This window comes from uncultured Sulfitobacter sp. (assembly GCF_947497275.1).
GTDB lineage: Bacteria > Pseudomonadota > Alphaproteobacteria > Rhodobacterales > Rhodobacteraceae > Sulfitobacter.
In genome coordinates, this window is sequence record NZ_CANMFS010000009.1 from 1 (window position 1) to 106,920 (window position 106,920).

Here is a 106,920-nt window from a genome sequence, read left to right on the forward strand (position 1 = left end):
CTCGGTGGTTACGATGAGCCAAGAACACTCTCTTATCAAATCGGCCTATTTGGACCCATAGGCGCTGACGTCAGACAATACTTGATTTCCCTACACCGTTTCTTCCAACGATGAGAGTGAACCGACTATTCAACTTCATTTGGAAGTGCTCAAACCCTTTGAAGTTCTGTAGGATCAGGTGGTGAATTTGCATACGGATCCTACCGATTCTATGCGACATTTGGTCCGCTGGCGAGCGGTTGCAGTTGGACCCTATCATTGGCTTGGTGATGCGAGCAACATGAGCTACTTGATCATATTTTGTGGAATTTTTTGACAGGCCACTGATTTCTGTTGTGGGAACGCCCCTATTGGCTCGCTATTCATGCTTTGGTGCGCTTTATAGGCTGCTGAAAAGATCCGACCACCGCCGTTTCGACGCGAAAGTGCGTCACCTTTAGGGCTCTCTCGTCAATCTGATGGAAATCCAGCGCATCGGTGGTGGCGAGCGAGCCGAGCGGCGCCCGCCTGAGGTCTTTTTCAATGGCCTGCTAAGTTCCCACGTGAGCGGATGGAGGGATGCGTCTCCATCCGCCTCCTGCGCACCCCAGTCGGCCTCACCGGCTTCCGCTGTAAACGCTGACAAAATTTGCACCTGCGACCTTGGCCGAGAGGCCGCGATGCTTGTTGTTATTAGTGACCGGTTCGGGGAAGCTGCACCGCAGCGTTGATCCTACTGGCGAACGGCAGGTCTGGGCCGAGAGGGTAGAACAGTACGAGGCCGGAGGGGCCTTGTGACTTGCCCGCTTCAGCAGTTGCGCCGCGGCATCTGGAGATGACGGTCAAATAGCCAGTTATTTACAGGCAAAGTTGGCGCGTGCGCCGATCTCGGTACGCGGCAGCTGAGTAATTTCATACCCGAGGGCAGTGTAGGTCTCGCGCATGACGGCGCGGGTTACTTCAGCCTCGGCGCGGGTCTGTTTGCGCGCCGTGTCCTGCGTAAAGACCTCATTCCAGTAAGGTACCAGAAAGACGCGAAGGTTGTAGCGGGTTATCTTGGCCGCTCCAGCAAGGTGCGGCGGCACTGGGAGACCGCAAAGTGTCAGGTAGCCAAAGATGTCAAGAATGCCCCGGTCGAAAATCACAGGGCCTGAGAGAACTTTTGCGGCGCTGTATGCACGCAGGTCGCGCTCCAGCATTCGTTGGGCATAGGCCATGCGATCCGCTTAGGGGAGGGCGTCTCCTCCGCTCTACATCTCCTCGCGAATGATCGCGCGGCTCGATTCGGGTATTGTGTGAAAGCCGAGGCGGGCAAGCTCGGTGATCAGACTGGTCTTGCCCGCACCGGGACCGCCCGTCACGACGAAGAAATGGTCACTCATGGCCATCCTCGGGTTTGACAATGGGAAGGAGTGACAAGCGATTACCATGCCAAGGGCATGGAACGAAGCAGCATGCATTTTCGTAGGAAAACAGCACCCGTCTACGCGATAGAGGTAAAACCTATGACGATAATGGAGTTACTATTTGGTGCTTTCCCCATGGCCAAAAGTCGGAAGCTATCTGGCAAGTTTCAGCACGTTTCAAAAAAAAGTTTGGTGGAGCATAGCGGGATCGAACCGCTGACCTCCTGCATGCCATGCAGGCGCTCTCCCAGCTGAGCTAATGCCCCATCTCGAACCGTGGTTCAAATGGACCGGTCCGAAGGCCGATGCGCCGTGTACTAGGCGCAAGAACGGGCGGGATCAAGCGAAAAACGCATCACCCGCCCATCGTGTCAATCGTCGTCGTCTGACGCCACATCGGCGATCTCTTCGAGCGGAACAGTATCATCGTCGTCTTCGTCATCGTCCAGCAGATCGTCGTCGAGATCGACGTCGACATCATCGTCATCCACCAGATCCTCGCTGTCGGACTTCTCCGCCGCCTTGGCTTTGGTCGTTGCCGCGTCTTCGGCGTCGGCGGCGATCATGCGGGACTTGGAATTGTCCACCGCAACCACTTCGCCAGTGTATGGGCTAATGATCGGGTCTTTGTTCAGGTCGTAGAAACGCTTGCCCGTGGTGGGGCACAGGCGCTTGGTTCCCCATTCTTCGTTGGGCATGGATTTCCCCTTTGATAATTGGTGTTGTGTCTAGATGATTCAGGGCAATTGCCATATGCAGGGGATGCTGTCAAAGCCTAAAGCCCTCCGCCCCTTCCGCCATGAGCGTTGCATGTCCGACACCCACCTGCCCGGCGATCCGCCCATCCCGCTTGTTCTGAGGCGCTCGGCCCAGGCCAAGCGGATCTCTCTGCGCATCTCGCAACTGGACGGCCGGGTGACGCTGACGCTGCCGAAACGGCTGGCGGAACGCGAGGCGCTCGCGTTCGCGCGGTCCAAGGAGGGTTGGATTCGCAGGCATCTGGACGCGCGGGCGGCGGATGTGGCGGTGGTGCATGGGGCCCGTATTCCGCTGGGCGGACATCTTCTGGAGGTGCGTCAGGGCACGGGCCGTCGGGTGGAGATCACGGCGGACGCAATCCTCGTACCGGGCCCGGTGGAGCGTGTGGGCAAGCGGTTGCTTGCGCATCTCAAGGAGGTCGCGCGGGACCGCCTTGCGGGGGCGTGCGATGACTATGCCGCCGCGCTTGGCCGGCCCTACGCGCGCTTGTCCCTGCGCGATACGCGGTCGCGCTGGGGGTCGTGTACATCCGACGGCGGGCTCATGTTTTCATGGCGGTTGATTCTCGCACCGGCGGATGTGCTTGATTACGTCGCCGCGCATGAGGTGGCCCATCTGGCCGAGATGAATCATTCGCCCGCTTTCTGGGTCCAGGTCGCGCGGATCTATGGCGACCATACCGCGCCGCGCGGATGGTTGCGCGAACACGGCAGCGGGCTGCACCGTTATAAATTTTGATCTGAACCGTGAGGCTTGGTGTGGCGTTGGACAGCCAAAGGAGAAGTCTATGTCCTCGTCCAAATCACACGAAGAAATCTGGGAAGAATGGCGCGATCTGGTCAATATGGCCCCGCAGGAGCTTGAAGACTGGCTGGAGACCGAAGAATCGAAATCCGCTGGCGACAGTGAGAGCGGCGAATCGACCGGCCACAAATCGGGCCGCCGCATCGTGAAGATCAAGCGCACGAACAAGGATGATCTGTCGGACGATCAATGGGACCACATGGCGACCGTCGTCGGCTATATCAAACGCCATCTGTCGCAGGGCGGCCCGGATAGCGGTGTAGAAGAATCCGACTGGCGGTATTCCCTGATGAACTGGGGTCATGATCCGATTGAATGAGGCCGGGGTTGACGGGGATGCAGGTTGTGATCACAAAAGGCCATGAACCTCACACCCCGCCCCGTTGACCCCGCCCCGCTTGCCCATGATCGCGTCTATCGTCAGCTGCGCACGCGGATCATGCACGGTATGCTTCCCCCCGGTCAGGCGCTGACGTTGCGCGGCATCGGCAAGGATTTCGATGTTTCGATGACGCCGGCGCGCGAAGCGGTGCGCAGGCTCGTGGCGGAAGGGGCGGTAACGATGTCGAACTCCGGCCGCATTTCCACGCCCGAGCTGAGCAACGAGCGCATCGAAGAGTTGGCGGCGTTGCGGGCATTGATCGAAGTCGAACTAGCAAGCCGCGCCCTGCCACGCGCGCATCTGGCTCTGATTGAGCGGCTGCAGAATATCAACGTCAAGGTCGGCGAAGCCGTCGCGCAGCGCGATGCGGTCAACTATATTCGCACCAACCTTGAATTTCACCGGACGCTGTATCTGCGCGCCCAAGCGCCCGCGATGCTGGCAATGGCCGAAACTGTCTGGCTTCAGATGGGACCGACAATGCGTGCGCTTTATGGGCGTCTCAGGCGGACCGAGCCGCCGCAGTTTCACCGGCTGATCATCTCGGCGCTGCGTGCGGGGGATGAACCGGGGCTGCGCCTGGCGGTGCGGTCGGACGTGACGCAGGGGTTGCGGATGCTGGCCAGCTGACACCTGCGGCCTTGACCGGTGGGTGCAGTGCGCGCATCGTTCGGCTCATGCGCACGGATTTTCACCATCCAGCAGTTTATTACGACCGCCGAACCTAACGCGCGGACGATTTCCCTTTTCATCAATGATCGTGCCGCCGCCGGGGCGAAGCGCGCGTGTCCGGCGGCCCGCACGCGGAGCCTGACCAAATGCCAGACACAGCCGTTCGCATGATGCGCGACGAAGATATTACCGAAACACTTGGGATGATCCACGCGCTGGCTGCCCATCACGGAGATGTGGCGACCGTGACCGAGCAGGAGCTGCGGCGCGATGCCTTGGGCAACGCGCCCTGGTTCCGCGTATTGGTGGCGGAACAGGCAACGCTTGTGGGGTATGCCGTGCTGTGCTCCCTGACGCAGCTGCAATTTGGCGTTCGGGGCATGGATATGCATCATCTGTTCGTCGTGCCGGCGTCCCGCGGAAGCGGCGTGGGGCGCGCGCTGATCGCGGCGTCCCTGGCGCAGGCAAAGGCGGAGGGGTGTCGCTATGTGACCGTCGGCACGCATCCACAGAACGCGGCGGCCGCACAGGTCTACCGGGCGGCGGGGTTCGAGGATTTACCGCCACCGGGGCCGCGATTCCGCATGAAATGGTAGCTGCCTATGGTGCGTCGAAATTTGCAGCGACGGCGCCAATGAAGGCCGCTTGTTCAGCTGTGTCAGCCACCGGCTGCCCCCGCGCATCGCTGACATGGGCAATCGCGGACGGGCGATGATCCACAGCGCACCGGACCAAGGTCCGGTGATCGCAAACAGTGTGGGGGGCTCAGGCTGCCAGCCCCCGGTCGCCCATATCGAGGTATTTTTCGCGGCGGTCTTTGATCAGCGCCTTGGCATTTTTACCGTCCAGGGATTTGAGCATATCGCCGATCGCGTCGCGTACCGCATTGATCGCCGCCTCGGGGTTGCGGTGCGCGCCGCCCTTCGGCTCGGGTATGATCGTGTCGTTGACGCCAAGCTGTTTGAGGTCCTGGGCTGTGAGCCGCAGGGCTTCGGCGGCCTCGCGCATCTTGTCGGCGTCCTTCCACAGGATTGACGCGCAGCCTTCGGGGCTGATCACGGAATAGACGGAGTGTTCCAGCATCGCGACGCGGTTCGCCGTGGCAAAGGCCACCGCCCCGCCTGAGCCGCCCTCGCCGATGATAACGCTGACGAGCGGAACGCCGATCTGCAGGCATTTCTCGGTGGCGCGTGCGATGGCTTCGGATTGGCCGCGCTCCTCGGCGCCCTTGCCGGGATAGGCGCCGGGGGTGTCGACCAGTGTGATGACCGGCAGTCCGAAACGGTCCGCCAGATCCATAAGGCGCACGGCCTTGCGGTAGCCTTCGGGACGGGCCATGCCGAAATTACGTTCGATCCGCGATTTCGTGTCGTTGCCCTTCTCGTGCCCGATAATGACAACTGCGCGGTCGTTGAACCGGGCCAGACCGCCCATCACGGCCTCATCTTCGGCAAAATTCCGATCCCCTGCAAGGGGTGTGAATTCGGTAAACAGGGCTTCGATGTAGTCGCGGCAATGGGGGCGGTCGGGATGGCGCGCGACCTGGCACTTGCGCCACGGTGTGAGCGATTTATACAAGTCGTCCAGCATCTTTGCGGCTTTGGCATCCAGCGCCTTGGCTTCCTCGCTGACGTCCATCTCGGGGTCGCGCCGGGCCATGGCGCGCAACTCTTCGGCTTTGCCTTCGATCTCCGCGAGGGGTTTCTCGAAATCCATGTAATGTGTCATTGCGCGCTCCGACTGTGACCTTGTGCCCGTATATGCCGTTGATTTGCGGCATTTGCAACGCGGCTCAGAGGTCCAGCACCGGGTAGAGCGACGCGACCAGCAAGCCTGCCATTGTCCAGTTGTACGCACGCAAGCGGCGCGGATTCGTCAAGATGCGCTGAAGCTGCTGGCCCGCCACTGTCCACAGGCTGACGGATGGCAGATTGACCACCGCGAACAGCACGGCGGCAAGCGCAAGCCAGACCACTGCGGCATCACCGACGTAGACGCTGATCGCGGTCAGCGCCATCGCCCAGGCCTTTGGATTAACCCATTGGAACGCGGCGGCTTGAAGAAACGTCATCGGTGATCCTGCTTCGGCGCTTTTCGTGACCGGCGCGGCGTTGGCGATCTTCCAGGCGAGATAGAGCATGTAGAGCACGCTGGCGATCTTCAGAAGGGTATAGATCACCGGATAACGGTCGAAGATCTGGACCAGACCGCTGCCGACGAGGAACAGCATCACCATGAAGCCGACTGAGATACCCAGCATGTGTGGGATCGTACGCACAAAACCAAAGTTCGCTCCAGAGGCCATCAGCATGAGGTTGTTCGGCCCCGGCGTGGCGGAACTGACGAAGGCGAAAAGCGCGAGGCTGAGAATGAGCTGTGCTGTCATTTCGCAATAATTGACTTGATATAGCGGTGAGAGATTGCAAAGTTTGATTGAAGGGTGGGAGTTACGCAACTTATGTCCGGTTTAGATGCAAAATCAGAAGATATATTGCGTGCCCTCTCGCGGGACGGACGGATCAGCAATCTTGAGCTGGCCGACCGGGTGGGGCTGTCGCCCTCCGCCTGCCTGCGCCGGGTGCAGGAGCTTGAACGACGTGGTGTGATCAAGGGGTACCGCGCGGTTCTTGACCGCACGGCGATGGGCAGCGGATTTGTCGCCTATATCGGGGTCGGGCTGAGCAACCATTCCAAAGCCTCACAGGAAGCGTTCGAGCGGGCGATCGCGCGCGCGCCGGAGGTACGCGAATGCCACAACATCACTGGCACCATCGAATATCTGCTAAGGATCGAGTGCGCGGATCTGCCGAGCTACAAGCGGTTTCACACGGACCATTTGGGCGCGCTCCCGCAGGTTGCGTCGATTACGTCTTATGTGGTGATGGGATCACCCAAGGACGAGCGCGCCTGACTGTTTCCGGTTTGGCGACACTGCGCGAATTGAGGCGTAAATGGGACCTAAGTGCGGCATGAAACAGAGTGTTTCCCGAAGAAAACTTGCCGCATTGATGCTTTCGCAACAGCATTGGGAGACAAATGTGTCGAAATCCTGTTTCGAAGGAGGGCGATCATGTCTTTGGTCAATTATACGCTTGCGGGGATGCTGGGCACGCTCGTCGCTGTGTCTATCTATGAGCGGGTTCGGATGTCCGACACGGCGACGCCCGCCGCCGTGTATGCCACGGTCTGATTGACGGTGCGCCCACGGTAACAATGCGAATAGCGGCCTGCGCGCTGACGGGCCGCCTTTTGCCTCGCGGCGCGGTTTCAGCCGTTGATCATCTCGGACTGGCGCACGATTACTTCCGCCTGCTTGATGCTGGCGATGTCGACAAGCCGTCCTTTGTAGACAGTTGCGCCTTCGCCGTTGGCCTTGGCTTGCTCCATTGCAGCGAGGATCTCGCGGGCTTCGGCGACCGCTTCGTCGGAGGGGGTAAACACCTCGTTGGAGATGGCAATCTGCTTGGGGTGGATGGCCCATTTGCCGACCATGCCAAGCGTTGCAGAGCGCCGCGCCTGTGCACGGCACCCCTCGTCGTCTGAGAAATCACCGAAGGGGCCGTCGACGGGCAGGATGCCGTGGGTGCGGCACGCCGCGACGATGGCGGTCTGCGCCCAGTGCCACGGATCGGACCAGTATTTCGCGCCCTCGTGCAGCATGTAATAGTTTTCCTGCGTCCCGCCGATGCCGGTGGTTTGCATGCCCATGGAGGCCGCGAAATCGGCGGCGCCGAGGCTCATCGCTTCGAGCCGTGGAGAAGATGCGGCGATTTCCTCGACATGGGCAATGCCGGCGGCACTTTCGATGATCACTTCCAGCGCGATACGCTTTTTGCGGCCTTTAGCAGCCTCGATCGCCGTGACCAGCGCATCGACGGCGTAGATATCCGCCGCGCAGCCGACCTTTGGAATCATGATCATATCGAGCCGCTCTGAGGCCTGCTCCAGCAGATCGACCACGTCGCGGTACCAGTAGGGCGTGTCGAGGCTGTTGATGCGGACAGAGAGGGTTTTCTTGCCCCAGTCGACGGTGTTGATCGCTTCGATCACGTTCTTGCGCGCGATGTCCTTGTCATTTGGACCGACCGAATCTTCCAGATCGAGGTTGATCACATCGGCCTCGGACACGGCCATCTTGGCGAAAAGCTTTGTGTTCGAGCCGGGGCCGAACAATTGACAGCGATTGGGGCGGGCGGGGGGCGTGGGTTGTAGGCGGAAGCTCATGGGGTCCGGTCCTTCCAAGACATAAAATTGCGTCGAATTACCCTGCCGGATTATAAAATTGCGCGCGTTGCTGCAAGCGGGTTTTGCAGGCGCAGCATCGCGATGTTGCGCAGGATTTGGGCAGGCATAAGGCCAGTTTGCGCGAAACCGTGCACCCAGAAGCGGACTTATTCCCGATATGCGATTGAATTACCGGCCATTTGCATCATCCTGCGCAAAATTGTTGCTATTGCGGAGAATCGCCCAATGATCGAGACACCTTATTTGCTTTTCCTGGGCGACGTGCCTGATCAACTGTCCGCAAAGGTGGCGCAGGGGATCAAGGATTGGCGGCCCGACAATGCCGTCGGGCAGTTCCGCATGCAAAACTGCGGCGCGACCGTTGGCCTGGCGGATATGTCGCTAGAAGAGGCCAAGCAGGCCGGTGCAAAGACCCTTGTGATCGGGGTGGCAAACCGGGGCGGGGTGATCTCCGCGGCCTGGAAAGATGTTCTGGTCGAGGCGTTGCATATGGGGTTTGATCTGGCTTCGGGTCTGCATAACTTGCTGCACAAAGAGGCGGATCTGGTAACGGCGGCGAAGAACAGCGGGTGCAAGCTGCACGATGTGCGCATTCCGACCGTTCAGTATCCGATTGCCACCGGCAAGAAACGCGGCGGCAAGCGGGTGCTTCCCGTGGGCACCGACTGTTCTGTCGGCAAGATGTACACTGCGCTGGCGTTGGACGAGGCGATGCGCGCGCGCGGGATGAAAAGCACGTTTCGGGCCACGGGTCAGACCGGCATCCTGATCACCGGCGCGGGGGTGCCGCTGGATGCCGTGGTTGCGGATTTCATGGCCGGATCCATCGAGTACCTGACGCCCGACAACGATGACGATCACTGGGACATCATCGAAGGCCAGGGAAGCCTGTTTCACATCAGCTATTCCGGTGTCACCCTGGCGCTGATACACGGTGGGCAGCCGGACGCGTTGATCCTGTGCCACGAGCCGACGCGCAGTCATATGCGGGGGTTGCCGGACCACCCCCTGCCTACGATGGAGGCGGTGCGCGACCTGTCGCTGACCCTGGCGCGGGTGGCTAATGCAGGGTGCGAGGTTGTTGGCATTTCGGTCAATACACAGCACATGTCCGAAGAGGCGGCGCGCACTTACATCGACAAGGTCGAACAGGAAATGGGGCTTCCGGCTGTTGATCCGTTCCGGCATGGCGCGGATAAACTTGCCGCCGCGATCGAGGCGCTATGATGCGTTGCGCGACAGGGGGATTTTCGTGAAGATCGACGTTACACGCGACACGTTCCAGCTGGCGCAGGTGTTCACCATCTCGCGCGGATCACGGACGCAGGCACAGGTTCTGACCGTGCGGGCGCACGGGGTCGACATTACCGGGTGGGGCGAATGCGTGCCTTACGCCCGTTATGACGAGACGCTGGACAGCGTGACCGGGCAAATCGCGGGATTGCCCGAAGATCTGAATCGTGCGGCACTGTACGATCTGTTGCCTGCGGGTGCCGCGCGCAATGCGGTTGATTGTGCGCTGTGGGATCTTGAGGCGAAAACCGCCGGCATGCGCGTGTGGGAATTGGCCGGTCTGCGTGCGCCGGGGCCCGAGATCACGGCCTATACGCTGTCGCTCGACACGCCCGAAAAGATGCGTGCGCAGGCGGCGGAACATGCCTTTCGCCCGCTGTTGAAGATCAAGCTGGGTACGCCCGATGACATGCCCCGACTGGAAGCGGTGCGCGCGGGGGCCCCAGACAGCACCATCATCGTCGACGCGAACGAGGGCTGGTCGGCACAGGTTTACGCCGAACTGGCACCTCATCTGGTGCGCCTCGGCGTGGCGCTGGTGGAACAGCCCTTGCCGGCGGAGGATGATGATGCGCTGCTTGGCATGGAGCGGCCGGTTCCCGTGTGCGCCGACGAAAGCTGCCACGACAGGGCCAGCCTCGACGGGTTGAAAGGCAAGTATGACGTCATCAACATCAAGCTCGACAAAACCGGCGGATTGACCGAAGCCCTCGCCCTGCGTACAGCGGCTCTGGAGCAGGGTTTTGACGTGATGGTGGGCTGCATGGTCGGCTCGTCGCTGGCGATGGCGCCTGCGACTTTGGTAGCGCAGGGCGCGCGCGTGGTCGATCTGGACGGCCCGCTGTTGCTGGCCGAGGATCGGCCGGAGCCCTTGATTTTCGACGATAAAGGCGTGCATCCCCCGACAGCGGCGCTGTGGGGATAATGCGGTGAACAAGGATTTGAACATGCGGACAGTTTATGTAAACGGCGAATACCTGCCCGAAAACGAGGCGAAAATTTCAATTTTCGATCGCGGTTTCCTGATGGCGGACGGCGTGTACGAGGTGACGTCGGTGCTGGACGGCAAGCTGATCGATTTTGACGGCCATGCGGTGCGGCTCGCGCGGTCGCTGAGCGAACTGGACATGGCAACGCCCATCAGCCGCGACGATCTGCTGGAGGTGCACCGCGAGCTTGTGACCCGCAACGGCATCGAAGAGGGGCTGATCTATCTCCAGATCACGCGCGGATCGGACGGCGACCGCGATTTTGTGTTCCCGGACCCGGAAACCACGGCACCGACCATTGTTCTGTTTACCCAAAACAAACCCGGCATGATCGACAACCCCGCCGCCAAGCGGGGGGCGAAGATCATCAGCATCGAAGATCAGCGCTGGGGGCGGCGCGACATCAAGACGGTGCAGCTTTTGTATCCGTCGATGGGCAAGATGATGGCAAAGAAGGTGGGCTGCGACGATGCCTGGATGGTCGAGGATGGTTTCGTGACCGAGGGGACGTCGAACAACGCCTATATCGTGCAGGGCAACAAGATCATCACACGGCAACTGGGCCACGAGATCCTGCACGGGATCACCCGAGCCGCCGTTCTGCGGATGGCGCGCGAGGCGCAGATGGAAGTGGAGGAGCGCAGCTTTACCATCGAAGAGGCATGCGCGGCAGACGAGGCGTTTACCACATCGGCCAGCGCGTTCGTGATGCCGGTGGTCGAGATCGACGGAACGGCGCTGGGCGAGGGTGTGCCGGGTCGCGTATCGATGCGGCTGCGCGAGATCTACCTGGACGAGATGCGCAAGGCCGCGATCTGATCATGGCGATCGACCGCACGGCATTGTGCGCCGCTGTCGGGACGCAGATGGGTTGTGCGCCTTGGACCCCTGTGGATCAGGCGCGCATCGACGCCTTTGCGCAGGTCAGCGGCGACCGGCAATTCATTCACACGGATCCAGAGCGCGCTGCGCGCACGCCGTTTGGCGGCACGATTGCGCATGGCATGCTGACGCTTTCGATGGTGTCGGGAATGGCAGCGGTGGTGCTGCCCGATCTGACCGACCAGCGGATGGTAGTGAACTATGGGCTGGATCAGGTCCGGTTCGTCGCACCGGTGCCCTGTGGTGCACGGATTAGAGCAAGGTTCACACTGTCGGACGTCACCCCGCGCGGACGCGGGCATCTGATGGCCCGCTATGACGTGGTGTGCGAGATCGAAGATGCGCCAAGACCCGCGATGACGGCGGTGTGGCTTCTGCTGTATACAGTATAAACCGACCGGCCATCGCTGTACGACAGCCTATTCCTTGCCTACGTTCTCTTCAAAGGCGGTTTTGAATGCTGCCTGCTGGTCATCGTTTGCATCGGTCTGGTACGTCGATTTCCACTCGTCCATCGTCATGCCATAGAACAATTCACGCGCCTCCATTTTGCCGATCTCGATGCCGCGTTCCGCGGCGGCCTCTTGGTACCAGCGCGACAGACAATTCCGGCAAAAGCCGGTAAGGTTCATCATGTCGATGTTCTGCACGTCCGTGCGATCCTGCATCAGGTGCTTTTGAAGGCGACGGAAAGCTGCGGCCTGAAGCTCGATCTCTTGCTGTGTGGGGTGTGTCATGAATTTCCTCTCTGTTCCCTGAATAGATGGGTTTTGTATGATCGTAGGTCAAGAATGACGCGTTGTTACGTTCCTGCAACCATTTGCCGAAAGATTGGGCAGGGAGGCATCGTGCCCTGCTGTCGGTGCATCGGTTCTGGCGTGCCGGCGGACTTGTCGCTATGTCAGGAGTATCATTGAACGAAGGAGTTTTGATATGAAACGCAACCGCAACGTCAAGATTGTCGCGACGCTCGGGCCTGCCTCCGAAACGTTCGAAATGATTGAAAAGCTGCATCTTGCGGGGGCCGATGTGTTTCGTCTCAACATGAGCCACGGCAGCCATCCCGATATCCGCGAAAAGCACCGTCTGATCCGTGAAGTCGAGGAGAAGACAGGCTCGGCCATCGCGATCCTCGCGGATTTGCAGGGGCCCAAACTGCGCGTCGGTGTATTCAAGCGGGGCGAGGAAGAGTTGGAGCAGGGCGCGGCATTCCGGCTTGATCTTGATGAGGCCGAAGGCGACGTGACGCGGGTTTGCCTGCCGCATCGGGAAATTTTCGCCGCTTTGACGGAAGGCGCGAGCCTATTGGTGAACGATGGCAAAATCCGGCTCAGGGTCAGGTCCTGCGGCTCCGATTTTGCTGAATGCGAGGTGATCACGGGCGGGACGATCTCGAACCGCAAGGGCGTCAACGTGCCTGACGTGGTTCTGCCGCTCGCGGCGTTGAGCGAAAAGGACCGCGCCGATCTCGAATTCGCCTGCGATCTGGGCGTGGACTGGCTTGCGCTGAGCTTTGTACAGCGGCCCGAGGATGTGGAAGAGGCCCGCGCATTGGCCAAGGGCCGCGCGGCGATCCTGTCGAAGGTCGAAAAGCCCTCGGCAGTGGACAGTTTTAACGAAATTCTCGATGTCAGCGACGGCATCATGGTCGCACGCGGCGATCTGGGGGTCGAATTACCGGTGCAGGCGGTGCCGCCGATCCAGAAGCGGCTGGTGCGACGCTGCCGCACGGTCGGCAAGCCGGTGATCGTGGCGACGCAGATGCTGGAAAGCATGATCGAAAGCCCGATGCCCACGCGTGCCGAAGTGTCCGACGTGGCGACCGCCATTTACGAGGGCGCGGACGCGATCATGCTGTCGGCGGAATCCGCCGCCGGAAGCTATCCCGTTGAGGCGGTGACGACAATGGACCGCGTCGCGGTGGAGGTGGAGCAGGATCCGACCTATACCCAGATCATCGAAGCAAGCCGCATGGCCGACCGTGCCACCATCGCCGACGCCATCGTCGCCGCCGCGCGCGAGATCGCGGAAACCACGGACGTCAAGGCAATCTGCTGCTTCACGCAATCGGGCAAGACCGCGTTGTTGACGGCACGCGAACGGCCGCGTGTGCCGATCATCGCGCTGACACCGCTCAAACGGACGGCGCGGCGGCTGGCGCTCAGCTGGGGGTGTACCTGCGTGATGACGGGCGAGTTGGACCGCTTCAAGAAAGCGGTGGTAAGTGCGGCACGCGCAGCGCGCGACGTCGGGTTCGCCAGCGAGACCGATTTCGTCGTGGTGATTGCCGGTGTCCCGTTCAACGTACCGGGAAGTACCAACATCCTGCGGGTTGCCCCGTGTGATGAGCGTTTGATTTTCGCGGCCGATCCAGAGTAGCCTTTCCGCGACGTAACTTCAGGAGCGCGTTTATGGACGCAGATCTGTATCTGGTCATCGGTTTGGTCATCGCGGCCTTGTCGGTGCCGTCCATTCTGTCCGCGTTCAGCGACAAGCGCGCGCCGCGTGCCTCGGCGATCACGATCCTGATCGGCGGCGGGTTGATCCTATTTGCCGTTCAGTCCCACCCCGGTGGCTATGCGCTCGCCGAGATACCGGATGTTCTGGTGCGGGTGGCGGCGCGGTTCCTGCCCTGAGGCGAGGCCCCGCGCCGGACGATCAGGCGATCAGATCGCCCAGATCAAAGAGGATGGGTGCGAGGGACGCGTTTTCTTCCTCATCGGTGGGCAGGCGCACCAGGATCTGATCGATCTCGGCCTCGTTGCCGAAGGAGAACATTTGCTGGAAGCCGTCCTCCGTCCGGATGCCGATCCGGTAGTCGCGGCTCTCAAGACCATCCGCCGTAAGCGCGGTGGTGTAGAGCAGTTCGACCGCATCCCGTTCGATCTCATCTCCGTCGAGCACGAGAAAATCGCCCTCGTCGTAATTGTAATCGAGAATACGCATCTGGTCGTTCGAGCGACCGGAGGCATAGAACCGGTCGGCCCCGTCGCCACCCGTGGCGGTATCGCGGCCCAGAGCACCGAAGATAAAATCGTCGCCCGCGCCGCCTTCGATGCTGTCGTCGCCCTGACCGCCGGTCAGGATGTCGTCACCTTCACCGCCGAATATGATGTCGCGTCCGCCACCGGCGAGCACGCTGTCGTTGCCGTCCTGGCCGCTGATCATGTCGGCGTTGCGGGTGCCGAGGATCGTGTCGTTGCCGGCCCCGGCGTCGATCTCGCTGATGTTGTTATTGTAGTAGTAGTAATAGCCGGAATCGTCGTCGTCTAGGAAACTGCCGTCGATATAATCATCGCCGTTTCCGCCGCTGACGGTGGTGGCACCCGCATGTCCGAAGCGGATGATATCGTCGCCCGCGCCGCCGGACAGATCGTCCGAGCCAAATCCACCGTTGATCAGATCATCGCCTTCGCCGCCTGTAATCGTGTCGTCGCGATCGCCGGTCCGGATCGTATCGTCGCCAAGCCCACCGTCAATCACAACACCCGACGACGTTTCTTCGTAATAATACCGCGCCGTGTTCGAGGGCGCCGTTATCTCATCATCACCGTCGCCCCCCGTAATCGTATCGCTGCCACCGCCGCCGGTAATCGTGTCGTTGCCGCCCAGACCGTCGATCAGGTCCCCCAGCGGTCCACCGGCCAGTACGTCGGCCTCCTCCGTCCCGGTGAGGGTGACGCCAAACGGCTCCCCGTCGCGCAGCAGGATCTGTTCGACGCCCGCGATTCCGGTGTTACCGATGCGCGTGTCGAGATCGGCCAATGGTGTGTCGCGCTGATTGATGTCGAGAACGGTGTTCAGTTCGGCGCTGCCGTAGAATGGAGCGAGGCGGGCGCTATAATAGTTGTTTCCGTCGGTGTCGGCCCAGCGGAACACAAGTTCTGAGTCGCCTTCCCCTCTGTCGATGATTTCCAATTGAAATGTCTGGCGCGGACCTTCCGACCAGTTGTAAAACGCCACCTTGTTCCAAGTCACGACGACACTGTCGCGCTCTTCATTGGTGTCGAAATAGACGCCCGCATCCTCGTCCAGCTCGAGCCGGGAACTGGTATCCAGATCCGTACTCATCACGTTGATGCTACCCTGCGCGAAACCCGCCGGCCCGAAAACTTCGAAACGACCATTGGTCAAAAGCTGGACCGAGGCGATCGTGCTGTCGCCAAAGCTCCACCCGTCCTCGAACACATCTGTAATGTCGTAGCGTTCGGAGCTGTTGTCATCGCCCAGAGGCATCCGGGTTTCGCCGAATTCCAGCAGGCTGTTGTCCGTAATGGCGGTGTAGGTGAGTTCGTTTTCCAATGTATTTACCCTTCTGAGGTTGGTTTGAATTTCTTTTAGCGATGATTGGGGTTTGCATGTGAAATGTCGTCGCGCCGACAATCGTTTTACGGGTACTGTAGCGGACCTTGCCCCCCGTTTGTCAACGCAACGGGTGGGCAATTGTGGGGCCAGCGCCGCGCATTCCCGCTTGCCAACCGGCACGCCGCATCCTATACGCCAGCTTCATTCCTGCGCGGCCGGCCATAAGTGGCATGCCGAGTCGCGCGTAAACCGTAGACGACAGGAGACGGAAATGCCCAAGATGAAGACGAAATCGAGCGCCAAGAAGCGCTTCAAGATCTCGGCGACCGGCAAGGTCATCGGGGGTCAGGCCGGCAAACGCCATGGCATGATCAAGCGGAGCAAGAAATTCATCCGTGACGCACGCGGCACGACAGTTCTGTCGGAGCCCGATGCAAAGATCATCAAGGGCTTCATGCCCTACGACCGCTGATAAGGAGAATCCGAGATGTCCCGTACAAAAGGTGGTACAGTCACCCACGCCCGTCACAAGAAGGTCGTCAAGGCAGCCAAAGGTTACTATGGCCGTCGCAAGAATACCTTCAAGGTCGCGCGCCAGGCCGTTGACAAGGCCAACCAATACGCAACCCGTGACCGTAAGACCCGCAAACGGAATTTCCGCGCGCTGTGGATCCAGCGGATCAACGCCGCCGTGCGCATGCACGACGAAGCACTGACATACAGCCGTTTCATCAATGGTCTGACGCTGGCCGGTATCGAAGTAGACCGTAAGGTTCTGGCCGATCTGGCCGTGAACGAACCTGACGCGTTCGGTGCCATTGTGAAATCCGCACAGGACGCACTGGCGGCCTGATTTTTACAGATGTTCGACTGCGAAAGGCCGCCCCAAAGGGCGGCCTTTTTGTTTTGCTGTGTTCAAATAAAAAGGCGGCGCGAAGATGCACGCGCCGCTTTCGTGGTTTGACGTAGATAGCTCGACCCCCGCTTAGCGGGAGGTCCCATTTCCCTGAATGCTCAGCGCAGACGCCATGCCGGGTGCTTTGGATTCGCCGCCCAGTTTGTCACGTACGGATTTTTCAATCCGGTCACCGATGTCGCTGTCGATGTTGCGCCAATATTCAAACGCCCGCTTGAGGACCTTTTCGCTGACACCATCGCACAGGTGGCCGGTGACGTTCCCGACGAGACGCTCACGTTCGGCATCGTCCATGACATCACGCACCAGAATACCGGCCTGCGTCCAGTCGTCATCGTCCTCGCGCAGGGTGTATGCCGCGCGGACCATGTCGCCATCCGAATGCCAAAGTCCAGCTTCGGCACCGGGGGTGGGGTGTGCCGCAGGACCCCCATACGAATTCGGAGCATAGACCGGATCGCTGATCTTTTCCGTGCGCAGCGCGCCGTCCTTGGTATAGGAGTGTACCGGTGACTGCGGCTTGTTCACCGGAATTTGCTTGTAGTTCACGCCAAGCCGGGCCCGGTGCGCATCCGAATAGGAAAATCCACGCGCGAGCAGCATTTTGTCGGGCGACAGACCAACGCCAGGCACCATATTGTTGGGCTCAAAGGCGGCCTGTTCAATCTCTGTGTGGAAATCAGTAGGATTGCGGTCCAGTACAAGTTTACCCACTTCGATCAACGGATAATCGTCGTGTGGCCAGATCTTGGTCAGATCGAACGGGTTGATCCGGTAGGTCTTGGCCTCTTCATAAGGCATGATCTGCCATTTCAGCGTCCAACTCGGGTAATTACCATCCTGAATGTTGTTGAACAGATCGCGGCGGTGATAGTCGCCATCGGCCCCCGCAAGTTTGTCGGCCTCTTCCTGCGTCAGGTGCGCATTCCCATCGCCCAGATCCGTGTGGAAGTGAAACTTGACCCAGAACTTTTCGCCCGCCTCGTTGACCAGCGAATAGGTGTGGCTGGAATAGCCGTTCATCTCGCGCCAGGTTTTCGGAATCCCGCGATCCCCCATCAAATAGGCGACCTGATGCGCGCTTTCGGGTGACAGGGTCCAGAAGTCCCACTGCATGTCATGATCGCGCATGTTGTTGTCCGCACGTCGTTTCTGACTGCGGATGAATTGCTGAAACTTGATCGGGTCGCGGACAAAGAACACCGGCGTGTTGTTGCCCACCATGTCAAAGATGCCTTCTTCCGTGTACATCTTGATCGAAAACCCGCGCGGGTCGCGCCATGTGTCGGGGCTGCCGCGTTCACCCGCAACGGTCGAGAACCGCATTACCGTGTCTGTACGGGCACCGGGCTGAAACACTTTGGCCTTGGTATATTTCGAAACATCCTGGGTAACTTCGAAATACCCAAAGGCGCCGGAGCCTTTGGCGTGCGGCTGGCGTTCCGGGATCCGCTCACGGTTGAAATTCGCCATCTGCTCAAGCAGATAATGATCGTGAAGTACGATCGGCCCGTCAGGCCCGACCGTGAGCGAATGTTCATCACTTTGCACGGGGATGCCGGCGTCAGTGGTGGTCGGCGGTACAGGTTTCTCGTCAGACATAGGTACTTCTCATTTTTGGTTGAATTTACGGCTCAACGGGCCAGGTGCTCAGAAGGTTCCCCGTTTTCCACGCCGATGCGCTGTCTTGCAATCGTGTGAACCTGCCGGTAGCAGGAAGAAAACCTGTCGGAGCTGTCATGGAAGACCTTCAAAAGAAATATCTCGACCTGATTGCAGGGGCAGCGGACGAGTCCACCCTGGAGGATTTGCGTCTCCAAGCCGTCGGCAAGAAAGGCGAAATCAGCCTGAAGATGCGCGAACTGGGTAGAATGTCGCCCGAAGAGCGTCAGATCGCCGGTCCTGCGCTGAATGCGCTCAAGGATGAGATCAACAGCGCATTGGCGGCGAAAAAGGCAGCCTTGGGTGATGCGGCGCTGGATGAACGTCTGCGCTCTGAATGGCTGGACGTGACATTGCCGGGTCGCTTACGCCCGATGGGCACGATCCATCCCGTGTCTCAGGTCACCGAAGAACTGACCGCGATTTTCGCCGAGATGGGATTTTCGGTGGCCGAGGGGCCGCGCATCGACACCGACTGGTACAACTTCGATGCGCTCAACATCCCCGGTCACCATCCCGCGCGCGCCGAGATGGATACGTTCTATATGGCGCGTGCGGAAGGTGACAGCCGCCCGCCGCACGTGCTGCGCACCCATACAAGCCCGGTACAGATCCGCACGATGGAAGCCGAGGGCGCGCCGCTGCGGATCATCTGTCCCGGCGGTGTCTACCGCGCCGATTACGACCAGACCCATACGCCGATGTTCCATCAGGTCGAAGGGCTGGCGATTGACAAAAACATCTCCATGGCGAACCTGAAATGGACGCTGGAGGAGTTCTTCTCGGCGTTCTTCGAGATCGACAGCATCAAGACCCGCTTTCGCGCGTCGCACTTCCCCTTCACCGAGCCTTCGGCGGAAGTCGACATCCAGTGCTCATGGGTCGACGGCCAGTTGCGCATCGGCGAAGGCGACGGCTGGATGGAAGTCCTTGGCTCCGGCATGGTGCACCCCAAGGTGCTGGCGGCGGGCGGGATCGACCCGGACGTCTGGCAGGGCTTTGCCTTTGGCATGGGAATCGACCGGATCGCGATGTTGAAATACGGCATCCCCGATTTGCGTGCGTTCTTTGATTCAGACCTGCGCTGGCTGCGGCACTATGGGTTTGCTTCGCTGGATCAGCCGAATTTGCATGGTGGGTTGAGTAGGTGATCGACCTAACCAGTCCAGAGGTCGTTGCGGCATTTATCGTCGTCATATTTACTGCAATTGGCTATCAGTTTCAGCGATATTTCGACCGAGTAGACGCACGCCGCACCAGAGCGGCAAGCGCATCAGAAGAAGTACTTGAAGCCATTGCTGTGTTGGCTTCGGCTCATCTTAAAAATACCGGAATGCAGGAAGCTCAGACACAATATGCTGTATCACGGATGAAGTTCTCTTCGATCGCCAATGATGAGGTGGCTCGACGTCTGGGAGAGTTGGACAAACATTTTTCAGGCGGGCATCTTTCAGACCCCTCCACGATCAATGAGTGTATTTCTGAACTTATCTTAGAGATACGCAAGCAGACTATGGGAAAGACCGGTCTTTCAAATTCGGAAGTACTTGCGTTGACCCCATTTAAGGAAATTAAGGGCAATTTGAAATGAAGTTCACTCTTTCCTGGCTCAAGGATCACCTCGATACCACCGCCTCCGTAGACGAGATCACCTATGCCCTGACCGACCTTGGCCTTGAGGTTGAGGGGGTCGAGGATCGTGGGGCGAAGCTGCGTGACTTTACCATCGGCTATGTCAAATCGGCGGAAAAGCATCCCGATGCGGACCGGCTCAAGGTGTGTCAGGTCGAGACGGACGAGGGGCTGCAACAGATCATCTGTGGTGCGCCCAATGCGCGGGAGGGGATTACTGTCGTGATCGCCAAACCCGGCGTTTACGTGCCCGGCATCGACACCACCATCGGCGTGGGCAAAATCCGAGGGATCGAGAGTTTCGGCATGATGGCTTCCGAGCGGGAGCTGGAACTGTCCGAGGAGCATGACGGGATTATCGAGCTGCCCTCGGGCAATGTCGGTGACAGCTTTGCCGACTGGCTGGCCGAGAACGACCCTGCCAAGGTCGATCCTGTGATCGAAATCGCGATCACGCCGAACCGCCCCGATGCGCTGGGCGTGCGCGGCATCGCGCGCGATCTGGCCGCGCGGGGGCTGGGCAAGCTGAAAAAGCGCGATTGCGATGCGGTGGAAGGGTCTTTTGCCTGCCCTGTGTCCGTGACCATCGACGAAGATACGCTTGAGCAATGCCCGGTGTTCTATGGCCGCGTGATCCGGGGCGTCAGAAACGGCCCGTCGCCGCAGTGGTTGCAGGATCTGTTGCGCGCCATCGGCCTGCGTCCGATCAGCTTCTTGGTGGATGTGACGAATTTCTTCACGTTCGACCGCAACCGGCCCTTGCATGTCTTCGACGCCGACAGGATCGCAGGCAATGCATTGCGCGTACACCGCGCGGCGGGCGGCGAGACGTTGGAGGCGCTGGACGACAAAACCTACACCCTGTCCGAAGGGATGACCGTCATTTCCGATAGCCAAGGTGTCGAAAGCCTTGCCGGTGTGATCGGCGGCGCACCGACGGGTGTGACCGACGAGACGGTCAACGTCTTCATCGAGTCGGCCTATTTCGATCCGGTGCGCACCGCCTACACGGGCCGCGCGCTAAAGATCAATTCGGACGCGCGCTATCGCTTCGAGCGGGGGATCGACCCGGAATGGACGCCCTACGGCATCGAACACGTGACGCGGATGATCCTCGATCACGCGGGCGGGGACGCCTCCGAAGTGGTGGTGGCGGGCAAGGTGCCGAACATCGCGCGGGCCTACAAGCTGGACACCAAGCGGGTGATTTCACTGGTGGGGATGGAGATCCCGGAGAGCGAGCAGCGCCAGACGCTGACCGCGCTGGGCTTTCGTCTCGAAGGGGACATGGCCCATGTGCCAAGCTGGCGGCCGGATGTGCAAGGTGAGGCCGATCTGGTCGAAGAGGTCGCGCGCATCGCGTCGTTGACCAAGCTTGAGGGCCGTCCGCTGCCGCGCCTGAGCACCGGCGTGCCCCGGCCTGTTCTTTCCCCCGCGCAGAAACGTGAAACCGCGGCGCGTCGGATGGCGGCGGCGTTGGGCTACCATGAATGCGTGAGCTACAGCTTTATTGATCAGAAAAGCGCGGCGCTGTTCGGTGGCGGAACCGATGCCACGCAGCTTGAAAACCCGATCAGCACCGATATGAGCCATATGCGCCCTGCGCTGTTACCCGGTCTATTGCAGGCAGCGGCCCGCAATCAAGCGCGCGGTTTTGCCGACATGGCGCTGTTCGAGGTGGGGCCCGCGTTTCACGGCGGCGAGCCCGGCGAGCAGCATATGTTGGTCAGTGGATTGTTGGTTGGTCGCACCGGTCCCAAGGATGTTCTGGGGGCCGCGCGCGACGTCGATGTCTTTGACGTCAAAGCCGATGCCGAGGCCATTCTGGCCGCCATTGGCGCGCCTGCAAAGGTGCAGATCCTGCGCGGGGCTGCCGAGTGGTGGCATCCGGGACGGCATGGTATGATTTGCCTTGGTCCCAAGAAAGTGCTTGGCGTTTTCGGGGAATTGCACCCGAAAGTGTTGGCACAGATGGACGTGAAAGGGCCTGCGATGGCCTTTACCCTGTGGCCTGGCGAGGTGCCTTTGCCACGCAAATCCGGCGCCACGCGCCCGGCGCTCAAAACAAGTGATCTGCAAGCGGTCGAGCGCGATTTCGCATTTGTCGTCGATGCGCATGTCGAGGCGCTGACGCTGGTGAACGCGGCGATGGGGGCGGACAAGACGCTGATCGAAGACGTTCGAGTATTTGACGAATTCATCGGTGGCAGCCTTGGCGAGGGCAAGAAGTCACTTGCCCTTACGGTCCGGTTGCAGCCGGTAGGCCAAACGCTGAAAGATGCGGAGATCGAGGGTGTCGCGGCCAAGGTGGTCCAGAAAGTAACCAAGGCGACGGGCGGTACATTGCGCGGCTAAAGCCACGCTGCCGCGCCGCGCCGACATGGAGGAATGGCGATGTTGAATGTATACCTGTCCGGCGAGATCCATACCGACTGGCGCGAGCAAATCATCGAGGGCGCGGGCGGGCTCGATCTGAGTTTCACCGGTCCCGTGACGAATCACGCGGCCAGCGACGATTGCGGTGTGTTGATCCTCGGGACGGAGCCCGACAAGTTCTGGCACGACCGGAAAGGCGCGCAGATCAACGCGATCCGGACCCGCAAGGGGATCGAGGATGCCGACGTGGTGGTGGTGCGTTTCGGCGACCAGTACAAACAGTGGAACGCCGCTTTCGATGCCGGTTATGCAGCGGCGCTGGGCAAATCGCTGATCATTCTGCACGGGCCGGACCACGCCCATGCGCTGAAGGAAGTGGATGCCGCTGCGCTTGCCGTCGCATCTGAGCCGGCGCAAGTTGTCGCGATCCTGCGTTACGTTTTGACCGGCGCGCCGGACTGACGCCGGATACGGCGTGCGGTGCGTTGCGGATCGAAACTCCGTTCGGTCTTGGTCTAACTCCACGCTTCCCAAAATGCAGTATTATGCTAAGGACGCGGCACTGACGGGCAAATTCGCATTACATCGTCGTAGAATGGGACTGGGAACAAAATGATTAACGAATTTAAGGATTTTATCGCCAAGGGCAATGTGATGGACCTCGCGGTCGGTATCATCATCGGCGCGGCTTTCACGGCGATCGTGAGCAGCCTTGTGGGCGATCTGATCAATCCGATCATCGGTCTGATACTGGGCGGCGTTGATTTCACGAGCATGTATGTCGTTCTGTCGGGCGACGTCCCGGCAAACTCAGGGTTGGAGGCCGCGCGCGAAACCGGTGCGGCGATCTTTGCCTACGGCGCGTTCATCACCGCTGTAATCAACTTTCTGATCATCGCGTTCGTGGTCTTCATGCTGGTCAAGCTGGTAAACCGGATCAAGTCCGCGGCGGAAAAGCCGGATGATGTCGCGCCAACTGTCGAAACAGGGCCAAGCCAGTTGGACGTGCTTCTGGAAATCCGCGATTCGCTCGCGAAACGCTGACCTTCCGGACCGAATTGGAGAAAGAGGCCGCAGCGGCGCGTGGCCTCTTTTTCGTTACTTCAATGCATCTTCGGGTGACATGACGTCCAGACCCAGCGCTTTGCCGACTGCCTCGTAGGTGACGTGACCCGCGTGCACGTTGAGCCCGGCCAGCAGGTGGGGATCATCTGCGCAGGCCTTTTTCCAGCCTTTGTCGGCCAGTGCGAGCATGAACGGCATCGTCGCGTTGCCAAGCGCAATGGTCGAGGTGCGCGCGACCGCACCGGGCATGTTGGCCACGCAGTAATGCATGATGCCGTCCACCTCATAGATCGGATCCTGGTGCGTGGTCGCTTTGGACGTCTCGAAACAGCCCCCTTGATCTATGGCCACATCGACAAGCGCTGCACCGGTTTTCAACTCGGACAGTTGCGCGCGGGTGATCAGTTTGGGTGCAGCGGCCCCGGGAACCAGCACGGCGCCGATGATCATCTCGGCCTGGCTGGCCAGTTCGATGGTGTTGCCCGCCGATGCAAAGCTGGTCTTGAACACGCCACCAAAGGCATCGTCGAGATACCGCAGCCGCGGGAGTGACCGGTCCAGTACGGTCACGTCCGCGCCCATCCCTGCCGCGATCCGTGCCGCGTGAGTGCCGACGACGCCGCCACCGATCACGGCCACGCGGGCAGGGCCGACACCGGGCACGCCCCCCATCAGAACGCCGCGTCCGCCGTTTGCCTTTTGCAGCGTCCACGCGCCGACCTGCGGCGCGAGACGTCCGGCGACTTCCGACATGGGTGCGAGTAAAGGTAATCCGCCTGACCTGTCTGTGACGGTTTCATAGGCGATGCAGGTTGCCCCGCTTTCGATCAGATCGTGGGTCTGTTCAGGGTCAGGTGCAAGATGCAGGTAGGTGAACAAGAGTTGGCCTTCGCGCAGCATCTTGCGCTCGACCGCCTGCGGCTCTTTCACCTTTACGATCATGTCCGCCTGCGCGAAAACGTCCTGCGCGGTGCCAAGGATATTGGCTCCGGCGGCTTCGTAGGCACTGTCATCGAAACCGGCACCCACGCCGGCGCCGGTTTCGATCAACACCTTATGACCGTGCGAGACCGCTTCCAATGCAGCATTCGGCGTAATGCCGACGCGAAATTCCTGCGGCTTTATTTCCTTGGGGCAACCGATTTTCATAGCATTCTCCTCTATACATTGAACCAAATCATACGCCCTATACCGTGCAATAGAATGCCGATTATGGGTCGCCTCCCGTTTGATATTGAGGATAACCTGCGTCTAATTCATGCTTTGACGCAAAGGTTGTGCGCCTATGACACTTGATGCGATTGATCGTCGCCTTCTGGCGGCGCTTCAGCGCAGCGGTCGGCTGTCCAACTCCGAGTTGTCTGAGCAGGTTCATCTGTCGCCTTCGGCGTGTCATCGGCGTGTGCAGCGGCTGGAGGCGGACGGCTATATCCGTGACTATGTGGCGCTGCTCGATCCGCGCAAGTTGGGTTTCCCAACGACCGTGTTCGTCGAGATCACGTTGCAGGGGCAGGCGGACGAGGTGCTCGACGCGTTCGAGCGGGCGGTGGCCCGGATACCCGATGTGCTGGAATGTCATCTGATGGCGGGGGCCGCGGATTATCTGTTGAAAGTCGTAGCGGAGAACACAGAGGATTTTGCGCGGATCCATCGCCAGCACCTCGCCCGATTGCCGGGGGTGGGTCAGATGCAATCGAGTTTTGCGCTCAGAACTGTGTGCAAGACGACGGCGCTTCCGGTCTGAATGCGGCGCTCGTGCATCCCGCGTGCGGATTGATATGCATCAAAGCGCCCCGGTGGCTGCCGGAATAATGCTGTTGCATCACTCAGGGGTAGGATCGGCAATGATTGAAGTCAAATCAGGAACGCAAGACAATCTGCTTGAGGTGCGTATGTCCGCACCTATTACCGATAAGGATTACAAGGACGTCCTGATGCCCGCCCTCGACGCGGCGTTAGCGCGGGGTGAAACCATCAGGATGCTCGTCGTGCTCAAGGCTGGCCTCGCCGATTTCACGCTGGGCGCGTTTTGGGATGACGCCCGCATGGGAATGGGCGCATGGCGCGGGTTCGAAAGGATCGCGATTGTGACCGCCGACGGATTCATGGCGCGCACGATACGCGCGTTTTCCATTTTGATGCCGTGCCCCGTTTCGGTGTTCGAGCCGTATTCGGAGGATGAAGCGCGCCTGTGGCTTTTCGAATCACTGGGTGCGATTCATCAGGAGGATCTGGGGAACGGCGCACTGCACATCAGCCTTTTGGGAAAAATCGAAGCCGGCGTTTACGCCAAGGAGACGGAGGATCTGAACGCGTTCGTTCGCAAGAACGAGCACTTTCGCCTGTTGTTGGACATCCGCCGGTTTGACGGGTGGCAGGGGCTTGGCGGGATGGCATCTCATTTCCGCGTCGTGCGCGATCATGTTGGCCAGTTGGACAAGGCGGCTGTGGTGGGGGACAAAGGTTGGCAAGGAATGGTCGTACAGGTGGTCAAGCGCCTGATCGGCACGGAAGCACGATATTTCGAGAACAATGAATTCGACGCGGCCAAGGCCTGGATCACGTCGGATTAGGGCCGATCATCTCTTGAATGAACAAAAGCCCCCGACACCTTGCGGTATCGGGGGCTCGTATTCTTTGCATCGCAAAAAGGGTATGATTTACATCATGCCTTCGCGCTGCGCTTTCTTGCGTGCCAGCTTGCGGGCACGGCGGATCGCTTCGGCTTTCTCGCGTGCTTTTTTCTCGGACGGCTTCTCGAAATGTTGCTTGAGCTTCATTTCACGAAACACACCTTCGCGCTGAAGTTTTTTCTTCAGGGCGCGCAGCGCTTGATCGACGTTATTGTCGCGAACACTAACCTGCATGTGGTTTTCACCACCTTTCTAGTTGAGTTGCAAAAATTTGCAGGAGTGGCCTCTTAGCAAACACGTGCTATCTTGTCCAGTGCCCCGTTGTTCAAGGAGATACCACCATGACCGATGCCCCCATCCCGCCCAAGGACCGATTGTTGCAGGCCGCATTGATGCATGTGCCGTTCGATGGCTGGTCGCAGGCGACTTTCGATGCCGCGGTGCAGGACGCCGATATCGACCGGACCGTCGCGCAAAGCCTGTGTCCACGCGGTGCTGTCGATCTGGCACTGCATTACCACGTCAAAGGAGATCAGGAGATGTTGGCGCGGCTGCGCGCGGCGGATCTCGACGAGATGCGGTTCCGCGACCGGATTGCGGCTGCGGCGCGCTTCCGGCTCGAAGCGGTCGAGGACAAGGAAGTCGTGCGCCGCGGCACGACCCTGTTCGCGCTGCCGATGTATGCGGCGGACGGGACCAAAGCGATCTGGGGTACCGCCGACGCAATCTGGGACGCGCTGGGCGACACGTCCGAAGACGTGAACTGGTACACGAAACGCGCGACGCTTGGCGGTGTGTATTCCGCGACGGTGCTGTACTGGCTGGGCGATACCAGCGAGGGTCACGCGGCGACATGGGCGTTTCTGGACAGGCGGATCGACAACGTGATGCAGATCGAAAAGCTCAAGGCGCAAGTCAACGAAAATCCGGTCCTGAGTAAACTCATGGCCGGGCCGAACTGGGTGATGGGCCACGTGAAGGCACCGCAGCGGATGCCGCGCTCGGGATTGCCGGGGAGCTGGACCCGCCCACGCCACGATTGATCCGGCCGCCCATACGCACCACCCTCAAAGGTCGAGACATGGAATTGTCGCCTCCGTCTGGCGCCTCACATCTATCTTCGTGCATTCAGAGCTTTCGGCGGCGCGGACGGGCTGGTACATCGCGGATAGATTTTGCGGTCCGGGGTTTGTACGGTGTCTTCCTCTTCTTCCTTGCTGGCGCTCGACGCCGTCGGCCTGACGGTCGACGGGCGGGCGATTCTACAAGGGATCTCGGTGCACAGTGACGCGCGGCGCATTGCGGTATTGGGGCGGAACGGATCCGGCAAGACGACGCTCGCGCGACTGATTGCCGGGCTAACGGTACCGACGACCGGACGGGTGCGCGTCGCGGATGTCAACGTCGCCCAAGACAGGGCAGCAGCCCTGCGGGTGGTCGGCATCCTGTTCCAGAACCCCGATCATCAGATCATCTTTCCGACGGTGGGCGAAGAGCTTGCCTTTGGTCTTTTGCAAATGGGCCGGACCAAGGTGCAGGCAGCGGAGGTCGTGGCGGAAACTCTTGCCGCGTTCGGGAAGTCCCATTGGCAAGCAGCGGCGGTTCAGACCTTGTCACAAGGTCAGCGGCAGCTTGTTTGTCTGATGTCGATCATCGCAATGGGTCCCCGGCTGATCCTGCTGGACGAACCTTTTGCGGGGCTGGACATTCCGACGGCGATGCATCTGTCGCGCGTGCTGAATAAGCTGGAGGCGGGTATTGTGCACATCACCCATGATCCGCGCACCATCGTCGATTACGATCATGCGCTATGGCTCGAGGCGGGTCGTCTTGAGGCGCAGGGACCGGCGGCGGGAATCGCCAGGGACTTCGAAGCGCACATGCGTCAGATCGGAGCGCGCGATGATCTCGCTCACCTCTCCGGTTGAAACTTGGGCACACCGCTGGCCTGCGGGTGCCAAGCTGTTGGCGCTTTGCATGGCGTCGGTCGCGTTGTTCGCTGCATCTGCGGTGTGGATGCAGGCGGTTGCCGCAGGCGGTATCGTTCTGCTCTATGCCCTGCCGGGGGCGGTGTTCCTGCGCTACGGAATGCGAAGGTTATGGCCGCTTTGGCCCTTCGTTGCACTGGTGCTTCTGTGGCATCTGTTTATCGGCGCTACGGCAGAAGGGGCGATGATCGCGCTTCGAATGCTGAACGCCGTGGCGCTGGCCAACCTCGTGACGATGACGACATCGCTGGCCGCCATGATGGATGTGGTGCGCGTGCTTTTGACGCCACTGCGCGCGCTCGGTCTGAACCTGCGCGCGGTAGAGCTTGCAGTGGCGCTTGTGATCCGCTTTACGCCTGTCTTGACGGCCAAAGGCGGTATGCTGGCAATGGCATGGCGCGCGCGGTCGCGGCGGCGTGCGGGCTGGCGGGTGATCCTGCCATTTCTGGTGCTGGCGCTTGACGATGCCGATCATGTCGCCGAAGCGCTGCGCGCGCGCGGCGGATTGTAATGAGAAACGAAAGAAGGTTTGCCAATGGAACGCTCACTGACACAAATTGCCCTTTTTGCGGCGCTTGTCGCGGCACTTGGGCTGATTCCGCAGCTGACGCTGGCATTTGGCGTGCCGATCACGGCGCAAAGCCTCGGAATCATGTTGTGCGGCACGGTGCTGGGATCTAGGCGCGGCGGGCTGGCGGCACTGTTGTTCGTGGGTCTGGTCGCACTCGGCCTGCCACTGATGGCGGGCGGACGCGGGGGGCTTGGCCTGTTTGCGTCGCCGACGGCAGGGTTCTTGATCGGGTTTCCGGTGGCGGCCTTTGTGACCGGTCTGGTGATGGAGCGCATGCGCGGCGTGGCTGTCGTCTGGGCTGCGGGCATCGCGGCATCGGTGGGCGGTATCGTGGTTCTGTATGCTTTCGGCATTACCGGTCTTTCGCTGGCGCTCGGCAAGGCCTGGCTTGAGGCGGCTCTTCTGGTGACGGCATTCCTGCCGGGGGATGCGATCAAGGCGGTACTGACGGCGCTGATCACCGCTGCTCTTTACCGCGCGCGCCCCACCAGCGTCGCGTCACGCGCGTAAGACTACCGCCGTTGCGATGCCGCCGGCCGCCGCAATCGTTGCGATGCCGGTGCCACCGCCGCGCGCGTACAGCGTGTGATACAGGCGCACGGCATTGACAGCGCCCGATGCGCCGATGGGATGCCCGCGTGCAAGCGATCCGCCTCCCGTATTGACCCTTGAGGGGTCGAGCCCCGCGCCGGTTACGCAGGCGATCGCCTGAGCCGCGAAGGCCTCCATCACCTCGGCGCAGTCTATCTCGTCGACGCAAACCCCGGTCGAATCCAGTGCCGTACGGATCGCGACCAGGGGCGCGAGCCCCGGCAATTCGGGCCGGTCACCCCGCGTGCCTCCGCCCAAAATGGCGATGCCTGGGGCCTTCAAGGTACGGCACATTCGCTCTGACACCACCACGCAAAATGCCGCCCCGTCGGCAGCCACGCTGGTGTTGGCGGCGGTGATTGTACCGTGCAACGGCTTTGCCCGCGCGGTCAGGGCAGGCGTGAGCCGACGCGCAAATGGATCGCGCGCGACACCGCTGATTGCGACGATCTCTGCCTCGGCGGGCGTCGTATCACGCGCTTTGCGGTGGCTTTCGATGGCCCAGGCATCCTGCGCCTCTCTGGTAATATCGCAGTGCGCCGCGAGCAGATCGGCGGCGTGCGCCATGTCGGGGTCCCGGTCGGGCCAGGGTGCGAAGGGCGGCTGGTCATAGGGTTCGGGCGGACGCCCGTCCGGATGGGTGCGCAGCCTGAGCGGACGACGCGAGTAGCTTTCGGCACCGCCCGCGACGACGACGTCGGCAGTGCCGCTTTCGACCATCAGCTTGGCCAGCAGAAGCGCATCGAGACCTCCGGCGCATTGCCGGTCGATGCTGAGCCCCGCGACGTGTTCGGGCAGACCTGCGGCAAGGGCGATCAGACGCGCGACATTCCCGCCGCCACCGAGGGCGTTCGATACGATGACCTCGTTCACCTGCGCGGAGGCCAGACCGGCCTGTGCAAGAGCCGCTTTCAGCACCGGCGCCGCCAGTGCGTCAATCGAAAGCGCGGCAAATGCACCGCCGCGGGGCACGACAGCGCTGCGGCAGGCGGCGATGATGGATGCGGTCACGAGCTGGCCTCCAGCGCGGTGGCGATCATGGCCAGATCGGCTTTGCCGGAGGGGAGGCGGGGAAAAGGAGCGAGAAAGCGCAGCGTGCGGGGTCTGAGATGCGGTGCCAGCGCGGACTGAAAATGCGCCTTGATCCGCTGGCTGAGGTCAGGGTCCGGCAGGCCGGACACGACCGCGACAAGACGGTGACCGCGCAGGGGATCGGGAAGGGCCAGAACGGCACAATCCTCGATGCCTTCGAGTGCCGCAAGATGCGCTTCGATTTCTTCCAGAAATACGTTCTTGTCGGCGACGGTCACCATGCGCCCCGCCCGACCGTGCAGGAACAGGTTGCCGTTCGGGTCCAGCCGTCCGTGCTCTCCCACCGTCAGAAAATCCCCTATGCGGCGGGTATGAGGGCTGTCGCCCGCCAGATAGCGGTCGAACAGGTAGGGGCTGCGGACCCAGACGGTGCCCGGATCCGTGGTGTCGGCGCCGGTGGCGTCCCGCACGGCAATTTCCACCCCGGGATATGCCTGCCCGACGGAGCCTGGGGGTGTGTCTGCCGCGCTTAGAGTGATGAAGCTGGTTTCGGCAGCGCCGTAGAATACGTGTACCTTGGCATTGGGGCAAAGCGCGGTTATCCGTGTGCGCGTTGCCGGATCCAGCGCGCCGCCCCCGCACAGGACAAGACGCACGCGGGGCAGCGGATCCGCCCGCGCAATCAGACGCAGCTGTGTCGGTGTAGCGTAGAGGACCGTGCAACCACTGGCGCGCATCCAGGTCGCTTGCGCAGAGGGAGACCGGCCCCCGAGCAGGTGCGCATCAAGACCGGTGTGCAGTGCTTCGAGCACTCCGTAGAGCGACAGGGAATGGGTGAGCGGCCCCAGAACGGCAACACTGTCGCGCGGGTCGTAGGCGAATTGGGCGGCGTTGGCGGTAAAGCTGCGGATCCACGAAGATTGACTGCGCAGGATCGCTTTCGGCGCGCCGGAGCTGCCGCCGGTGAGTGTGATAAAATGATTCGGCGCAATATCCGCCAAGCCGTCCGGCGTGGTGTCGCTGATGCAGAACGGCGTACCCGTGCCGAGCGTCGCGGCCAGCGTGCCGAGGCAGGTTGCGACGGGATCCGGCACGATGGCTCGTTGTGGGGCCGTGCCGCGCGGACGGACTGCTGTGTCGTAGACATGCGCCGTAGCGTCGGAGTGCCAGCGAAAGCGGCGGTCGTGCGGCGGCATCTGGGCGGGCAATGTCATGCCTTGGCATAGCAAAGTGCCGTGGCGCCCGCCAGCGGTGTTCAAAGAGGGGGTCGCACCCCGAGGAAGGCCAGCATATGCTGCGCCACGAGATTACAAGTTTACGGAGGAGATGAGCGATGCCCCAGATGATGCGTGCAGTGGAAATAACCGAGCCCGGTGGGCCGGATGTGTTGAAGGTGACGGAACGCCCGATGCCGGAGCCCGCGCAAGGGCAGGTCGTGATCAAGGTTGCCTACGCGGGTGTGAACCGGCCCGACGCGTTGCAACGCGCGGGCGCCTACGCGCCGCCGCCCAACGCGAGCGACCTTCCGGGCCTCGAGGCATCGGGTGAAGTGGTTGCGGTCGGCAGCGGTGTAACGGATGTCGCCCCGGGGGATCACGTTTGCGCGTTGCTGCCCGGCGGCGGGTATGCCGAGTACGTAGCGACACCCGCGGCGCATTGCCTTCGCGTACCGAAGGGGATGAGCCTGAAACAGGCAGCCTGTCTGCCAGAAACGTTTTATACCGTCTGGTCAAATGTCTTCATGCGCGGTGGATTGAAAGCGGGCGAGAAATTTCTGGTGCACGGCGGCTCGTCCGGGATCGGCACGACAGCGATCCAGCTGGCGGTCGCGTTCGGGGCGCGGGTCTTTGCAACGGCGGGCAGCGCAGACAAATGCGCCGCCTGTGTTGATTTAGGGGCGGAGCGTGCGATCAATTACCGCGAGGAGGACTTTGTCGAGGCCATGGCTCAGATCGGTGGTGCCGACCTGATTCTCGACATGGTGGGTGGCGACTATATCGCGCGCAACATCAAGGCGCTGGATCTGGATGGGCGTCTGGTTCAGATTGCCTTTCTGCAAGGGCCGAAGGCCGAGATCAATTTCGCGCCGATGATGATGAAGCGGCTGACGATCACCGGATCGACCCTGCGCCCACAGTCGGACCTAGCCAAAGGACGCATCGCCGCCGAATTGCGCGAGGCGGTCTGGCCGCTGCTCGACGCGGGCCGTATCGCGCCGGTGATGGACAGCGAATTCGCGCTGGACGAGGCGGCCAAGGCCCACGCGCGCATGGAAGGCAGCACACACATCGGAAAGATCGTGCTGAAGGTCGGCGGCTGATCCAAAGGACGCGCCTGCGCGCGATTCTATTTGGTGATTTGGCACTTCGCATCGAGCGGTGAGACAGAAGGCCCGCGCACCGACGCGGGCCTTTTGCGCGCTTATCTTGCCGGATCAAAGATCGCGTCGTCCAGCGCGCAGTCCTTGATCACATCCTGCCCACAAGGCACCGGCTTGAGTTGCCGTGACAGGCAGATACGGGCTTCGTGAATGTAGCCCTTTTTGCAGGTAACGGTGATGCCGTCCGGTTCAACCATTGGATTCGCTTTGAGAAAAGCGTCTTCGATCACAGAGGCGGGCAGCCGCAGGGTGCGGTCGACCTTGCGAAAGATTTCGGGGCGCACGATGGACGCGTAGGCTTCGCGTGACAACGCATAGTACTGGTCCGCCGTCATGCCGGTGCAGGTGCCATGCTTTTTCCATTGATGCCACGCAAGGCCGCCCGTGCCCATGATGTCCGTCATCGTCGACGTCATGCCGCGCGATGGCGGGCGGTCCGAGGTCTGGCAGTATGACGGAAAGCCGCGGTGAAACTGCGGCCACAACCCATGCAGGATCCAGCCATGATCGCGCGAGGCGTCACATTGGGGTGACTCGCGCGCGTCGCCTTCGAGCGCGCACCAGTTCGCGGACCAGCTCAGGCTGAGCACGTAATAATCGAAATTTCCTGCGCGTTCGCCTTTTGCATGGACGGGCAGGGCCAAGAGGCCGAGCGCGAAAAGGAGGATCAGCTTGCGCATCTGGGGTCTTTCCTTATGAGCCGAATTTATCTATATAAGCCACAAGTTCCCCCAAATTGGAAACGGTTCCGGCTTCCGGGACAGCCTGTTTCAGGCGACGGGGAAGGTGCGTTTATAGGAGAAATACATGTCGAAACTGCTTCACCCCAAAGCGACCGCCGTCTGGCTGGTCGACAACACCACAATGAGCTTCAAGCAGATCGCGGACTTCGTGGGCATGCACGAGCTGGAAATCCAGGGCATCGCGGATGGCGATGTAGCTGTTGGTGTCAAAGGGTTCGATCCGATTGCCAACCATCAACTGGATCAGGCGCAGATCGACAAGGCGCAGAGCGATCCCAGCTACCGCCTTGCGGTCAAGCCGAATGCCGCCGCCGAGGGCGAGGAAAAACGGCGCGGCCCGCGCTATACGCCGCTGAGCAAGCGTCAGGATCGCCCGGCGTCAATTCTGTGGCTGGTTAAGTTCCATCCCGAGTTGAGCGATGCACAGGTCAGCAAGCTTGTCGGCACGACCAAGCCGACAATCCAGGCTATTCGCGAGCGGACGCACTGGAACATCGCCAACATCCAGCCGATCGACCCCGTCGCGTTGGGTCTGTGCAAGCAATCCGAGCTGGATGCGGCGGTGCAGAAGGCAGCGGCCAAGAAGGCAGCAGCCGGTGAAGTTATGAACGACGACGAGCGCCGCAAGCTGGTCAGCACCGAACAGAGTCTGGGCATGGATGCGGAGCCCCGGATGCCATCGGCCATCGAAGGGTTGGAAACCTTTACGTTGTCGGGGTCCGATTCGTCCGAGGACGAGGAGGACGACAAGAAAGACAGCGATTTCGCGGATGCGGACAGTTTCTTCAACCTGCCGGAAGGTGAGGATGACGACGAAGAAAACGACAGCAAATAGGCAATGTCGGCAGCTTCGGCTGGAACCGACAAGCAACCGGCAGTGTTGATCTGCCAGACATGGGGGTGCCCGGTTTCGGGCGCCTCTTTGTGTTTTGAATATGAATTGAATTGATCTCCATATGTTCATGACGATCGTTTACGTTCTTTTATACGCCATGGCGGGCATTTTGATCCTGGCCAGTGTTCTGCCGCTTTTGAAGGTGCCTCACGGAGCGATCAGAGGGCTGGAATTTCCACGTATACAGCTTTTTTGGGTTGCCCTCGCGTTGGCTGGCGTTGCTGCCTGGATAGAGGGGGCGCTGTATGTCGGGCTGGTCTTCGCAGCGGTTGCGCTGTTGCAGGTCTTCTATATCGCCAAGTTCACGCCGATATGGTGGCGCCAGACACTGGATGCGGGCGACGCCCTACGCAAGGATACACGCCGTCACATACACTTCGTTGCTGCGAACGTGAAGAAGTCGAACCGCGACTACGACAAGCTGATCGAACTCACACAGCGCGAAAAGCCTGATGTCATGATGGCGATCGAAGTGGACGATGACTGGATCAGAGGTCTCGAAGATGGTCTGCGCGACCTTTATCCTCACTGGATCAAGGTGCCCAAGGATACCGGCTATGGTTTGTGTGTTCTGTCGCGTCTGGAAGTGCGCGATGCCGAAGTGCGCGAGATGCTGACCGAAGGGGTCCCGTCGATCAGGTTGACGCTGCGCTTGCGCAGTGGCGATGACATACGTCTGTACGTCGTCCACCCCGAACCGCCCACTGCGACGCATGATACCAAGGGCCGCGACGCCGAGATCGCCTTGATCGGGATGGAAGCAGCGGACGATGATCTGCCTGCAATCGTGACCGGCGATCTGAACGATGTTGCGTGGTCCACCACCACACGGCGTTTTCAAAGGCTTTCGGGGCTCGTAGATCCGCGTGTCGGTCGGGGTTTTTACAATACTTTCAGTGCATTCCACTGGTGGGCGCGCTGGCCGCTGGATCACTTGTTCCACGATGCACGTTTCCGGCAGCTTGGGATGGATCGGTTGGAAAAGATCGGATCGGATCATTTCCCGATGATGTTTGAACTCGCGCTGGCCGAGAGCAAATCAGAGATCGTCGATCTCGAGGATGCGGATCCGCAGGAAGAAGCCGAGGTCAAGAAGGTCATTCACGAAGAACGCGCGCGCGATCGCTCGGCAATCGGCACGGATTGGGAAGACGAGGACTGATTCTGCACGGGGGTCCGATTTGCGGGGTGGATCCGCTGAGCAGCCGCGCAGGACAGTCGGGCGGCAGTATACGCAAATCCGGAGCTTCCTGCGTCGTCGTAACCGGACGGCAGATGACAACCCGAAGAGGATTACAAGGGCTTTGGGTGCACCAAGGTCGCCACACCGCCTAGATTTGCTTGCGTGCGCGCATCGCGGCGGTGATGGTGCCGTCGTCGAGATAGTCCAGCTCCCCGCCGATCGGGACGCCCTGCGCTAGTGATGAAAGCTTCACGCGTCCTTCAAGCTGGTCCGCGATGTAATGTGCGGTCGTCTGCCCGTCGATCGTCGCGTTCAGCGCGAGGATTACTTCGGCGATGCCCTCGCTTTCCACACGGTCGATCAGGCGCGGGATGCGCAATTCCTGGGGTCCGACGGCATCGAGCGCCGACAGCGTGCCGCCCAAGACGTGATAGCGTCCCTTGAACACGCCCGACCGCTCCATCGCCCAAAGGTCCGCCACATCTTCGACGATGCAAAGCTCGCCATTCGCGCGCTTTTCGCTTTCGCAAATGTCGCAGATGTCGGACGTGCCGACGTTGCCGCAGTTCAGGCATTCACGGGCGGTCGTCGCCACCCGCTGCATCATCTCGGCAAGCGGGGTCAACAGATGCGCGCGTTTGCGGATCAGATGCAGCACCGCGCGCCGCGCCGAGCGCGGGCCGAGGCCCGGCAGCTTCGCCATCAGATCAATCAGCGCGTCGATGTCGCGGGTCGAGCTCATCTTTCGGCACCTGCTGCGGGAGGGTTGCGTTTCAGAACGGCAACTTCATGCCGGCGGGAAGGCCCATGCCCTCGGTCAGTTTGGCCATCTCTTCCTGTGCGCGGTCGCTCGCCTTGCCCTGCGCATCCTTGATCGCGGCAAGGATCAAGTCCTCGACAACTTCCTTGTCGTCGCCGTTGAAGATCGACGGGTCAATATCGAGACTTTTCAGCTCGCCCTTGGCAGTGCAAGTTGCTTTGACCAGCCCGGCACCGGCCTCGCCCTCGACCATGATATTGTGCATTTCCTCTTGCATCTCGGCCATCTTGCCCTGCATTTCCTGGGCTTTCTTCATCATTCCGGCCATATCGCCAAGACCGCCTAGTCCTTTGAACATCAGTTTGCTCCTGTTCGTTTTGTGGGGGCGCCGGTGGCGCCTGATCGCTTCAGTCTACATATTGCAGTGGATGCGGCGCACGACAAGGTTCGCGCCGAAATTCCGTCTAGCCGTCCTCGAAGGGGTCCCATTCGTCCTCGACCTCGGGCAGGGCCTCTTCGACGGCGGATGCGGCGATATCTTCGGGCGTGCGGATCGCCGTGATCTTCGCTGTGGGGAACTGGTCCATCACGGCCAGCATCAACGGGTGGCCTTCGGCATCGGCGCGCAGGGCGTTCTGTTTGGCATCCCGGATCGAGGCGATGGTCGGTGTGCCGCCCGTGTTTACGATGGTCACTGCCCAGCGGTTGCCGGTCCAAAGCTGCAGCTTCGCGCCGAGACGCTGGGCCAGATCGCGCGGCGCGTTTTCCGTAGGCACGAATTCAATGCGGCCCGGTTGGTAGGCAGCGAGTTGCAGGCAGGTTTCCACCTCGACCAGCAGTTTCACATCGCGGTTGTGACGGACCAGTTCAAGCACGTGCTCAAAGCTCGGGTAATGTCTGAGCGCGCTGTCGTGAGCCGGTGCGCGAGCTGTCGCCGCACCGCTGGTGCCGGTACCACCCGCCGCACCGGTGACTGTCGAGGGGGGGGCGTAGCTGCCTTGGGCGCGGGGGGCGGACCCGCCAGAACCGCCACCCGCGCTCTGCGTCGCGGGCGCGGGTGGCGGTGTGTTTTGAAGGCTGCGCACCAATTCGTCCGGGGCGGGCAAATCCGCGACATGGGTCAACCTGATGATCGCCATCTCGGCGGCCATCATCGCGTTCGGTGCGCTTGCGACCTCGTCCAGTGCCTTGAGCAACATCTGCCATAAGCGTGTCAGCACGCGAATCGCAAGCGCATCGGCCATCGCGCGGCCACGGTTCCGTTCTTCGGGCGAGATGGTGGGATCTTCGGCGGCGTCGGGTGTGATTTTCACCACGCTCACCCAGTGGGTGATTTCCGCCAGATCGCGCAGCACGGCCATCGGATCGGCCCCCTCGGCATACTGGCTGCCCAGTTCGGTCAGCGCACCCGCCGCATCGCCGCGCAGGATCATGTCGAGCAGATCAAGCACCCGGGCACGGTCCGCCAGACCCAGCATGGCGCGCACCTGTGTGGCTGTCGTCTCGCCCGCGCCATGGCTGATCGCCTGATCCAGCAGAGATGTCGCATCGCGCGCCGATCCTTCGGCGGCGCGGGTGATCAGCGCCAGCGCGTCATCGGAAATCTCGGCGCCTTCCGCAGTAGCGATCCGGCGCAGCATGGCAATCATCACTTCGGGCTCGATCCGGCGCAGGTCGAACCGCTGGCAACGGGATAGAACGGTAACGGGCACCTTGCGGATTTCCGTGGTCGCAAAGATGAATTTAACGTGCTCGGGCGGCTCTTCGAGCGTTTTGAGCAGGGCGTTGAACGCGCCCGTGGACAGCATGTGCACTTCGTCGATGATGTAGACCTTGTAGCGCGCGGAGGCGGCGCGGTAGTGAACGCTGTCGATGATCTCGCGGATGTTGCCGACGCCGGTGTTCGACGCCGCATCCATCTCGATCACGTCGACGTGGCGGCCTTCCATGATCGCGGTGCAGTGTTCGCAGGTGCCGCACGGTTCGGTCGTGGGGCCGGACGTGCCGTCGGTGCCGATGCAGTTCATTCCCTTGGCGATGATCCGCGCGGTCGTCGTTTTGCCGGTGCCGCGAATGCCAGTCATGATGAACGCCTGCGCGATGCGGTCCGCTTCGAACGCATTTTTCAGCGTGCGCACCATCGCGTCTTGGCCGACGAGATCGACAAAGGTTTCGGGGCGGTATTTGCGGGCAAGCACGCGGTAGGCTGTGGTGTCGGTCATCAAGGGTCCATTCCGGATAGGGTCAGATCCGTAAACTAAGCCTTCGGTCGGGCATCGTAAACCGCTGTCACAGCATCCACAGGATCCCGCCGACGGCCACCGAGGCGCAGCTGAAGATGATTGCGAGTGTCTTCATACGGGCATTGGGCTGGGCGTTGGCATGGTGGTCTTCGAGGCGCTCCAGCGTCTTGGTCGCCGTATCGTGCGCCGCCCAGAAAATATAGATCGCAGCGGCGATGAAAATCGTCGCGACCGCCTTTGCGGCCCAGGTCGGCTCAAACTCTCCGAATACGGCCTTGAGACCGATTGCGACGGCAAGCGAGGCCATACCGGTGCGCATCCACCCTGCAAATGTACGTTCATTTGCAAGGATGGTCCGGTCTTCGGCCCAATTCGTGCGGTCCTCGGCAAGATCGTTTTCTTGTGACATTGAACTTAAGTGGGGCAAGTGTGTTAATCTGGCAAGTATAATTATACATGAGGGCGGTCATGCGGCTAAAGGGGATACGGCGCAGCAGAAATGTCGAGATGCGCAGCGGTGGCCGCCGGGGTGGCGGTATCGGCGGCAAAGGTGGCCTTGGCCTCGTCGGTGTGTTGGCTGTTCTGGCGATCGGTTATTTTACTGGCATCGACGTATCACCCCTGTTGCAGGGCGGCGGCCAGCAGGAAATCTCGCGTAGCGTTGACCCCGCAGACGACCCGGCAGCAGGTTTCAGCGCGCAGGTGCTGGCGACGACCGAAGATGTCTGGACGACCGTGTTCCGCGAACAGCTCGACCGTGATTATGTACCCCCCCGCCTAGTAATTTTCAGTGGCGTGACGCAGAGCCCTTGCGGCGGAGCGAGCGGCGCGACAGGGCCTTTTTATTGTCCGGCGGATTCGAAGGCATACCTCGACACGCGGTTTTTCGACGCGCTTGACCGGCAGATGGGCGCGGGGGGCGATTTCGCAGCAGCCTACGTGATCGCGCATGAGGTCGCCCACCATGTCCAGAACCAATTGGGTATTCTGCCCGAAGTGAATGCGGCGCGGCAACGTGCCTCGACGGTCGAGGCGAACGCGCTTACTGTCCGGTTGGAGCTGATGGCGGATTGTCTGTCCGGCGTCTGGGCTCAAAATGTCGCGGGCCTGATGGAGCGTGGCGATCTCGAAGAGGCGCTGAACGCGGCCCGGCAGATCGGCGACGACACGTTGCAACGCGAAGCGGGCAGGGTTCCGCAACCGCATACGTTCACCCACGGCACATCCGAACAAAGATCGCGCTGGTTCCGCACCGGTTTTGACAGCGGGCGTGTGGCAGAGTGTGATACTTTTGCGGCGACGCAGCTTTGAAGGGTTCATTGCCGATTGGTCGCATGACAACGCCGCATTTGCGGCGCAGCGTTGGGTGAGAGATTGATAACGACCCAAGCGGGACTCGTTACGGCTGCTTCCTTCCGGATCTGACCGGGTTGGCGAGGCGCCTGCCCGCACCAACCTCTCGAATCCCGATATAGGCAATCCGCTCGCGCCGTGCAACCTTACAGCGTAATTCTGAACCTGCAAAACCCTGTGCCGCAGCGACCGGACGCACGGCGTGGGTCGTTTGAGTAACGCCGGCATGGGGCGGTGCGCATGGGTCAATTTCGTAGTGCAGGCCGAAGATCGTGTTGAACTGAAACGGCGGGATTCCGGGTTTGCAAGCAGTTGGTCGGCGTGGTCTGGCGCGAGGCTAATGAAAATCAGCGCCGCGTGTTCAAGCCAGTTTTTCAGGTCCGCGCCGGTTACGTGAATGCCGATGGTCTGATTGGCAAAAAGCGCAAGACCTTCGATATGACGCCGCAGCACCTGACCTGCTGGGATGTTGATATAGTTGCCCGGCCCGCCGCGCCCGCCCGCGCTCATCGCTGCGACTACGGCAAGCACGATCAGGTGCGCGGCCAGCATACCCTACGATGGCTACCCCCCCTCCCGACGCGCGCAATCAAATGCGCCAGTCCGGCAAGCCCGCCACCTTGTGTTGCGCGGTCCTTGATGTAGTCATGTGGCAACAGATGCCCGTGCAGATCGGTTGTCACCAGTATCCGCAGGTGCCCGACAGTGCAATTGCGGATTATCTGGGCAGGGCGATGTAACGGGACCATATCGAACAGGTACCGCCTTGGGTTGAATTGGTAAATCTCGATACCGTGCAAAACCATATGGATCATGGTTTTTCCGTGCAATATGCCGAAGCGGCATCAGACAGAAAGGTAACGTCGATGAAGGATGCAGAGCTGGTTACTTTCGGAGGGTCATCGCTTGACCGTGCCGGTGAGTTGCGTGGAAATGCCGAGGCATTGGCACAAGCAGAGCGCGATCCCGCGTCCCGTGCCGTCGTTTTCTGGCGTGGTAAGCCGCTGATCTCGCCGGAACGTCCGGCGGGGCTGGTCCGGCTGAGTATGGACCATCCCGCGCTCGCCGAGCGGGCACAGGCCCCCATTTTGCTGGGCCGCGAAGAGGGCAGCCCGGTGTTCGCCGTCGAATTACCAACGTGGGCGCTCGATACTGTGGATGACGCGAATTTCGGAGCGTTCATGGACCCCAGCGAACAGCGGCATCCTGCCTTGCCCGACTGGATGGTGTTCGCCGAGTTGCGCCGCGTGATGACATGGCTCAACCCGCGCGATGCCGAGCTCGCGGCGTCGGGAAAGGCTGTTCTGGGGTGGCACGAAATTCACCGTTTCTGCGCGCGCTGCGGACAGGAGACGCAGGTATCGCAGGGCGGTTGGCAGCGGCAGTGTAGCGGGTGCGGCGGCGCGCATTTTCCGCGAACGGATCCTGTCGTGATCATGCTGATCACGCACGGCAACTCGGTTCTGGTCGGGCGGTCGCCCGGATGGCCCCGCGGCATGTATTCGCTGTTGGCGGGGTTCGTCGAACCGGGAGAGACCCTCGAAGCGGCGGTGCGCCGCGAGGTGTTCGAGGAATCGGGGGTGAGGGTCGGAGAGGTCGGCTATCTCGCCAGTCAGCCCTGGCCGTTCCCGGCCTCGCTGATGTTCGGGTGCCACGGCCACGCGACAAGCACCGAGATCACTGTCGATCCTGTCGAGATCGAGGACGCACGGTGGATCAGTCGCGAGGAGATGATGGACATCTCGGCGGGGCAGCACCCCGAGGTTCTGCCCGCGCGCAAGGGCGCAATCGCGCATTTCCTGATCGAGCGGTGGCTTACGGACACGCTTGACTGATGCGACGAGAACACTGTGTTCCAAAGCGAATTTTATGATAGACGCTATTGAGGGCAGGGACGAGGAGCGAGCGGTAGAGATATGAAATTCTCAACGAAAGAAGACATCGAAGCACCGATCGACGCGGTTTTCGACATGCTGTGCGATTTCGAGATGTTCGAGCGCGCAGCGATGCGGCGGGGTGCGGAGGTACAGCGGGCCGACAGTAGATCGGCACCGGCACCCGGCATTGCTTGGAACGCGGCTTTCAACATGCGCGGAAAACGGCGTCAGGTCGAGATCGAGATGATCACGTTCGAAAAACCAAACGAAATGGTCTTCGAATGTCGGTCTCAGGGGTTGATGACGCTCATGTCGCTTGAGCTTGTCGCGCTGTCGCGCAATCGGACGCGGGTGATGGTCATCCTCGACATAAAGCCGTTGAACCTGTCGGCGCGCCTGCTGGTCCAGTCGTTGAAGCTGGCAAAGACGTCACTGACAAAAAAGTACAAGCTGAGAGTGGCCGAATTTGCCCGCACTCTCGAAGAGAGGCAAAGGCGCAGCGCCTGACGCCGGGCGCGGCTAGCCTGCGGTTTGCCAGCGGCCGGGATGCGACGGGTAGACGCCCAGGATATCCAGCATGTTCGTAAAGTACCCAAGCTCTTCCAACGCGCGCTTTACGGCAGGATCGTCGGGGTGTCCCTCGATATCCGCATAAAACTGTGTCGCGGTGAACGAACCGCCGACCATGTAGCTTTCGAGTTTGGTCATGTTGACGCCGTTCGTCGCAAAGCCGCCCATTGCCTTGTAAAGCGCGGCAGGGATGTTGCGGACTTCGAACACAAAGGTGGTCATCATGTGATCGCCGCGCCGAGACAGGTCCAGATCGGGCGCCATGAGAAGGAAACGGGTCGTATTGTGATCAAGATCCTCGATGCCGTCGGCGAGCACGTTCAGGCCGTGAATGTCGGCGGCCACTGCACTTGCCAGAACGCCTTCGTGGTCCGGTCCCCCGGCGGCAAGTTCCTGCGCCGCGCCTGCGCTGTCGGCTGCGGGCTCCGACGTGATCCCGTGCGCTTCGAGAAAGCTGCGCGCTTGCGGCAACAGCACAAGATGGGCGCGAACGTGCTTGATCCGGTCCAGTGCCACACCCGGCCGCGCCATCAGTGCGATGCGCACGCGCACGAACGCTTCCTCGATGATGTGCATCCCGCTTTGCGGCAGCAAACGGTGGATGTCGGCGACGCGGCCGTATGTGGTATTCTCGACAGGCAGCATCGCCAGATCGGCGCGCCCCGCGCGCACGGCGCGCAAAACCCCGTCGAAGGTGGTGCAGGGGACAGGGATGCCATCGGGCCGCGCCTGCAGACAGGCTTCGTGGCTGTAAGCTCCCAAAGCGCCCTGAAAAGCGATGCGCGGCGGCTTGTTTAGGGTCATTCCGCCGGTCCTTTGCAAAAACTTGGCTAAATGGGCGTTTGGTCGCGGTAACTACACCTTGCCTGCGGTGAGGGAAAGCAATAGATACCGCGTCAACCAATAGAACATTTCTTAATGATGGACTGACCGATGGATACAATGACACTTACGAAAATCGCTGCCGGCCTGCTGGGCGCGTGGCTGGTGCTGTTGTTGGGCAAATGGGCCGGAGAAGAATTGTACCATGCCGGGCTACATGGCGAGCCATCCTATTCCATTGCCGTCGAGGGTGACGCGCCTGCGGAAGAAGAAGTCCAGGTCCCGTTCGAAGAACTGCTGGCCTCGGCGTCGGTCGACGATGGCGCGAAAGTTTTCCGCAAGTGCACGGCATGCCACAAGGTAGAACCGGGCGCGAATGCAACGGGTCCGTATCTCCACGGTGTCGTGGGGCGTCAGATCGCGTCGGCCGAAGGGTTTGAATACTCCGGTTCGCTGGCACCGCAGGGCGACGCATGGTCGCCGGAAAACCTGAATGGTTTCCTTGAAAGCCCGGGCGACTGGGCTCCGGGTACGACGATGGGCTTTGCCGGTCTGAACAAGGCGCAGGACCGTGCCGACGTGATCGCCTATCTCGACAGCCTCGACGACTGAGAACGGTATCACGACATATCCAAAGCAAAGGGTCGTCCAGCGGGACGGCCCTTTTTCGTCGGTGCCCCCGATTTTCGCAAGATCACAGAGTTGCAACTTGTAACTTGGCGTGCGGGGCCATTAGCCTACATTCCAGAAACCACTGACATTTCCGACCTGTTCCAAGGAGCGTCTCATGCCCCAAGCCATATCGAAAGCCCTCGCGCCGCACGCCCTCTGGTCCGGGCTGCTTGTTTTCTGCATAGCCCTGTTTTTCGCCGCCCAGGGCCGCGCCGAAAGCCACGAGACGATCATCAAAAGCCATGGCTATTCGTTCTACGGTGATCTCAAGTATCCGGCGGACTTCGACCATTTCGATTACGTCAATCCGGATGCCCCCAAAGGCGGCGAGATATCGTTTTCGGCACTGGGCACGTTTGACTCCATGAACCCCTATTCGCGCAAGGGCCGCGGCGGTGCGCTCAGCACGATGATGTACGAGAGCCTTCTGGGCGACGGTATCGGTACCGAGCCCGCCCCCGCGGACGTGTACGGTGAGTATTACGGATTGCTGGCGCACACGGTCGAATATCCCGAATCCAAAGACTGGGTAATATTCCATATGCGTCCCGAGGCGCGGTTCTCGAACGGTGATCCGGTAACGGCGTATGACATCGAATTTTCGCATAATCTGTTGCTGGACCAAGGGCTGCAATCCTACGCCGATGCGGTCCGTAAGCGCATCCCTAAGGTCGAGGTGATCGACGATCACACCATCAAGTTCTATTTTACCGAAGGCATCTCGCGGCGCAGTCTGATTGATCAGGTTGGGTTCGTGCCCGCGTGGTCGAAGAAGTGGTACGAGCAAACCGGTGCGCGGCTGGACGAGAGCCGGCTTGAGATCTCGCCCGGATCGGGAGCCTACATGGTTGAGGATGTCGATGTGAATCGCCGCATCGTTTACAAGCGCAACCCCGAGTATTGGGGCCGCGATTTGCCGTTCAATGTGGGCCGCAACAATTTTGATCGGATCCGGGTGGAATACTTCGGTGACGAAAATTCCGCGTTCGAGGCGTTCAAGTCTGGCGAGTACACGTTCCGTTCGGAAGGCAATTCGCGTCAGTGGGCCACAGCCTATGACTTTCCCAAGGTTCAGGAAGGGTATGTCGTGAAAGAGGAAATCGCTGACGGATCGCCCCCGCAACCGACCGGTTTCATCTTCAATCTGGGTCGTGAGGTCATGCAGGACAAGCGGTTGCGCGAGGCTGTCGCGCTGGCGTTCAATTTCGAATGGACCAATGAATCGCTGCAATACGGCCTGTTCAAGCCGCGCGCGTCCTTCACTCAGGATTCGCCGGTCATGGCGACGGGTGCGCCGGAGGGTGCCGAATTGGCCTTTCTGGAAAGTCTCGGTGATGTCATCGCCCCCAAGGTTCTGACGCAAGAGGTGCGGGTGCCGCATGTTTCGCAGGCTGAGCGGCTGTTTGACCGGCGCAATGCACGCCGCGCGATGGCGCTTCTGGACGAAGCGGGCTGGGCCGTGGGCGACAATGGGATGCGTCGCAACGCGGACGGCGCGCCACTGCAGCTTACCTTTCTGCTCAATTCATCGGGCTCCGCCACGCTCTCTGCTGTGGTTGAGAACTACATTTCCAACCTGACCAAGCTGGGCATCGATGCGGTGCTCGAAAAAGTCGACAGCTCGCAATATACCGCGCGGGAGCGGGACCGCGATTACGACATGATCTTTGACGCCTATGCTGCATTCCTTGGCACCGGGACCGGCCTTGCGCAGCACTACGGCTCCGAAGCGGCAAGCTATTCGCTGTTCAATCCTGCCGGTCTGGCCAGTCCGATGGTGGACGCGATCATCGAAGCGTCCCTGCAGGCTGAAACATCCGAAGAGGAAAACGCCGCGATGATGGCGCTCGACCGTGCGCTGCGCCATGAATTTATCATGATCCCGCTGTGGTACAACGATGTCTACTGGACCGCCTACTACGATCAGTACAACCACCCCGAACAGCAACCGCCCTATGCGCTGGGCTATCTCGATTTCTGGTGGTACGACGCTGCCAAAGCAGAGAAATTGCGCGCGGCAGGCGTGCTGAGGTAAACCATGGGCAGCTACATTCTCAGGCGGCTGTTGCTGATCATCCCGACGCTGTTCGGGATCATGCTGGTCAATTTCGCGTTGGTGCAATTCGTGCCGGGCGGACCGGTCGAGCAGGCAATCGCGCGCATCCAGGGCGGTGGGGACGTGTTCGGCGGCTTTGCGGGCTCTGGCACCGACGCGGGCAACGCCGATCTGACAGCCACCGAGAACTACGCCGGATCGCGCGGGTTGCCGCCGGAATTCATCGCCGAGCTCGAGCGTGAATTCGGGTTCGACAAGCCCCCGGTCGAGCGGTTCTTCAACATGATGTTCAACTACATGCGCTTCGATTTCGGCGAGAGTTACTTTCGCTCGATTTCAGTCATCGACCTGATCAAGGAAAAGCTGCCGGTGTCGATCACGCTGGGGCTGTGGTCGACACTGATCGCCTACATGGTGTCGATCCCGCTGGGCATCCGCAAGGCGGTCAGGGACGGCTCGCGCTTCGATACCTGGACATCGGGTGCGATTATCGCAGCCTACGCGATCCCCGGGTTCCTTTTTGCCATTCTGCTGCTGGTGCTCTTCGTGCCGGCGAATTGTTTCCGGATCCCGATCCTCTCGGAAGTTTGGCCCGGTGGCGCAGCCTTCAATCCAACCTGCTATGAGCTGTTTCCCTTGCGCGGCCTGACCTCGGATAACTTCGAAGAACTGAGCGCCTGGGGCAAAGCGAAAGACTATGTCTGGCACATCACGCTGCCGGTTCTCGCGTCCACGATTTCCGCCTTTGCGACCCTGACGTTGCTGACTAAGAACAGTTTTCTCGACGAGATCAAGAAGCACTACGTCATGACCGCCCGCGCCAAGGGATTGTCGGAGCGCGGTGTTCTCTACGGTCACGTGTTCCGCAATGCCATGTTGATCGTGATTGCAGGTTTTCCGGCGGTGTTCATCGGCGTCTTCTTTGGCTCGTCGCTGATCATCGAGACAATCTTCAGCCTCGACGGTCTGGGGCGGCTTGGCTTTGAGGCGGCGGTGGCGCGAGATTACCCAATCGTCTTCGGCACGCTGTTCATCTTTGGCCTGATCGGGCTGCTGGTCGGGATCATTTCCGATCTGATGTATGTCCTGGTCGATCCGCGCATTGATTTCGAAAAGAGGGAAGGCTGATGCAGGAGCCAAACCCGACACCCGCTTCGGACGCGCCTGCGCCGGTGGCGCCCATCCCCCACAAGGGGTCATCGCTCAACCAACGCCGCTGGCGCAATTTTAAACGGAACCGCCGTGCGTTCTGGTCGCTGTGGATCTTTGCAGTGGTCTTTACGCTGTCGCTGTTCGCGGAGTTCCTTGCCAATGATAAGCCGATCCTGGTGCAGTACCGGGGCGATTACTTCATGCCGATCTTCAAGTTCTACCCCGAGACCGCCTTTGGCGGTGATTTCCAGACCGAAGCGGCCTACCGCGATCCCGAGGTGCGCTGCCTGATCGACACCGGCGGATCCGAGCTGTGTTTCGACGACCCCGAGACCTACCTTGCGGATGCGCAGGATGGCATCATCGAGGGTGAGCCGATCGAGAAAGGCTGGGCGCTTTGGCCGCCGATCCCCTACAGTTTTGACACGGCGGTTGATCGTCCGGGCGCGGCGCCTTTGCCACCCAACAGCCAGAACCTGTTAGGTACCGACGGGACGAAACGCGATGTGTTGGCACGGGTCATTCACGGGTTTCGGCTGTCCATCCTGTTCACTCTGCTGGTGACGGGTCTGTCGACGATCATCGGCATCGCCGCGGGCGCGGTGCAGGGATTCTTCGGCGGCTGGCTTGATCTGATCTTTCAGCGCGTGATCGAGATATGGACCTCCACGCCGTCCCTCTATGTCATCATCATCATGTTCGCCATTCTCGGGCGCAGTTTCTGGCTGCTGGTGTTCCTGCTCGTGCTGTTCAGTTGGACCGCGCTCGTCGGCGTGGTGCGCGCCGAATTCCTGCGGGCGCGCAACCTTGAATATGTGCGCGCTGCCCGTGCGCTGGGTGTGGGTAATACCACGATCATGTTCCGCCACATGCTACCCAACGCAATGGTGGCGACGCTGACGATGCTGCCGTTCCTCATCACCGGCACGATTTCCTCGCTTGCGGTGCTGGATTATCTCGGCTTCGGCCTGCCGTCGTCCGCGCCATCGCTGGGCGAGCTGACCTTGCAGGCCAAACAAAACCTGCAGGCGCCGTGGCTTGCCTTTACCGCTTTTTTCACCTTCGCGCTGATGCTGTCGCTGCTGGTGTTCATCTTCGAAGGGATCCGCGATGCGTTTGATCCCAGAAAGACGTTTTCCTGATGACCGACACACCGCTTCTGGACGTGCGGGATCTGCGCGTTTCCTTTCGTCAGGATGGCAAGCTGGTGACTGCCGTCGATGGCATCAGCTTTGCGCTTGAGCGGGGCGAGACCGTCGCGCTGGTGGGCGAAAGCGGGTCGGGCAAGTCGGTCTCGGCGCTGTCCACGGTGTCGCTGCTGGGCGACAACGCGGTTGTCGAAGGGTCCGTCACCTACGATGGGCAACAGATGATCGGCGCGTCCGACGCGTTGTTGCGCAAAGTGCGCGGCAACGATATCAGCTTTATCTTTCAGGAGCCTATGACCTCGCTCAACCCGCTGCACACCATCGACAAACAACTGGGCGAGTCGCTGGCCCTGCATCAGGGGCTGACCGGGAACGCGGCACATACGCGGATTCTGGAACTGCTGGAGCGTGTTGGCATCAACGATGCGCAAAGCCGTCTCGGCTCATATCCACACCAGCTTTCCGGCGGACAACGCCAGCGCGTGATGATCGCGATGGCGCTTGCCAACAAGCCCGATGTCCTGATCGCGGACGAGCCGACGACGGCCCTCGACGTGACGATCCAGTCGCAGATCCTCGACCTGCTCAAGGAGCTGAAGGACAGCGAGGGGATGGGACTTTTGTTTATTACGCATGATCTGGCCGTCGTGCGCCGGATTGCCGACCGGGTCTGCGTAATGCAGCACGGCAGGATCGTGGAGCAGGGGCTGACACAAGAGATTTTCGACAATCCACAGCACCCCTACACCCGTAAATTGCTGGGCGCGGCCCCTTCGGGACGCCCCGCGCCGGTGCCGGACGGTGCCGATGTGATCGCGGAAACCGAGCATCTGAAAGTCTGGTTTCCGATCCACAAGGGTCTTTTGCGCCGGACGGTTGGTCACGTCAAAGCGGTGAACGACGCAACGATCAGCGTGCGCGCCGGTGAAACGATCGGCATTGTCGGGGAAAGCGGATCGGGCAAGACGACGCTGGCGCTGGCGATCATGCGGCTGATCTCCTCCGAAGGGCGGATCGTGTTCATGGGCGATGATGTGCGCAAATGGTCGACGAAGCAGCTGCGCCGCCTGCGCAAGGACATGCAAATCGTATTTCAGGACCCGTTCGGCAGCCTGAGCCCGCGTATGACCTGCATGCAGATCATCGCTGAGGGGCTTGCTATTCACAAGGTCGACCCTGAGCGCGACAAGCGTCAGTTGGTGCATGACGTGATGATGGAGGTTGGGCTGGACCCCCGTTCGATGGACCGTTACCCGCACGAGTTTTCCGGCGGGCAAAGACAGCGCATTGCCATCGCGCGTGCAATGGTGCTTCGACCGCGATTGCTGGTGCTGGATGAACCTACATCGGCGCTCGACATGACTGTGCAGGTACAAATCGTCGATCTGCTGCGCAGCTTGCAGGTCAAATACGGGTTGGCCTATCTGTTCATCAGTCACGACCTGAACGTCGTGCGCGCCATGTCGCACCGCGTCATGGTGATGAAACGAGGGGATGTTGTCGAATACGGGGATGTAGATGCGCTCTACGACAATCCGCAGTCGGAGTATACCCGCACCCTGATGCGTGCCGTCGTTCATTAGCGGTGCGCGGGCGCAGCCGGGGCCGCGGGGGTCTACGGTCGCAAATCGGTGTATTCTAGATCAGGTCGATCTGTACAGCGGCTGTGGGACCCGCTGACATCAACCGGGACCGATCATGAAGCAACTGACCTGCCGCGCCTTGAGGCGGCGACATGCCAGATCCGCAGTCTCCCGCGTCATGCCGAGAAAGTTCGCATCAAATCCCTGGGGTTTGCGCACGACCTTGCGCAGTGACCCGTCCAGCGTGGCCATTTCTGCCAACGCGGTTTTCAACAGCATCTTTTCCGCCAGATAGCGGTTGCCGAAACGTCCGACATTGACGCCCCATTGCCGACCGCCGGACGTGGACACGCGGGTCACGATTTCCTGCACGACGGGATCGGTCCTGGCTTCGGGCTGGGCACCGATGAGGACCAACCCCTTTGGCCGCAGCGCGGGCCGGGATGAGGTCGGCGCGGTTGTCACGGACGCCAGAACCACGTCTTCCGGCGCTGCGGGCGTCTCGGGACGCGCAGCCGGCTCTTCGACAGCCTGTGCGACAGCGGCCTCGATCGCAGTGCTGAGCAGGCTGCTTACTGCGTCGGGTGCCTCTGCCGTGGCAACGGCGACCTCGACAGTGGGGCGCAGCACGGGGCGCTTGGAATCCTTGACCGCACCAACAAGGCGGATCGTCTTGCCTTTCGCTCCGGTATCGGGTGCCTGGGCGATGTATTCAGGCGCGTCGGGCTTGCGCACCGGAGCGTTGGAGGGCGCACGACGGAAACCGAGATCCATCAGCTCCGCCACCTTGGCATTGCGCGAGCTTGTCGATTTGCCACCGAAAACCGTTACGATGACACGCTCGTTGCCGCGTTCGGCGGAGGCGGTGAGATTGAAACCGGCAGCGCGGGTGTAGCCGGTCTTGATCCCGTCAGCGCCCTTGTATGCACCGAGGAACCGACGGTTCGTGTGCGACACCTTGCTCATCCCTGCATCGGCAGTGATGCGCGAAAAAAGATTGTAGTACTGCGGGTAGTCATACAGCAAATGCCGGCCCATGATTGTCATGTCATGCGCGGTTGACAGGTGCCCCGCTTCGGTCAGCCCGTGGGCGTTTTTGAACGTGGTGCGGGTCATCCCAAGCTGTTGCGCGGTACGGTTCATGCGCCGTGCAAATTTCGCCTCCGAGCCCGCAATCGCTTCGCCGATGGCGGTTGCTGCGTCGTTGGCCGATTTGACGGCAGCGGCGCGGATCAGATAGCGCAGGGCGATTTTCTGGCCGGATCGCAGGCCGAGTTTGCTGGGCGGTTCCGACGAAGCGTTCTTCGAGATTGTCACTTTCGAGTCGAGTGAGATCTCACCGCGCTCGATCGCTTGAAACGCGATGTAGAGGGTCATCATCTTGGTAAGAGACGCAGGGTGCAGTCGCGTATCGGCGTTGCTGGAATGCAGGACCTCGCCCGAGCGCGCGTCGATCACATAAGCCGCGTATGGCGCCGCGATGGCGCTCATCGGGAGCGCGATCAAAAGCCAAATAGCCGCAAGAATAAATAGCCCGTAACGAGCCGGCTGAACGCGCCGCACCTTCATGATAATCTGCCTTTTACTGCCTCGAACCCCCGATTTTTCGGGTGGTGTATTGTTAGGTAAAAATTAGCATGAAAACCGGCCGCAATAAACCCTTATAATTAGGGCAATTTTGCCGTATTTCGCCGATAGGGTGCCCATATGTGGACGCAGTTGACCGCTCAAACACAAAACCCGCTATTGTGGCAGGAATGTGGCAGCTTCTGGGCGGTGCGTGCCCCAATTCAACCAGGCGACTCGGCCTGTGCAAAGTCCTACATGGCAGCCGTCGATCCAAGCACGCTACGCGCCTGTATCTTCCAGGTCGCCGGTGATCCGGTCGATCAACGTCGGTAGCTGTCCGATGTTGTCAATTTCACGGTATCTGGCGGAGGCCGGAGGTTGCGCGTGCTCGATCTCCCAGATCGGGCCATGCGGCGCGAACACACCCCAACCGCCCGCGTCGATCATCGGGATAACATCGGACGCCATTGAGTTCCCCACCATCAGCCCCTGGTCCGCTCCTGTCCCGTGCTGCCCGAAGATGCGGGTATAGGTCTGAGGTGTTTTTGCGGCTACAATTTCGACACCGTGGAAAAGATCGCGCAAACCGGACTGTGCCAGCTTGCGCTCTTGGTCCAGCAGGTCGCCCTTGGTGATCACGATAACCTTGTACGAGTGCCGCAGGGCTTCAACCGTGTCGGCAGCCTGCGGCAGCAGATCGACTGCATGGCTCAACATATCCCGGCCCGCATCCAGTATCTGCGAGATGACGGAAGCCGGCGCGCGCCCGTCCGTTACCTCGATTGCGGTTTCGATCATGGACAATGTAAAACCTTTGATGCCGAAGCCGTAGTGCGGAAGATTGCGGCGCTCCGCGGCGAGCAGCCGCGCCATGAGGGTGTCGCGGTCCGTGTGATCCGCCAGAAGCTGCGCGAAATGGGCTTGCGTCAAGGCAAAGTACCTTTCGTTGTGCCAAAGAGTATCGTCGGCATCGAAGCCGATTGTCGTCAGTGTGTTGGACATATCGGTGCGGTGGCTCTTTTCTAACGGGGATCTGACGTTATATAGACGTTTCAACAAACACCCTGAAGCGCAAGCAACCGCAGGAGCAGCAATGCACCTTGATCCGATCACCATGGCAGGCCCGCAGGACGATGACGACATCGAACTGTTGACGAAGGTCAAACCAAAGACGAAGCGGCCACCGCTTTACAAGGTGCTGTTGCTCAACGACGATTTCACTCCGATGGAGTTCGTTGTGCATGTTCTTGAACGGTTTTTCGGGCTCAACCATGCGCAGGCGTTCGAGATCATGTTGGTCGTGCACAAGAAGGGTTTGGCCGTGGTGGGCGTGTTCAGCCACGAGATTGCGGAAACGAAGGTCGCGCAGGTTATGGATTTTGCGCGCCGTAACCAGCATCCTCTGCAATGCACGATGGAAAAGGAAGAATAGGCGGTGCTTGATTCGCGCCTGGCGCTTGCACTGGATGGCGGCGGCCTCGACTGGCCCGAAGAAGGCACAATCGCGGTGTTCGCGCCCTCATCCGACCTGGCATTGGACGATCTACCCAAGGACCGCGTGCAGGTTATTCACGGTTTCCGGCCCGTCCACGATGCCTTCGCTGAACGCGGCTTTGAGGTCGCGGTTGTCAGCGAGGGGCGATACTCCGCCGCCCTTGTCTGCCTGCCGCGGGCCAAGAACGAAGCGCGGGCGTTGATCGCCGAAGCCTGTTCAGTAAGCGATGGCGTGGTCGTGATCGACGGGCAGAAGAATCAAGGCGTAGACAGCATCCTCAAGGAAATGAAAGGCCGTGTAACGATACACGGTCCGGTCACCAAAGCGCATGGCAAGCTCTTCTGGATCGACGCATCGGCGGCCGAGTGCTTTGCGGATTGGGAAGCAGGCCCGGCATTGACCGAAGGCGGGTTCTGGACGGCCCCCGGTGTCTTTTCCGCCGATGGCATCGATCTGGCGTCGGCTCTTCTGGTGGAGGCGCTGCCGGAAAAGCTCGGCGCGCAGGTGGCCGATCTGGGGGCCGGTTGGGGGTATCTTTCCGCCCACGTTCTCGAACGCAAGGGTGTCGAGGCGGTCCACCTGATCGAAGCGGGACATCTGGCCCTTGAATGCGCCCGTCACAACGTGACGGACCCGCGCGCTCACTTCCACTGGGCCGATGCGACCACATGGTCACCCGAGCACCGCATGGACACCATCGTGATGAACCCGCCCTTTCACGTCGGACGCGCGTCCGAACCGCAGATCGGGCAAGCCTTTGTGGCGGCCGCCGCGCGGCTTTTGGCTCAGAACGGTGATTTGTGGATGGTCGCGAATCGTCACCTGCCCTATGAAGCTGAGCTGAAGACCCGCTTTGCGCAGGTCGAAGAGATCGGTGGTGATGCCCGGTTCAAGCTGTTTCACGCGACCCGCCCCTTGCGCACGCGCCGCTGAGCCCCTCGACCAAAGGATTTATCCATGTCTTTTTCCATCTCCGGCAAGACCGCGATCGTCACCGGGGCAGCCAACGGCATCGGTCTGTCCATCGCGCGGCTGTTCGCGGACAAAGGTGCGAACGTGATGTGCGCCGACATCGATGAGAAAAAGCTCGTCGATGAGTTGGGCGAGGCCCGCGACGAGGGCAATGTGCGGTTTTTCGCGGGTGATCTGAGGCAGCGATTGACGATTGCCAACCTGGTGTCCGCTACCATTGACGCCTTTGAGCAGGTGGATATCCTTGTGAATGCTTCGCGGCAGGTCATGCCGACGGAGGCCCTGAACGTCGAGGATACGTCGGTTGAGACATTGTTGGACCAGAACCTGATGACGTCGTTGCGGCTGTCGCAACAGGTCGCGCGGCGGATGATCAAGCAAGGCGAAAAGCAGCCCGAAGGGCAGGTCGGCTCTATCATCAACCTCAGCTCGATCGCAGCGCATCACACCCAACCCAACCTGATGGCCTATTCCATCGCTTCGGCGGCCCTTGACCAGATGACCCGGTCCCTTGCCGTCACGCTCGCGCCGCACCGGATCAGGGTGAATGCCGTCGCCTTCGGGTCGGTCATGTCCGCGTCTCTTAAGGCGTCCGTAGCGGACAACCGCGAATGGCGCGAAGATATCCGCAGTCACACACCGCTTGGCCGCATAGCATCGCCGTCCGAATTGGCCGAAGCGGTGCAGTTTCTCGCGGCAGACAGTTCCAGCTTTATGACCGGCGAGATCATGGTGGTGGATGGCGGACGCTCGTTGCTGGATGCCGTTAGCGCACCGGCCCACTAGAACGATAGAAACAGACAATAGAAGGCCTGCCCATGACTGCGACGTTCCAGGATGAAAAAGACCGCGCCGCCCATTGGTTCAAGACGCTGCGCGATCAGATCGTCGAAGCATTCGAAGGGCTTGAGGATGCGCACGCAGACGGTCCTTTGACCGACGCGGCGCCGGGCCGGTTCGAGGTCAGCGAGACGGCCCGCACCTCTGATGACGGCTCGGACGCCGGTGGCGGATTGATGAGCGTCATGCGGGAGGGGCGCGTTTTCGAGAAGGTCGGCGTGAACATCTCCACCGTCTACGGCACTCTCGGTGAGCGCGCGCAAAAAGCGATGGCCGCGCGCGGCGTGCCCGGCATGGAAAGCGATCCGCGGTTCTGGGCTTCGGGCATTTCACTGGTCGCCCATATGCAAAACCCCCATGCGCCCGCCGTTCACATGAACACGCGGATGTTCTGGACCCCCGGCGCGTGGTGGTTCGGGGGTGGCAGTGACCTCAACCCCTGCATCGAATACGACGAAGACACGGCACATTTCCACGGCACCCAGCAAGAGTATCTCGATCCGCACGGACGGAACATCTATCCAAGCCTCAAGGCATGGGCAGACGAATACTTCTACATTCCGCACCGCAATCGCGCGCGGGGAGTGGGCGGCATCTTCATGGATGACCGCAATACCGGCGACTGGGAGGCCGATTTCGCACTGACGCAGGACATCGGGCGCGCCTTCCTGCCTGCCTACCTGCCGTTGGTGGAAAAGCGGATCCGTCAGGAGTGGGACGCCGCCGACAAGGACACGCAGTTGATCCATCGCGGCCTCTATGCGGAATACAACCTGGTCTACGACCGCGGCACGAAATTCGGCCTCGAAACCGGGCATGACGCCAATGCGGTATTGATGAGCCTGCCGCCGCTGGCAAAATGGGTCTAGCAGCGCACAGGCGCGGAAATAGACGGCGGAATGGTGGTTTTTCTGCCTTGACGCGCGGCGGGGTCTATCATACCTCCGCGCCTACGGCGTTATAGCTCAGTTGGTTAGAGCGAACGACTCATAATCGTTAGGTCCCTGGTTCAAATCCAGGTAACGCCACCACTCTTCATTTTCTTCAACAGACCCTTTGAACCACCATGATGCGTGCCGTGCTTTTCAGGGTTGCCGCGGTGTTGCGAAAGACAATCGCGCGTGACAAGAGCGCGTGGACCTCATAGCCTCCGCGCGTCAAGACAGCGCCGGACAACGGATCCGCGAGTGCTGCAATAGGGAGAGAATAGATGAAAATTACACGCAAGTCCTTGCTGAGCCTTGCAGGTGCGGCCGCAGTCGGTGCCGTCCTTGGGGCCGTGCCCGCAGTCGCACAGGATGTCACCCTGCGGATGCACCAGTTCCTGCCCGACCAAGCCAATGTGCCAAAACTAATCCTCTATCCATGGGCCGACCGCGTTGAAGCGGCAAGCGATGGCCGCATCAAGATAGAGCGTTACCCTTCGATGCAGCTGGGCGGCACGCCACCCGAGTTGATGGACCAGGCCATCGACGGCGTCGCGGACATCGTCTGGACCGTCGTGGGCTACACGCCCGGACGCTATCCAAGCACCGAAGTGTTCGAGCTGCCGTTCATGACCACCAACGCGCGTGCGGCCTCCTCCGCGTTCTGGCAGATGTTCGAGAAGAACATGAAAGACACCGAGTTCAAGGATGTGAAAATATTGGGCACCTGGGTTCACGGTCCGGGCGTGCTGCACACCAGCAACCCTGTGACCACCCCCGCCGACATGCAAGGTCTTAAAATACGCGGTGGATCTCGCCTTGCCAACGTGCTTCTGGAGAAGGTCGGCGCGACGCCGGTTGGCATGCCGGTCCCCGCGATCCCCGAAGCGTTGAGCAAGGGCGTCGTCGATGGCACGACCGTCCCATGGGAAGTCACCGGCTCGCTCAAGGTGTCCGAACTGGTCAGGAACCACACGGAATTCGAGGGAAGCAGCCTGTATACGCTGACCTTCGTGCTGGCCATGAACAAGGACCGTTTCGACAGCCTGGATCCTGAACTGCAAAAAGTGATCGAGGACAACTCCGGTCTGGAATTCTCGATCCTCGCGGGCGGCACACAGGCGGATGCGGACGGCCCCGAGCGGCAGGTGGCGGTCGATGCGGGCAATAACATCATCCTACTGTCCGACGCGGACGTGCAGACGTGGAAAGACGCGAGCCGGCCCGTCTATGATGACTGGCTCGCGGATATGCAGAGCGAGGGCATCGACGGTCAGGCGCTGATCGACGAGGCGCGGGCCCTGATGGATGCCTACGAAGAATAACTCCACCGTTCAAGGACACAGCCCCGCGCCGGCGACGTCGGCGCGGGGCGTTTTCCGCCTATCCACCCCGAACGAGGCTTGCAGATGCACAGATTGATCCGGACGCTTGCCAAGGGTACGGCGCTGATCGGTGGCGTGGTGTTAATCGGGCTTGTCATTCTTGCCACGCTGTCGATCGTCGGGCGGTCCGTCAACAAAATGCTGCACACTGATTTTTTCGACGGCTATCTCGCCGGGGTTGCAAAGGCACTGCTGGATCTTGGGATCGGGCCGATTAACGGCAATTACGAGGTGCTCGAAGCGGGCGTGGCCTTTGCCATATTTTCCTTCCTGCCCGTCTGCCAGTTCTACGGCGCACATGCGACTGTCGATATCTTCACGTCAGCCCTGCCGGAACGTCTCAACCGCTGGATCATCGCATTTTGGGAAGTCGTGCTGGCCGTGACGATTCTGCTGATCGTCTGGCGTCTCTACGGCGGGCTTGAACGGTACTACGGCAACGGCGAGACGACCCTGTTCCTCCAATTTCCCGTCTGGTGGTCCTACGCGGCCAGCTTTGCCGCCGGAATCGTGGCATGTATCGTTGCGGTTTACTGCGCGGTGATCCGCATTCAGGAAGCTGTGATCGGCCAAAATATCCTGCCCAGCGAATTTGGAGAGCCCTGAGACATGAGCAATCTTGAGCTTGGATTTTGGTCCTTTCCTGTTCTGCTGCTTATGGTGTTCCTGCGCGCGCCTATCGGCCTCGCAATGCTGTTGTGCGGCTTCGGAGGCTGGTTCATGGCGATGGGCGGCAATCCCGCGCCGCTGCTGGCCAAGCTCAAATCGGAAACCTACACGACGTTCTCAAGCTATTCGCTGACGATTATTCCGCTGTTCCTGCTGATGGGGCAGTTCGCGACCCTGTCGGGGATGTCGCAGGCGCTGTTTCGCGCCGCCGAGAGCTTTCTTGGCCACCGGCGCGGCGGTGTCGCGATGGCCGCGGTGGGCGCATGTGCGGGCTTTGGGGCGATTTGCGGCTCGTCTTTGGCGACGGCCGCTACGATGTCGAAAGTGGCCCTGCCGGAACTGCGCCGCTATGGCTATTCCGGCGGGTTCTCCACCGCGACGCTGGCGGCGGGTGGCACTCTTGGTATTCTCATCCCTCCGTCGGTCATTCTGGTGATCTACGCGATCCTAACCGAGCAGAATATCGCGAAACTTTTTCTCGCGGCCTTCATTCCCGGCATCCTTGCCGCGCTTGGCTATATCATCACGATTTCGATCTACGTCCGGCTGTATCCCGACGCGGCGGGCACCCGACCCGCAGTGCCCATGGCCGAGCGTTTCGCCGCTTTGAGCAAGACGTGGCCGGTGCTGGTGATCTTTTTTGTGGTGGTCGGCGGCATCTATCTGGGGTGGTTCACCCCGACCGAGGGGGCCGCGATCGGGGCTGCGGGCACCGGGTTGGTGGCGTTGCTGTCGCGCGCTCTGGACTGGCAGGTTCTCAAAGAAAGCCTTCTGGGTACGGCACGCACCACAGCGATGATCTTCTTCATCGTGCTGGGCGCGGGCTTCTACAACGGATTTCTGGCCCTGTCGGGGGTGCCGCAATTCATGGCCGACTGGGTGGTCACGCAAGGCTATAGCCCTTTGCTGGTGCTCAGCATTATCCTGCTTTTCTATCTGGTATTCGGGTGCCTGATGGACAGCCTGTCGATGATCCTTTTGACGGTCCCGATCTTTTTCCCCGTCATCTCGGCGATGGAGTTCGGGATGAGCGCGGAACATGTCGCAATTTGGTTCGGTATCCTCGTCCTGATCGTTGTCGAGGTGGGGCTAATCACGCCGCCGGTGGGGATGAACCTGTTCATCATAAATTCGATGGACCGGGAGACGGCTATGATCGACACCTACAAGGCGGTTCTGTTTTTCGTCGGATCGGATATTGTCCGGGTTGTCCTGCTCGTCGCGTTTCCGTCGATCACGCTGTTTTTGATTGCCTGATTGCCCTTACGTATGAATGACGAAAAAGTTCCAACCGGGCGCGAAATTTTTTTTCACTGTCGTTGTCAGGCGCCGCGCGCGGCCTATTTCCGCTGTATGGGCAGAACCATTCAAACACGCGGTACATGCGAAGATCCAAGCGCGCTGATCGGGCGTCTGGCGCGGCGGCTGCGTGATGTGCGGGATGCCAAAGGCATGTCGCGGCGTGTTCTTTCGGAAAAATCGAATATCTCGCAACGCTATCTTGCGCAGCTCGAAGCGGGTAAGGGCAACATTTCGGTATCGCTGCTTGAGCGGGTGGCGCAGGCGCTTGGTGTCCCGATGCACGCCCTGATCGTGCCGAACCTTGCGGTCGACCGCGAGGCGCAGGAGATCGCGGCGCTTTACGAGACCGCGCCGTCCAATACGCGTCATGAGGTCAAGAAGCTGCTGAACGCGCCCCGCGACGCTCGACCGTCGGCTTAACCAAGCCTGTTTGTTCGGGCCGCCGCGCATGGGCGCGGTTATCTGCGGCTGTACCTTCAAGATCTGACTTTTTCACTACAGAGACTTGCAAGGACCCGGCGAACCTGAAAAGGGCCGCGGCTGGCGCGGCCCTTCCTCTGGTGCTTTCGCAATGTCAGCGGATCAGGATGTCCAAGCCATCCGTGTCGGATAGTATTCAAAACTGATATGGTGTTCCGCACCGGTTAGACCCTCGCGGGTGTGGTTGTAGAGCGACCGCCAGTAAGGCTGAATCGTCACGCCTTCTTCCTGGATCAGCTTCTCGCCGCGCGCCATGATGTCCTTGCGCTTGGTCACGTCAGCCGTTGCCAATGCTTCGGTAAGCAAAGCGTCAAAGTCGGGGTTCGACCAGCCAAATTCGTTCCATGCCTCGCCCGAACGGTAGGCCAGCGCCCAGATCTGGACCCCAAGAGGGCGGTGGTTCCAGTTGGTTGAGGAAAACGGATACTTCGTCCAGTCGTTCCAGAAGGTGGAGCCGGGCAGGATCGTTCGTTTCACCTTGATTCCCGCATCGCGCAGCTGTGCTGCGACGGCGTCGGTGGTATCCTTACGCCACGCGTCGTCAATGGAGATCAGTTCATGCTCGAAATCGAGCATTCCAGCTTCTTCCATCAATGCGCGTGCACCTTCCGGGTCCACGACCGGCGCAGGGATTTCCGCATATTCGGGGTGCATCGGGCCAACATGGTGATTTTCAGCGACGATACCGCGTCCGGCATACCCAAGTTCCAGAAGGATGGAGTTGTCCGTTGCCATCGTCAGCGCGCGGCGCACACGGGAGTCCTCGTAGGGGCGCATGCCATCCACTTCGGCCAACTGGTTCGGACGGATCACGATTGTCGCGGCGGTTGCGATGGAGTTTTCGACCCACCCGTCGAGGCCCGACAGGATGTCGATGAAATCGCCTTCCATGGAATAGAACGCGTCGACCTCTTCGGCTTCGGCGGCAGCGATCCATGCGGAAGGGTCGGTGCCGTAGTCGATGTACTCAAGCCGGTCGATGTAGGGTCCGCCGAACACCTCGGTGCCCCACCATTCGAAATCGGGGCGCTTCACCAGCACGCCCTTGACGCCGACTTCGAGCGTCTCCGGTACATAAGGGCCGGTGCCGACCGGGTTGTCGAGCATATTATCGACTGAAAAACTGCTGTGCACGATCGCGGCAGGGTAGTCCGCCATGCCGGCAATGAGCGTGATGTCGGAGGCAGGCAGGTTGAGTTTGACCGTGTGGTCGTCGACCACTTCGATCGCGCCGTCGATGGCCTTGCCGCTTTCCTCGTCGATCAGGGTCGCGAAACGCCCCGCCATCGAATTGCCTTCAACCGACTTGTCGCACCATGCTTCGATGTTGCGCGCGACATCCTGCGCGGTGAAATCGTCGCCATTGCTCCACTTCACGCCCTGCCGGACGTTCAGGGTATAGATCGTCGCATTGTCGTTGATCTCCCAGCTTTCCAGAAGGGCAGGCGTGAATGTGCCGTCGTTTTCGTAGATCGCGAGATACTCCAGCCAGCCGCGCGTGAAGTTGGCGATCTGCGACCAGTCGAATGTGCGGGGGTCTTTCAACGCGCGGACTTCCATCTGCATGCGCACGGTGCCGCCCATCTTCTTGTCCGTGTGGTTTGCCGCCTGTGCCGGCGGGGCCATGCCGATCATCGCATAGGCGGTCGCCGTCGTGGCGCCAAAGGCGCTCGCAACGGCGAGAAATTCGCGGCGATTTACTGGATCGGCTTTCGCCGCTTCGGCGCTGTCGAGTACGGATTGCGGGAGCGGTTTGCCGGTGCGTGTGGTGAAATTCATTGTCTTCCTCTCTGTTGTGCAGTGGCGGTGCGCTTCTTAGCGTTGTGCCACAAAGACCCGAACATTCGGGTCACGGTGATTGCAGGTTGGCCTGCATTTTTTGCTTGTTCTCGTCTTTCCTGGTCGCACGGATGTGACCGGTCGGGTCTGAGTAGGTTGAGATGATCAGACGTATCCCCAATGGCGTCAACCCCAACGAAAAAACCAAAAATTCTCAAACGGATGCTTGTCGGAATACGGTCGTTCGGGAACAGCTGGGGCGCGGGACGCGCGCTGGCGGTTGTCGCAGCGGTTTGCGCCCTCCGAAATCCGCTCATGCCGAACCTGCTACGGGCAGGCAGTGCAGCGGCGTACGCCCGGCGACAAGTGCGCAGGTATCGGGGGCGGCTCCCCGCCTCAACCCGTCCAGCGGTGCGCCATCCACCCACAGCGGATCTAGGCCCATCGCTTCGCGCGCGTGGGTGGTAATCATCGGCAGCCAGTCCCCCATCGGCGGATCCAGATGGGCCGTCAGCGCGGCGATGTGCAACGCCGCCATCGGGTCGAACTGACCCATCGGACAGAACGCGTCCCCGACGTTGTCGGAGCCGGTCAGCACCCGCACCCCCGCCGTGCGCAATTCGCGCAGTCGGGTGATGCCGCGTCGCTCCGGCGTGCCCTTGCGACGGTCCTGAAGGTACAGGTTCGTCGTCGGCAGCGCGCACACGGCGATCGCCGCCCGCATCAGTTTATCTGCGATGCGCGCAACGCTGTCTGGGTCCCGGTCCATCAGGCTCACGGCGTGGCCGCACAGTACCGGACCCTGGAACTGGGCGTTCAGGATCGCGTCGGCGATCCGTTCGAGCCCGTTGAAATCGCCCAGCCCCTCGTCGACGTGGAAATCGAGCGGCAGACCAAGGGTCTCCGCGGCATTGATCATATTGCGCAGGCCTTCGTCCACACGGTCGTGGTCCAGCACGAACGCCCCGAGGGCGCCGTGTGCCGCTGACGCCTGTCGCGCCACGTCATGGCAGAACGCCTTGTCGGCCATCCGGTCGATCCCCATGAGCGGGGACAGCTGGAGCGTGATTTCGGGTGCATCCTCACCAAGTTCGCGCAAAACCTCCCAGGCGAGCGGTGCCTGCGCGCTGTCGCCCCAATCCACATGGCTGCGCAACGCGCCGCATCCGGCCTCGCGGGCCTGTGCCAATCCGTGCCCGGCCCTGCGGCGCACATCTTCCTCGGTCCAGCCTTCGCGGTCTTTCGACTGGGCATTGATTGCGGCCCTCAGATCGCCCGCGACCGGCCCCATCCGCGCGATTGTGTGACACTTATCGAGATGGCAATGCGGCTCTGTCAGCGCGGGCAGCAGCATCTGGGGGGTGTCTGTGCGCGCGCTCGAATGCAGGCGGACGGCGGTGCCGCGTTCAATGGTCAAAGCGCCGCGTTGGCAATCACCCTCTCGCGTGCCCCCAAAGCGGTCCGGGTCGCGCAGGAGACTGCGGGGAATCAAGATATCTTCCATTTCAATCGGCTCGCTTGGTCGGGTCCTTGTAAAAGGGTAGGGCGCATCGAGGCACAGTCGAGTACCCAACGCCTTTACGCCACCGACAAAAGCGGTCACCTCTGTTGCATGACCATGCAATCGAAAGGGATTCTTCTGACGGTACTGGGCGTTCTGTGCGTCGTGCCGGACAGCCTGTTTGTGCGATTGATCGCAGCAGATCCTCTGACGATCGCCTTCTGGCGCTTGCTCAACTCCGCCGTCCTCATCGCGCTGGGACTCTACCTATGGCGTGGCACCGCCCCGTTTCGGGCTGTGCTTTCGACAGGATGGGCAGGCGTGGTGTTCGGTGCCGGTACGGGGCTCAGCGGGGCGCTGTTCGTGTTGGCCGTCGCACATACTTCTGTGGCCAATGTGGTGTTCATCATCGCCGCGATGCCGGTGTTTGCGATGATTTTCAGCCGGTTATTTCTGGCGGAACCGATCAGTCGCCGGATGCTGCTGACCATCGCGGCGGTCGCGTTTGGCCTTGGCATCATCGCCTACGGCTCGGGCCAGACACAGGGCGCGTCGATCACCGGCGATCTGATGGCTCTGGGCGTGTCGGCATTGTTCGCCGCCGGGCTGACCGCCGCGCGGCGGGTGCGGAATGTGCCGATGGTCGCGATGGTTCCGATGGCTTACGTCGTGGTTGCTGCCGCACTGTTGCCCTTCGCCGCACCGTTCAGCGTCGCGGCCGCGGACATCCCATTTCTTGCCGCGCATGCCGGGTTCATCGCTCTGTCCTCGATCTTTCTCGCACTTGGACCGCGCTTTATCACCAGCGCGGAGGTGTCATTGCTGGTGCTGATTGAAAGCGTCTGCGCACCGCTGCTGGTTTGGGGCGTCCTGGGCGAGGATCCGGGCCCTTGGGCCATACTGGGCGGCGCGGTGGTGCTGGGGGCACTGTTCGCATCCAACCTCTACGTTCTGATGCGGCGGCGCGGACGCGCTTAGAAGTCCGCGTCGACCCCCGGCAAATTCAGTGCCTTGATCAGGTCGCGCAATTCCTGCCGCGCCGCGATGTTGGAGATGTTAAGCTGTTTGACGCCGATGTCCTTGAGATCCAGCAGGGTCAGGCCGCGCGGAAACAGCTCGCGGAAGATCACCCGTTCGTTGAAGCCGGGTGCGATGCGAAAGCCGATACGCTTGGACAGGTTCTGGATCGCGCGCTCCATCTTGTCCTTGTTGACCATGCGCTGCGCGCCCAGGCGATTGCGCACCACGACCCAGTCGATCGCCGGCAGCCCGGCCTGCGACCGCAGCTGGCGCGCGTTCCAGACCATCTCGGAATAGACCGAGGGGCCGGTGATCTTGTCTCCGGAGGCGTCGGTGTGGGCCAGCAGATCAAAATCGATGAAGCTGTCGTTGAGTGGCGTGATCAGAGTGTCGGCCAGCGAATGGGCGACCTGGCTCAGCCGGGTGTGTGATCCCGGACAATCGATCAGGATGAAATCATTGCTGGGTTCAAGCTCGGCCACGGCGGCGGACAGCCGATGGTCGTACACGTTTTCACCCGGTTGCAACGCGCTCGCGTCGATTTCGGGCAATTCGTGACATTTCGGGCTTGGCAGATCGAGACCGGATTCCGCGAGAAAAGACAGCCGGTTGTCGACGTAGCGCCCGAATGTGCGTTGCCGCAGATCCAGATCAAGCGCGCTGACCGAGTGGCCCATACGTGCAAGGGCTGTCGCCACATGCATGGATACGGTCGATTTACCGGCCCCGCCTTTTTCGTTTCCGACGACGATGATGTGCGCCATGCCCAATGTCCCTCTGTCCGGCCTGTGTTTACACAGGATATTGTTGATCGCACTATATGTGGGGTTTGACCGTTTGGGAAGTGCGGAGCGTCGGCTAATCCTTCGGCTGAGCGGGGGTGTCCTAGCTGAAGATATTCGTCCAACCGGAACCGTTGCGCTGCCAAATCGACGAGACATACATCGTTTCATCTTGACTGCGCGCGATGCGTCGGAATTGGGTGCGATAGCTGATCATGGCATGACCCGCGCCAAGAGGGTGAACATGGATGTGCGACAAACGGTAGGAGAGCACACTTGGTCCGGCGTCCAGTTGCGCCAGATGGTCTGCCTTGGGCGCGAACCCATCCGGATAGACACCCAGAAACGTCGAATGCAGGGCGGCGTCATCTGCGTCGCGATCACCGCTGACCAGGGCCTTCCAGACCTGCGTTTCACAGGCCAGTATCGCGTCGTGCAGTTTCTTATCGGACAACATGGATACAGCCTAAACGCTCAAGGCGCATGAAAAAAGGCGCACCCGAATGGAGCGCGCCTCTCATACCAGTTCGTAAAGTAGGGCTTAGAAACCCAGACCGGCATATTTGTTCTTGAACTTCGACACGCGGCCGCCGGTGTCCATCAGACGGCTGGTGCCACCGGTCCACGCGGGGTGTACGGAGGGGTCGATGTCAAGCGACAGCTGGTCGCCTTCCTTGCCCCATGTCGATTTCATTTCCACCACGGTGCCGTCGGTCATCTTGACGTTGATGGTGTGGTATTCGGGATGTGTATCGGCTTTCATCTGTCTGACCTTTACGCTTTGAGGGGCTTGTAGTGCGCGTTCTCGGTGATACGCGCGGATTTACCACGGCGCGAGCGCAGGTAATACAGCTTGGCGCGGCGTACGCGGCCACGGCGGACAACGGTGATCTCGTCGATGTTGGTCGAGTGCAGCGGGAAAACACGCTCCACACCTTCGCCAAAGGAGATCTTGCGGACCGTGAAAGAACCGGCGATGCCCTTGCCGTTCTTGCGGCTGATGCAGACACCTTCGTAGTTCTGCACACGGGTGCGCGTGCCTTCGGTCACTTTGAAACCGACGCGGATGGTGTCACCGGCGCGGAAATCCGGAATTTTCTTGTCGAGCTCGGCGACTTGCTCCGCCTCGATCTGTGCGATCAGGTTCATCTGATGCGTCTCCTATGATGCTCGTGGTATGCCACGAAGTTGTTTTGCCGATCCAAGAGCTTCGGTCTGTGTCCCGGACCTGCCGCAGCGGCCCACCGAAGATAGAATCATCGTTCGCTTGTTTTACCCATAGGGCAAAGGTCCGGAGCCGCGTTCGCACAGCGCCGGATTGCTGCGCGTATAGGTCTGATACCGGCGCGGATCAAGCGTTGAATCTCTGCTGCCACCTCTTGATCCACATCAAGGCGTGCTGCGGTCAGGGCGGGGTAGAAGCCGACGTCGATGGAGAGAGAAAAGGGGGGGCCATGGCCGACACGTCAAAAGAACGGGGCAGCCAAGAGCGCGGCGCCCGGATTGTCGGGTTCGAGCAGGGCGAGTACCCCTACAAGACCAAGTTGCCCCGCAAGACCTACGAAGCGGAGAAGGCGGCCTTGCAGGTGGAATTGTTGAAGGTTCAGCACTGGATCCAGGAAACGGGTCAAAAGTTCGTTCTGCTGTTCGAGGGGCGCGATGCCGCAGGCAAGGGCGGCACGATCAAACGGTTCACCGAACACCTCAACCCGCGGGCCGCGCGGGTCGTGGCCCTGAACAAACCTACGGACGAGGAACGCGGGCAGTGGTTTTTCCAGAGATACATCAAGCACCTGCCCACGTCCGGCGAGATGGTTCTGTATGACCGCTCCTGGTACAACCGGGCGGGCGTCGAACGGGTGATGAATTTTTGCGCGCCGTCCGATTATCTGGAATTCATGCGCCAGACGCCGGAGTTCGAGCGCATGCTGACCCGCAGCGGGATCCGCCTTTTCAAATACTGGTTCTCCGTGACTCGTGAGGAACAAAAGCAGCGGTTTGCGGCGCGTGAAACCGACCCGCTCAAGCGGTGGAAGCTGTCGCGGATCGACCGCGCGAGCCTTGATAAATGGGACGATTACACCGAAGCGAAAGAGGCGATGTTTTTCTATACCGATACGGCGGATGCGCCTTGGACCGTCATCCGGTCAAATGACAAGAAACGCGCGCGGATCACCTGCATGCGCCACTTCCTGTCGCAACTGGAGTACCCGGACAAGGACCACACGGTCGCGCGCAAACCGGACGCCAGGATTTTTCACCAGGCAGACACGTTGTTGCAAGAGTCGCAGCACATTCTGGCCACTTCCCTTCACCCCAAAACACGCAAAAGTTAAGAAAGAACACCGAATGTCACACACCCCGCATGAACTGAACGAGGAATTTCCGAAGCAAGTCGAGAAGATGGCCGACCTGCGCCAGTCCGACAGCCACTTCGCCAAGCTTTCCGAAAGCTATCACACCGTCAACCGCGCAATTCACCGCGCGGAAACGGACGTCGAGCCGACAAGTGACGACAACATGCAGCAGATGCGCCGCGAGCGTCTGGCGCTGAAAGACGAGATCGCCACCTATCTGCGCGAACAGGCGTAGCGTTGATCGCCGCCTCCCGGCGCTGGTCGGGGGGCGGCGTCAGTACAGCTTCATATCCATCAGCACGACTTCAGAATACATGTGGTCGATCTCGGAGGGCAGTAGGCTGTCGCCCTTGTAGAACCGCGGCACTTCTATCGCTTCGACCGTATCGGGCTGTGCGCCCCTGGCCAAACGGCTGTCGACGCTGAAGATGGCCGCATCGGGCGGCAGAAGCGTATCGGCCACGGCCTGCCCATGCCGGGCCAACAGATCCGGCTGGCCGACATAGACGACCTCATGGGTCACATATTCATCGACCTTCTGTTTCACCGAAAGCACCAACGTCAGCGGCCCGCCGGGAGTCTCGATAACCACCGGCTTGAGGTTCAGGTCCGCATGGTCGCGCAGAACTTGGCTGTCCACCGCGTTCAAATCGGCGTCGCCCAGCGGAGATAGCGTGTGGGACAGGGGCGCGAAGCCGCCGTGCCGCCACACGAGCCGGTTTGCATCCAGCACCCTGAACCCGATCCGGTCCACCAGAGGCAGCGCGGCTTTCGCACTCGTCAGGTTGGTCGAGGTGACTTCGGGGTCGGCCATGGCCGTGCGCATCAGCGCCTCTCCTATCCCCATGCCGCGATGGGATTTCAGCACGTACCAAGACGACAGGTTGCGGTAACGCCTGAGCCCGCGCGGCGTGTGACGCAGGCTGTCGTTCATGCCCAACACGCCAACCAACGACCCCCCGTCCCGCGCGGTGACGGCAAATTCGCCCCGTGCGCCACCCCACCGATTGGCCAGCAGACGGGTCCAGCCGTCAGCGCCCCATTTGGCACGCGGAAAAGCGTCACCCATGAAAGCCTCGACCTCCGCGCGCTGGATGGGCAGGGCGAATGTAATGTCAACCACGGATCACCCCTTCGACTGCATGTCGGGAACGGTCATCCACAGACCGCGCGTGCGCGCAAAGAGCGCCTGCGTGAACGCCCAGACCGCGTCGTTCGTCTGCAAGTGATGCGTCACGTACCCGACGGGCTGGGTGGGGGCTGTGACCCGGCGGTGGCACAGGTGATCCAAAAGCATGGTCAACATCTTGTCGGTACCGCGAAACACGCGGTCGTATTTCCAGCGGATCGGATCCAGATGCGCGTCGATCTGGACCAGTCCCGCCACCGGCGTGTCATCGCCGCGCCCCACAAAGGTAGACAAGAAACCATACCCCAAATCGGGTAGTCGTCGCCGCGTCGCATCGCCGATCCGGTTCCAGGGCGGTACGAACGCGGGCAGCAGACCGGGCATTCGGGCTTCCTCCAGCATATCCCACCCGCGTCGCAAGTCCTCGGCTTGCAGCTCCAACGCACGCGTGACGCCGACCTCGGACGCCGGGCTGCCCTTGGGTTCGTGATTGATGTGGGCGAACCCGTGTTGCAGCACATGGACGCGCGCCGCATCGCGCAGGCGCGGCGCCAGATCGGGGCTTTGACCTTGCGGTATGACCGACAGGTGCACGGGGACCTCGTATGCGTCCGACAGGGTCAGCAACGTTTCCAGTTGCGGAGTGACCCGTTGTGCATCGTCGTCACGCCACCACAGCCGTGGCGTCAGCCTAGCCGTACGCCACAGCGCCAATTCAGCGTCCAGCCCGGCCCAGTCAGCCATCCCTTTTTGCCTCATGCGCCGCCCACAGATCCGGCCTGCGCGTGCGCGTCAGTTCGCGCGACATCTCTCGGCGCCATTTCTCGATCTCGGCGTGGTTGCCCGACATCAGCACCGGCGGGATCGCGCGGCCCTGCCATTCTGCGGGTCTGGTGTACTGAGGATGCTCCAACAGCCCGGCGGAATGGCTTTCCTCGACAGCACTTTCGGCATTGCCCAGAACACCGGGCAGAAGCCGCACCGTCGCGTCGATCATTGCCTGTGCGGCCAGCTCGCCGCCCGTCATCACGAAATCGCCGAGTGAGATTTCGGTGACGCCGTAGTGCTCGATCACCCGCTCGTCCACGCCTTCGAAACGCCCGCACAGCATGGTAACGCCCTGACAGCCCGCCAGATCCTGCGCCATCGCCTGATCGAAACGCCTGCCGCGCGGGCTCATGTACAGAATGGGCCAGCGGCCCTGCGCGTAGGTCTGCGCCGCCTCTATGGCCGGCCCTACAACGTCCGCGCGCAGCACCATGCCCGCGCCGCCCCCTGCAGGCGTGTCATCGACGTTGCGGTGCTTGGTCAGGCCAAAGCTGCGCAGATCATGGGTGTGCAATTGCCAGCGCCCTTCGTTCAAGGCGCGCCCGGTCAGGCTCGCGCCCAGCACACCCGGGAAAAGCTCGGGGAAGAGGGTGATCACATGGACCTGCCACGCGGTTGCATAGTCCGGTACGTCCTGCATCAACGCGCGCGGTTTCAGGGTCGGGGTCACGCGCTGCTTGCCGTGGGATCGGGACGGGCTGCTCATGCCTGGGGACCTTTCGATAGGATATCGCTCTTCGCGGCATCACGGGTTTCGCGGTCGCGGTATCTGCGGTTCGCGTCCAGCAACGCGGCAAGGGTATCATCGCTGACGCGCGTGTTCTGCGGCGGCTGCGGGATCAGCGTGTGCCGGATTTCGGCGGGAATGTCACATAGATCAAGGACCGGATCCGCCGGGCCAAGCGGCAGTGTCGCGCAGTCTTCGAGACGGTAACTGTGCACGGGGGCCGGAACGCGACTGGTGACATCCTGCACGATACCGTCAAGTGCGGGTGCCCGCGGATAACGATCGCAAAACGTCTTGAAATCAAGGGTCATGGCGGAGGATTTCACATGCTCGGCCCAAGCCGAGCGCAGCCACGCCTCCGGCGCGCGGGTGGAGAAACAGAAGATCACAGGGGCCTCTGGATAGGCCGCCTTTGCGCGTTCCCAGAACAGATAGCTCAGCACCGGGGCTGCTTCGTATGTGACCAGCGAGCCGCGTCCGGGCATGTGACCCGAAAGCTCCTCGGCGCTCAGCAGCAGTGTCCGGCGCGGCATACCGGGCAGGCCTGCCAGCAGCGCGTCGAAACGGCGGCCCACCTTGTCGAGTGCTGCGTCGGTCCCATAGGTCGAATAACCGCGCGTTGCGTGCATCAGCTCGGTCATTTGGCCCTTCAGGCGCAGGGCCAGCGCGGGCATCAGCGCCTTGCGGTTGGCGCGCAGCACTTGCTGGACTGTCGATGTGCCAGTCTTGTGGAAGCCTGCGTGGATGACGATGCGGCGCGGCATCAGGCGTGTCCCGCCAACAACGCGCGCTTGGCATCGCGCAGGGCAGTGGGTTCAAGATCGGACCGGTTCAGTTCCAGCAGACGGGTCAGTGTCGCCGCGTCGGGAGTGGTATTTTTGCGTTCCGACGCCACCAGCGTCGCGCGAATCTCGAGAGTGATGCCGAGGAGATCGAGCACGGCTTCGGCGGGACCGAAAGCGCGATCCGCGTGTTCTTCGATGCCGGTATCGACAACCGCGTGATCTGAGATTTCGCGCTTGATCGCATCCAGGATTCCGTCGAGATCCGCCGAGCTTTTGAACCGTTTGACATAGCCGTGCTCATCTAGCGCCATTTTGCTGGCGTGCAGATGCTGTGCGTAGCAGCTGCGTAGCCACGCATCGCGCGCGCGCGTGGTGAAGAAAAAGCTCACCTCGCTCCGGGGCAACGCCGCGCGGAAGGCGACAGCGAGCGCGCGCATCAGATGCGGGGCGGCAGCATAGGTCCGAATGCCGTGACGCCCCGGCATGTGTCCGCAGAGGTCTTCGGATGAGAGGAAGACCGCCGGTGCGGGCTCTGCCGCGAAACCTTCGGCCAGCAGCGCCGCCTCGTATTTAACAAGGCCCAGATCGATGTCCTGCAGGGTGCGGCTGTACCCGCGTGCTGCTTCGCAGAGAGCCGTCATACCGGGGCGCAGGATCAGCCGCAGATGCGGCGCAAGGACTTTGCGGTTGGCGCGCAGGGTCTGTTGCAGGTTGGTGGTGCCCGTCTTGTGAAAGCCGGCATGGACAATGATCCGGGTCACGTCAGCCCTTGTCCTGCGGCAGGATGCCTTCAGGGGGATCGGCGATGAGGCGTCGGCTGCCCAGATCGACGGTCGGCACAGCCGCCTTGGTGAAGGGCAGGAAAGTCGTCGCCGAGCCGCCGGTCAACTGCACCTCCAGCAGGTCATCCGCGCCGTGGTTCTGCACGGTCTTTACCCGACCCAGCAGTTGGCCGCCGGTGTCGTACACATCCAGCCCTATCAGGTCGGCGTGGTAGAATTCGTCATCAGGCAGCGATGGCAGTTGTTCGCGCCGCGCGAACAGCTGTGTGCCGCGCAGGGCGTCGGCCTCTTCCTTGGTGGACACATCGGCAATGCGGGCGGAAAAGCCGTTCTTGATCGGTCTGATGATCGCAAGAGCAAAACTGCGGGTACCGCTTTCGTCGCTGAGCGGGGAGTAGGTTTCGATGTCTTCGGGAACCGCGCAAAAGCTCTTGATGCGCAGTTCACCGTGAACGCCGTAGGCACCAGAGATCACACCGACGCAGATCTGGCTCTCGCTCATTGATACACCTCCGAAGTCACGCAGACCGGCCCTGTCCATCGGCGTTCGCGCGCCGCACATTCACCGTGCACCGGCGCCATGCTGAGCTGAAATCCACGGACCCCACCGATAACCGGTTCGAACAGAAATTTTAGCAGTCGAAACATCCGTGTTCCTAAATATACAGAGCGGCACGCGCTTCGCGGCCTTTGTCCTAAGGGTACATTGCACGGCCAGCCGAGGCAAAGGCAAGCAATGGCGTTTCTCGGGACCGAGCCGTGCGAAGCGCATGCGCGAGAAGTGCCGGCACCCTTTGCTCCGGGAGGGGCGGGAGGACAAGGCCAGCCCCAGAAAGAGCCTGCCCTTACCCGGTTGCTTCATTGCTGGACAGTGCCGTACAGTCGGCGCAGCATTTCCACCGGCACGGCATGAAAGCGTCGCGAAGCGAGCGCCTTCATGCCGGATCTGTCAAATGCGTTATTCTGCGGTTGCGTCGTCCGCAGGTGCGTCCTCGGCGGGGGCGTTGGCGGCTTCGGCTGCGGCAGCGGCCTTGTCGGCTTTCTCCTGAACGCGGGCCTGTGCTTTCTTGCCGGGCGTTCCCTTGTTCGGGTTGCTGCGCTCGGTCTTTTCGCGGACGCCTGCGGCTTCCAGCATCCGCTGTACGCGGTCGGTCGGCTGGGCGCCCTGGTCAAGCCAGTACTGAACCCGCTCGACGTTCATTTTCACGCGGTCTTCGCTGTCTTTCGGCAGCAGGGGTGCGTAAACGCCGAGCTTTTCGATGTAGCGGCCATCGCGGGGCATACGGCTGTCGGCGGCGACGATGCGGTAGAACGGACGCTTCTTGGAGCCGCCACGGGCGAGACGAATTTTCATGGACATGGTATTGAGTTCCTTCAGGTTTTATCTTGGATTTGATGGTGGTGCTGAATCACTTCAGCGATGATGAAGTTGAGAAACTTCTTGGCGAATTCGGGATCGAGATCCGCGCGTTTCGCCAAATCTTCGAGCCGCGCGATCTGGTCCGCTTCGCGGGCCGGATCGGACGGGGGAAGGTCGTGCGTGGCCTTGAGTTTCCCCACGGCCTGCGTGTGTTTGAACCGCTCGCCCAGCGTGTATACGAGGATCGCATCGAGACGGTCGATGCTGGCGCGGTGCTCGCGCAGCACCTCGGCGGCGCGGGTTGTGGCGTCGGTCATCGGTGGCTCCCTGCGGCGATTTCGGGCTGTGCACCGGCTGTACACAATCTGTGCACCGGGCGTATGACATTTGTGCAAATCATGCAGTGATGTCCACCGGGTGGCGGTAGACATGTACGGAATGGTCCAGAAGCATATCCTCACGCTCCAAAGTCGCCCCGAGCCGGCGGGCGAGAGCCGCTGAGCGCGCATTGTCGGGGGCGATGTAGCTGATGACGCCATCGAGGCCAAGCCGGTCTGCGGCGTAGGTGCGCGCGGCCTGCACGGCGTTGTGCGCGATGCCGCGTCCTTCGGCTTTGGCGATCACATGCCACCCCAGTTCGGGCTCATCCCAACCCGGCGCAAAGAGGATACCCGTAGCCCCCAGATAGGCGTCGGTTTCCAGATCGGCGATATGCCACATGCCGTAGCCGCGCAGCGCCCAGCTGCCGATCGTCGACAGCATCGCGCGATGGACCGCGCGCGCGTCCATGGGACCGCCGACAAGATGGCTGCGGTCCGTTTGGTAGAACGCGGTCAGCGCAGGCAGATCGCCGAGCTTGGGCGCGCGCAGCCGTACACGCGCCGTTTCGACCACCGGAATGTCGGAATAGTCAGTCACAGGCCGAGGTCATCCACGGTTGCGCCGTCGAACATCGGCTTGGTGAACGAGCGGTCGTAGCGGCGGATGCATTTGGTGCGTTTGGCGTGGTCGTAGGCGCGGATGCACTCGGGGTCTTCCCACATCCGCGCACGGTAGGCTTCGTAATCGGCCAGTGAGGCGAACGAGAAGTGGCAATAGGCGATGTCGTTCGGACCCTCATACGGCATGTGATAGCCGTGGTGCGTTCCGCCGAGTTTCTTGACGAGATGTATCCACGCTTTCGCGTAGATCTCGAACTCCGGCAATTTGTCCGGGTCAATTTCGTATCTGACAGTACAGGAGATCATTTCTTCTTGCCGAATCCGCTGAGGCCGGACGGCAGGCCCATGCCACCGGGCAGCTTGCCGCCCATTTGCTTGGCTGCGGCTTCGAGTGCCTTGGGGTCCATGCCCTGCGCCATCGCCGCAGGATCCATGCCGCCCATTCCTTTTGCGCCCCCGCCCATCATCTGCTTCATCGCGGCTTTCGTCATGCCGCCCTTGCCCTTGCCGAGCTTCTTCATCATGTCCGACATCTGGCGCTGCATCTTCATCAGCTTGTTGAGGTCGGACACCTCAAGCCCCGCGCCCCTGGCGATGCGTTTCTTGCGACTGGCCTGAAGCAGTCCGGGGTTGGCGCGCTCTTTTTTCGTCATGGACTGGATCAGGGCAATCTGCTGCTTGAGGATTTTGTCGTCGATGCCGGCATCGTCCATCTGCTTGGCCATCTTGCCCATGCCGGGCATCATGCCCATCATGCCCTGCATGCCGCCCATCTTCATCATCTGCTCAAGCTGCATCTTGAGGTCGTTCATGTTGAACTGACCCTTCGCCATGCGCTTCATCATCTTTTCGGCCTGTTCGGCCTCGATGGTTTCCTGTGCTTTCTCAACGAGAGCCACGATGTCGCCCATGCCGAGGATGCGGCCCGCGATGCGCTCCGGCTCGAACGTCTCGAGCGCGTCCATCTTTTCGCCCAGGCCCACGTATTTGATCGGCTGGCCAGTGACGGCGCGCATCGACAGCGCAGCACCGCCGCGCCCGTCGCCGTCCATGCGGGTCAGCACGACACCGGAGATGCCGATGCGGTCGTTGAAGTTCTGCGCGGTCTGCACGGCGTCCTGACCGGTCAGGCCGTCGACCACCAGCAGCGTCTCGCGCGGGGTGACCACGTCGCGCACCGCCTCGACCTGCGCCATCAGTTCTTCGTCGATGGACAAACGGCCGGCAGTGTCGAGCATGTAGACGTCATAGCCGCCAAGGCTCGCCTGCGTTTTGGTGCGCTTGGCGATCTGCACGGGGCTTTCGCCCTTGACGATGGGCAGAGTGTCGACGCCGATCTGGAGCCCCAGAATCGCCAGCTGTTCCATCGCCGCGGGGCGGTTCACGTCGAGCGAGGCCATCAGCACGCGCTTGCCGTCTTTTTCCTTGAGCCGTTTTGCCAGCTTGGCGGTGGTCGTGGTTTTACCGCCACCCTGCAGGCCGACCATCAGGATCGGGGCGGGGGGGCTGTCGATCTTGAGCGCGCCGGGCTCCCCTTCGCCGCGCAACACGTCGATCAGCGCGTCGTGCACGATCTTCACGACCTGCTGACCCGGCGTGATTGATTTGGTGACGGCCTGTCCGGTTGCCTTTTCCTGCACCGCGTTGACGAAATCACGCGCCACGGGAAGCGACACATCCGCCTCCAGCAAGGCGACGCGGACTTCGCGCAGGGCCGTCTTTACGTCCTCGTCGGACAGCGCGCCCTGTTTTGTCAGGCGGTCGAAAACACCGGAAAGGCGTTCGCTGAGATTCTCAAACATGGGCGGTGGCCCTTTCGTCGTCGGTTGCGGGATGTTCCCAATGTAGGAACCCCCGCTCAAATGCACAAATGCCCCCGTGGGCGTATGACGCTGACGGGGGGCGATCCTGAACCGGTGTCAGGACCGGAAGTCTGGCTTCCGGGATATGGGCTGCGTTTAGCGGGCGGGCGGGCGGCTGTCAACCGGTGGGGCACCGGGATGACCGGGGCAGGGGGATCGGGGCCGATGGTGAAATATACCTTGCAGAATTTCACACAAAGCACGAATTTCGCCGTTATATGTGGAACGGTGCACATGAACGCCGGGATGTGCAGGATGGAATGCGGATGGAAAACTGGGATGAGGTCAGAACTGCGTTTCAGGTGGCCCGTCTGGGCACTGTCAGCGGCGCGGCGGAGGCGCTTGGGGTGCATCACGCGACGGTGATCCGTCACATTGACGCGCTTGAGGCGCGGTTGGGCGTCAAACTGTTCCAGCGCCATGCACGCGGCTATAACGCGACAGAGGCGGGCAAGGATCTGATGCGGGTGGCGGAGGCGACGGACGATCAGTTCGGCCAGCTTCTCAGCCGGATCAAGGGGCACGGGACGGATGTGTCCGGCGATCTGGTAGTGACGTCGCTGATGATGCTGAGCCGGCAGATCGCGCCGATACTCGCGGCGTTCCAGGAGGAGCATCCCGATGTCACCGTGCGGTACCTGACTGGCGACCGGTTGTTCAGGCTGGAATACGGCGAAGCGCATGTGGCGCTGCGCGCGGGGCCGTCCCCTGACCAGCCCGACAACGTGGTTCAGATGCTGACCGAGCAGGCGGTGGGTCTGTACGCGACACGCGCTTACGTTGCGAAGCACGGCTTGCCGCATACACCGCAGGATTATGCGCGCCATCGGTTTATCGGCCCCGAAGACATTGACAGCCGCGCGCCCTATTTCAGGTGGCTGCGCGATGCGGTGCCGCGTGAGAAGGTCGTGTTTCGCAGCGATGACTTCCGCGCTTTGCATCACGCGCTGATCGCCGGTGCCGGTATCGGATTTGCGGGCCGGTCCGAAGCGGCGCAGACACCGGAACTGGTGGAGGTAGCCCCGCCAAGAGCTGAATGGTCGTCGTCCTTGTGGATCGTGACGCATGTGGATTTGCACCGCACGAACAAGGTTCAGGCCCTGGTACGGTTTCTCAAGGCCAACGTCACAGCGGAATCGTTCTGATGACGCCGCAGACCCAGGGACATCTGGCGATGCTGGTCTTTTCCGCGCTGGTGGCGGGCTCTTTCTCGCTCGGCGCGATGGTGGCCAATGACATCGCCCCGCTTGCGCTGAACGCGGTGCGGTTCGTGATTGCCGGGCTGGCCGTCGGCGCCGTTGCCTTCGCAACGCAGGGGGTTTCCCGCCGCACGTTCGCGGCGCCCTGGCGCTATCTGGTGCTCGGCGGGTTCTTTTCGGTGTACTTTGTGCTGATGTTCGAGGGGCTGAAGACCGCGCCGCCGGTGAGTTCGGCGGCGGTTTTTACGCTGGTGCCTGCGATGGCGGCTGTCTTCGCCCTGTTCCTTCTGAGGCAGCGGATCACCGCGCGCATGGCGCTTGCGCTGGGGATCGGCGGGATCGGGGCGCTGTGGGTGATCTTCCGCGCCGACTGGTCCGCTTTTCTCGCCTTCGCGGTCGGGCGGGGCGAGGCGGTGTTTTTCGTCGGCTGCATATCGCACGCGATCTATACGCCGATGGTGCGGCTGCTCAACAGAGGCGAAAGCGCCGTACAGTTCACCTTCGGCACGCTGATCGCGGGGGCGGTGCTTTTGGTGGTGGCGGGATGGTCCGACATCCGGGCGACGGACTGGAGCAATCTTCGACCGCTGGTCTGGTTGACGATTCTCTATGTCGCGCTTGCGGCCAGTGCATCGACCTTTGTGCTGTTGCAGTTCGCCACCCTGCGGCTGCCAAGCGCAAAGGTGATGGCCTATACCTATCTGGTTCCCAGTTGGGTGATCGGATGGGAAGCGGCGCTGGGCCACGGGTTACCGCCGCTTCTGATCACGGGAGGTGTCATTTTGACCATTACCGCGCTGGTTTTGCTGCTGCGCGACGATGACGCGGCGAGGGACCATCGTGCGGCTTGAAATATAATTCACGCGTTCGGGAACCGGATCGTGTAAGCTCGCGTTAGTCAGCAAGTCAATAAGCTCGAAGGACACTTACATGCGCAGTATCATCTATATAGTCGGCCTCGTGGTCGTCGTGATCTTTATCCTGCGTCTGCTTGGGGTTGTTTGACCCCGGTCTTGAGTTTTTGAATAATATCAGAAGGAGAATACCATGCGTGGCATCATTTATCTTGTCGGCCTTGTCGTAATTGTTTTGGCAATTGTTCAATTCGTACTCTGACACAAGCTTACTGACGTAGAATAAACGAAGACGGGAGTGGCCAGTTTGGCCGCTCCCGTTTTCTTTCAGCCGCCGAGGTCCGTGGGGGTGTCGCGATCCGGCAGTTCGGCCTTGAGAAAGCGTTCGAAGGCGTCGAGGTTCACGGGCTCGAATTGCCCGAACCCCTGCATCCAAACCGATGCCGCGCGCAGGGCGTCCGGTTCGAGCTTGCACCATTTCACACGACCGCGTTTTTCCTGAGTGATCAGGCCCGCCGCCGTCAGAACGCCGAGATGTTTCGAGATCGCCGCGAGCGACATGTCGAACGGGTGGGCCACGTCCGTCACGGCCATATCGTCTTCGAGCAGCATCGCGAGGATGGCGCGGCGCGTCGGGTCGGCAAGGGCCGAAAATGTGGTGTCCAGCGAAGCGATCATGTTGATCCGTATTAGCGTCTGCGCGGGGTCAAGGGAAGCGGCCCCCACGGGGGTGCACAGACAATTCTCAACCGGATGGTTGAATAAGCACAGCGGGCTCATCGGGTGCGAATATCGAGGATCTGCGCCGATTTGCCCGAAGCGGCATTTTTGAAATTGTTAAATATCATGGAGTTACATGCGAAAACCCCTGCGTTGACTCCGCCGTGCCCGCGCAGTAGCTACTGCGCAAGACATCCCAACGGGGCATGCGCATGGAAGACCACGATCGCAAGAAAGAAATGGAAGCGATCGAGGCGCGGATTGCTGCGGCGAGAGGCACCCTTGCGCCCAAGCCCCGCGCGGATGAGCACTACTCGCAGGCCAATATGGCCTGGCGCATGGTGATCGAACTCGTGGCCGGTCTGGGGATCGGTTTCGGCATCGGATACGGGCTGGATCTGCTGTTTGGCACCCTGCCGATATTCATGGTGTTGTTCGTGATGCTGGGTCTTGCGGCGGGTGTGAAGACGATGCTGCGCTCCGCGCAGGAGATGCAGGACAAGCGGTTGGATGAGCCTGCCGACGAGAACAATCCACCCAACAACGGGTGACAGAGTGAAGGGGCCCTGAGATGGCAACAGAAGCACAAGGCGCGGAAGAAGGCGGTCTGGTCTTTCACCCGATGGACCAGTTCATCGTGAGCCCGCTGGGCGGTGACGGTATCGTAAGCTGGTTCACCTTCACCAACGCGGCGTTGTGGACTGGCCTTGCGGTGCTGGCGGTGTTCGCCATTCTGGTGCTGGGCACCTCCAAGCGCGCGGTCGTTCCGGGCCGGATGCAATCGATTGCCGAGCTTGCCTATGGCTTCGTCTACAAGATGGTCGAAGACATTTGCGGCAAGGAGGGGGTCAAGTATTTCCCTTACATCATGACGCTGTTCATGTTCATCGTCTGCGCGAACTTTCTTGGTCTGATCCCGACGGCGTTCACGCCCACGTCCCACTTTGCGGTGACGGTCGTTCTGGCGATGGCGGTGTTCCTGACCGTGACGATTTTGGGTTTTATCAAGAACGGTGCTGCTTTTCTCGGTCTGTTCTGGGTGGCTTCCGCGCCCCTGGCACTGCGCCCTGTTCTGGCGATCATCGAGCTGATCTCGTATTTCGTGCGTCCGGTCAGCCACTCCATTCGTCTTGCCGGCAACGTCATGGCGGGTCACGCGGTGATCAAGGTGTTCGCGGGCTTTGCCGCGATTGCAGTCATCAGCCCCGTTTCAGTCGTCGCGATCACGGCGATGTACGGCCTTGAGGTCCTCGTGTCCTTCATCCAGGCCTATGTTTTCACCATTCTGACATGCGTGTACCTCAAGGACGCACTGCATCCAGGTCACTAACGACGGCGGGAGCATTTCCGCCCTATCTACTCAACTTCCAATCGTAAGGAGAATTCACATGGAAGGCGAACTCGCACACATCGGCGCAGGTCTGGCAGCAATCGGTTCCGGCGCAGCCGCGATCGGTGTCGGCAACGTGGCCGGCAACTTTCTGGCAGGCGCATTGCGCAACCCCTCCGCAGCTGCATCGCAGACTGCAACACTGTTCATCGGTATCGCTTTCGCAGAAGCTCTGGGGATCTTCTCGTTCCTCGTCGCCCTGCTGCTGATGTTCGCCGTCTAAGCGTCCGACTTTTATTCCTTACGCATTGGGCGGTGCGCAGCGTGCATCGCCCATTGGATTGAATGTTCTGACAGGAGGCCATGATGGCAACTGAAACCACACACAGCGATGGTCTGGCGGACGCCGTAGGCGTGGCCGAGCATTCGGCTGACGGCAATGCCGGTATGCCACAGCTGGATTTCTCCACTTGGGGAAACCAGATCTTCTGGCTCGTGGTCGCGCTTATCGCAATCTATTTCATCCTGTCACGCGTGGCCCTGCCGCGCATCGCTGCCATTCTGGCGGAACGTCAGGGCAGCATTACCAACGATATCGCCGCCGCCGAGGATCTGAAGGCCAAGGCAGTCGATGCCGAAGCGGCCTATGACCAGGCGTTGCTGGATGCCCGCGCCGAGGCGCAGCGCATCATTGCAGCCGCACAGGCCGATATTCAGGGCGATCTGGACGTGGCGATCGAAAAGGCGGATGCCGAGATTTCCGCCAAGACCGCCGAATCCGAGAAAGCCATCGCCGAAATCCGCGCCGGTGCGTTGGAGAACGTGAAAACGGTCGCCAAGGATACCGCAAAAGAAATCATCGCAGTGCTCGGGGGCGAGGCGGATGCCAAAGCCGTCAATGCCGCTGTGACCGCCCGGATGAAAGGATAAGTGATATGCGTTTCACACTGACATCCATCGCCGCTCTGCTTGCCGCGACGCCCGCTTTCGCGGCTGGCGACGTGTTCTTCTCGCTTTCCAACACCGATTTCATCGTGTTGCTGGCGTTCCTTCTGTTCATCGCGGTTCTGTTCTATTTCAACGTGCCAAGCCTGTTGGCGGGGATGCTGGACAAGCGTGCGGACGGGATCAAATCCGAACTCGAAGAAGCGCGCAAGCTGCGCGAGGATGCACAGACGCTGCTGGCCTCTTACGAGCGCAAGCAGAAGGACGTGCAGGAACAGGCCGACCGCATCGTCGCGACGGCCAAGGAAGAAGCGGCGGGCGCTGCCGAGAAAGCCCGCGATGACCTGCGCAAATCGGTGGACCGTCGCATGGCCGCCGCGGAAGAGCAGATCGGGTCTGCGGAAGCTGCCGCGATCAAGGAAGTCCGCGATCAGGCCGCTGCCATTGCCATTGCCGCCGCACGTGATGTGCTGGCCAAGCAGATGACCGCGGCCGAAGGCAACAAGCTGATTGATGCGGGCATCGCCGAGGTTGACGCCAAGCTTCACTAAGCCGCAAAAACTCGATCTAGAAAACCCCGGCGCCTGCGTCGGGGTTTTTTGGTTCGGGGCTAGCCTTTTATCTCGTGATCGAGCCGTTGGCGGGCAATTTCCTCGTGACGGTCCGCGCGCTGTTGATCCAGAAGTGAGCGTTCGACAAAGCCCATGTGCGCCTCCACCGCCTGTCGCGCCGCGTCGGCGTTGCGGGCCATAAGCGCGTCGTGAATGGCGCGGTGTTGTTCGAGCAGAACGGACCGGGTGGTCTGCTGCCGAAACATGACCTGGCGGTTGTAGAAAACGCCGCCGCGCAGCAGTTCGTACATGGACCGCATCATGTGCAGCATCACGACGTTGTGGCTCGCCTCGATGATGGCCATGTGAAACTGCGCATCAAGCGCGGCTTCTTCTTCGGGAGTGGCGGTGCCGTGGGCTGCTTCCATCTTGTGAAACACGGTGCTGACCACCTGCAGATCGGTGTCCGATCCCAGCCGTGCGGCACGTTCGGCGGCCAGCCCCTCCATGTCGCGGCGAAACGACAGATAGTCTATCGCGGCCTCCTCGTGGCGACCGAACAGCGCGATCAGCGAGGGCGAAAAGGCCGAGCCGAGGACATCCGCGATATAGACGCCGGCGCCCGGTTTCGTGGTCAGCAGGCCCGTGCTTTGCAACTGCGCGATGGCTTCGCGCAGGGACGGGCGCGAGACGCCCAGCCGTTCGGCCAATTCACGCTCGGAGGGCAGCCGCTCTGCGGGGCGCAGGATACCACGCAGGATCAACTCTTCGACCTGCCGGACAACGGCGGCAGAGAGTTTTTCGGGGCTGACGGGACGGAAGGGCATGGCGGGTCCTCTGTATTGGTCAATTTATATGACCGGTTCGGCGGTTCATCAAGGCTGCCCACGATTGCGCATGAGGCCGCGCCGTTCACGAAGTGTTAACGAAAGACCTGAACACTCGTTTCATGCACCGCGTCACCGTCGCAAGCCTCGCCCTATGTTTGTTCACCGCCGCCTGCAACACGGCGGGGCCGGATTTTCGCGGCCTGCCCGCTACGACAGTGACCGTAGATGGGTCGACCTTCGATGTGCGCGTGCGCGATGAATTGGCCGAGGCGATCCGCACCACTCCCGAATACGCCCCCCGCTTTGGTCCGATCCGCGCGCGGGCGGCGCGGGCGATGGCGATGGTCAGCGGTTGTGAAGTGCGTGAGGTGCGCGGCGATCAGGCGCAGGCAACGGGGATTCTTGACTGCGGCAAGAATCGGCGTCGTCCTGCAGGGGGTGCACCTGCAGGGCTGGCTTGCGCAACTGTTACCGGTTCCGCCCTTGGGGCGTTGGGGGGTAGCACTGTCGCGTTGGATTGCGCGCCGCTGTAACCGCAATATGTTGGGGATAACTTGCCGTGTCATGCTGTCTGTTGTGTCTGGCGGTTGACACGAGGCCGCCGAAACCGCAACGCTGACGGCCAATCGAGAATCACGCGCCAAGGCGGACCATGCGCTTTTCCAAACTCAGGCTTACAGGCTTCAAAAGCTTCGTGGACCCGACCGATCTTGTCATCGCGGACGGGCTGACCGGCGTTGTCGGGCCGAACGGATGTGGCAAATCCAATCTGCTTGAGGCGTTGCGATGGGTGATGGGGGAAAACCGGCCCACCGCGATGCGCGGCGGCGGGATGGAGGACGTGATCTTTGCCGGTGCGTCCACGCGACCCGCGCGAAACTTTGCCGAAGTGTCATTGCACATTGATAATTCCGAGCGTCTGGCCCCGGCGGGGTTCAACGACGCGGACCAACTGGAAATCGTGCGGCGGATCACACGGGACGTCGGCAGTGCCTACAAGGCGGCGGGCAAGGACGTGCGTGCGCGCGACGTACAAATGCTGTTTGCGGATGCCTCCACCGGCGCGCATTCCCCGGCGCTGGTGCGGCAGGGCCAGATCTCTGAGCTAATCAACGCCAAACCGAAGAACCGCCGTCGGATCCTCGAGGAGGCGGCAGGGATTTCTGGGCTCTATGCGCGCAGGCATGAAGCGGAGCTGAAGCTGAACGGGGCCGAGACCAATCTGGCGCGGGTCGACGACGTGATCGAACAGTTGGCTGCGCAGCTTGCGCAGCTTGCGCGGCAGGCCCGTCAGGCGGCGCGCTACCGCGAGATCGGGGACCGGTTGCGGCGGACGGAAGGCATGCTGTTGTATCGCCGCTGGCGCGAGGCGGATGATGCGCGCGCGCGAGCCGAGGATGAGTTGCGCGGCCGGGTGACGGCCACCGCACAGGCCGAGGGTCAGGTGCGCACCAGTGCGAAGGCGCGCCAGACCGCCGAGGACGCGTTGCCGGCGCTGCGCGAGGAAGACGCGATTGCGGCGGCGGTCGTGCAGCGGCTGACTGTCCAGCGTGATACGCTCAGCGACCAGGAGGCGCGCGCCCGGTCGCAGATCGACACGCTGGAAAGCCGCATTGCGCAGCTTGCCCGTGATATCGAGCGCGAGGCCGGACTGAACAAGGATGCGGACGAGACGATTGAGCGGCTGCAGTGGGAGGCGCGCGCGCTTGAGAAAGCGGGCGTGGGCCATGATGCGGCGCTGGAAGCGGCAGCGCAGGCCGCACGCGAGGCGGCGGGCGTTTTGCAGGCGCGCGAGGCGGATCTGGCCCAGCAAACGGAGGATGTGGCACGGCTTGCCGCGCGGTATGGTTCAGCGGAACGGCTGTTGGACGACAATCGCAAGTTGCGGGACAGGTCCGAAGCCGAAGCGGTACGGGCGCGCGAGGCCGTGGCGTCAAGCACGGCGGCGCTGGCCAGAGCCGGTTCGGATTTCGAGACGGCGCAGGCGGATGAAGGTGCTGCCGTGGCCAGCGCCGAAGCGGCGGAAGCCGCGCTGAACGCGGCAGAGGAGCAGCGCGCGCAAACCCAGGCGCGCGAAGCGGATGCGCGCGGCGAGCGGTCGCAGGCGGAGGGCGAGATGAACGCGTTGCGCGCCGAGACGACAGCACTTGCGAAGCTGTTGGAGCGCGACACCGCGGAGGGCGGGCAGATCCTCGACCGGTTGCAGGTGGAGCATGGGTTCGAGAAGGCGTTGGGCGCCGCCCTTGCCGATGATCTGCGCGCGCCCGAGGTCGATGCCGACGGGCCGTCGGGGTGGTCCGTGCTGCCGCCCTATGACGTGGCGCAGCCGTTGCCGGAGGGGGTCACCCCACTGACGCACCATGTGTCGTGCCCCGATGTTCTGGCGCGGCGGATGGGGCAGGTTGGTCTTGTCGATGCGGATGCAGGGCCCCGGTTGCAGGCCACGCTGAAGCCCGGTCAGCGGCTGGTCTCGCCCGAGGGTGATTTGTGGCGCTGGGACGGGCTGCGGGCCTGGGCAGAGGATGCGCCTTCGGCCGCCGCGTTGCGGTTGCAACAGCTGAACCGGCTTGAAACGCTCAAACAGGGGCTGGAGCAGGCGAACAACCGCGCGGAAGGAGCGCGGGCGGCGCATGAGAGCCTCAGCGCGCTGCTGGTCGAGCAGACCGAAACAGACAAGGCGGCGCGGGCCGCGCGGCGGGATGCCGACCGTGCCGTCGCCGATGCGGGCCGCGCGTTGAGCCGTGCGGAGGCGGACCGGAATTTGGCGCAAGGGCGGTTGGAGTCCCTTGGCCTTGCGGTGACGCGCCACGAGGAAGAGGCGATGGCCGCGCGTGCGCGGGTGCTTGAGGCCGAGCGCGCTTTGACAGAACTGGGCGATCTGACGGAGGCACGCCATGCCATCGAGGATCTGCGCCTGACGGTCGAGGCCGCGCGCATCACGATGATGTCGCGCCGGTCCGCCCACGACGAAATGCGGCGCGAGGGCGAGGTGCGGCTGAAACGGACGCAGGAGGTGACTAAGGAATTAAGTGGATGGCGGCACCGTCTGGAGACTGCGGAAAAGCGCAGCGCCGAGTTGGTGGCACGCAAACAGGCGTCCGAGGCGGACCTCGAGGCGGCGCAGGCCGTTCCGGCGGAGCTTGCCGCGCAGCGTGACGCGCTGAGCCAGCAGATAGCGCAGGCCGAGGCACGGCGCGCGGCCGCCGCCGATACGCTGAGTGTGGCCGAGCAGACGTTGCGCGACACGACGCTGGCCGAGCGTGAGGCGGAGCGCGCGGCATCCGAGGCCCGCGAGGCGCGCGCGCGATCCGAAGCGCGCAGCGATGCGGCCAGGGAAACCGCCGCCGCCGCCGCCGAACGGATCGGCGAGGACCAGCATCTGACGCCGAACCAATTACTCACGCGGCTGGATGTGAACCCCGATCAGATGCCGGGCGCGGACACGCTGGAAGCGGATGTGAACCGGCTCAAGCGGCAACGGGAAGCGTTGGGCGCTGTCAATTTGCGCGCGGACGAGGATGCCCGTGAGGTCCAGGAGGAGCATGATACTCTCGTTTCCGAAAAGACCGATCTGGAAGAGGCGATCAAGACCCTGCGTGCGGGTATTGCCAGCCTCAACCGCGAGGGGCGCGAACGTCTGCTAACGGCGTTCGAGCAGGTGAACAGCAACTTTTCGCTGCTGTTCACCCATCTGTTCGGCGGTGGTGAAGCGAATCTGGTGATGGTGGAAAGCGACGATCCGCTGGAGGCGGGCCTTGAGATCATGTGCCAGCCGCCGGGAAAGAAGCTGAGTACGCTGAGCCTGTTGTCGGGCGGGGAGCAGACGTTGACGGCGATGGCGCTGATCTTTGCGGTGTTTCTGGCCAATCCGGCGCCGATCTGTGTGCTCGACGAAGTCGATGCGCCGCTGGACGACGCGAACGTCACGCGGTTCTGTGATCTGCTGGACGAGATGTGCCGACAAACGGACACCCGATTCCTGATCATCACGCACCATGCGGTGACTATGGCGCGGATGGACCGCCTGTTCGGCGTCACGATGGCCGAACAGGGGGTCAGCCAGCTTGTGTCGGTCGATCTGAAGAAGGCCGAAAAGCTGGTCGCCTAGGCGCTATTGTGGCTTCTTGTGTTCGATCGGGCCACCGGCTTTCTCCCAGCCGCCGAAACCGTCCTTCAGGTGCGCCGCCTCAAAGCCCATGTCCTGCAAGGTTGCCACGGACAGGGCCGAGCGCCAGCCCGAGGCGCAGTGAAAGACGAATTTCTTGTCCTGCGCGAAGATATCCCTGAAATACGGGCTGTCGGGATCGACCCAGAATTCCAGCATACCGCGCGGGCAGTGAAAGCTGCCGGGGATAAAGCCGGTGCGCTCACGCTCGCGCGGGTCGCGCAGATCGACGATCTGCACGTTCGGGTCATCGACCATCGCGATGGCGTCTGTCGTTTCGATTTCCTCGATGCGCGCGCGGGCCTTGGCGACCATTTCTGCGGCGGTTGTCTTGAGTGCCATTGACGGCTCCTTTTCTGGTCAGAGTTGGGACAGGAGGGCGGGAGTGGGCCATGCATCGACGGGCAGGCCGAGACGCTGTTGTTCGGCGCGGATCGCCTGACGGGATTTCGCCCCCAGAATGCCGTCGATCTCGCCCACGTCATAGCCGCGCGCGGCAAGCTTGGTTTGCAATGCTTTCATCTGGTCGCCGTCCAGGCCGGTTTCGGACGTGCCCGCGTCGTAGACTGGCGCGCCTTGCAGCCGTGTGGCGAAATACGCGGCGGTCAGAACGTAGGTAAAGCTTTGGTTCCATTCGAAATAGACCCGGAAGTTGGGGTATGTGATGAAAGCCGGGCCGCCGCGTCCCTGCGGCAGAATGAGTGAGGCGGGCAGGGCTTCGGCCAAGCTGCCATCGCGCGGGGCGACGCCCAGCGCGGCCCATTCGGCGCCTGTTTTGGTGGTTTCCAGCCCGGTCAGGGACCAATCGAAGCTATCGGGCAGGCGCACCTCGTCGATCCAGGGCTCTCCCGCGCGCCAGCCCAGCGCCGAGAGCATCTTGCCCCCCGACATCAGGGCATCGGGCACTGAGGTTTTGAGGGTGACGCGCCCGTCGCCGTCGCCGTCGGTGCCGTTTTCAAGAATGTCGCGGGGGAGCATCTGGACCATGCCGATCTCGCCCGCCCATGCACCCGTTGTTGTCGTCGGATCGAAATCACCGCGTGCGAACAGTTCGATTGCGGCGAAAATCTGCGGGCGGAACAGTTCGGGGCGTCGGCAGTCGTGCGCGAGGGTGACGAGCGCATTGGCCGTATTGAAATCGCCCTGAAACGCGCCGTAGTCGGTTTCGAACGCCCAGAAGGCCAGCAGAACGCCACGGTCCACGCCGTAGGTGCTTTCGATCCGGTCAAAGATCGCGTCGTATTTCTGACCGTTGCGTTTACCGCGGGTGATCCTGTCCGCGGAAATGAGGCGACGGGAAAAGTCGATGAACGGGCGCTGGAACACGCCCTGCGCCGCATCGGCCCGCAGTACCGCGGGATCGGGACGGACGCTTGCGAAGAAGCGGTCGCTTGTGGTGGCGTCGAGGCCGCGTGCTGTGGCTTCTGATTTGAGGCCGTCGATGAATTCGGGGAAAGAGCCGCCGCAGGGCACTTGCGCCGATGCGAGGGTGGATGCGAGGCTCAGAGTCGCGGCGATAAGTATGGAGCGCATGTAAATTCCTTGGTCTGGTCCTGTCAGAAAAGGGCAAGCGCCATCGCCAGCCCCATAGCGAGTGCCCACGCGATCCAGAGATGGCGTATGGCGGCGTCGATCTGCGCTGGTCCGATGACGCGCGCCCCCGCGCCGCCGACCCAAGGGAAATCGTGCATCTGCCCATCATAGGCGCGCGGACCGGCAAGCGCCACACCAATGGCGCGCGCCATCGCCGCCTCCGGCCAGCCCGCGTTGGGCGAGCGGTGCAGCCGTGCATCCGCCACGATACCGCGCCACGCATGCGCGACACCTGCCGGCACCCCAATGAGGGCGCAGGTCAGGCGCGCCGGTATCCAGTTGAGTAGATCGTCCAGGCGTGCGGCGGGTTTTCCAAAGTGTTCGTACGCCGGGGTACGGTATCCGATCATGCTGTCTGCTGTGTTGACGGTCTTGTAGACCAGCAGCCCGGGGAGCCCGCCGATGAGGAACCAGAAGGCGGGTGCGATCACGCCGTCCGACAGGTTTTCCGCCGCACTTTCGATTGCGGAGCGGGCAACGGCGGATCGGTCCATCGCGGCGGTGTCGCGGCTGACGATCATCGCCACGGCGCGGCGGCCATCCTGCAGCGAGACGCGCAGGCCGTCGGCGACCGCGCGCACATGCTGCACCAGCGACCGCTGCGCGAGAAGGATCGCGGCGACGGCTGTTTCCACCACCGGGCCTGCCTGCGCCAGACCCGTACCCAGTAGGGCCGCGCCGGTGGTCAGCAACAGGAGTGCTGCTGCGCCCTTGGCCAGACGGTTGCCCCCGTGGTTGAGGCGGCGATCAAGACCGGCGATGGCGCGTCCCATCAGGACTGCCGGATGCGGCAGTCGTGACCAGAGCCAGCGCGGCTCTCCCAGCGCGGCGTCCAGCAGCAAAGCGATGACAAGGCTGGCGGCGGTGCTCATGCCAGCGCGCTTTCGAGCCTGTTCCAGCCGTGGGGCGGGGGCAGTCCGATGCGCAGCCACCGTGGGTTATAGGGGAAGACCCGCGTCCAGATGTGATGCCGTGCGAGACGGTCCTGCCATTGGACCGCGTCCGCCACGTTGTAGAGCCGGAACAGTGTCGTGCCGCCGAGCGGTTCTGCGCCAGCGGAGCAGAACAGCCCGTCGAGGTGGGCCGCGTCCGTGACGAGACGGGTGCGGGTGCGCGCGGCCCATTCCGGATCGTTCAGGGCGCGGGTTCCGATTTCGATCGCCGGGCCTGCGACCGGCCAAGGGCCAAGCATCGCGGCCAGGTCCGACACCAGCTCGCACGTACCGATGACAAAGCCGAGGCGCAGGCCCGCCAGCCCCCAGAACTTGCCGAAGCTTTTGAGGATCAGGGTGTTGCCTTGTTCCGCCCGTGCGATCAAGGAAGCCCGTGGCATCACATCGCAGAAACTTTCGTCGATGATTTGCAGGGGGGCGTGCAGATCATCCGCGCTGAAGATGCGCCCGTCGGGGTTGTTGGGGTGTACGATCACCTGCGCGCCGGCCTCGGCGGGGTCGGATGCGGTGCGCCAGCCTGCTTGCGCAAAAGCGGCGGCGTGTTCGTTATAGGTGGGCGTGGCGATCTGGACGCTTGCGGCGGGTCGCAGGCTCGGTATCATCGCGATCGGGGCGGATGCGCCCGGCGTCGCCAGAACCGCCGCCGCATCTGGTATGCGCCAGAACCGCCGAGCCGCCGCGCTCAGCGCGTGTTGTGCAGCGGTATCTGGCAGCGCCGTCCATGCATCCGCTGGCAATGTGGGTACCGGGTAGGCGACAGGATTGATGCCGGTGGACAGATCGATCCAGTCCGCGCGGATACCGCCGTACCGGTCTGCTGCCGCATCCAGCCCACCGCCGTGATCTTTTTTCCGTAGGGTCAAGGGGTATACTCAAGGGTTGTGGTGTTGGCCGAAAATAGCCCATTCAGGCCCTTTCGAAAGCGGAAAATGGCGCATGGTCCGTTCGTGCGTTATAATGACAAATGCCGAGTGGATTCGTTAGGGATTTGTTAACTAAATCTGACGAAGCCTCAAGGAGCCAAGGGGGCTTCGGATGACACAGAACATGGTCCAGACTACGCGGGTACTGATCGTCGAAAGCTCTCCGGAGCTGGCGAAAGTATGGCTGCGGCATCTTGAACGTCAGGGGATGGAATGTGCCTATGCGGCGAGCCAGCAGGCAGCGGTCGCGCATCTGTCGGACCATACCGTCGATATCATCATTCTCGATCTGGTGATCGAGGACGGGTCCGCCCTGGCGATTGCGGATTACGCGAATTACCGGCAACCCAAGGCGCGGGTGATCTTTGTGACCAACACCAGCTTTTTCTCGGACGGGTCGATTTTTGCCCATTCCGCGAATGCGCGCGCTTTTGTGCAAAGCGGTACACCGCCAGAAGATCTGGCGGCACTGGTGGCGTATTACGGTCAGGAACTCAGCGCGGGTTAAGGAATGTCACCCCCTGTCGTGCGGTGCCATCCAGTCGATTTGCGGGTTGATCGGGATAATCCTGTGCGGATTGATCGTCTCATGGCTGTAATGATAGTGGCGCACGATGTGATCGAAATCGACGATGTCGGCGATGCCGTCCCATTGATATAATTCGCGGGTAAAGGCCCAGATGTTGGGGTAGTCGATGATCCGGCGCCGGTTGCATTTGAAGTGCTGGTGGTAGACCAGATCAAAGCGCAGCAGAGTGGTGAACAAGCGCCAGTCTGCTTCGGTAATGCGGTCGCCGGTGAGATACCGGTTGTCGCCGAGGATGCCTTCGATCCAGTCGAGACTGTCGAAGAGCGGCCCAACCGCGTCGTCATAAGCCTTTTGTGTGGTGGCGAACCCGGCTTTGTAGACGCCATTGTTGACCGTGTCGTAGATTCGCGCGTTCACCGCCTCGATTTCTTTGTGCAGTTCCGCGGGATAGAAATCGTCCGTATTGCCGGTGATCCCGTCGAAGGCGGTGTTGAACATGCGGATGATTTCCGAAGATTCGTTCGACACGATTGTGCCGCGCTCCTTGTCCCATAGTATCGGAACGGTCACGCGACCGGTAAAGTCAGGCAAGGCGCGGGTATAGAGATCGCGTGCGAAGGGCAGGCCGAACAGACGGTCCCCCGTGGCCCCCTCGAAATCGGTGTCGAAGGTCCAGCCCTCGCCAAGCATGTCCGGATGTACGACCGACACGTCGATGAGATCGGTCAGCCCTTTGAGCGTGCGGAAAACCATGGTGCGATGCGCCCAGGGGCAGGCGTGGCTGATGTAGAGGTGGTAGCGGCCCGCCTCGGCCTTGAACCCGGCATCACCCGAGGGACCGGCACTGCCATCGGCGGTGATCCAATTGCGAAATTTTGCGTCGTCACGCTCGAACTTTCCATCAGATTTCTCGGTGTCGTACCCTTTGTCGTGCCATTCGCCGTCGATCAGCATTCCCATGTGTATTCCCTTCCGTCAATCGTACCGTTGATTTCGAGATAGGGCAGATCGCCTGAAGTTACAGGGACGTCACCGCGCACAGCGGGTGCAAATTTGCACAACGCCGAGGATGCCCTAGAAAACCATTGATTTTCGCAGCGTTATGGCCGAGCGTGGAGTCCAACACCCGGAGGATCGACGCATGGATATTTTCCTTCCCAACGGATTTCAGCCCTCAGCGCGCACGGGTCTGTCATCGCGAACGCGGCCCCGCGCGTGTTCCGTCAAGGCGGGCGAAGCCGTGTTTCCGGTTTTGCGGATCTGGGATGGCGGTTTCGCCGTTACGGCAGATCTTGTGCCGGTGCTGTCAGGTCTGGTCGATCTGTACGACGGTACAGAGCATCTTGGACAATATGCGATCCGACGCTGCGAGACGGCGATGTCAGAGCGCAGTTTCGTTGTTCGACGTGCGCCATCGGTAAACTATGCCGCAGTGCCGGAGATGGACCAGCTTCAGGCGTTTCAGCGGCACGAGGGACGCAGATAGCGCGACGTCAGCCGAACGGGTGCCCAAGACGCGTGACGCGCCCAAGACACCACGCAGCCCGGTTACTGTAGATCCTTGAACGCCTCGGTCAGTCGGTCGCAGGCTTCCTGTACCCGCGCGCGCGGTGTCGCAAAGTTGAAGCGCAGGAAGCTGTCGCCGCCACTGCCGAAGGTCGGCCCGTGGTTTGCGGCGATGCCGGCCCCTTGCTCGACGCGACTGGTGAATTCTTCGCGGGTCATGCCGGTATCCTTGAAGTCGACCCAGGCCAGATAGGTAGCCGCCAGCGGCATTGACGTGAGGCCCGGAATGGCATTGACCGCCGTGTCGAACAGGCGCCGGTTGCCGTCTAGGTATTGCACGAGATCGTCGACCCACTGCGCCCCTTCGGGCGAATAGGCTGCCGTGGCCATGAACAAGCCGAAGCTGTTGGCGGAAAGGCCGAGCGCGGCCATGCGGGCGCCGAATTTCGCGCGCAGGTCCGGGTCGGCGAGGATCACGTTGCCCGAATGCGAGCCGGCGATGTTGAATGTCTTGGTGGTGGCGGTCATCATCACCAGACGGTCCTCGATCCCTTCGATCAAGCTCATCGGGGTGTGGGTGTGTCCCGGCATCACCAGATCGTGGTGGATCTCGTCCGATACCAGCACCAGATCGTGGCGCTTGGCGAAATCCGCGACGGCGCGCAGTTCTTCGCGGCTCCAGACGCAGCCGCCGGGATTGTGCGGAGAGCAGAGGATGACCATTTTCTCGCTGCCGGTCATTTGTGCGTCGTAGGCGTCGAAATCCATTTTGTAGCGGCCGTTTTCCTGCACCATTTCGCATTCGACGACGCGCCGTCCCGCTGCCGAGATCACGCGGGCGAAGGCGTGGTAGACCGGGGTGAACAGGACGATACCGTCGCCGGGTTCGGTGAAGGCATCGACGCACATCGCGGTGCCGTTGACCAACCCGTGCGTGGTAAAGATATGAGCGGGATCCAGATCCCAGCCGTGGCGTTCCGTCATCCACCACTGGATTGCGGCGCGGTAGGCGCTGTCGTCGCCGAAATAGCCGTAGACGCCGTGATCGGCCATGTCCTGCACGGCCTTTTGCACCACCGGTGCGGTGGCGAAATCCATATCCGCGACCCACATCGGAATACCGGTATCGGCGGGCACGTCGTAGAGCTTTGCCATCGCGTCCCACTTCACGCAGTGGGTGCCGCGCCGTTCGATCGGGGTGTCAAAGCTCATGTGTGATCTCCTGTCTGATGTTGCCGCAAACCTACCCGCTGCCGCCTTATGTGCAAGCCCCGCTTGCGAGGCGCGATGCGGTGTCCTACATGAACCCCATGAAACGCCCAATTCTATATCACCCCGACCCACGGTTGAAGAAACACTGCGCGCCCGTAGAGGATCTGACCGATGATCTGCGCAGTCTGGCCGATGACATGCTTGCGACGATGTATGACGCGCCCGGTGTCGGCCTTGCCGCACCGCAGGTCGGTGTGCTGAGCCGCCTCATCGTGCTTGATTGCGTCAAGGAGGAAGGCGAGAAGCCGCGCCCGATGATCATGTTCAATCCGCAGATCGTGGCGACGTCGGAAGAGTCGAACACCTACGAGGAAGGGTGTCTGAGCCTGCCCGAACAGTTCGCCGATGTGACGCGCCCTGCCGAGGTCGAGGTAAGTTGGATCGACCGCGACGGACATGAGCGGCGCGAGGGGATGGACCGGCTGTGGGCGACGTGTGTGCAGCACGAGATCGACCATCTGGACGGCAAGCTGTTCATCGACCATCTCAAGCCGCTGCGGCGACAGATGATCACCCGCAAGATGGTGAAGTTCAAACGCGAGCTGGCGCGCGGATGAGCGTTCTGCCCATCGTCCAGTGGCCCGATCCGCGCCTGATGGAGATCTGCGCGCCAGTGGCCGCGATCACGCCCGAGATCGAGACGCTGGCCGCCGAAATGCTTGAGACGATGTATGCCGCGCCCGGTCGCGGCCTTGCCGGTCCGCAAGTCGGCGCGATGATTCGGATGTTCGTGATGGACGCGGGCTGGAAAGAGGGCAAGCCGGATCCGCTGGTGTGCATAAATCCGATGTTGCAGGAAGTCGGCGAAGAGCGGGTGAGCAATAGCGAAGGCTGTCTGAGCATACCGGGCGTTAGCGCAGATGTGTCGCGGCCCTCGCAGGTGCAGATGGTGTGGACCGGCCTGAACGGGGCGCGGTTTGTGCAGAGTTTTGAAGGGTTCGGAGCTGTGTGCGTGCAGCACGAGCTGGACCATCTCGACGGGGTGGTGACATTCGACCACCTTGATGCGGATACGCGTGCGGCGCTTGAGGCGGTGTATCAGGAGCAGGCCGAATGACGGTGCGCCCGATCCTGCAGTGGCCGGACAGGCGGCTGCGCACGGCGGCGGCACCGGTGGAAGCCGTGACGGATGAGGTGCGACGGATCTGGCAGGACATGATCGACACGATGGATGCAATGCCGGGCGTGGGTCTGGGTGCGCAGCAGATCGGCGTGATGCTGCGGCTTGCTGTGGTCGACACGTCGGAGGCGCGCGACACGCGGATCAGGCTGGCGAACCCGAAGGTCATAGACGCGTCCGCGATCATGAACGTGCACGAAGAAGCCTCGCCCTGTTTGCCGGGTGTCTCCGCCAGGGTCAGCCGTCCGCGCGGCGTGCGCGTGCGGTATCTTGACGAGAGTGGCGCGGAGGTGGAACGCGATTTCGTGGGGCTTGATGCGACCAGCGTGCAGCACCAGATCGACCATCTGGACGGCAAACTGTATATTGACCGGCTGGGCAAGGTCAAACGCGACATGCTTTTGCGCCGTGCGCGCAAATTAAACGGCTGAGGGGCGGCATATGCGGGTGATCTTCATGGGAACGCCGGAGTTCTCGGTACCGGTGCTGGAGGCTTTGGTGGACGCGGGTCATGAGATCGCTGCCGTCTATTCGCAGCCGCCCCGCCCGGCGGGGCGCGGCAAAAAGGATAAACCATCGCCGGTGCAAGCCCGCGCCGAGGCGCTGGGGCTTGAGGTGCGGCACCCGGTGTCGTTGAAAACAGACGAGGCGCAGAAGGATTTCGCGGCGTTGCAGGCGGATGTCGCGGTGGTGGTGGCGTACGGTCTGATCCTGCCGCAGGCAATTCTCGATGCGCCGGCGCGCGGCTGTCTCAACATCCACGCGAGCCTGTTGCCGCGCTGGCGCGGGGCGGCCCCGATCCACCGCGCGATCATGGCGGGGGACGCGCGGACGGGGGTGTGCATCATGCAGATGGAAGCGGGACTGGATACCGGGCCGGTCCTGTTGCGCGAGGCGGTCGACATCGGCGCGCAGGAAACCACGGCACAGTTACACGACCGGCTGAGCGCGCTGGGCGCGCGGTTGATCACGCAGGCGCTGGACACACTGGACGATCTGACGCCGCAGCCACAGCCGGACGCGGGCGTGACCTATGCAGCGAAGATCGACAAGGCGGAGGCGCGCATCGACTGGACCCGCCCCGCAGCAGAGGTGGATCGCAGCATTCGTGGGCTGTCCCCGGTTCCCGGTGCGTGGTTCGAGCATGAGGGCCAGCGCATCAAGGTTCTGGGCTGTACGCTTGCCTCTGGCAGCGGTGCGCCGGGCGCGGTGCTGAGCGCGGATCTGGAGATCGCCTGCGGTGAGGGGGCCGTGAGGCTGACCCGATTGCAAAGGGCAGGCAAGGGTGCGCAGGATGCGCAGGCGTTTCAGCGTGGCGCGCAGATCGCCACTGGCACGGTTTTCATATAAGGAACAACCCCATGTTTCCCACCATGATCGGTACTGTCGTGATCGCGGGCATCGTCGGCTATCTGTCCGAAAAGACGGAATTCACCCATAACGGCATTTTACAGTCGATCATCATCTGCGTCGGCGGCGCGTTCGTGTTCTATTTCGTGCGGTTGATGTTCGGCTTCGGATTTGCGTCGCCCGGTTTGAACGCAATCGCGGCCTCCATCGGGGCGCTGATCATCGTGCCGTTCCACTGGCGGCGCTGACGGCCCTTGGACGTCAGCTTTTGGGTGGTGTGCTTTTGTAGACGGGCAGGTTCCAACCGAAAAGCACCGATCCCGCGCGCAGCACGAAGGTGACGGCAGCGCAGGCAAGCAATTCGTAAGGGTGCTGCGGCAGATACATCGTGAACAGAACGGCGGTGGCGGCACCGGCGAACGCGGCGGTGACGTAGAGCTCGCCCTGTTTGAGCACGAGGGGCACGTCGCCGACCACAACATCGCGCATCAGACCGCCCATGCACCCTGTAACCACCCCCATCAGGACCACGATCACCGGTCCCTGATCGAGATTGAGCGCGACGCCCGCGCCGGCGCCGACGGCCACCGGCAAGGCAAGCGCGTCGAGCCAGACCATCGCGCGGCGGCGGCTTTCCAGCAGGTGGGCCGAGAAAAACACGACCACCGCTGCGAGCGACGCAGCACCCAGATAGGACGGATCGGCGATCCAGAAAACAGGGTTCCGGTCGAGCAGCAGATCGCGGATCGTGCCGCCGCCGACGGCTGTCAGGCAGGCGATGAACATGAACCCCACCAGATCAAGTTGCGCGCGGCTGGCCACCAGCGCGCCGGTGATGGCAAACACGATGACTGACGCATAATCGAGCAGGCTCACAAGGGTCATGGCACCTCCGCCAAGGGGGATCATCTGGATTTGAATGGTGCCATGCCGGCGCGGGCAAGTTCGTCCGCGCGCTCGTTCTCGGGGTGGCCCGCGTGGCCCTTGACCCATTCCCATGTCACCGAATGGCGGGCGTTGGCGGCATCGAGGCGCTGCCAAAGCTCTACGTTTTTGACGGGTTTCTTCGCCGCGTTTTTCCAGCCGTTCTTCTTCCAGCCGTGAATCCAGCCGGTGATGCCGTTTTTCACGTAGTTGCTGTCGGTGACGATGGTGATCTCGGTCGCGCGGTCCAGTGTTTCCAGCACGTTGATGGCGGCCAGCAGTTCCATGCGGTTATTGGTGGTGTTGGCTTCGCCGCCTTTGAGTTCGCGTTCCTTGACGACGCGGTCGCCGTCCATTGCCTGCAACAGGGCGCCCCAGCCGCCGGGGCCGGGATTGCCCGAACAGGCGCCGTCAGTGTATGCGAAAAGCTTAGCCATATGCGGCGAGTGCTATCCAATCCGCATAGGTGCCGTCCAGCCCCTTATCGCGCCCTTCCGCCTTTTCGGTGATGGTAAATCCAGCCCCGCCGAGCAGGCCGCGCAATTCGTTCTCGGTGACGTAGGTGTACAGCCGTCCGAGGTTGTCGCGCTGCGTGCCGTTGCCCAGTTTCATTGCGATGTGCAGGCGGCCCTTGGGGACCAGAGCGCGGTGCAGCGCACCCAGAATGTCAGGCAGGGCTGCGCGGTCGGCGTGCAGGAGGCTGAAGTTGGCCCAGATCCCTCCGTAGATACCGGTGCCGTCGATGTCTTCGAACCGCTGTTGCAGAGCGGTGACGCCGGGATGTCGTGCGGCGAGCGCGACCATTTCGGCGACCGCGTCGACGGCGGTGACGCGCAGGCCCGCGCGCGCCATCGCGGCAGCGCTCGCCCCCGGCCCGCAGCCCAGATCGAGCGCCCGCCCGCCGCTGTCGAGATTCGCGATGAAGGCGGCAAGCAGGGGATCGGTCTTGTTGTGATCGTCCGTGCGGGTGGCATAATCGGCGTGTTTCGCGGCGTAGACGCGCAGCGTTTCGGGATCGCTCACAGGTAGGCCGTGAGGCCGAGGCAGGCCACAACGATTGCCGTGAGCAAAATGCGCAGCGACATCCACCATTGCGGCGCGAGACCCCAGGTCCAGAATGAAAAATCGATCAGCAGCAGGCCGACGAATCCGATGATCAGGTTCAGGCTGGCGCTGACCGGCCCGTTGCCCGTCATGAAGAACGCCCAGAGCGCGGGGATGACCGAGAGCACATAGCCGGTGGCGGCTTGGTTGCTCTCTGCCTTGGTCGCAAAGCCCCAGAGCACGCCCGACATGAACGACAGGATGATCGCGCCGTAGAAAAGCTGGACGTAGGGCCCGATGAAACGCGGACCCAGAACGCTGATCCCGAAATCAGCGGCGGCGGGGCTGAGCAGCGTCAAAGCGCCCCAGACAAACGGGATCACGCCGGCGAGGCCAAGAAGCAAGGGCGTGCGGGGGATTGGATGCATGTGGGACGGCTCCGTTAACGTGGGGGTCAGGCGCGTTCCAGCGCCAGCCGTCCGGCAAGTGCGGCAAAGATCGCGGCGAACGAACGCCCGAGCCATGCCATCACCTGTTCGGATCCGAGCAACCAGCGGCGCGCGGCGGCGGCGAAGATGCCGTAGAGCATGAAGACCGCGAAGGTAAGGCCCATGAAGATCGCGCCCATCAACGCCATTTCGGCAGTCGCGGTCGCGGCGTTGCCAGACAGGAACGGCGGCAGCAGCGCGAGGAAGAAGATCGAGAGTTTGGGGTTGAGGATGTTGATCAGCGCCCCGCGTCGCGCAATGATCCATCCGCTTTGCCGTGTGTCGGTGGCCGAGACATTCAGCGCGCCGCCTTCTTTCAGGCTTTGCCATGCGAGATAGAGCAGGTAGGCGACGCCGGCCCATTTGACAGCCGTGAAGAGGACCGCGGAGGTGTGCAGCACTGCGGCCAGCCCCAGAGTGGCCGCCGCCAGATGCGGCACGATGCCGAAGGTACAGCCCACAGCCGCCCAAAGCGCTGCCTGCCGCCCCTGGCCGAGGCCAAGGGCGAGGGTGTAGATCACGCCGGTGCCCGGAGCGACGACGACGACGAGTGCCGTGATGAGAAACTGGAACGTGATCAAGGCAATCTCCGCAGCGGTGCGATACCGCCAGCCTAGCCGCATCCGCGAATACTGCAAGGCGCTTGGTTCAGGCGGGGGTGCGCAACACGCGCGGGACCTTGAATTCGACGTTTTCGACGGCTGTTTCGACCAGTTCCTCGGACACGTCAAAGCGGGCCTTGAAAGCGTCGATGACTTCGTTGATCAACACTTCGGGTGCCGACGCGCCGGCGGTGATGCCGATGCTGCTGATGCCGCTCAGCGCGCGCCAGTCGATATCACCGGCGCGCTGGACCAGCTGCGCATAGGCGCAGCCGGCGCGCGACCCGACTTCGACGAGACGCTTGGAGTTCGAGGAATTGGGCGCACCGACGACCAGCATCGCATCGCACTTGGGGGCCATCGCCTTGACCGCTTCCTGTCGGTTTGTGGTGGCGTAGCAGATGTCTTCCTTGTGGGGCCCGATGATACCTGGAAACCGGGCCTGCAAGGCCGCGACGATGTCGGCGGTGTCGTCCACGCTGAGCGTTGTTTGCGTGACATAGGCCAGCTTGTGCGGATTACGGACCTCGATCCGGTCTACGTCCTGCGGTGTTTCGACGAGCAGCACGTCGCCTTGCGGCAGTTGCCCCATCGTGCCGATGGTTTCGGGATGCCCTTCGTGGCCGATCATGATCATCTGCAGGCCCGCGTCGGCGTGGCGCTGGGCCTCGATGTGGACCTTGCTGACCAGCGGGCATGTCGCATCGACATAGATCATGTTGCGCGCCTGCGCCGCATTGGGGACCGATTTGGGCACGCCGTGGGCCGAGAATATCACCGGGCGGTCATCGGGGCATTCGGACAGTTCCTCGACGAACACGGCACCCTGGTCGCGCAAGCCGTCCACCACGAATTTGTTGTGCACGATCTCGTGGCGCACGTAGACGGGTGCGCCCCATTTCTCCAATGCCATCTCGACGATCTTGATCGCGCGGTCGACGCCCGCGCAAAACCCGCGCGGCGCGGCAAGATAGAGGGTGAGCGGTGGCTTGGGCATAGAGTTCTCCGGTGTTGGGCTACACAGGTAGGTGCGCGCGCGCGCGGCGTCCAGCCTCGAATGCGGCTATCGGCGGACGAGGGGCGGCTGCATCGGTGTCGCAGCATCGGCGCGGTAGCAGACGCAAAATTCGCGACCCCCCTAGTAGGGAGATCGGTTCGGTACGCGGTGGTAGGGCAGGTGCGGGTGCCGCGCATACGTCAGTGTGCTTTACCGTCCCCTATTATCATGAGGCAAATGCACCGGTTCGTGTAAACGAAACCGGGGCTCTATTTGTCAGACGGCGCGAAACCCTCAGTTTGTGTCAGAATCGGGTATTTCGCGAGGGGGGCGACCGACGACTTCGCGCAGGTCATTCAATTCGATGAAATTATCGGCCTGACGTCGCAAATCGTCCGAGATCATTGGGGGTTGGCTGCGAATCGTCGAGACGACGGAAACCCGGACGCCCTGCCGTTGCAGCGATTCGACGAGCGGCCGGAAATCACCATCGCCCGAGAAGATGACAATATGATCGACGTGCGGCGCAAGTTCCATCGCATCGACGGCGAGTTCGATGTCCATGTTGCCCTTCACCTTCCGGCGGCCCATGCTGTCGGTGTATTCCTTGGCCGGTTTCGTGACCATCGAAAAGCCGTTGTAGTGCAGCCAGTCGACAAGGGGCCTGATCGGCGAATACTCGTCATTCTCCAGCAGAGCGGTATAATAGAAGGCGCGCAGCAATTTGCCGCGGCGCATGAACTCCTGTCGCAGCAGCTTGTAATCTATATCGAAACCTAGCGTCTTGGCCGCAGCGTAGAGGTTTGAGCCGTCTATGAACAATGCGAGACGCTCGTCCTTGTAAAACATCCGAAATCCTTTATCCGGCAGGCGGTACGAGAAATGGCGGGGCTCTCGTCAAAACCGAGAAGCGCGCCAACCGTGCAAATCTGCCATGAAGTAGTTATTTGAGCGAAACATGTAGGGGTTTAAATTCATGCTGCAAGCCGGAAAGTATCGCGAGACGGGTAGGTCTGGGCACAAGAGTCCCGATTATCAATTGATTGCGCTTGGATCTAACCTCGCGTCAGGCGCAGGATCTTCGCAACAAACGCTTGAAAAGGCTCTGGCATTGCTTGGCGGGTGCGGCGTGGCTGTGTCCGCTGTGAGTCGTTTCTACCGAACGCGCGCTTTTCCGCCGAACTCCGGCCCGGATTTCGTAAATGCCGCTGCCGCCGTGGTATTCGCGGGGGATCCCGCAGGCTTGCTTGCGCAGTTGCACGGCGTCGAGGCGGAGCTGGGCCGCGCCCGGAAGGTGCGTTGGGGGCCACGCAGTCTCGATCTGGATCTGATCGCCTTCGGGGCGCAGGTTCTGCCCGATGCCGCAACGCACCGGAAATGGCGTGAACTCAGCCTTGCGGATCAACAGGCGCGGGCACCGGATCAGCCGATTGTACCGCATCCACGCCTGCAGGACCGCGCCTTCGTGCTGGTTCCCCTGATGGATATCGCGCCGGACTGGGTGCACCCGCTGCTTGGCAAAACCATCCGCCAGCTTTACACTGCGCTGCCCGAAAATGAGCGCGCCGAGGTGGTCGCGCTCTAATACCTGCTTGTAAATCCGGCCGAACGGGCTTAGGTACCCTTTTCAAACAGATTTTTCTTATTGGAGCGTCCAATGGCCCGCGTAACCGTCGAAGATTGTGTTGATAAAGTCCCGAATCGGTTCGAGCTGGTGATGCTAGCGGCGCACCGCGCCCGCGAAATCGCCGCCGGATCCGCCGTGACCGTCGATCGTGACAACGACAAGAATCCGGTTGTTTCATTGCGTGAGATTGCCGAGGAAACGCAGTCTGCCGATGACCTGCGCGAGCGGATGATCGAGAGCAACCAGAGCCAGATCGAGGTTGACGAGCCCGAAGAGGACGCGATGGCGCTTTTGATGGGTGCAGAGCAGGACAAGCCGGAAGAGGACAGCATGTCCGAAGAGATGCTTTTGCGGCAGCTGATGGCTGCGCAAGGGCAGGGGTGAAGCTGGCGGGATATCGCTTCCCGCTGTTGGGGTGATAGAGGCAGACAATGGCGATCACTGCCGATGACCTCATCAAACTCGTCCGCGGATTCAACCCGAAAACCGACGCAGCATTGATCGGCAAAGCGTTCGCCTACGGCGAGCGCATGCACGAAGGGCAATTTCGCCATTCGGGCGAACCCTACTTTACCCATCCCGTTGCAGTCGCGGCAATTCTGGCCAAGCAGCAGCTTGACGATGCGACGATCATTACCGCGCTGCTTCACGATACCATCGAAGACACGCCCGCCTCCTATGGCGAAGTGGAAAAACTGTTCGGGCACGAAGTGGCCGAGCTGGTCGATGGCGTGACGAAACTGACCAATCTTCAGCTCAATTCGACCGAGACAAAGCAGGCGGAGAATTTTCGCAAGCTGTTCATGGCAATGTCCAAGGACCTGCGGGTGATTCTGGTCAAGCTGAGCGACCGCTTGCACAACATGCGCACGATCAAGGCGATGCGCCCCGAAAAGCAGGCCCAGAAAGCGCGCGAGACGATGGACATCTTCGCGCCGCTCGCCGGGCGCATGGGGATGCAGTGGATGCGTGAAGAGCTGGAAGATCTGGCGTTTCGTGTCCTCAACTCCGAAGCGCGTGCGAGCATCATCCGGCGGTTCATCACCTTGCAGAAAGAAACCGGCGATGTGATCCAGCGGATCACCACGGACATGCGCAAGGAGTTGAAGAGGGCCGATGTCGAGGCAGAGGTTCTGGGCCGCGCCAAGAAGCCCTATTCGATCTGGCGCAAGATGGAGGAAAAGGAGCAATCCTTTTCGCGCTTGTCCGACATTTACGGATTTCGGGTGATCACCGGCAGCGAGGAAGATTGCTATCGCGCATTGGGGGCGATCCACCGGCGCTGGCGCGCGGTGCCGGGGCGGTTCAAGGATTACATCAGCCAACCGAAAACCAATGGCTACCGGTCGATCCATACGACCGTTTCGGGGCGCGACGGAAAACGGGTGGAGGTGCAGATCCGCACCCGCCAGATGCACGATGTGGCCGAAACAGGTGTTGCGGCGCACTGGTCCTACCGCGACGGGGTGAGATCCAAGAACCCCTTTGCCGTCGATCCGGCGAAATGGATCGCGCAGCTGACCGAGCAATTCGACGGCGAGGATGATCACGAGAGCTTTCTCGAGGCGGTCAAGCTGGAGATGTATACCGACAAGGTGTTCTGCTTTACCCCCAAGGGCGAGGTGATCAAGCTGCCGCGCGGGGCGACGCCGATTGATTTCGCCTATGCGATCCACACGCGGATCGGATCGGCGTGCGTAGGTGCCAAGATCGACGGATTGCGCGTGCCGCTATGGACACGGGTGAAGAACGGTCAGTCCGTCGAAATCATCACCGCGCAGGGTCAGACGCCGCAGGCGACATGGCTTGATATCGCGACAACGGGCAAGGCCAAGACGGCCATTCGCCGCTCTCTGCGCGAGGTGGATCGGGGCCGGTTCATCAAGCTGGGGCGCGAGCTGGCGCGCTCGGCCTTCGAGCAGGTCGGCAAGAATGCGACCGAAAAGGTGCTTGAGACCGCCGCGCGGCACTTGCGGCTGAAAAACCGCGACCATCTGCTGGAGCAGTTGGGCAGTGCGGAGTTGACCGGGCGCGACGTGGTCGATGCGGTCTATCCCGATCTGTCCGCGGCGCCGGGCGATGTGGTGGACCGCAAGCGCGCGGTCATCGGCCTTGAGCCAGGCCAGTCGTTCGACCGCGCATCCTGTTGCGATCCCCTTCCGGGAGAGCGGATCGTCGGGATCACCTTTCGGGGCAAGGGCGTGACCATCCACGCGATTGATTGCAACCGGTTGAGCGTCTACGAAGAGCAACCCGAACGCTGGCTTGACCTGCGCTGGCACGATGGCAGCCATCCGGCGGTTTATGGTGTGACGCTCGACATGACGATCGGGAACGATCGCGGTGTGCTGGGCCGTATCTGTACGCTGATCGGAGAGGCCGAGGCGAACATCGCCGACCTCAATTTTCTCGAACGCAAACCGGATTTCTTTCGCCTGCTGGTGCGCGCGGAGCTGCGCGACGCGGCGCAATTGCATGCCCTGATGACGACGCTCGAAGCGGAGCGCGATGTTGCCTCCATCAGCCGTCACCGCGACCCGGGACAAAGTGCTTACCCGCAGAACGAAGCGGAGGCCGCTCCTTGATTTTCAAACGCCGCGATCCGAAGCCGTTTCTGCGGTCCGTGGCGGAGTTTTTATGGCCCCGGGGCGGTTGGACTCGGGCGTTCCACTACGTCAAGCACCGCATGCGCCGCCTGCCCGACAGCCCCGAGCGGATCGCGCGGGGTATCTGGGCGGGCGTGTTCACGACGTTCACGCCGTTGTTCGGTATGCATTTTGTTGTCGCAGCTTTGCTTGCGAGAGTGATGAAGGGCAACATCCTTGCGTCCCTGATGGCCACATTCGTGGGAAATCCACTGACGTTCGTCTTTATCGCGCTGGCCTCGCTGAAATCAGGGCACTGGATTCTGGGGACCGAGCTGGAGCAGGGTGAGTTGCGGGCGTTGAGCACGAAATTCTCGGACGCCGGCGTCGATCTGTGGCAGAACTTCCTGTCGATCTTTACATCGGCACAGATGGATTGGTCGGGGCTGGCAATCTTTTCGCGCGACGTATTCTATCCCTATCTGATTGGTGGAATCCTGCCGGGAATCTTCTTTGCGACGCTAAGCTATTATCTGATGGTGCCGATCCTGCGGGCCTATCAAAAGCGGCGCAAGGGTTTGATCAAGGCGAAGTTCGAGGCACTCAAGGCGAAAACGGCTGCAAAGGCCGAAGAAAAGAAGCTGGCGTCGGCGAAAGAGAAAAAGGAAAAGGCCAATGGCTGAGAACGGCAAACTGCGTTTGGGCGTCAACATTGATCATGTGGCAACGGTGCGCAATGCGCGTGGCGGGGCATACCCCGACCCGTTACGCGCGGCGCGGATCGCACAGGAGGCTGGTGCCGATGGCATCACGGCCCACCTGCGCGAGGACCGGCGCCACATCTCGGACGCGGACATCGATGGGCTGATGGATGTGCTGACGGTGCCCCTGAATTTCGAAATGGCGGCGACGGACGAGATGCAAAAGATCGCGCTGCGCCACAAGCCGCACGCTGTCTGCATCGTGCCGGAAAAGCGCGAGGAGCGGACAACGGAGGGCGGTCTGGAAGTGGCGCGCGAAGAGAACCGCCTTGCCCATTTCATCGCGCCCTTGCGCGATGCGGGCAGCCGCGTGTCGATCTTTATCGCGGCCGAGCAGCGGCAAGTCGAAGCGGCGCACCGGATCGGTGCCGAGGTGATCGAGCTGCACACCGGTGCGTATTGCGACGCCCATGCCGAAGGCCGCACGCAGGAGGCCGGTGCCGAGCTGGAGCGTCTGCGCGAAATGGCGGCGTTTGCACATGGTTTAGGGCTTGAGGTTCATGCCGGGCATGGTTTGAGCTTTGACACGGTCGCGCCGGTGGCGGCGTTTCCCGAGGTGCAGGAGCTGAACATCGGGCATTTTCTGGTGGGCGAGGCGATCTTCCTTGGCCTCGCCCCTGCGATACAGGAGATGCGGCGGTTGATGGACGGCGCGCGCAAGCAACATTGAGAGATCTTATGGGCTGCATCACATGATCCTCGGCGTCGGCACGGATCTTGCGAATATCGACCGGATCGCCGGCACGCTGGAGCGGTTCGGCGACCGGTTCCGCAACCGTGTGTTTACCCCGACCGAACAGAACAAGGCGGAGCGCAGGCGCGACGTCGCCGGCACCTATGCCAAACGCTGGGCGGCCAAGGAGGCGTGCTCCAAGGCGCTGGGCACCGGGCTGCGCATGGGCATCAGCTGGCGCGACATGGCGGTGAGCAATCTGCGCACCGGCCAGCCGGTGATGGAGGTGACGGGGTGGGCCGCAGATCGGCTTGCCAGCATGACACCCGCCGGTCACGAGGCGATCATTCACGTCACGCTGACCGACGATCACCCTTGGGCGCAGGCCTTCGTGGTGATAGAGGCGCGACCGCTCCCGCGGTGACGCCAGGTGCGCGGGACGGCAGGCCACCTTGACACTGCGCCGGACCCTGCGCATGTAACCCCAACCCAGACGAGATAGGAGCGCCCGATGGCCAAGACGGAAAAACAGGGCAATGCGTTTGTCGAGACGATCAAGACAGTCGTCTACGCACTGCTGATTGCGGGCGTCTTCCGGACGCTGTTTTTCCAGCCTTTCTGGATCCCGTCCGGCTCGATGAAGCAGACTCTGTTGATCGGCGATTTCCTGTTCGTGAACAAAATGGCCTACGGTTATTCCTATGCGTCCTGCCCCAGCGTCGTGCTGCCCCGCTTTGGCATCAATCTGGATGCAAAGAAGCTGTGCGGCGTGTTCGACGGCGACAACACGCGCCTGTTCGGCGGCGACCCTGAGCGTGGCGATGTAGTGGTATTCCGGCACCCGGTATCGGGGCGTGACTATATCAAGCGGTTGATCGGGTTGCCCGGAGACAAGGTGCAGGTCGACAACGGTATCCTGCGGATCAACGGGACCGTGGTTCCACAGGAAGCAGACGGCACCTTCGAGGAGGTGATGACGCTGCAAGGTCCACAGGGACTGCGGCCGCGCTGTGCCAACGGTGCGGTGGGCGAGGGGGGTACCTGCATCAAGGAGCGCGCGATCGAGACGCTGCCGAACGGGGCGAGCTATGCCGTGCTCAACATAGGGCCGCAGGGGTCTGACCGGACCGGCGTCTATACCGTGCCTGAAGGTCATTATTTCTTCATGGGTGACAACCGCGACAATTCTGCCGACAGCCGTTTGGCGCAGACCGCAGGGGGCGTTGGTTTCGTGCCTTACGAAAACCTCATCGGTCGTGCGGACCGGATCGTGTTCAGCTCGGCGGGACGGTCGATGCTGTTTTTCTGGACGTGGCGCGGCGACCGCTTTTTCGAAGCGATCAAGTGAAGCTGTCGGCGGAACTCAGAGCGTTCGAGACGCGCCTCGGCTACCGCTTTGAGCGACCGGAACTCTTGAACCGGGCCGTGACCCATGCGTCGATGTCGACACCGAATCGCGACGACAACCAGCGGCTTGAATTTCTGGGCGACCGGGTGTTGGGGCTGGTGATGGCGGAGACGTTGCTGGATCTGGATCCGAAGGCTTCGGAGGGGCAACTGGCGCCGCGCTTTAATGCGCTGGTGCGCAAGGAAGCCTGCGCGGACGTTGCCCGCGAGCTTGATATCGGCGCGGTTCTGAAACTGGGCCGGTCGGAAATGTTGTCAGGCGGTCGGCGCAAGCTGGCGCTTCTGGGCGACGCGATGGAGGCGGTGATCGCTGCGGTCTACCTCGACGGTGGCTTTGACGCGGCGCGGTCTTTGGTGCTACGGCTTTGGGGCGACCGGACGACGCAGGTGAAACAGGACGCGCGCGATGCGAAAACGGCGTTGCAGGAATGGGCCCAGGCGCGGGGGCTTGAACCGCCGAAGTACGTGCAAACCCAACGCAGCGGACCCGACCATGCACCGGTTTTCACCATCGCTGCGCGGCTGTCTACCGGCGAGGAAGCCTTTGCCACCGCTGGCGCGAAACGCGCCGCTGAACAAGACGCCGCCAAGACATTGCTGGCGCAACTGGAGCAGAAGAAATGACCAAGGCCGGATTTGTCGCCCTGATCGGTGAGCCGAACGCGGGAAAATCGACGCTGCTGAACCGGATGGTCGGCGCCAAGGTGTCGATTGTGACGCATAAGGTGCAGACCACCCGCGCGCGCATCCGGGGTGTGGCGATCGAGGGCGAGAGCCAGATTGTTTTCGTTGACACGCCGGGCCTGTTTCAGCCGCGCCGCAGGTTGGACCGCGCGATGGTGGCCGCCGCATGGGGGGGTGC

General features: G+C 61.6%; 124 protein-coding genes, 2 tRNA genes, 1 other RNA gene and 2 pseudogenes (1 of these 129 only partly in view). 73 read left to right on the forward strand and 56 right to left on the reverse strand.

Features of this window, described 5'->3' with window-relative positions:
• Positions 1 to 70: 70 nt before the first annotated feature.
• The 4 genes and pseudogenes from Q1A06_RS21090 to Q1A06_RS16330 form a co-directional block, all read right to left on the reverse strand.
• The gene (locus tag Q1A06_RS21090; RefSeq protein WP_366523539.1) at positions 71 to 259 is read right to left on the reverse strand and encodes an AAA family ATPase; all 189 of its coding nucleotides are present in this window, start codon (positions 257 to 259) and stop codon (positions 71 to 73) included.
• 574 nt (positions 260 to 833) lie between these two features.
• A pseudogene (locus tag Q1A06_RS16320) lies at positions 834 to 1,439 on the reverse strand (AAA family ATPase).
• Positions 1,440 to 1,575: 136 nt separating this feature from the next.
• Positions 1,576 to 1,651, reverse strand: a tRNA-Ala gene (locus Q1A06_RS16325).
• A gap of 105 nt (positions 1,652 to 1,756) precedes the next feature.
• Positions 1,757 to 2,083, reverse strand: coding sequence for a TIGR02300 family protein (locus Q1A06_RS16330; protein WP_299566094.1), 327 nt, complete (start codon positions 2,081 to 2,083; stop codon positions 1,757 to 1,759).
• A 112-nt stretch (positions 2,084 to 2,195) separates the two neighbouring features.
• Here Q1A06_RS16330 and Q1A06_RS16335 point away from each other — a divergent pair, with 112 nt between their 5' ends.
• From Q1A06_RS16335 to Q1A06_RS16350, 4 genes are all read left to right on the forward strand, one after another.
• Positions 2,196 to 2,882 carry a SprT family zinc-dependent metalloprotease gene (locus Q1A06_RS16335; RefSeq protein ID WP_299566097.1) on the forward strand — a complete coding sequence of 229 codons (687 nt, stop codon included), beginning with the start codon at positions 2,196 to 2,198 and terminating at the stop codon, positions 2,880 to 2,882.
• 49 nt (positions 2,883 to 2,931) lie between these two features.
• On the forward strand, positions 2,932 to 3,267 hold the full coding sequence (locus Q1A06_RS16340) for a DUF3140 domain-containing protein (RefSeq protein WP_299566099.1): 336 nt from the start codon (positions 2,932 to 2,934) through the stop codon (positions 3,265 to 3,267).
• 42 nt (positions 3,268 to 3,309) lie between these two features.
• Positions 3,310 to 3,960: a GntR family transcriptional regulator gene (locus Q1A06_RS16345; RefSeq protein ID WP_299566102.1), complete on the forward strand. Its 651-nt coding sequence runs from the start codon at positions 3,310 to 3,312 to the stop codon at positions 3,958 to 3,960.
• Between the two features lie 188 nt (positions 3,961 to 4,148).
• Positions 4,149 to 4,598 (forward strand): GNAT family N-acetyltransferase, encoded by a 450-nt coding sequence (locus Q1A06_RS16350; protein ID WP_299566105.1) that lies wholly within the window; start codon positions 4,149 to 4,151, stop codon positions 4,596 to 4,598.
• A 169-nt stretch (positions 4,599 to 4,767) separates the two neighbouring features.
• Here Q1A06_RS16350 and Q1A06_RS16355 read toward each other — a convergent pair whose 3' ends face one another.
• A complete protein-coding gene (locus tag Q1A06_RS16355; protein ID WP_299566107.1) occupies positions 4,768 to 5,730 on the reverse strand; it encodes an acetyl-CoA carboxylase carboxyltransferase subunit alpha in 963 nt (320 codons plus the stop codon).
• 64 nt (positions 5,731 to 5,794) lie between these two features.
• Positions 5,795 to 6,388, reverse strand: a complete 594-nt coding sequence (locus Q1A06_RS16360) for a LysE family translocator (RefSeq protein WP_299566110.1) — start codon at positions 6,386 to 6,388, stop codon at positions 5,795 to 5,797.
• Between the two features lie 72 nt (positions 6,389 to 6,460).
• Here Q1A06_RS16360 and Q1A06_RS16365 point away from each other — a divergent pair, with 72 nt between their 5' ends.
• A complete protein-coding gene (locus tag Q1A06_RS16365) occupies positions 6,461 to 6,913 on the forward strand; it encodes an Lrp/AsnC family transcriptional regulator (RefSeq protein WP_299566113.1) in 453 nt (150 codons plus the stop codon).
• 356 nt (positions 6,914 to 7,269) lie between these two features.
• Here Q1A06_RS16365 and Q1A06_RS16370 read toward each other — a convergent pair whose 3' ends face one another.
• Positions 7,270 to 8,226, reverse strand: coding sequence for an L-malyl-CoA/beta-methylmalyl-CoA lyase (locus tag Q1A06_RS16370; RefSeq protein WP_299566116.1), 957 nt, complete (start codon positions 8,224 to 8,226; stop codon positions 7,270 to 7,272).
• Positions 8,227 to 8,472: 246 nt separating this feature from the next.
• Between Q1A06_RS16370 and dgcN the strand changes: the two genes are divergently transcribed.
• Genes dgcN through Q1A06_RS16390 form a run of 4 tightly spaced genes read left to right on the forward strand, consistent with a single transcriptional unit; the run spans position 8,473 to position 11,803 of the window.
• Entirely contained in the window at positions 8,473 to 9,474 is a 1,002-nt protein-coding gene (gene dgcN, locus Q1A06_RS16375; protein ID WP_299566119.1) for an N-acetyltransferase DgcN, read from the forward strand.
• 25 nt (positions 9,475 to 9,499) lie between these two features.
• Positions 9,500 to 10,465 (forward strand): N-acetyl-D-Glu racemase DgcA, encoded by a 966-nt coding sequence (gene dgcA, locus Q1A06_RS16380; RefSeq protein WP_299566122.1) that lies wholly within the window; start codon positions 9,500 to 9,502, stop codon positions 10,463 to 10,465.
• Positions 10,466 to 10,487: 22 nt separating this feature from the next.
• A complete protein-coding gene (locus Q1A06_RS16385) occupies positions 10,488 to 11,348 on the forward strand; it encodes a D-amino-acid transaminase (protein ID WP_299566125.1) in 861 nt (286 codons plus the stop codon).
• A gap of 2 nt (positions 11,349 to 11,350) precedes the next feature.
• Positions 11,351 to 11,803: a MaoC family dehydratase gene (locus tag Q1A06_RS16390; RefSeq protein ID WP_299566128.1), complete on the forward strand. Its 453-nt coding sequence runs from the start codon at positions 11,351 to 11,353 to the stop codon at positions 11,801 to 11,803.
• Between the two features lie 27 nt (positions 11,804 to 11,830).
• Here Q1A06_RS16390 and Q1A06_RS16395 read toward each other — a convergent pair whose 3' ends face one another.
• On the reverse strand, positions 11,831 to 12,148 hold the full coding sequence (locus Q1A06_RS16395) for a DUF1244 domain-containing protein (RefSeq protein WP_299566131.1): 318 nt from the start codon (positions 12,146 to 12,148) through the stop codon (positions 11,831 to 11,833).
• 196 nt (positions 12,149 to 12,344) lie between these two features.
• Here Q1A06_RS16395 and pyk point away from each other — a divergent pair, with 196 nt between their 5' ends.
• Together pyk and Q1A06_RS16405 are read left to right on the forward strand one after the other, a co-directional pair.
• Positions 12,345 to 13,790: a pyruvate kinase gene (pyk, locus tag Q1A06_RS16400; RefSeq protein ID WP_299566133.1), complete on the forward strand. Its 1,446-nt coding sequence runs from the start codon at positions 12,345 to 12,347 to the stop codon at positions 13,788 to 13,790.
• A 32-nt stretch (positions 13,791 to 13,822) separates the two neighbouring features.
• A complete protein-coding gene (locus Q1A06_RS16405) occupies positions 13,823 to 14,047 on the forward strand; it encodes a hypothetical protein (RefSeq protein WP_299566136.1) in 225 nt (74 codons plus the stop codon).
• Positions 14,048 to 14,069: 22 nt separating this feature from the next.
• Here the strand turns inward: Q1A06_RS16405 and Q1A06_RS16410 are convergent, their stop codons facing one another.
• Entirely contained in the window at positions 14,070 to 15,713 is a 1,644-nt protein-coding gene (locus Q1A06_RS16410) for a calcium-binding protein (RefSeq protein WP_299566139.1), read from the reverse strand.
• Between the two features lie 274 nt (positions 15,714 to 15,987).
• On the opposite strand from Q1A06_RS16410, the gene rpmI reads away from it, so the two are divergent.
• Both rpmI and rplT read left to right on the forward strand, forming a co-directional pair.
• Positions 15,988 to 16,188, forward strand: coding sequence for a 50S ribosomal protein L35 (gene rpmI, locus Q1A06_RS16415; protein ID WP_212704060.1), 201 nt, complete (start codon positions 15,988 to 15,990; stop codon positions 16,186 to 16,188).
• A 15-nt stretch (positions 16,189 to 16,203) separates the two neighbouring features.
• Positions 16,204 to 16,569, forward strand: a complete 366-nt coding sequence (gene rplT / locus Q1A06_RS16420; protein ID WP_299566146.1) for a 50S ribosomal protein L20 — start codon at positions 16,204 to 16,206, stop codon at positions 16,567 to 16,569.
• A gap of 132 nt (positions 16,570 to 16,701) precedes the next feature.
• Here rplT and Q1A06_RS16425 read toward each other — a convergent pair whose 3' ends face one another.
• The gene (locus Q1A06_RS16425; protein ID WP_299566149.1) at positions 16,702 to 18,234 is read right to left on the reverse strand and encodes a catalase; all 1,533 of its coding nucleotides are present in this window, start codon (positions 18,232 to 18,234) and stop codon (positions 16,702 to 16,704) included.
• A 137-nt stretch (positions 18,235 to 18,371) separates the two neighbouring features.
• Between Q1A06_RS16425 and pheS the strand changes: the two genes are divergently transcribed.
• The 5 genes from pheS to mscL all read left to right on the forward strand — a co-directional run bounded on the left by pheS (position 18,372) and on the right by mscL (position 23,346).
• Complete coding sequence (pheS, locus tag Q1A06_RS16430; protein ID WP_299566152.1) at positions 18,372 to 19,445, forward strand: phenylalanine--tRNA ligase subunit alpha; 1,074 nt, start codon at positions 18,372 to 18,374, stop codon at positions 19,443 to 19,445.
• Positions 19,442 to 19,885: a hypothetical protein gene (locus tag Q1A06_RS16435; RefSeq protein WP_299566155.1), complete on the forward strand. Its 444-nt coding sequence runs from the start codon at positions 19,442 to 19,444 to the stop codon at positions 19,883 to 19,885. Before pheS ends, Q1A06_RS16435 begins: the two co-directional genes overlap by 4 nt.
• The gene (gene pheT / locus Q1A06_RS16440) at positions 19,882 to 22,281 is read left to right on the forward strand and encodes a phenylalanine--tRNA ligase subunit beta (RefSeq protein WP_299566158.1); all 2,400 of its coding nucleotides are present in this window, start codon (positions 19,882 to 19,884) and stop codon (positions 22,279 to 22,281) included. Before Q1A06_RS16435 ends, pheT begins: the two co-directional genes overlap by 4 nt.
• A gap of 39 nt (positions 22,282 to 22,320) precedes the next feature.
• Positions 22,321 to 22,764 carry a YtoQ family protein gene (locus tag Q1A06_RS16445; protein ID WP_299566161.1) on the forward strand — a complete coding sequence of 148 codons (444 nt, stop codon included), beginning with the start codon at positions 22,321 to 22,323 and terminating at the stop codon, positions 22,762 to 22,764.
• Positions 22,765 to 22,914: 150 nt separating this feature from the next.
• Positions 22,915 to 23,346, forward strand: coding sequence for a large conductance mechanosensitive channel protein MscL (mscL, locus tag Q1A06_RS16450; protein WP_299566164.1), 432 nt, complete (start codon positions 22,915 to 22,917; stop codon positions 23,344 to 23,346).
• Positions 23,347 to 23,400: 54 nt separating this feature from the next.
• Here mscL and ald read toward each other — a convergent pair whose 3' ends face one another.
• Positions 23,401 to 24,516, reverse strand: a complete 1,116-nt coding sequence (ald, locus tag Q1A06_RS16455; RefSeq protein WP_299566167.1) for an alanine dehydrogenase — start codon at positions 24,514 to 24,516, stop codon at positions 23,401 to 23,403.
• Positions 24,517 to 24,652: 136 nt separating this feature from the next.
• Here ald and Q1A06_RS16460 point away from each other — a divergent pair, with 136 nt between their 5' ends.
• Positions 24,653 to 25,111 (forward strand): Lrp/AsnC family transcriptional regulator, encoded by a 459-nt coding sequence (locus tag Q1A06_RS16460; protein ID WP_299566170.1) that lies wholly within the window; start codon positions 24,653 to 24,655, stop codon positions 25,109 to 25,111.
• A gap of 100 nt (positions 25,112 to 25,211) precedes the next feature.
• Positions 25,212 to 25,940 carry an STAS/SEC14 domain-containing protein gene (locus Q1A06_RS16465; RefSeq protein ID WP_299566173.1) on the forward strand — a complete coding sequence of 243 codons (729 nt, stop codon included), beginning with the start codon at positions 25,212 to 25,214 and terminating at the stop codon, positions 25,938 to 25,940.
• Between the two features lie 87 nt (positions 25,941 to 26,027).
• Here the strand turns inward: Q1A06_RS16465 and rpsU are convergent, their stop codons facing one another.
• A complete protein-coding gene (rpsU, locus tag Q1A06_RS16470; protein WP_007118112.1) occupies positions 26,028 to 26,234 on the reverse strand; it encodes a 30S ribosomal protein S21 in 207 nt (68 codons plus the stop codon).
• Between the two features lie 107 nt (positions 26,235 to 26,341).
• Between rpsU and Q1A06_RS16475 the strand changes: the two genes are divergently transcribed.
• From Q1A06_RS16475 to Q1A06_RS16490, 4 genes are all read left to right on the forward strand, one after another.
• The gene (locus Q1A06_RS16475) at positions 26,342 to 27,043 is read left to right on the forward strand and encodes a COQ9 family protein (protein ID WP_299566176.1); all 702 of its coding nucleotides are present in this window, start codon (positions 26,342 to 26,344) and stop codon (positions 27,041 to 27,043) included.
• A 153-nt stretch (positions 27,044 to 27,196) separates the two neighbouring features.
• Positions 27,197 to 27,928: an ABC transporter ATP-binding protein gene (locus tag Q1A06_RS16480; RefSeq protein WP_299566179.1), complete on the forward strand. Its 732-nt coding sequence runs from the start codon at positions 27,197 to 27,199 to the stop codon at positions 27,926 to 27,928.
• Positions 27,903 to 28,499 carry a CbiQ family ECF transporter T component gene (locus Q1A06_RS16485; RefSeq protein WP_299566182.1) on the forward strand — a complete coding sequence of 199 codons (597 nt, stop codon included), beginning with the start codon at positions 27,903 to 27,905 and terminating at the stop codon, positions 28,497 to 28,499. The genes Q1A06_RS16480 and Q1A06_RS16485 overlap by 26 nt, the downstream gene beginning before the upstream one ends.
• Positions 28,500 to 28,523: 24 nt before the next feature.
• Entirely contained in the window at positions 28,524 to 29,069 is a 546-nt protein-coding gene (locus Q1A06_RS16490; RefSeq protein ID WP_299566185.1) for a biotin transporter BioY, read from the forward strand.
• Here Q1A06_RS16490 and Q1A06_RS16495 read toward each other — a convergent pair.
• Positions 29,058 to 30,161: a thiolase family protein gene (locus tag Q1A06_RS16495; RefSeq protein ID WP_299566188.1), complete on the reverse strand. Its 1,104-nt coding sequence runs from the start codon at positions 30,159 to 30,161 to the stop codon at positions 29,058 to 29,060. The two genes, Q1A06_RS16490 and Q1A06_RS16495, sit on opposite strands and share 12 nt — an antisense overlap.
• The gene (locus Q1A06_RS16500) at positions 30,158 to 31,396 is read right to left on the reverse strand and encodes an AMP-binding protein (protein ID WP_299566190.1); all 1,239 of its coding nucleotides are present in this window, start codon (positions 31,394 to 31,396) and stop codon (positions 30,158 to 30,160) included. Before Q1A06_RS16500 ends, Q1A06_RS16495 begins: the two co-directional genes overlap by 4 nt.
• A gap of 119 nt (positions 31,397 to 31,515) precedes the next feature.
• Between Q1A06_RS16500 and Q1A06_RS16505 the strand changes: the two genes are divergently transcribed.
• The gene (locus Q1A06_RS16505) at positions 31,516 to 32,502 is read left to right on the forward strand and encodes an NAD(P)H-quinone oxidoreductase (protein WP_299566193.1); all 987 of its coding nucleotides are present in this window, start codon (positions 31,516 to 31,518) and stop codon (positions 32,500 to 32,502) included.
• A 101-nt stretch (positions 32,503 to 32,603) separates the two neighbouring features.
• Here Q1A06_RS16505 and Q1A06_RS16510 read toward each other — a convergent pair whose 3' ends face one another.
• The gene (locus Q1A06_RS16510; protein ID WP_299566196.1) at positions 32,604 to 33,242 is read right to left on the reverse strand and encodes a ribonuclease T2; all 639 of its coding nucleotides are present in this window, start codon (positions 33,240 to 33,242) and stop codon (positions 32,604 to 32,606) included.
• A gap of 127 nt (positions 33,243 to 33,369) precedes the next feature.
• On the opposite strand from Q1A06_RS16510, the gene Q1A06_RS16515 reads away from it, so the two are divergent.
• Complete coding sequence (locus Q1A06_RS16515; protein WP_299566198.1) at positions 33,370 to 34,140, forward strand: DUF1013 domain-containing protein; 771 nt, start codon at positions 33,370 to 33,372, stop codon at positions 34,138 to 34,140.
• A gap of 127 nt (positions 34,141 to 34,267) precedes the next feature.
• A complete protein-coding gene (locus Q1A06_RS16520) occupies positions 34,268 to 35,362 on the forward strand; it encodes an endonuclease/exonuclease/phosphatase family protein (RefSeq protein ID WP_299566201.1) in 1,095 nt (364 codons plus the stop codon).
• Positions 35,363 to 35,531: 169 nt separating this feature from the next.
• Here Q1A06_RS16520 and recR read toward each other — a convergent pair whose 3' ends face one another.
• The 4 genes from recR to Q1A06_RS16540 all read right to left on the reverse strand — a co-directional run bounded on the left by recR (position 35,532) and on the right by Q1A06_RS16540 (position 38,795).
• Positions 35,532 to 36,125 (reverse strand): recombination mediator RecR, encoded by a 594-nt coding sequence (gene recR / locus Q1A06_RS16525; protein WP_299566203.1) that lies wholly within the window; start codon positions 36,123 to 36,125, stop codon positions 35,532 to 35,534.
• A gap of 31 nt (positions 36,126 to 36,156) precedes the next feature.
• Positions 36,157 to 36,501, reverse strand: coding sequence for a YbaB/EbfC family nucleoid-associated protein (locus tag Q1A06_RS16530; protein ID WP_299566206.1), 345 nt, complete (start codon positions 36,499 to 36,501; stop codon positions 36,157 to 36,159).
• A 106-nt stretch (positions 36,502 to 36,607) separates the two neighbouring features.
• Entirely contained in the window at positions 36,608 to 38,365 is a 1,758-nt protein-coding gene (locus Q1A06_RS16535; RefSeq protein WP_299566209.1) for a DNA polymerase III subunit gamma/tau, read from the reverse strand.
• A gap of 67 nt (positions 38,366 to 38,432) precedes the next feature.
• Positions 38,433 to 38,795, reverse strand: coding sequence for a DUF202 domain-containing protein (locus Q1A06_RS16540; protein WP_299566214.1), 363 nt, complete (start codon positions 38,793 to 38,795; stop codon positions 38,433 to 38,435).
• A gap of 59 nt (positions 38,796 to 38,854) precedes the next feature.
• Here Q1A06_RS16540 and Q1A06_RS16545 point away from each other — a divergent pair, with 59 nt between their 5' ends.
• The gene (locus tag Q1A06_RS16545; protein ID WP_299566510.1) at positions 38,855 to 39,697 is read left to right on the forward strand and encodes a neutral zinc metallopeptidase; all 843 of its coding nucleotides are present in this window, start codon (positions 38,855 to 38,857) and stop codon (positions 39,695 to 39,697) included.
• A gap of 53 nt (positions 39,698 to 39,750) precedes the next feature.
• On the opposite strand, the gene ffs is transcribed toward Q1A06_RS16545, so the two are convergent.
• Together ffs and Q1A06_RS21095 are read right to left on the reverse strand one after the other, a co-directional pair.
• An RNA gene (ffs, locus tag Q1A06_RS16550) (signal recognition particle sRNA small type) lies at positions 39,751 to 39,848 on the reverse strand.
• Positions 39,849 to 40,090: 242 nt separating this feature from the next.
• Positions 40,091 to 40,291, reverse strand: a pseudogene (locus Q1A06_RS21095) (5'-nucleotidase C-terminal domain-containing protein); the annotation flags it as partial.
• Between the two features lie 8 nt (positions 40,292 to 40,299).
• Between Q1A06_RS21095 and Q1A06_RS16555 the strand changes: the two are divergent.
• The 3 genes from Q1A06_RS16555 to Q1A06_RS16565 all read left to right on the forward strand — a co-directional run bounded on the left by Q1A06_RS16555 (position 40,300) and on the right by Q1A06_RS16565 (position 42,123).
• On the forward strand, positions 40,300 to 40,479 hold the full coding sequence (locus tag Q1A06_RS16555; RefSeq protein WP_299566217.1) for a hypothetical protein: 180 nt from the start codon (positions 40,300 to 40,302) through the stop codon (positions 40,477 to 40,479).
• A 126-nt stretch (positions 40,480 to 40,605) separates the two neighbouring features.
• Positions 40,606 to 41,574: an NAD(+) diphosphatase gene (gene nudC / locus Q1A06_RS16560; RefSeq protein ID WP_299566220.1), complete on the forward strand. Its 969-nt coding sequence runs from the start codon at positions 40,606 to 40,608 to the stop codon at positions 41,572 to 41,574.
• An 81-nt stretch (positions 41,575 to 41,655) separates the two neighbouring features.
• Positions 41,656 to 42,123 carry an SRPBCC family protein gene (locus tag Q1A06_RS16565; protein WP_299566223.1) on the forward strand — a complete coding sequence of 156 codons (468 nt, stop codon included), beginning with the start codon at positions 41,656 to 41,658 and terminating at the stop codon, positions 42,121 to 42,123.
• Positions 42,124 to 42,135: 12 nt separating this feature from the next.
• Here Q1A06_RS16565 and Q1A06_RS16570 read toward each other — a convergent pair whose 3' ends face one another.
• A complete protein-coding gene (locus Q1A06_RS16570) occupies positions 42,136 to 42,990 on the reverse strand; it encodes a prephenate dehydratase (protein WP_299566226.1) in 855 nt (284 codons plus the stop codon).
• A gap of 129 nt (positions 42,991 to 43,119) precedes the next feature.
• On the opposite strand from Q1A06_RS16570, the gene Q1A06_RS16575 reads away from it, so the two are divergent.
• The 5 genes from Q1A06_RS16575 (at position 43,120) to Q1A06_RS16595 (ending at position 49,619) form a co-directional block, all read left to right on the forward strand.
• Entirely contained in the window at positions 43,120 to 43,620 is a 501-nt protein-coding gene (locus tag Q1A06_RS16575) for a cytochrome c family protein (protein ID WP_299566229.1), read from the forward strand.
• A gap of 175 nt (positions 43,621 to 43,795) precedes the next feature.
• The gene (locus tag Q1A06_RS16580; protein WP_299566231.1) at positions 43,796 to 45,715 is read left to right on the forward strand and encodes an extracellular solute-binding protein; all 1,920 of its coding nucleotides are present in this window, start codon (positions 43,796 to 43,798) and stop codon (positions 45,713 to 45,715) included.
• A gap of 3 nt (positions 45,716 to 45,718) precedes the next feature.
• On the forward strand, positions 45,719 to 46,864 hold the full coding sequence (locus Q1A06_RS16585; protein ID WP_299566234.1) for a microcin C ABC transporter permease YejB: 1,146 nt from the start codon (positions 45,719 to 45,721) through the stop codon (positions 46,862 to 46,864).
• A complete protein-coding gene (locus tag Q1A06_RS16590) occupies positions 46,864 to 48,030 on the forward strand; it encodes an ABC transporter permease (RefSeq protein ID WP_299566237.1) in 1,167 nt (388 codons plus the stop codon). The genes Q1A06_RS16585 and Q1A06_RS16590 overlap by 1 nt, the downstream gene beginning before the upstream one ends.
• On the forward strand, positions 48,030 to 49,619 hold the full coding sequence (locus Q1A06_RS16595; protein WP_299566240.1) for an ABC transporter ATP-binding protein: 1,590 nt from the start codon (positions 48,030 to 48,032) through the stop codon (positions 49,617 to 49,619). The genes Q1A06_RS16590 and Q1A06_RS16595 overlap by 1 nt, the downstream gene beginning before the upstream one ends.
• A 99-nt stretch (positions 49,620 to 49,718) precedes the next feature.
• Here Q1A06_RS16595 and Q1A06_RS16600 read toward each other — a convergent pair whose 3' ends face one another.
• Both Q1A06_RS16600 and Q1A06_RS16605 read right to left on the reverse strand, forming a co-directional pair.
• On the reverse strand, positions 49,719 to 51,188 hold the full coding sequence (locus Q1A06_RS16600) for a D-alanyl-D-alanine carboxypeptidase family protein (protein ID WP_299566243.1): 1,470 nt from the start codon (positions 51,186 to 51,188) through the stop codon (positions 49,719 to 49,721).
• Between the two features lie 279 nt (positions 51,189 to 51,467).
• Entirely contained in the window at positions 51,468 to 52,190 is a 723-nt protein-coding gene (locus Q1A06_RS16605) for an HAD family hydrolase (protein WP_299566246.1), read from the reverse strand.
• 91 nt (positions 52,191 to 52,281) lie between these two features.
• On the opposite strand from Q1A06_RS16605, the gene clpS reads away from it, so the two are divergent.
• From clpS to Q1A06_RS16650, 9 genes are all read left to right on the forward strand, one after another.
• Positions 52,282 to 52,620 (forward strand): ATP-dependent Clp protease adapter ClpS, encoded by a 339-nt coding sequence (clpS, locus tag Q1A06_RS16610; protein ID WP_299566249.1) that lies wholly within the window; start codon positions 52,282 to 52,284, stop codon positions 52,618 to 52,620.
• Between the two features lie 3 nt (positions 52,621 to 52,623).
• Positions 52,624 to 53,616 (forward strand): class I SAM-dependent methyltransferase, encoded by a 993-nt coding sequence (locus Q1A06_RS16615; protein ID WP_299566252.1) that lies wholly within the window; start codon positions 52,624 to 52,626, stop codon positions 53,614 to 53,616.
• A gap of 24 nt (positions 53,617 to 53,640) precedes the next feature.
• Complete coding sequence (locus Q1A06_RS16620; RefSeq protein WP_299566255.1) at positions 53,641 to 54,441, forward strand: SDR family oxidoreductase; 801 nt, start codon at positions 53,641 to 53,643, stop codon at positions 54,439 to 54,441.
• A 32-nt stretch (positions 54,442 to 54,473) separates the two neighbouring features.
• Positions 54,474 to 55,364 carry an oxygen-dependent coproporphyrinogen oxidase gene (gene hemF / locus Q1A06_RS16625; RefSeq protein ID WP_299566258.1) on the forward strand — a complete coding sequence of 297 codons (891 nt, stop codon included), beginning with the start codon at positions 54,474 to 54,476 and terminating at the stop codon, positions 55,362 to 55,364.
• Positions 55,365 to 55,449: 85 nt separating this feature from the next.
• A tRNA-Met gene (locus Q1A06_RS16630) sits at positions 55,450 to 55,526 on the forward strand.
• A gap of 179 nt (positions 55,527 to 55,705) precedes the next feature.
• The gene (locus Q1A06_RS16635) at positions 55,706 to 56,746 is read left to right on the forward strand and encodes a TRAP transporter substrate-binding protein (RefSeq protein WP_299566261.1); all 1,041 of its coding nucleotides are present in this window, start codon (positions 55,706 to 55,708) and stop codon (positions 56,744 to 56,746) included.
• Between the two features lie 84 nt (positions 56,747 to 56,830).
• A complete protein-coding gene (locus Q1A06_RS16640; RefSeq protein ID WP_299566264.1) occupies positions 56,831 to 57,412 on the forward strand; it encodes a TRAP transporter small permease in 582 nt (193 codons plus the stop codon).
• Positions 57,413 to 57,415: 3 nt separating this feature from the next.
• On the forward strand, positions 57,416 to 58,732 hold the full coding sequence (locus Q1A06_RS16645) for a TRAP transporter large permease (RefSeq protein WP_299566267.1): 1,317 nt from the start codon (positions 57,416 to 57,418) through the stop codon (positions 58,730 to 58,732).
• A gap of 96 nt (positions 58,733 to 58,828) precedes the next feature.
• Positions 58,829 to 59,197 carry a helix-turn-helix domain-containing protein gene (locus tag Q1A06_RS16650; RefSeq protein ID WP_299566270.1) on the forward strand — a complete coding sequence of 123 codons (369 nt, stop codon included), beginning with the start codon at positions 58,829 to 58,831 and terminating at the stop codon, positions 59,195 to 59,197.
• Positions 59,198 to 59,359: 162 nt separating this feature from the next.
• Here Q1A06_RS16650 and Q1A06_RS16655 read toward each other — a convergent pair whose 3' ends face one another.
• Positions 59,360 to 61,036, reverse strand: a complete 1,677-nt coding sequence (locus Q1A06_RS16655) for an ABC transporter substrate-binding protein (RefSeq protein WP_299566273.1) — start codon at positions 61,034 to 61,036, stop codon at positions 59,360 to 59,362.
• 313 nt (positions 61,037 to 61,349) lie between these two features.
• Complete coding sequence (locus tag Q1A06_RS16660) at positions 61,350 to 62,453, reverse strand: amidohydrolase family protein (RefSeq protein WP_299566276.1); 1,104 nt, start codon at positions 62,451 to 62,453, stop codon at positions 61,350 to 61,352.
• A gap of 195 nt (positions 62,454 to 62,648) precedes the next feature.
• On the opposite strand from Q1A06_RS16660, the gene Q1A06_RS16665 reads away from it, so the two are divergent.
• Complete coding sequence (locus Q1A06_RS16665; protein WP_299566279.1) at positions 62,649 to 63,515, forward strand: DMT family transporter; 867 nt, start codon at positions 62,649 to 62,651, stop codon at positions 63,513 to 63,515.
• Here the strand turns inward: Q1A06_RS16665 and Q1A06_RS16670 are convergent.
• The 4 genes from Q1A06_RS16670 to rplS all read right to left on the reverse strand — a co-directional run bounded on the left by Q1A06_RS16670 (position 63,512) and on the right by rplS (position 65,488).
• The gene (locus tag Q1A06_RS16670; RefSeq protein WP_299566282.1) at positions 63,512 to 64,321 is read right to left on the reverse strand and encodes a division plane positioning ATPase MipZ; all 810 of its coding nucleotides are present in this window, start codon (positions 64,319 to 64,321) and stop codon (positions 63,512 to 63,514) included. The genes Q1A06_RS16665 and Q1A06_RS16670 overlap by 4 nt on opposite strands.
• A 121-nt stretch (positions 64,322 to 64,442) precedes the next feature.
• The gene (locus tag Q1A06_RS16675) at positions 64,443 to 64,796 is read right to left on the reverse strand and encodes a nuclear transport factor 2 family protein (protein WP_299566285.1); all 354 of its coding nucleotides are present in this window, start codon (positions 64,794 to 64,796) and stop codon (positions 64,443 to 64,445) included.
• A gap of 84 nt (positions 64,797 to 64,880) precedes the next feature.
• A complete protein-coding gene (gene rpmE / locus Q1A06_RS16680; protein ID WP_114273707.1) occupies positions 64,881 to 65,102 on the reverse strand; it encodes a 50S ribosomal protein L31 in 222 nt (73 codons plus the stop codon).
• Positions 65,103 to 65,113: 11 nt separating this feature from the next.
• Positions 65,114 to 65,488, reverse strand: coding sequence for a 50S ribosomal protein L19 (rplS, locus tag Q1A06_RS16685; RefSeq protein WP_299566293.1), 375 nt, complete (start codon positions 65,486 to 65,488; stop codon positions 65,114 to 65,116).
• A gap of 305 nt (positions 65,489 to 65,793) precedes the next feature.
• Between rplS and ppk2 the strand changes: the two genes are divergently transcribed.
• Together ppk2 and Q1A06_RS16695 are read left to right on the forward strand one after the other, a co-directional pair.
• Complete coding sequence (gene ppk2, locus Q1A06_RS16690; protein WP_299566296.1) at positions 65,794 to 66,675, forward strand: polyphosphate kinase 2; 882 nt, start codon at positions 65,794 to 65,796, stop codon at positions 66,673 to 66,675.
• A 13-nt stretch (positions 66,676 to 66,688) separates the two neighbouring features.
• Positions 66,689 to 66,931, forward strand: a complete 243-nt coding sequence (locus tag Q1A06_RS16695; RefSeq protein ID WP_299566299.1) for a YdcH family protein — start codon at positions 66,689 to 66,691, stop codon at positions 66,929 to 66,931.
• Positions 66,932 to 66,970: 39 nt separating this feature from the next.
• Here the strand turns inward: Q1A06_RS16695 and Q1A06_RS16700 are convergent, their stop codons facing one another.
• The 11 genes from Q1A06_RS16700 to ffh form a co-directional block, all read right to left on the reverse strand.
• Positions 66,971 to 67,819: a GNAT family N-acetyltransferase gene (locus Q1A06_RS16700; RefSeq protein WP_299566302.1), complete on the reverse strand. Its 849-nt coding sequence runs from the start codon at positions 67,817 to 67,819 to the stop codon at positions 66,971 to 66,973.
• A 3-nt stretch (positions 67,820 to 67,822) separates the two neighbouring features.
• Complete coding sequence (locus Q1A06_RS16705; RefSeq protein ID WP_299566305.1) at positions 67,823 to 68,569, reverse strand: polysaccharide deacetylase family protein; 747 nt, start codon at positions 68,567 to 68,569, stop codon at positions 67,823 to 67,825.
• On the reverse strand, positions 68,562 to 69,359 hold the full coding sequence (gene trmD, locus Q1A06_RS16710; RefSeq protein WP_299566308.1) for a tRNA (guanosine(37)-N1)-methyltransferase TrmD: 798 nt from the start codon (positions 69,357 to 69,359) through the stop codon (positions 68,562 to 68,564). The genes Q1A06_RS16705 and trmD overlap by 8 nt, the downstream gene beginning before the upstream one ends.
• Positions 69,356 to 70,144: a hypothetical protein gene (locus Q1A06_RS16715; RefSeq protein WP_299566311.1), complete on the reverse strand. Its 789-nt coding sequence runs from the start codon at positions 70,142 to 70,144 to the stop codon at positions 69,356 to 69,358. Before Q1A06_RS16715 ends, trmD begins: the two co-directional genes overlap by 4 nt.
• Entirely contained in the window at positions 70,144 to 70,926 is a 783-nt protein-coding gene (locus Q1A06_RS16720) for a hypothetical protein (RefSeq protein WP_299566314.1), read from the reverse strand. The genes Q1A06_RS16715 and Q1A06_RS16720 overlap by 1 nt, the downstream gene beginning before the upstream one ends.
• A gap of 1 nt (position 70,927) precedes the next feature.
• Positions 70,928 to 71,449, reverse strand: coding sequence for a ribosome maturation factor RimM (gene rimM / locus Q1A06_RS16725; RefSeq protein ID WP_299566317.1), 522 nt, complete (start codon positions 71,447 to 71,449; stop codon positions 70,928 to 70,930).
• Between the two features lie 456 nt (positions 71,450 to 71,905).
• Entirely contained in the window at positions 71,906 to 72,307 is a 402-nt protein-coding gene (gene rpsP / locus Q1A06_RS16730) for a 30S ribosomal protein S16 (protein ID WP_299566320.1), read from the reverse strand.
• Positions 72,308 to 72,321: 14 nt separating this feature from the next.
• A complete protein-coding gene (locus tag Q1A06_RS16735) occupies positions 72,322 to 72,624 on the reverse strand; it encodes a chorismate mutase (protein ID WP_299566323.1) in 303 nt (100 codons plus the stop codon).
• A gap of 79 nt (positions 72,625 to 72,703) precedes the next feature.
• Positions 72,704 to 73,225 carry a GNAT family N-acetyltransferase gene (locus Q1A06_RS16740; protein ID WP_299566326.1) on the reverse strand — a complete coding sequence of 174 codons (522 nt, stop codon included), beginning with the start codon at positions 73,223 to 73,225 and terminating at the stop codon, positions 72,704 to 72,706.
• Positions 73,222 to 73,554, reverse strand: coding sequence for an NIPSNAP family protein (locus Q1A06_RS16745; protein ID WP_299566329.1), 333 nt, complete (start codon positions 73,552 to 73,554; stop codon positions 73,222 to 73,224). The genes Q1A06_RS16740 and Q1A06_RS16745 overlap by 4 nt, the downstream gene beginning before the upstream one ends.
• Positions 73,551 to 75,050: a signal recognition particle protein gene (ffh, locus tag Q1A06_RS16750; RefSeq protein ID WP_299566332.1), complete on the reverse strand. Its 1,500-nt coding sequence runs from the start codon at positions 75,048 to 75,050 to the stop codon at positions 73,551 to 73,553. Before ffh ends, Q1A06_RS16745 begins: the two co-directional genes overlap by 4 nt.
• Positions 75,051 to 75,376: 326 nt before the next feature.
• On the opposite strand from ffh, the gene Q1A06_RS16755 reads away from it, so the two are divergent.
• Together Q1A06_RS16755 and Q1A06_RS16760 are read left to right on the forward strand one after the other, a co-directional pair.
• On the forward strand, positions 75,377 to 76,255 hold the full coding sequence (locus Q1A06_RS16755; protein WP_299566334.1) for a LysR family transcriptional regulator: 879 nt from the start codon (positions 75,377 to 75,379) through the stop codon (positions 76,253 to 76,255).
• Positions 76,255 to 77,160 carry a DMT family transporter gene (locus Q1A06_RS16760; RefSeq protein ID WP_299566337.1) on the forward strand — a complete coding sequence of 302 codons (906 nt, stop codon included), beginning with the start codon at positions 76,255 to 76,257 and terminating at the stop codon, positions 77,158 to 77,160. Before Q1A06_RS16755 ends, Q1A06_RS16760 begins: the two co-directional genes overlap by 1 nt.
• Before the next feature lie 330 nt (positions 77,161 to 77,490).
• On the opposite strand, the gene Q1A06_RS16765 is transcribed toward Q1A06_RS16760, so the two are convergent.
• Positions 77,491 to 77,841, reverse strand: a complete 351-nt coding sequence (locus Q1A06_RS16765) for a metalloregulator ArsR/SmtB family transcription factor (protein ID WP_299566340.1) — start codon at positions 77,839 to 77,841, stop codon at positions 77,491 to 77,493.
• A gap of 254 nt (positions 77,842 to 78,095) precedes the next feature.
• Here Q1A06_RS16765 and Q1A06_RS16770 point away from each other — a divergent pair, with 254 nt between their 5' ends.
• From Q1A06_RS16770 to Q1A06_RS16790, 5 genes are all read left to right on the forward strand, one after another.
• Positions 78,096 to 78,434, forward strand: coding sequence for an AtpZ/AtpI family protein (locus Q1A06_RS16770; RefSeq protein WP_299566343.1), 339 nt, complete (start codon positions 78,096 to 78,098; stop codon positions 78,432 to 78,434).
• Between the two features lie 20 nt (positions 78,435 to 78,454).
• Positions 78,455 to 79,213 (forward strand): F0F1 ATP synthase subunit A, encoded by a 759-nt coding sequence (locus Q1A06_RS16775; protein ID WP_299566346.1) that lies wholly within the window; start codon positions 78,455 to 78,457, stop codon positions 79,211 to 79,213.
• A 58-nt stretch (positions 79,214 to 79,271) separates the two neighbouring features.
• Positions 79,272 to 79,496 carry a F0F1 ATP synthase subunit C gene (locus Q1A06_RS16780; RefSeq protein WP_108827259.1) on the forward strand — a complete coding sequence of 75 codons (225 nt, stop codon included), beginning with the start codon at positions 79,272 to 79,274 and terminating at the stop codon, positions 79,494 to 79,496.
• An 83-nt stretch (positions 79,497 to 79,579) separates the two neighbouring features.
• Positions 79,580 to 80,143: a F0F1 ATP synthase subunit B' gene (locus tag Q1A06_RS16785; RefSeq protein ID WP_299566512.1), complete on the forward strand. Its 564-nt coding sequence runs from the start codon at positions 79,580 to 79,582 to the stop codon at positions 80,141 to 80,143.
• Positions 80,144 to 80,148: 5 nt separating this feature from the next.
• The gene (locus Q1A06_RS16790) at positions 80,149 to 80,709 is read left to right on the forward strand and encodes a F0F1 ATP synthase subunit B (protein WP_299566357.1); all 561 of its coding nucleotides are present in this window, start codon (positions 80,149 to 80,151) and stop codon (positions 80,707 to 80,709) included.
• Positions 80,710 to 80,768: 59 nt separating this feature from the next.
• On the opposite strand, the gene Q1A06_RS16795 is transcribed toward Q1A06_RS16790, so the two are convergent.
• On the reverse strand, positions 80,769 to 81,536 hold the full coding sequence (locus tag Q1A06_RS16795; RefSeq protein WP_299566360.1) for an FCD domain-containing protein: 768 nt from the start codon (positions 81,534 to 81,536) through the stop codon (positions 80,769 to 80,771).
• A gap of 122 nt (positions 81,537 to 81,658) precedes the next feature.
• Here Q1A06_RS16795 and Q1A06_RS16800 point away from each other — a divergent pair, with 122 nt between their 5' ends.
• Both Q1A06_RS16800 and smc read left to right on the forward strand, forming a co-directional pair.
• Positions 81,659 to 82,072: a hypothetical protein gene (locus Q1A06_RS16800; protein WP_299566363.1), complete on the forward strand. Its 414-nt coding sequence runs from the start codon at positions 81,659 to 81,661 to the stop codon at positions 82,070 to 82,072.
• Positions 82,073 to 82,191: 119 nt separating this feature from the next.
• Complete coding sequence (gene smc / locus Q1A06_RS16805; RefSeq protein WP_299566366.1) at positions 82,192 to 85,647, forward strand: chromosome segregation protein SMC; 3,456 nt, start codon at positions 82,192 to 82,194, stop codon at positions 85,645 to 85,647.
• 3 nt (positions 85,648 to 85,650) lie between these two features.
• Here the strand turns inward: smc and Q1A06_RS16810 are convergent, their stop codons facing one another.
• The 4 genes from Q1A06_RS16810 to Q1A06_RS16825 are packed head-to-tail and all read right to left on the reverse strand — an operon-like array spanning position 85,651 to position 89,113.
• Positions 85,651 to 86,046 (reverse strand): rhodanese-like domain-containing protein, encoded by a 396-nt coding sequence (locus tag Q1A06_RS16810; RefSeq protein WP_299566368.1) that lies wholly within the window; start codon positions 86,044 to 86,046, stop codon positions 85,651 to 85,653.
• A gap of 18 nt (positions 86,047 to 86,064) precedes the next feature.
• Positions 86,065 to 87,237 carry a lytic murein transglycosylase gene (locus Q1A06_RS16815; RefSeq protein WP_299566371.1) on the reverse strand — a complete coding sequence of 391 codons (1,173 nt, stop codon included), beginning with the start codon at positions 87,235 to 87,237 and terminating at the stop codon, positions 86,065 to 86,067.
• Between the two features lie 23 nt (positions 87,238 to 87,260).
• Complete coding sequence (gene cbiB, locus Q1A06_RS16820) at positions 87,261 to 88,169, reverse strand: adenosylcobinamide-phosphate synthase CbiB (protein ID WP_299566374.1); 909 nt, start codon at positions 88,167 to 88,169, stop codon at positions 87,261 to 87,263.
• Positions 88,166 to 89,113, reverse strand: coding sequence for a threonine-phosphate decarboxylase (locus Q1A06_RS16825; protein ID WP_299566377.1), 948 nt, complete (start codon positions 89,111 to 89,113; stop codon positions 88,166 to 88,168). Before Q1A06_RS16825 ends, cbiB begins: the two co-directional genes overlap by 4 nt.
• 172 nt (positions 89,114 to 89,285) lie before the next feature.
• Between Q1A06_RS16825 and Q1A06_RS16830 the strand changes: the two genes are divergently transcribed.
• On the forward strand, positions 89,286 to 89,681 hold the full coding sequence (locus tag Q1A06_RS16830; RefSeq protein WP_299566380.1) for a response regulator: 396 nt from the start codon (positions 89,286 to 89,288) through the stop codon (positions 89,679 to 89,681).
• A 6-nt stretch (positions 89,682 to 89,687) separates the two neighbouring features.
• Here the strand turns inward: Q1A06_RS16830 and Q1A06_RS16835 are convergent, their stop codons facing one another.
• Positions 89,688 to 90,662: a glutathione S-transferase family protein gene (locus tag Q1A06_RS16835; RefSeq protein WP_299566382.1), complete on the reverse strand. Its 975-nt coding sequence runs from the start codon at positions 90,660 to 90,662 to the stop codon at positions 89,688 to 89,690.
• A gap of 181 nt (positions 90,663 to 90,843) precedes the next feature.
• On the opposite strand from Q1A06_RS16835, the gene Q1A06_RS16840 reads away from it, so the two are divergent.
• On the forward strand, positions 90,844 to 91,188 hold the full coding sequence (locus Q1A06_RS16840; protein WP_299566385.1) for a hypothetical protein: 345 nt from the start codon (positions 90,844 to 90,846) through the stop codon (positions 91,186 to 91,188).
• Between the two features lie 62 nt (positions 91,189 to 91,250).
• Here Q1A06_RS16840 and Q1A06_RS16845 read toward each other — a convergent pair whose 3' ends face one another.
• Positions 91,251 to 92,420: a MalY/PatB family protein gene (locus tag Q1A06_RS16845; RefSeq protein ID WP_299566388.1), complete on the reverse strand. Its 1,170-nt coding sequence runs from the start codon at positions 92,418 to 92,420 to the stop codon at positions 91,251 to 91,253.
• 98 nt (positions 92,421 to 92,518) lie between these two features.
• Here Q1A06_RS16845 and def (Q1A06_RS16850) point away from each other — a divergent pair, with 98 nt between their 5' ends.
• The 5 genes from def (Q1A06_RS16850) to Q1A06_RS16870 are packed head-to-tail and all read left to right on the forward strand — an operon-like array spanning position 92,519 to position 95,198.
• Positions 92,519 to 93,037, forward strand: a complete 519-nt coding sequence (gene def, locus Q1A06_RS16850) for a peptide deformylase (RefSeq protein WP_299566391.1) — start codon at positions 92,519 to 92,521, stop codon at positions 93,035 to 93,037.
• Positions 93,034 to 93,537: a peptide deformylase gene (def, locus tag Q1A06_RS16855; protein WP_299566394.1), complete on the forward strand. Its 504-nt coding sequence runs from the start codon at positions 93,034 to 93,036 to the stop codon at positions 93,535 to 93,537. The genes def (Q1A06_RS16850) and def (Q1A06_RS16855) overlap by 4 nt, the downstream gene beginning before the upstream one ends.
• Positions 93,534 to 94,031 (forward strand): peptide deformylase, encoded by a 498-nt coding sequence (gene def / locus Q1A06_RS16860; RefSeq protein WP_299566397.1) that lies wholly within the window; start codon positions 93,534 to 93,536, stop codon positions 94,029 to 94,031. The genes def (Q1A06_RS16855) and def (Q1A06_RS16860) overlap by 4 nt, the downstream gene beginning before the upstream one ends.
• 10 nt (positions 94,032 to 94,041) lie before the next feature.
• Complete coding sequence (fmt, locus tag Q1A06_RS16865; RefSeq protein ID WP_299566400.1) at positions 94,042 to 94,950, forward strand: methionyl-tRNA formyltransferase; 909 nt, start codon at positions 94,042 to 94,044, stop codon at positions 94,948 to 94,950.
• Positions 94,951 to 94,961: 11 nt separating this feature from the next.
• Positions 94,962 to 95,198, forward strand: a complete 237-nt coding sequence (locus tag Q1A06_RS16870) for a hypothetical protein (protein ID WP_299566403.1) — start codon at positions 94,962 to 94,964, stop codon at positions 95,196 to 95,198.
• Positions 95,199 to 95,211: 13 nt separating this feature from the next.
• Here Q1A06_RS16870 and Q1A06_RS16875 read toward each other — a convergent pair whose 3' ends face one another.
• The 7 genes from Q1A06_RS16875 to Q1A06_RS16905 form a co-directional block, all read right to left on the reverse strand.
• Positions 95,212 to 95,835: a trimeric intracellular cation channel family protein gene (locus Q1A06_RS16875; protein ID WP_299566406.1), complete on the reverse strand. Its 624-nt coding sequence runs from the start codon at positions 95,833 to 95,835 to the stop codon at positions 95,212 to 95,214.
• A gap of 20 nt (positions 95,836 to 95,855) precedes the next feature.
• Positions 95,856 to 96,311 carry a ribonuclease HI gene (rnhA, locus tag Q1A06_RS16880; RefSeq protein WP_299566409.1) on the reverse strand — a complete coding sequence of 152 codons (456 nt, stop codon included), beginning with the start codon at positions 96,309 to 96,311 and terminating at the stop codon, positions 95,856 to 95,858.
• Positions 96,304 to 96,897: a class I SAM-dependent methyltransferase gene (locus tag Q1A06_RS16885; RefSeq protein ID WP_299566412.1), complete on the reverse strand. Its 594-nt coding sequence runs from the start codon at positions 96,895 to 96,897 to the stop codon at positions 96,304 to 96,306. Before Q1A06_RS16885 ends, rnhA begins: the two co-directional genes overlap by 8 nt.
• The gene (locus tag Q1A06_RS16890) at positions 96,894 to 97,346 is read right to left on the reverse strand and encodes a DUF3429 domain-containing protein (protein ID WP_299566415.1); all 453 of its coding nucleotides are present in this window, start codon (positions 97,344 to 97,346) and stop codon (positions 96,894 to 96,896) included. Before Q1A06_RS16890 ends, Q1A06_RS16885 begins: the two co-directional genes overlap by 4 nt.
• A gap of 26 nt (positions 97,347 to 97,372) precedes the next feature.
• Positions 97,373 to 97,987, reverse strand: a complete 615-nt coding sequence (locus Q1A06_RS16895; RefSeq protein WP_299566514.1) for a LysE family translocator — start codon at positions 97,985 to 97,987, stop codon at positions 97,373 to 97,375.
• A 67-nt stretch (positions 97,988 to 98,054) separates the two neighbouring features.
• Positions 98,055 to 99,005, reverse strand: coding sequence for a 4-hydroxy-3-methylbut-2-enyl diphosphate reductase (ispH, locus tag Q1A06_RS16900; RefSeq protein ID WP_299566418.1), 951 nt, complete (start codon positions 99,003 to 99,005; stop codon positions 98,055 to 98,057).
• Positions 99,006 to 99,299: 294 nt separating this feature from the next.
• Entirely contained in the window at positions 99,300 to 99,854 is a 555-nt protein-coding gene (locus Q1A06_RS16905) for an NYN domain-containing protein (protein ID WP_299566421.1), read from the reverse strand.
• A 127-nt stretch (positions 99,855 to 99,981) separates the two neighbouring features.
• Here Q1A06_RS16905 and folK point away from each other — a divergent pair, with 127 nt between their 5' ends.
• The 9 genes from folK to era all read left to right on the forward strand — a co-directional run.
• On the forward strand, positions 99,982 to 100,590 hold the full coding sequence (gene folK, locus Q1A06_RS16910) for a 2-amino-4-hydroxy-6-hydroxymethyldihydropteridine diphosphokinase (protein ID WP_299566424.1): 609 nt from the start codon (positions 99,982 to 99,984) through the stop codon (positions 100,588 to 100,590).
• A gap of 72 nt (positions 100,591 to 100,662) precedes the next feature.
• The gene (gene rpoZ, locus Q1A06_RS16915; protein WP_299566427.1) at positions 100,663 to 101,016 is read left to right on the forward strand and encodes a DNA-directed RNA polymerase subunit omega; all 354 of its coding nucleotides are present in this window, start codon (positions 100,663 to 100,665) and stop codon (positions 101,014 to 101,016) included.
• Positions 101,017 to 101,063: 47 nt separating this feature from the next.
• A complete protein-coding gene (locus tag Q1A06_RS16920) occupies positions 101,064 to 103,217 on the forward strand; it encodes a bifunctional (p)ppGpp synthetase/guanosine-3',5'-bis(diphosphate) 3'-pyrophosphohydrolase (protein WP_299566430.1) in 2,154 nt (717 codons plus the stop codon).
• Positions 103,214 to 103,900, forward strand: a complete 687-nt coding sequence (locus Q1A06_RS16925) for a DUF2062 domain-containing protein (RefSeq protein ID WP_299566433.1) — start codon at positions 103,214 to 103,216, stop codon at positions 103,898 to 103,900. Before Q1A06_RS16920 ends, Q1A06_RS16925 begins: the two co-directional genes overlap by 4 nt.
• Positions 103,893 to 104,648: a pyridoxine 5'-phosphate synthase gene (locus tag Q1A06_RS16930; protein ID WP_299566436.1), complete on the forward strand. Its 756-nt coding sequence runs from the start codon at positions 103,893 to 103,895 to the stop codon at positions 104,646 to 104,648. Before Q1A06_RS16925 ends, Q1A06_RS16930 begins: the two co-directional genes overlap by 8 nt.
• A 22-nt stretch (positions 104,649 to 104,670) precedes the next feature.
• Positions 104,671 to 105,075, forward strand: coding sequence for a holo-ACP synthase (acpS, locus tag Q1A06_RS16935; RefSeq protein WP_299566439.1), 405 nt, complete (start codon positions 104,671 to 104,673; stop codon positions 105,073 to 105,075).
• A gap of 87 nt (positions 105,076 to 105,162) precedes the next feature.
• On the forward strand, positions 105,163 to 105,999 hold the full coding sequence (gene lepB, locus Q1A06_RS16940) for a signal peptidase I (RefSeq protein ID WP_299566441.1): 837 nt from the start codon (positions 105,163 to 105,165) through the stop codon (positions 105,997 to 105,999).
• Complete coding sequence (gene rnc, locus Q1A06_RS16945; RefSeq protein WP_299566444.1) at positions 105,996 to 106,682, forward strand: ribonuclease III; 687 nt, start codon at positions 105,996 to 105,998, stop codon at positions 106,680 to 106,682. The genes lepB and rnc overlap by 4 nt, the downstream gene beginning before the upstream one ends.
• Positions 106,679 to 106,920 carry the start of a GTPase Era gene (gene era, locus Q1A06_RS16950; RefSeq protein WP_299566446.1) on the forward strand. It continues 664 nt past the right edge of the window, so 242 of the gene's 906 nt are visible here — the first part of the coding sequence; its start codon is at positions 106,679 to 106,681; its stop codon lies beyond the right edge, outside the window. The genes rnc and era overlap by 4 nt, the downstream gene beginning before the upstream one ends.

Bases quoted from the DNA above. Each gene is read 5' to 3' on its own strand.
- Q1A06_RS21090 (WP_366523539.1), bottom strand. From the start codon at position 259: ATGATAGGGTCCAACTGCAACCGCTCGCCAGCGGACCAAATGTCGCAT.
- Q1A06_RS16330 (WP_299566094.1), bottom strand. From the start codon at position 2,083: ATGCCCAACGAAGAATGGGGAACCAAGCGCCTGTGCCCCACCACGGGC.
- Q1A06_RS16335 (WP_299566097.1), top strand. From the start codon at position 2,196: ATGTCCGACACCCACCTGCCCGGCGATCCGCCCATCCCGCTTGTTCTG.
- Q1A06_RS16340 (WP_299566099.1), top strand. From the start codon at position 2,932: ATGTCCTCGTCCAAATCACACGAAGAAATCTGGGAAGAATGGCGCGAT.
- Q1A06_RS16345 (WP_299566102.1), top strand. From the start codon at position 3,310: ATGAACCTCACACCCCGCCCCGTTGACCCCGCCCCGCTTGCCCATGAT.
- Q1A06_RS16350 (WP_299566105.1), top strand. From the start codon at position 4,149: ATGCCAGACACAGCCGTTCGCATGATGCGCGACGAAGATATTACCGAA.
- Q1A06_RS16355 (WP_299566107.1), bottom strand. From the start codon at position 5,730: ATGACACATTACATGGATTTCGAGAAACCCCTCGCGGAGATCGAAGGC.
- Q1A06_RS16360 (WP_299566110.1), bottom strand. From the start codon at position 6,388: ATGACAGCACAGCTCATTCTCAGCCTCGCGCTTTTCGCCTTCGTCAGT.
- Q1A06_RS16365 (WP_299566113.1), top strand. From the start codon at position 6,461: ATGTCCGGTTTAGATGCAAAATCAGAAGATATATTGCGTGCCCTCTCG.
- Q1A06_RS16370 (WP_299566116.1), bottom strand. From the start codon at position 8,226: ATGAGCTTCCGCCTACAACCCACGCCCCCCGCCCGCCCCAATCGCTGT.
- dgcN (WP_299566119.1), top strand. From the start codon at position 8,473: ATGATCGAGACACCTTATTTGCTTTTCCTGGGCGACGTGCCTGATCAA.
- Q1A06_RS16385 (WP_299566125.1), top strand. From the start codon at position 10,488: ATGCGGACAGTTTATGTAAACGGCGAATACCTGCCCGAAAACGAGGCG.
- Q1A06_RS16390 (WP_299566128.1), top strand. From the start codon at position 11,351: ATGGCGATCGACCGCACGGCATTGTGCGCCGCTGTCGGGACGCAGATG.
- Q1A06_RS16395 (WP_299566131.1), bottom strand. From the start codon at position 12,148: ATGACACACCCCACACAGCAAGAGATCGAGCTTCAGGCCGCAGCTTTC.
- pyk (WP_299566133.1), top strand. From the start codon at position 12,345: ATGAAACGCAACCGCAACGTCAAGATTGTCGCGACGCTCGGGCCTGCC.
- Q1A06_RS16405 (WP_299566136.1), top strand. From the start codon at position 13,823: ATGGACGCAGATCTGTATCTGGTCATCGGTTTGGTCATCGCGGCCTTG.
- rpmI (WP_212704060.1), top strand. From the start codon at position 15,988: ATGCCCAAGATGAAGACGAAATCGAGCGCCAAGAAGCGCTTCAAGATC.
- rplT (WP_299566146.1), top strand. From the start codon at position 16,204: ATGTCCCGTACAAAAGGTGGTACAGTCACCCACGCCCGTCACAAGAAG.
- Q1A06_RS16425 (WP_299566149.1), bottom strand. From the start codon at position 18,234: ATGTCTGACGAGAAACCTGTACCGCCGACCACCACTGACGCCGGCATC.
- pheS (WP_299566152.1), top strand. From the start codon at position 18,372: ATGGAAGACCTTCAAAAGAAATATCTCGACCTGATTGCAGGGGCAGCG.
- pheT (WP_299566158.1), top strand. From the start codon at position 19,882: ATGAAGTTCACTCTTTCCTGGCTCAAGGATCACCTCGATACCACCGCC.
- Q1A06_RS16445 (WP_299566161.1), top strand. From the start codon at position 22,321: ATGTTGAATGTATACCTGTCCGGCGAGATCCATACCGACTGGCGCGAG.
- mscL (WP_299566164.1), top strand. From the start codon at position 22,915: ATGATTAACGAATTTAAGGATTTTATCGCCAAGGGCAATGTGATGGAC.
- ald (WP_299566167.1), bottom strand. From the start codon at position 24,516: ATGAAAATCGGTTGCCCCAAGGAAATAAAGCCGCAGGAATTTCGCGTC.
- Q1A06_RS16460 (WP_299566170.1), top strand. From the start codon at position 24,653: ATGACACTTGATGCGATTGATCGTCGCCTTCTGGCGGCGCTTCAGCGC.
- Q1A06_RS16465 (WP_299566173.1), top strand. From the start codon at position 25,212: ATGATTGAAGTCAAATCAGGAACGCAAGACAATCTGCTTGAGGTGCGT.
- rpsU (WP_007118112.1), bottom strand. From the start codon at position 26,234: ATGCAGGTTAGTGTTCGCGACAATAACGTCGATCAAGCGCTGCGCGCC.
- Q1A06_RS16475 (WP_299566176.1), top strand. From the start codon at position 26,342: ATGACCGATGCCCCCATCCCGCCCAAGGACCGATTGTTGCAGGCCGCA.
- Q1A06_RS16485 (WP_299566182.1), top strand. From the start codon at position 27,903: ATGATCTCGCTCACCTCTCCGGTTGAAACTTGGGCACACCGCTGGCCT.
- Q1A06_RS16490 (WP_299566185.1), top strand. From the start codon at position 28,524: ATGGAACGCTCACTGACACAAATTGCCCTTTTTGCGGCGCTTGTCGCG.
- Q1A06_RS16500 (WP_299566190.1), bottom strand. From the start codon at position 31,396: ATGACATTGCCCGCCCAGATGCCGCCGCACGACCGCCGCTTTCGCTGG.
- Q1A06_RS16505 (WP_299566193.1), top strand. From the start codon at position 31,516: ATGCCCCAGATGATGCGTGCAGTGGAAATAACCGAGCCCGGTGGGCCG.
- Q1A06_RS16510 (WP_299566196.1), bottom strand. From the start codon at position 33,242: ATGCGCAAGCTGATCCTCCTTTTCGCGCTCGGCCTCTTGGCCCTGCCC.
- Q1A06_RS16515 (WP_299566198.1), top strand. From the start codon at position 33,370: ATGTCGAAACTGCTTCACCCCAAAGCGACCGCCGTCTGGCTGGTCGAC.
- Q1A06_RS16520 (WP_299566201.1), top strand. From the start codon at position 34,268: ATGACGATCGTTTACGTTCTTTTATACGCCATGGCGGGCATTTTGATC.
- recR (WP_299566203.1), bottom strand. From the start codon at position 36,125: ATGAGCTCGACCCGCGACATCGACGCGCTGATTGATCTGATGGCGAAG.
- Q1A06_RS16530 (WP_299566206.1), bottom strand. From the start codon at position 36,501: ATGTTCAAAGGACTAGGCGGTCTTGGCGATATGGCCGGAATGATGAAG.
- Q1A06_RS16535 (WP_299566209.1), bottom strand. From the start codon at position 38,365: ATGACCGACACCACAGCCTACCGCGTGCTTGCCCGCAAATACCGCCCC.
- Q1A06_RS16540 (WP_299566214.1), bottom strand. From the start codon at position 38,795: ATGTCACAAGAAAACGATCTTGCCGAGGACCGCACGAATTGGGCCGAA.
- Q1A06_RS16545 (WP_299566510.1), top strand. From the start codon at position 38,855: ATGCGGCTAAAGGGGATACGGCGCAGCAGAAATGTCGAGATGCGCAGC.
- Q1A06_RS16555 (WP_299566217.1), top strand. From the start codon at position 40,300: ATGGCTACCCCCCCTCCCGACGCGCGCAATCAAATGCGCCAGTCCGGC.
- nudC (WP_299566220.1), top strand. From the start codon at position 40,606: ATGAAGGATGCAGAGCTGGTTACTTTCGGAGGGTCATCGCTTGACCGT.
- Q1A06_RS16565 (WP_299566223.1), top strand. From the start codon at position 41,656: ATGAAATTCTCAACGAAAGAAGACATCGAAGCACCGATCGACGCGGTT.
- Q1A06_RS16570 (WP_299566226.1), bottom strand. From the start codon at position 42,990: ATGACCCTAAACAAGCCGCCGCGCATCGCTTTTCAGGGCGCTTTGGGA.
- Q1A06_RS16575 (WP_299566229.1), top strand. From the start codon at position 43,120: ATGGATACAATGACACTTACGAAAATCGCTGCCGGCCTGCTGGGCGCG.
- Q1A06_RS16580 (WP_299566231.1), top strand. From the start codon at position 43,796: ATGCCCCAAGCCATATCGAAAGCCCTCGCGCCGCACGCCCTCTGGTCC.
- Q1A06_RS16585 (WP_299566234.1), top strand. From the start codon at position 45,719: ATGGGCAGCTACATTCTCAGGCGGCTGTTGCTGATCATCCCGACGCTG.
- Q1A06_RS16590 (WP_299566237.1), top strand. From the start codon at position 46,864: ATGCAGGAGCCAAACCCGACACCCGCTTCGGACGCGCCTGCGCCGGTG.
- Q1A06_RS16595 (WP_299566240.1), top strand. From the start codon at position 48,030: ATGACCGACACACCGCTTCTGGACGTGCGGGATCTGCGCGTTTCCTTT.
- Q1A06_RS16600 (WP_299566243.1), bottom strand. From the start codon at position 51,188: ATGAAGGTGCGGCGCGTTCAGCCGGCTCGTTACGGGCTATTTATTCTT.
- Q1A06_RS16605 (WP_299566246.1), bottom strand. From the start codon at position 52,190: ATGTCCAACACACTGACGACAATCGGCTTCGATGCCGACGATACTCTT.
- clpS (WP_299566249.1), top strand. From the start codon at position 52,282: ATGCACCTTGATCCGATCACCATGGCAGGCCCGCAGGACGATGACGAC.
- Q1A06_RS16620 (WP_299566255.1), top strand. From the start codon at position 53,641: ATGTCTTTTTCCATCTCCGGCAAGACCGCGATCGTCACCGGGGCAGCC.
- hemF (WP_299566258.1), top strand. From the start codon at position 54,474: ATGACTGCGACGTTCCAGGATGAAAAAGACCGCGCCGCCCATTGGTTC.
- Q1A06_RS16635 (WP_299566261.1), top strand. From the start codon at position 55,706: ATGAAAATTACACGCAAGTCCTTGCTGAGCCTTGCAGGTGCGGCCGCA.
- Q1A06_RS16640 (WP_299566264.1), top strand. From the start codon at position 56,831: ATGCACAGATTGATCCGGACGCTTGCCAAGGGTACGGCGCTGATCGGT.
- Q1A06_RS16645 (WP_299566267.1), top strand. From the start codon at position 57,416: ATGAGCAATCTTGAGCTTGGATTTTGGTCCTTTCCTGTTCTGCTGCTT.
- Q1A06_RS16650 (WP_299566270.1), top strand. From the start codon at position 58,829: ATGGGCAGAACCATTCAAACACGCGGTACATGCGAAGATCCAAGCGCG.
- Q1A06_RS16655 (WP_299566273.1), bottom strand. From the start codon at position 61,036: ATGAATTTCACCACACGCACCGGCAAACCGCTCCCGCAATCCGTACTC.
- Q1A06_RS16665 (WP_299566279.1), top strand. From the start codon at position 62,649: ATGACCATGCAATCGAAAGGGATTCTTCTGACGGTACTGGGCGTTCTG.
- Q1A06_RS16670 (WP_299566282.1), bottom strand. From the start codon at position 64,321: ATGGCGCACATCATCGTCGTCGGAAACGAAAAAGGCGGGGCCGGTAAA.
- Q1A06_RS16675 (WP_299566285.1), bottom strand. From the start codon at position 64,796: ATGTTGTCCGATAAGAAACTGCACGACGCGATACTGGCCTGTGAAACG.
- rpmE (WP_114273707.1), bottom strand. From the start codon at position 65,102: ATGAAAGCCGATACACATCCCGAATACCACACCATCAACGTCAAGATG.
- rplS (WP_299566293.1), bottom strand. From the start codon at position 65,488: ATGAACCTGATCGCACAGATCGAGGCGGAGCAAGTCGCCGAGCTCGAC.
- ppk2 (WP_299566296.1), top strand. From the start codon at position 65,794: ATGGCCGACACGTCAAAAGAACGGGGCAGCCAAGAGCGCGGCGCCCGG.
- Q1A06_RS16695 (WP_299566299.1), top strand. From the start codon at position 66,689: ATGTCACACACCCCGCATGAACTGAACGAGGAATTTCCGAAGCAAGTC.
- Q1A06_RS16705 (WP_299566305.1), bottom strand. From the start codon at position 68,569: ATGGCTGACTGGGCCGGGCTGGACGCTGAATTGGCGCTGTGGCGTACG.
- trmD (WP_299566308.1), bottom strand. From the start codon at position 69,359: ATGAGCAGCCCGTCCCGATCCCACGGCAAGCAGCGCGTGACCCCGACC.
- Q1A06_RS16715 (WP_299566311.1), bottom strand. From the start codon at position 70,144: ATGCCGCGCCGCATCGTCATCCACGCAGGCTTCCACAAGACTGGCACA.
- rimM (WP_299566317.1), bottom strand. From the start codon at position 71,449: ATGAGCGAGAGCCAGATCTGCGTCGGTGTGATCTCTGGTGCCTACGGC.
- rpsP (WP_299566320.1), bottom strand. From the start codon at position 72,307: ATGTCCATGAAAATTCGTCTCGCCCGTGGCGGCTCCAAGAAGCGTCCG.
- Q1A06_RS16735 (WP_299566323.1), bottom strand. From the start codon at position 72,624: ATGACCGACGCCACAACCCGCGCCGCCGAGGTGCTGCGCGAGCACCGC.
- Q1A06_RS16745 (WP_299566329.1), bottom strand. From the start codon at position 73,554: ATGATCTCCTGTACTGTCAGATACGAAATTGACCCGGACAAATTGCCG.
- ffh (WP_299566332.1), bottom strand. From the start codon at position 75,050: ATGTTTGAGAATCTCAGCGAACGCCTTTCCGGTGTTTTCGACCGCCTG.
- Q1A06_RS16755 (WP_299566334.1), top strand. From the start codon at position 75,377: ATGGAAAACTGGGATGAGGTCAGAACTGCGTTTCAGGTGGCCCGTCTG.
- Q1A06_RS16760 (WP_299566337.1), top strand. From the start codon at position 76,255: ATGACGCCGCAGACCCAGGGACATCTGGCGATGCTGGTCTTTTCCGCG.
- Q1A06_RS16765 (WP_299566340.1), bottom strand. From the start codon at position 77,841: ATGATCGCTTCGCTGGACACCACATTTTCGGCCCTTGCCGACCCGACG.
- Q1A06_RS16770 (WP_299566343.1), top strand. From the start codon at position 78,096: ATGGAAGACCACGATCGCAAGAAAGAAATGGAAGCGATCGAGGCGCGG.
- Q1A06_RS16775 (WP_299566346.1), top strand. From the start codon at position 78,455: ATGGCAACAGAAGCACAAGGCGCGGAAGAAGGCGGTCTGGTCTTTCAC.
- Q1A06_RS16780 (WP_108827259.1), top strand. From the start codon at position 79,272: ATGGAAGGCGAACTCGCACACATCGGCGCAGGTCTGGCAGCAATCGGT.
- Q1A06_RS16785 (WP_299566512.1), top strand. From the start codon at position 79,580: ATGGCAACTGAAACCACACACAGCGATGGTCTGGCGGACGCCGTAGGC.
- Q1A06_RS16790 (WP_299566357.1), top strand. From the start codon at position 80,149: ATGCGTTTCACACTGACATCCATCGCCGCTCTGCTTGCCGCGACGCCC.
- Q1A06_RS16795 (WP_299566360.1), bottom strand. From the start codon at position 81,536: ATGCCCTTCCGTCCCGTCAGCCCCGAAAAACTCTCTGCCGCCGTTGTC.
- Q1A06_RS16800 (WP_299566363.1), top strand. From the start codon at position 81,659: ATGCACCGCGTCACCGTCGCAAGCCTCGCCCTATGTTTGTTCACCGCC.
- smc (WP_299566366.1), top strand. From the start codon at position 82,192: ATGCGCTTTTCCAAACTCAGGCTTACAGGCTTCAAAAGCTTCGTGGAC.
- Q1A06_RS16810 (WP_299566368.1), bottom strand. From the start codon at position 86,046: ATGGCACTCAAGACAACCGCCGCAGAAATGGTCGCCAAGGCCCGCGCG.
- Q1A06_RS16815 (WP_299566371.1), bottom strand. From the start codon at position 87,237: ATGCGCTCCATACTTATCGCCGCGACTCTGAGCCTCGCATCCACCCTC.
- cbiB (WP_299566374.1), bottom strand. From the start codon at position 88,169: ATGAGCACCGCCGCCAGCCTTGTCATCGCTTTGCTGCTGGACGCCGCG.
- Q1A06_RS16830 (WP_299566380.1), top strand. From the start codon at position 89,286: ATGACACAGAACATGGTCCAGACTACGCGGGTACTGATCGTCGAAAGC.
- Q1A06_RS16835 (WP_299566382.1), bottom strand. From the start codon at position 90,662: ATGGGAATGCTGATCGACGGCGAATGGCACGACAAAGGGTACGACACC.
- Q1A06_RS16840 (WP_299566385.1), top strand. From the start codon at position 90,844: ATGGATATTTTCCTTCCCAACGGATTTCAGCCCTCAGCGCGCACGGGT.
- Q1A06_RS16845 (WP_299566388.1), bottom strand. From the start codon at position 92,420: ATGAGCTTTGACACCCCGATCGAACGGCGCGGCACCCACTGCGTGAAG.
- def (WP_299566391.1), top strand. From the start codon at position 92,519: ATGAAACGCCCAATTCTATATCACCCCGACCCACGGTTGAAGAAACAC.
- def (WP_299566394.1), top strand. From the start codon at position 93,034: ATGAGCGTTCTGCCCATCGTCCAGTGGCCCGATCCGCGCCTGATGGAG.
- def (WP_299566397.1), top strand. From the start codon at position 93,534: ATGACGGTGCGCCCGATCCTGCAGTGGCCGGACAGGCGGCTGCGCACG.
- fmt (WP_299566400.1), top strand. From the start codon at position 94,042: ATGCGGGTGATCTTCATGGGAACGCCGGAGTTCTCGGTACCGGTGCTG.
- Q1A06_RS16870 (WP_299566403.1), top strand. From the start codon at position 94,962: ATGTTTCCCACCATGATCGGTACTGTCGTGATCGCGGGCATCGTCGGC.
- Q1A06_RS16875 (WP_299566406.1), bottom strand. From the start codon at position 95,835: ATGACCCTTGTGAGCCTGCTCGATTATGCGTCAGTCATCGTGTTTGCC.
- rnhA (WP_299566409.1), bottom strand. From the start codon at position 96,311: ATGGCTAAGCTTTTCGCATACACTGACGGCGCCTGTTCGGGCAATCCC.
- Q1A06_RS16890 (WP_299566415.1), bottom strand. From the start codon at position 97,346: ATGCATCCAATCCCCCGCACGCCCTTGCTTCTTGGCCTCGCCGGCGTG.
- ispH (WP_299566418.1), bottom strand. From the start codon at position 99,005: ATGCCCAAGCCACCGCTCACCCTCTATCTTGCCGCGCCGCGCGGGTTT.
- Q1A06_RS16905 (WP_299566421.1), bottom strand. From the start codon at position 99,854: ATGTTTTACAAGGACGAGCGTCTCGCATTGTTCATAGACGGCTCAAAC.
- folK (WP_299566424.1), top strand. From the start codon at position 99,982: ATGCTGCAAGCCGGAAAGTATCGCGAGACGGGTAGGTCTGGGCACAAG.
- rpoZ (WP_299566427.1), top strand. From the start codon at position 100,663: ATGGCCCGCGTAACCGTCGAAGATTGTGTTGATAAAGTCCCGAATCGG.
- Q1A06_RS16920 (WP_299566430.1), top strand. From the start codon at position 101,064: ATGGCGATCACTGCCGATGACCTCATCAAACTCGTCCGCGGATTCAAC.
- Q1A06_RS16930 (WP_299566436.1), top strand. From the start codon at position 103,893: ATGGCTGAGAACGGCAAACTGCGTTTGGGCGTCAACATTGATCATGTG.
- acpS (WP_299566439.1), top strand. From the start codon at position 104,671: ATGATCCTCGGCGTCGGCACGGATCTTGCGAATATCGACCGGATCGCC.
- lepB (WP_299566441.1), top strand. From the start codon at position 105,163: ATGGCCAAGACGGAAAAACAGGGCAATGCGTTTGTCGAGACGATCAAG.